The organism is Candidatus Pantoea persica (assembly GCF_013753875.1).
Lineage (GTDB): Bacteria > Pseudomonadota > Gammaproteobacteria > Enterobacterales > Enterobacteriaceae > Pantoea > Pantoea persica.
The window spans coordinates 57,672-173,014 of record NZ_SMDS01000018.1; the positions used below are offsets into that span (position 1 = coordinate 57,672).

The 115,343-nt window shown below is 59.9% G+C and carries 72 protein-coding genes, 1 other RNA gene and 49 pseudogenes (2 of these 122 cut by a window edge); 38 read left to right on the forward strand and 84 right to left on the reverse strand.

All coding sequences use genetic code 11. From position 1 onward, the window contains the following. A pseudogene (relA, locus tag EIO60_RS09115) lies at nucleotides 1-1,082 on the reverse strand (GTP diphosphokinase) (it extends 1,176 nt beyond the left edge of the window). 33 nt (nucleotides 1,083-1,115) lie between these two features. Next, nucleotides 1,116-2,325 (reverse strand): annotated as a pseudogene (rlmD, locus tag EIO60_RS09120) (23S rRNA (uracil(1939)-C(5))-methyltransferase RlmD). Nucleotides 2,326-2,421: 96 nt separating this feature from the next. On the opposite strand from rlmD, the gene barA reads away from it, so the two are divergent. Beyond that, nucleotides 2,422-5,151 (forward strand): two-component sensor histidine kinase BarA, encoded by a 2,730-nt coding sequence (gene barA / locus EIO60_RS09125; RefSeq protein WP_258576600.1) that lies wholly within the window; start codon nucleotides 2,422-2,424, stop codon nucleotides 5,149-5,151. A 183-nt stretch (nucleotides 5,152-5,334) separates the two neighbouring features. Here the strand turns inward: barA and EIO60_RS09130 are convergent. The 6 genes and pseudogenes from EIO60_RS09130 to EIO60_RS09155 form a co-directional block, all read right to left on the reverse strand. Then, nucleotides 5,335-5,887, reverse strand: a pseudogene (locus EIO60_RS09130) (MFS transporter); the annotation flags it as partial. A gap of 92 nt (nucleotides 5,888-5,979) precedes the next feature. Then, nucleotides 5,980-7,735, reverse strand: a pseudogene (locus EIO60_RS09135) (AMP-binding protein). A 115-nt stretch (nucleotides 7,736-7,850) separates the two neighbouring features. Beyond that, nucleotides 7,851-9,147, reverse strand: a pseudogene (locus EIO60_RS09140) (efflux transporter outer membrane subunit). A gap of 3 nt (nucleotides 9,148-9,150) precedes the next feature. Further along, entirely contained in the window at nucleotides 9,151-9,312 is a 162-nt protein-coding gene (locus EIO60_RS09145) for a hypothetical protein (RefSeq protein WP_258576782.1), read from the reverse strand. A gap of 436 nt (nucleotides 9,313-9,748) precedes the next feature. Then, a pseudogene (locus tag EIO60_RS09150) lies at nucleotides 9,749-11,261 on the reverse strand (penicillin-binding transpeptidase domain-containing protein). 302 nt (nucleotides 11,262-11,563) lie between these two features. Beyond that, a pseudogene (locus tag EIO60_RS09155) lies at nucleotides 11,564-13,692 on the reverse strand (molybdopterin-dependent oxidoreductase). Between the two features lie 177 nt (nucleotides 13,693-13,869). Between EIO60_RS09155 and galR the strand changes: the two are divergent. After that, nucleotides 13,870-14,886, forward strand: a complete 1,017-nt coding sequence (gene galR, locus EIO60_RS09160) for an HTH-type transcriptional regulator GalR (RefSeq protein ID WP_258576601.1) — start codon at nucleotides 13,870-13,872, stop codon at nucleotides 14,884-14,886. Here the strand turns inward: galR and EIO60_RS09165 are convergent. Both EIO60_RS09165 and lysA read right to left on the reverse strand, forming a co-directional pair. Next, nucleotides 14,855-15,220: pseudogene (locus EIO60_RS09165) on the reverse strand (GNAT family N-acetyltransferase). The gene galR and the pseudogene EIO60_RS09165 sit on opposite strands and share 32 nt — an antisense overlap. A 12-nt stretch (nucleotides 15,221-15,232) precedes the next feature. Further along, entirely contained in the window at nucleotides 15,233-16,489 is a 1,257-nt protein-coding gene (gene lysA / locus EIO60_RS09170) for a diaminopimelate decarboxylase (RefSeq protein WP_258576602.1), read from the reverse strand. A 97-nt stretch (nucleotides 16,490-16,586) separates the two neighbouring features. Here lysA and EIO60_RS09175 point away from each other — a divergent pair, with 97 nt between their 5' ends. Continuing rightward, a complete protein-coding gene (locus EIO60_RS09175) occupies nucleotides 16,587-17,507 on the forward strand; it encodes a LysR family transcriptional regulator (RefSeq protein ID WP_258576603.1) in 921 nt (306 codons plus the stop codon). On the opposite strand, the pseudogene EIO60_RS09180 reads toward EIO60_RS09175, so the two are convergent. Next, nucleotides 17,504-18,676, reverse strand: a pseudogene (locus tag EIO60_RS09180) (MFS transporter). The gene EIO60_RS09175 and the pseudogene EIO60_RS09180 overlap by 4 nt on opposite strands. A 362-nt stretch (nucleotides 18,677-19,038) precedes the next feature. Between EIO60_RS09180 and EIO60_RS09185 the strand changes: the two are divergent. Then, nucleotides 19,039-19,655: pseudogene (locus EIO60_RS09185) on the forward strand (serine protease). 88 nt (nucleotides 19,656-19,743) lie between these two features. On the opposite strand, the gene lysS reads toward EIO60_RS09185, so the two are convergent. The 5 genes from lysS to xerD all read right to left on the reverse strand — a co-directional run bounded on the left by lysS (nucleotide 19,744) and on the right by xerD (nucleotide 25,891). After that, complete coding sequence (lysS, locus tag EIO60_RS09190; RefSeq protein WP_258576604.1) at nucleotides 19,744-21,264, reverse strand: lysine--tRNA ligase; 1,521 nt, start codon at nucleotides 21,262-21,264, stop codon at nucleotides 19,744-19,746. Between the two features lie 9 nt (nucleotides 21,265-21,273). After that, nucleotides 21,274-22,372 (reverse strand): peptide chain release factor 2 gene (prfB, locus tag EIO60_RS09195; protein WP_258576605.1). Its coding sequence is split into 2 segments (ribosomal slippage): nucleotides 21,274-22,296 and nucleotides 22,298-22,372, totalling 1,098 coding nucleotides; the frame shifts between segments, so codons are not numbered across the junction. A gap of 153 nt (nucleotides 22,373-22,525) precedes the next feature. Next, nucleotides 22,526-24,256 carry a single-stranded-DNA-specific exonuclease RecJ gene (recJ, locus tag EIO60_RS09200; protein WP_258576765.1) on the reverse strand — a complete coding sequence of 577 codons (1,731 nt, stop codon included), beginning with the start codon at nucleotides 24,254-24,256 and terminating at the stop codon, nucleotides 22,526-22,528. 9 nt (nucleotides 24,257-24,265) lie between these two features. Continuing rightward, a complete protein-coding gene (dsbC, locus tag EIO60_RS09205; RefSeq protein ID WP_258576606.1) occupies nucleotides 24,266-24,976 on the reverse strand; it encodes a bifunctional protein-disulfide isomerase/oxidoreductase DsbC in 711 nt (236 codons plus the stop codon). 21 nt (nucleotides 24,977-24,997) lie between these two features. Further along, entirely contained in the window at nucleotides 24,998-25,891 is an 894-nt protein-coding gene (gene xerD / locus EIO60_RS09210) for a site-specific tyrosine recombinase XerD (RefSeq protein ID WP_258576607.1), read from the reverse strand. Between the two features lie 102 nt (nucleotides 25,892-25,993). Between xerD and fldB the strand changes: the two are divergent. Next, nucleotides 25,994-26,513, forward strand: a pseudogene (gene fldB, locus EIO60_RS09215) (flavodoxin FldB). A gap of 9 nt (nucleotides 26,514-26,522) precedes the next feature. Here the strand turns inward: fldB and EIO60_RS16705 are convergent. Together EIO60_RS16705 and sdhE are read right to left on the reverse strand one after the other, a co-directional pair. Further along, nucleotides 26,523-26,681 (reverse strand): annotated as a pseudogene (locus EIO60_RS16705) (protein YgfX); the annotation flags it as partial. Between the two features lie 33 nt (nucleotides 26,682-26,714). After that, nucleotides 26,715-26,981: an FAD assembly factor SdhE gene (gene sdhE, locus EIO60_RS09220; protein ID WP_258576608.1), complete on the reverse strand. Its 267-nt coding sequence runs from the start codon at nucleotides 26,979-26,981 to the stop codon at nucleotides 26,715-26,717. A 215-nt stretch (nucleotides 26,982-27,196) separates the two neighbouring features. Between sdhE and ygfZ the strand changes: the two genes are divergently transcribed. After that, on the forward strand, nucleotides 27,197-28,180 hold the full coding sequence (ygfZ, locus tag EIO60_RS09225; RefSeq protein WP_258576609.1) for a tRNA-modifying protein YgfZ: 984 nt from the start codon (nucleotides 27,197-27,199) through the stop codon (nucleotides 28,178-28,180). Nucleotides 28,181-28,223: 43 nt separating this feature from the next. Here ygfZ and trhA read toward each other — a convergent pair. Beyond that, nucleotides 28,224-28,832 (reverse strand): annotated as a pseudogene (gene trhA, locus EIO60_RS09230) (PAQR family membrane homeostasis protein TrhA). Between the two features lie 177 nt (nucleotides 28,833-29,009). Here trhA and EIO60_RS09235 point away from each other — a divergent pair. After that, nucleotides 29,010-29,724, forward strand: a pseudogene (locus tag EIO60_RS09235) (MurR/RpiR family transcriptional regulator). Nucleotides 29,725-29,837: 113 nt separating this feature from the next. Then, nucleotides 29,838-31,254: pseudogene (locus EIO60_RS09240) on the forward strand (6-phospho-beta-glucosidase). A 33-nt stretch (nucleotides 31,255-31,287) separates the two neighbouring features. Here EIO60_RS09240 and EIO60_RS09245 read toward each other — a convergent pair. The 8 genes and pseudogenes from EIO60_RS09245 to EIO60_RS09280 all read right to left on the reverse strand — a co-directional run bounded on the left by EIO60_RS09245 (nucleotide 31,288) and on the right by EIO60_RS09280 (nucleotide 41,237). Further along, a pseudogene (locus EIO60_RS09245) lies at nucleotides 31,288-31,998 on the reverse strand (SDR family NAD(P)-dependent oxidoreductase). A 68-nt stretch (nucleotides 31,999-32,066) separates the two neighbouring features. Beyond that, a pseudogene (gene gcvP, locus EIO60_RS09250) lies at nucleotides 32,067-34,931 on the reverse strand (aminomethyl-transferring glycine dehydrogenase); the annotation flags it as partial. Nucleotides 34,932-35,013: 82 nt separating this feature from the next. Continuing rightward, the gene (gene gcvH / locus EIO60_RS09255) at nucleotides 35,014-35,340 is read right to left on the reverse strand and encodes a glycine cleavage system protein GcvH (RefSeq protein ID WP_258576610.1); all 327 of its coding nucleotides are present in this window, start codon (nucleotides 35,338-35,340) and stop codon (nucleotides 35,014-35,016) included. A 23-nt stretch (nucleotides 35,341-35,363) separates the two neighbouring features. Then, a pseudogene (gcvT, locus tag EIO60_RS09260) lies at nucleotides 35,364-36,457 on the reverse strand (glycine cleavage system aminomethyltransferase GcvT). A gap of 441 nt (nucleotides 36,458-36,898) precedes the next feature. Beyond that, nucleotides 36,899-38,101, reverse strand: a complete 1,203-nt coding sequence (ubiI, locus tag EIO60_RS09265; RefSeq protein WP_258576611.1) for an FAD-dependent 2-octaprenylphenol hydroxylase — start codon at nucleotides 38,099-38,101, stop codon at nucleotides 36,899-36,901. Nucleotides 38,102-38,114: 13 nt separating this feature from the next. Continuing rightward, nucleotides 38,115-39,293 (reverse strand): 2-octaprenyl-6-methoxyphenyl hydroxylase, encoded by a 1,179-nt coding sequence (gene ubiH, locus EIO60_RS09270; protein ID WP_258576612.1) that lies wholly within the window; start codon nucleotides 39,291-39,293, stop codon nucleotides 38,115-38,117. Next, entirely contained in the window at nucleotides 39,290-40,612 is a 1,323-nt protein-coding gene (gene pepP, locus EIO60_RS09275; RefSeq protein WP_258576613.1) for a Xaa-Pro aminopeptidase, read from the reverse strand. Before pepP ends, ubiH begins: the two co-directional genes overlap by 4 nt. Before the next feature lie 49 nt (nucleotides 40,613-40,661). Then, nucleotides 40,662-41,237 carry a YecA/YgfB family protein gene (locus tag EIO60_RS09280; protein ID WP_258576614.1) on the reverse strand — a complete coding sequence of 192 codons (576 nt, stop codon included), beginning with the start codon at nucleotides 41,235-41,237 and terminating at the stop codon, nucleotides 40,662-40,664. 170 nt (nucleotides 41,238-41,407) lie between these two features. On the opposite strand from EIO60_RS09280, the gene zapA reads away from it, so the two are divergent. The 3 genes from zapA (at nucleotide 41,408) to EIO60_RS09295 (ending at nucleotide 42,629) form a co-directional block, all read left to right on the forward strand. Continuing rightward, complete coding sequence (zapA, locus tag EIO60_RS09285; protein WP_258576766.1) at nucleotides 41,408-41,737, forward strand: cell division protein ZapA; 330 nt, start codon at nucleotides 41,408-41,410, stop codon at nucleotides 41,735-41,737. Between the two features lie 39 nt (nucleotides 41,738-41,776). Further along, nucleotides 41,777-41,960, forward strand: a non-coding RNA gene (gene ssrS / locus EIO60_RS09290) — 6S RNA. Nucleotides 41,961-42,035: 75 nt separating this feature from the next. Then, nucleotides 42,036-42,629 (forward strand): 5-formyltetrahydrofolate cyclo-ligase, encoded by a 594-nt coding sequence (locus EIO60_RS09295; RefSeq protein WP_258576615.1) that lies wholly within the window; start codon nucleotides 42,036-42,038, stop codon nucleotides 42,627-42,629. Between the two features lie 71 nt (nucleotides 42,630-42,700). Here EIO60_RS09295 and serA read toward each other — a convergent pair whose 3' ends face one another. Together serA and rpiA are read right to left on the reverse strand one after the other, a co-directional pair. After that, nucleotides 42,701-43,939: a phosphoglycerate dehydrogenase gene (serA, locus tag EIO60_RS09300; RefSeq protein WP_258576616.1), complete on the reverse strand. Its 1,239-nt coding sequence runs from the start codon at nucleotides 43,937-43,939 to the stop codon at nucleotides 42,701-42,703. 286 nt (nucleotides 43,940-44,225) lie between these two features. Then, on the reverse strand, nucleotides 44,226-44,885 hold the full coding sequence (gene rpiA / locus EIO60_RS09305; protein ID WP_258576617.1) for a ribose-5-phosphate isomerase RpiA: 660 nt from the start codon (nucleotides 44,883-44,885) through the stop codon (nucleotides 44,226-44,228). A 230-nt stretch (nucleotides 44,886-45,115) separates the two neighbouring features. On the opposite strand from rpiA, the gene EIO60_RS09310 reads away from it, so the two are divergent. Continuing rightward, nucleotides 45,116-46,021: a LysR family transcriptional regulator ArgP gene (locus tag EIO60_RS09310; RefSeq protein ID WP_258576618.1), complete on the forward strand. Its 906-nt coding sequence runs from the start codon at nucleotides 45,116-45,118 to the stop codon at nucleotides 46,019-46,021. A gap of 96 nt (nucleotides 46,022-46,117) precedes the next feature. Here EIO60_RS09310 and EIO60_RS09315 read toward each other — a convergent pair. The 7 genes and pseudogenes from EIO60_RS09315 to tkt form a co-directional block, all read right to left on the reverse strand. Further along, nucleotides 46,118-46,816, reverse strand: a pseudogene (locus EIO60_RS09315) (oxidative stress defense protein). Nucleotides 46,817-46,989: 173 nt separating this feature from the next. Then, nucleotides 46,990-47,554 (reverse strand): annotated as a pseudogene (gene argO, locus EIO60_RS09320) (arginine exporter ArgO). A gap of 169 nt (nucleotides 47,555-47,723) precedes the next feature. Further along, nucleotides 47,724-48,586 (reverse strand): annotated as a pseudogene (mscS, locus tag EIO60_RS09325) (small-conductance mechanosensitive channel MscS). 206 nt (nucleotides 48,587-48,792) lie between these two features. Next, entirely contained in the window at nucleotides 48,793-49,872 is a 1,080-nt protein-coding gene (gene fbaA, locus EIO60_RS09330; RefSeq protein ID WP_258576619.1) for a class II fructose-bisphosphate aldolase, read from the reverse strand. 103 nt (nucleotides 49,873-49,975) lie between these two features. Continuing rightward, entirely contained in the window at nucleotides 49,976-51,139 is a 1,164-nt protein-coding gene (gene pgk / locus EIO60_RS09335) for a phosphoglycerate kinase (RefSeq protein WP_258576620.1), read from the reverse strand. A gap of 51 nt (nucleotides 51,140-51,190) precedes the next feature. Beyond that, nucleotides 51,191-52,210 (reverse strand): erythrose-4-phosphate dehydrogenase, encoded by a 1,020-nt coding sequence (epd, locus tag EIO60_RS09340; protein WP_258576621.1) that lies wholly within the window; start codon nucleotides 52,208-52,210, stop codon nucleotides 51,191-51,193. A 297-nt stretch (nucleotides 52,211-52,507) separates the two neighbouring features. Beyond that, complete coding sequence (gene tkt / locus EIO60_RS09345) at nucleotides 52,508-54,502, reverse strand: transketolase (protein WP_258576622.1); 1,995 nt, start codon at nucleotides 54,500-54,502, stop codon at nucleotides 52,508-52,510. Between the two features lie 273 nt (nucleotides 54,503-54,775). Here tkt and EIO60_RS09350 point away from each other — a divergent pair. Then, nucleotides 54,776-54,920 (forward strand): annotated as a pseudogene (locus tag EIO60_RS09350) (metalloprotease); the annotation flags it as partial. A 127-nt stretch (nucleotides 54,921-55,047) separates the two neighbouring features. Here EIO60_RS09350 and EIO60_RS09355 read toward each other — a convergent pair. The 14 genes and pseudogenes from EIO60_RS09355 to speA all read right to left on the reverse strand — a co-directional run. Further along, a pseudogene (locus EIO60_RS09355) lies at nucleotides 55,048-55,371 on the reverse strand (arginase family protein); the annotation flags it as partial. A 187-nt stretch (nucleotides 55,372-55,558) separates the two neighbouring features. After that, nucleotides 55,559-56,672: pseudogene (locus EIO60_RS09360) on the reverse strand (beta-barrel domain-containing protein). Then, nucleotides 56,669-58,779, reverse strand: a pseudogene (locus tag EIO60_RS09365) (ATP-binding cassette domain-containing protein). The pseudogenes EIO60_RS09360 and EIO60_RS09365 overlap by 4 nt, the downstream one beginning before the upstream one ends. A gap of 5 nt (nucleotides 58,780-58,784) precedes the next feature. After that, nucleotides 58,785-59,906, reverse strand: a pseudogene (locus EIO60_RS09370) (TolC family protein). A gap of 185 nt (nucleotides 59,907-60,091) precedes the next feature. After that, the gene (locus tag EIO60_RS09375) at nucleotides 60,092-60,289 is read right to left on the reverse strand and encodes a type I secretion C-terminal target domain-containing protein (RefSeq protein ID WP_258576623.1); all 198 of its coding nucleotides are present in this window, start codon (nucleotides 60,287-60,289) and stop codon (nucleotides 60,092-60,094) included. Beyond that, the gene (locus EIO60_RS09380; RefSeq protein WP_258576624.1) at nucleotides 60,247-60,942 is read right to left on the reverse strand and encodes a VCBS domain-containing protein; all 696 of its coding nucleotides are present in this window, start codon (nucleotides 60,940-60,942) and stop codon (nucleotides 60,247-60,249) included. The genes EIO60_RS09375 and EIO60_RS09380 overlap by 43 nt, the downstream gene beginning before the upstream one ends. An 8-nt stretch (nucleotides 60,943-60,950) precedes the next feature. After that, nucleotides 60,951-61,313: a hypothetical protein gene (locus EIO60_RS09385; RefSeq protein WP_258576625.1), complete on the reverse strand. Its 363-nt coding sequence runs from the start codon at nucleotides 61,311-61,313 to the stop codon at nucleotides 60,951-60,953. Beyond that, a complete protein-coding gene (locus EIO60_RS09390) occupies nucleotides 61,310-62,017 on the reverse strand; it encodes an Ig-like domain-containing protein (protein ID WP_258576626.1) in 708 nt (235 codons plus the stop codon). Before EIO60_RS09390 ends, EIO60_RS09385 begins: the two co-directional genes overlap by 4 nt. Next, the gene (locus EIO60_RS09395; protein ID WP_258576627.1) at nucleotides 61,954-62,319 is read right to left on the reverse strand and encodes an Ig-like domain-containing protein; all 366 of its coding nucleotides are present in this window, start codon (nucleotides 62,317-62,319) and stop codon (nucleotides 61,954-61,956) included. Before EIO60_RS09395 ends, EIO60_RS09390 begins: the two co-directional genes overlap by 64 nt. 10 nt (nucleotides 62,320-62,329) lie before the next feature. Beyond that, a complete protein-coding gene (locus EIO60_RS09400) occupies nucleotides 62,330-62,761 on the reverse strand; it encodes an Ig-like domain-containing protein (RefSeq protein ID WP_258576628.1) in 432 nt (143 codons plus the stop codon). Continuing rightward, on the reverse strand, nucleotides 62,706-62,969 hold the full coding sequence (locus EIO60_RS09405; RefSeq protein WP_258576629.1) for a hypothetical protein: 264 nt from the start codon (nucleotides 62,967-62,969) through the stop codon (nucleotides 62,706-62,708). The genes EIO60_RS09400 and EIO60_RS09405 overlap by 56 nt, the downstream gene beginning before the upstream one ends. A gap of 6 nt (nucleotides 62,970-62,975) precedes the next feature. Then, nucleotides 62,976-63,212 carry a BapA/Bap/LapF family prefix-like domain-containing protein gene (locus EIO60_RS09410; RefSeq protein ID WP_258576630.1) on the reverse strand — a complete coding sequence of 79 codons (237 nt, stop codon included), beginning with the start codon at nucleotides 63,210-63,212 and terminating at the stop codon, nucleotides 62,976-62,978. Nucleotides 63,213-63,425: 213 nt separating this feature from the next. Further along, complete coding sequence (locus EIO60_RS09415) at nucleotides 63,426-63,971, reverse strand: EAL domain-containing protein (protein ID WP_258576631.1); 546 nt, start codon at nucleotides 63,969-63,971, stop codon at nucleotides 63,426-63,428. Nucleotides 63,972-64,976: 1,005 nt separating this feature from the next. Then, nucleotides 64,977-66,939: pseudogene (speA, locus tag EIO60_RS09420) on the reverse strand (biosynthetic arginine decarboxylase). Between the two features lie 808 nt (nucleotides 66,940-67,747). Between speA and metK the strand changes: the two are divergent. From metK to ruvX, 8 genes and pseudogenes are all read left to right on the forward strand, one after another. After that, nucleotides 67,748-68,899, forward strand: a complete 1,152-nt coding sequence (gene metK / locus EIO60_RS09425) for a methionine adenosyltransferase (protein WP_258576632.1) — start codon at nucleotides 67,748-67,750, stop codon at nucleotides 68,897-68,899. A 413-nt stretch (nucleotides 68,900-69,312) separates the two neighbouring features. Beyond that, nucleotides 69,313-70,710, forward strand: coding sequence for a sugar porter family MFS transporter (locus EIO60_RS09430; RefSeq protein ID WP_258576633.1), 1,398 nt, complete (start codon nucleotides 69,313-69,315; stop codon nucleotides 70,708-70,710). 139 nt (nucleotides 70,711-70,849) lie between these two features. Then, nucleotides 70,850-71,362 (forward strand): SprT family zinc-dependent metalloprotease, encoded by a 513-nt coding sequence (locus EIO60_RS09435; protein ID WP_258576634.1) that lies wholly within the window; start codon nucleotides 70,850-70,852, stop codon nucleotides 71,360-71,362. A 73-nt stretch (nucleotides 71,363-71,435) separates the two neighbouring features. Continuing rightward, a complete protein-coding gene (gene endA, locus EIO60_RS09440) occupies nucleotides 71,436-72,143 on the forward strand; it encodes a deoxyribonuclease I (protein WP_258576635.1) in 708 nt (235 codons plus the stop codon). 74 nt (nucleotides 72,144-72,217) lie between these two features. Further along, nucleotides 72,218-72,949, forward strand: a pseudogene (gene rsmE / locus EIO60_RS09445) (16S rRNA (uracil(1498)-N(3))-methyltransferase). Nucleotides 72,950-73,065: 116 nt separating this feature from the next. Next, nucleotides 73,066-74,010, forward strand: coding sequence for a glutathione synthase (gene gshB, locus EIO60_RS09450; protein ID WP_258576636.1), 945 nt, complete (start codon nucleotides 73,066-73,068; stop codon nucleotides 74,008-74,010). Between the two features lie 82 nt (nucleotides 74,011-74,092). Further along, on the forward strand, nucleotides 74,093-74,656 hold the full coding sequence (locus tag EIO60_RS09455) for a YqgE/AlgH family protein (protein ID WP_258576637.1): 564 nt from the start codon (nucleotides 74,093-74,095) through the stop codon (nucleotides 74,654-74,656). Continuing rightward, on the forward strand, nucleotides 74,656-75,072 hold the full coding sequence (ruvX, locus tag EIO60_RS09460; RefSeq protein WP_258576638.1) for a Holliday junction resolvase RuvX: 417 nt from the start codon (nucleotides 74,656-74,658) through the stop codon (nucleotides 75,070-75,072). Before EIO60_RS09455 ends, ruvX begins: the two co-directional genes overlap by 1 nt. Here ruvX and EIO60_RS17290 read toward each other — a convergent pair. Next, entirely contained in the window at nucleotides 75,025-75,474 is a 450-nt protein-coding gene (locus tag EIO60_RS17290; RefSeq protein WP_508278749.1) for an ATPase, T2SS/T4P/T4SS family, read from the reverse strand. The two genes, ruvX and EIO60_RS17290, sit on opposite strands and share 48 nt — an antisense overlap. Continuing rightward, a complete protein-coding gene (locus EIO60_RS17295) occupies nucleotides 75,413-75,865 on the reverse strand; it encodes an ATPase, T2SS/T4P/T4SS family (RefSeq protein WP_508278748.1) in 453 nt (150 codons plus the stop codon). Before EIO60_RS17295 ends, EIO60_RS17290 begins: the two co-directional genes overlap by 62 nt. A 75-nt stretch (nucleotides 75,866-75,940) precedes the next feature. Between EIO60_RS17295 and EIO60_RS09470 the strand changes: the two genes are divergently transcribed. The 4 genes from EIO60_RS09470 to hemW are packed head-to-tail and all read left to right on the forward strand — an operon-like array spanning nucleotide 75,941 to nucleotide 78,958. Continuing rightward, nucleotides 75,941-76,648, forward strand: coding sequence for a YggS family pyridoxal phosphate-dependent enzyme (locus EIO60_RS09470; RefSeq protein ID WP_258576639.1), 708 nt, complete (start codon nucleotides 75,941-75,943; stop codon nucleotides 76,646-76,648). A gap of 12 nt (nucleotides 76,649-76,660) precedes the next feature. Further along, on the forward strand, nucleotides 76,661-77,215 hold the full coding sequence (locus EIO60_RS09475; protein ID WP_258576640.1) for a YggT family protein: 555 nt from the start codon (nucleotides 76,661-76,663) through the stop codon (nucleotides 77,213-77,215). 17 nt (nucleotides 77,216-77,232) lie between these two features. Next, nucleotides 77,233-77,826 carry an XTP/dITP diphosphatase gene (locus tag EIO60_RS09480; protein ID WP_258576641.1) on the forward strand — a complete coding sequence of 198 codons (594 nt, stop codon included), beginning with the start codon at nucleotides 77,233-77,235 and terminating at the stop codon, nucleotides 77,824-77,826. Next, on the forward strand, nucleotides 77,819-78,958 hold the full coding sequence (hemW, locus tag EIO60_RS09485) for a radical SAM family heme chaperone HemW (protein WP_258576642.1): 1,140 nt from the start codon (nucleotides 77,819-77,821) through the stop codon (nucleotides 78,956-78,958). The genes EIO60_RS09480 and hemW overlap by 8 nt, the downstream gene beginning before the upstream one ends. A 65-nt stretch (nucleotides 78,959-79,023) precedes the next feature. On the opposite strand, the gene yajD is transcribed toward hemW, so the two are convergent. The 4 genes and pseudogenes from yajD to EIO60_RS09505 all read right to left on the reverse strand — a co-directional run bounded on the left by yajD (nucleotide 79,024) and on the right by EIO60_RS09505 (nucleotide 81,775). Continuing rightward, nucleotides 79,024-79,398 (reverse strand): HNH nuclease YajD, encoded by a 375-nt coding sequence (gene yajD, locus EIO60_RS09490; RefSeq protein ID WP_258576643.1) that lies wholly within the window; start codon nucleotides 79,396-79,398, stop codon nucleotides 79,024-79,026. A gap of 277 nt (nucleotides 79,399-79,675) precedes the next feature. Beyond that, a pseudogene (gene arsC, locus EIO60_RS09495) lies at nucleotides 79,676-80,111 on the reverse strand (arsenate reductase (glutaredoxin)). Nucleotides 80,112-80,148: 37 nt separating this feature from the next. Further along, nucleotides 80,149-81,340 (reverse strand): annotated as a pseudogene (locus tag EIO60_RS09500) (arsenic transporter). 93 nt (nucleotides 81,341-81,433) lie between these two features. Beyond that, nucleotides 81,434-81,775, reverse strand: a complete 342-nt coding sequence (locus tag EIO60_RS09505; protein ID WP_258576644.1) for a metalloregulator ArsR/SmtB family transcription factor — start codon at nucleotides 81,773-81,775, stop codon at nucleotides 81,434-81,436. 394 nt (nucleotides 81,776-82,169) lie between these two features. Here EIO60_RS09505 and EIO60_RS09510 point away from each other — a divergent pair. Both EIO60_RS09510 and EIO60_RS09515 read left to right on the forward strand, forming a co-directional pair. Then, a pseudogene (locus EIO60_RS09510) lies at nucleotides 82,170-82,648 on the forward strand (cold-shock protein). Nucleotides 82,649-82,712: 64 nt separating this feature from the next. Continuing rightward, a pseudogene (locus EIO60_RS09515) lies at nucleotides 82,713-82,958 on the forward strand (DUF2543 family protein). Nucleotides 82,959-83,096: 138 nt separating this feature from the next. Here EIO60_RS09515 and EIO60_RS09520 read toward each other — a convergent pair. From EIO60_RS09520 to trmB, 3 genes and pseudogenes are all read right to left on the reverse strand, one after another. Further along, a complete protein-coding gene (locus EIO60_RS09520) occupies nucleotides 83,097-83,798 on the reverse strand; it encodes a YggN family protein (RefSeq protein WP_374058163.1) in 702 nt (233 codons plus the stop codon). A 177-nt stretch (nucleotides 83,799-83,975) separates the two neighbouring features. Further along, nucleotides 83,976-84,242, reverse strand: a pseudogene (locus tag EIO60_RS09525) (50S ribosome-binding protein YggL). A gap of 59 nt (nucleotides 84,243-84,301) precedes the next feature. Next, nucleotides 84,302-85,021 carry a tRNA (guanosine(46)-N7)-methyltransferase TrmB gene (trmB, locus tag EIO60_RS09530; RefSeq protein WP_258576645.1) on the reverse strand — a complete coding sequence of 240 codons (720 nt, stop codon included), beginning with the start codon at nucleotides 85,019-85,021 and terminating at the stop codon, nucleotides 84,302-84,304. Nucleotides 85,022-85,176: 155 nt separating this feature from the next. Between trmB and mutY the strand changes: the two genes are divergently transcribed. Genes mutY through mltC form a run of 3 tightly spaced genes read left to right on the forward strand, consistent with a single transcriptional unit; the run spans nucleotide 85,177 to nucleotide 87,669 of the window. After that, nucleotides 85,177-86,262: an A/G-specific adenine glycosylase gene (gene mutY, locus EIO60_RS09535; protein WP_258576646.1), complete on the forward strand. Its 1,086-nt coding sequence runs from the start codon at nucleotides 85,177-85,179 to the stop codon at nucleotides 86,260-86,262. After that, complete coding sequence (locus EIO60_RS09540; RefSeq protein ID WP_258576647.1) at nucleotides 86,262-86,534, forward strand: oxidative damage protection protein; 273 nt, start codon at nucleotides 86,262-86,264, stop codon at nucleotides 86,532-86,534. The genes mutY and EIO60_RS09540 overlap by 1 nt, the downstream gene beginning before the upstream one ends. A 55-nt stretch (nucleotides 86,535-86,589) precedes the next feature. Further along, nucleotides 86,590-87,669 carry a membrane-bound lytic murein transglycosylase MltC gene (mltC, locus tag EIO60_RS09545; protein ID WP_258576648.1) on the forward strand — a complete coding sequence of 360 codons (1,080 nt, stop codon included), beginning with the start codon at nucleotides 86,590-86,592 and terminating at the stop codon, nucleotides 87,667-87,669. Between the two features lie 793 nt (nucleotides 87,670-88,462). Here mltC and EIO60_RS09550 read toward each other — a convergent pair. After that, nucleotides 88,463-90,631 carry an ornithine decarboxylase gene (locus tag EIO60_RS09550; RefSeq protein WP_258576649.1) on the reverse strand — a complete coding sequence of 723 codons (2,169 nt, stop codon included), beginning with the start codon at nucleotides 90,629-90,631 and terminating at the stop codon, nucleotides 88,463-88,465. Between the two features lie 205 nt (nucleotides 90,632-90,836). Here EIO60_RS09550 and EIO60_RS09555 point away from each other — a divergent pair, with 205 nt between their 5' ends. Next, on the forward strand, nucleotides 90,837-91,010 hold the full coding sequence (locus EIO60_RS09555; protein ID WP_258576650.1) for a hypothetical protein: 174 nt from the start codon (nucleotides 90,837-90,839) through the stop codon (nucleotides 91,008-91,010). 201 nt (nucleotides 91,011-91,211) lie between these two features. After that, nucleotides 91,212-92,167 (forward strand): annotated as a pseudogene (acuI, locus tag EIO60_RS09560) (acrylyl-CoA reductase (NADPH)). Here acuI and EIO60_RS09565 read toward each other — a convergent pair. The 4 genes and pseudogenes from EIO60_RS09565 to EIO60_RS09580 form a co-directional block, all read right to left on the reverse strand. After that, the gene (locus EIO60_RS09565) at nucleotides 92,164-92,637 is read right to left on the reverse strand and encodes a CinA family protein (RefSeq protein WP_258576651.1); all 474 of its coding nucleotides are present in this window, start codon (nucleotides 92,635-92,637) and stop codon (nucleotides 92,164-92,166) included. The pseudogene acuI and the gene EIO60_RS09565 overlap by 4 nt on opposite strands. A gap of 96 nt (nucleotides 92,638-92,733) precedes the next feature. After that, nucleotides 92,734-93,519: pseudogene (locus EIO60_RS16710) on the reverse strand (heme ABC transporter ATP-binding protein). After that, nucleotides 93,479-94,489 (reverse strand): annotated as a pseudogene (locus EIO60_RS09575) (FecCD family ABC transporter permease). The pseudogenes EIO60_RS16710 and EIO60_RS09575 overlap by 41 nt, the downstream one beginning before the upstream one ends. Continuing rightward, a pseudogene (locus EIO60_RS09580) lies at nucleotides 94,486-94,816 on the reverse strand (ABC transporter substrate-binding protein); the annotation flags it as partial. The pseudogenes EIO60_RS09575 and EIO60_RS09580, both read right to left, overlap by 4 nt. 91 nt (nucleotides 94,817-94,907) lie before the next feature. Here EIO60_RS09580 and EIO60_RS09585 point away from each other — a divergent pair. After that, nucleotides 94,908-95,263: pseudogene (locus tag EIO60_RS09585) on the forward strand (Rdx family protein). Here EIO60_RS09585 and EIO60_RS16160 read toward each other — a convergent pair. The 4 genes and pseudogenes from EIO60_RS16160 to EIO60_RS09605 all read right to left on the reverse strand — a co-directional run bounded on the left by EIO60_RS16160 (nucleotide 95,228) and on the right by EIO60_RS09605 (nucleotide 97,949). Continuing rightward, nucleotides 95,228-95,506, reverse strand: a complete 279-nt coding sequence (locus EIO60_RS16160) for a hypothetical protein (RefSeq protein ID WP_309484703.1) — start codon at nucleotides 95,504-95,506, stop codon at nucleotides 95,228-95,230. The pseudogene EIO60_RS09585 and the gene EIO60_RS16160 sit on opposite strands and share 36 nt — an antisense overlap. A gap of 341 nt (nucleotides 95,507-95,847) precedes the next feature. After that, nucleotides 95,848-96,637: pseudogene (locus EIO60_RS09595) on the reverse strand (siderophore-interacting protein). Nucleotides 96,638-96,747: 110 nt separating this feature from the next. Next, nucleotides 96,748-96,909, reverse strand: a complete 162-nt coding sequence (locus EIO60_RS09600) for a hypothetical protein (protein ID WP_258576652.1) — start codon at nucleotides 96,907-96,909, stop codon at nucleotides 96,748-96,750. A 183-nt stretch (nucleotides 96,910-97,092) separates the two neighbouring features. After that, nucleotides 97,093-97,949: pseudogene (locus EIO60_RS09605) on the reverse strand (helix-turn-helix domain-containing protein). 5 nt (nucleotides 97,950-97,954) lie between these two features. Here EIO60_RS09605 and EIO60_RS16165 point away from each other — a divergent pair. From EIO60_RS16165 to EIO60_RS09625, 4 genes and pseudogenes are all read left to right on the forward strand, one after another. After that, nucleotides 97,955-98,798 (forward strand): annotated as a pseudogene (locus tag EIO60_RS16165) (PAS domain-containing protein); the annotation flags it as partial. 36 nt (nucleotides 98,799-98,834) lie between these two features. Next, nucleotides 98,835-99,341 carry a GGDEF domain-containing protein gene (locus EIO60_RS09615; RefSeq protein WP_309484708.1) on the forward strand — a complete coding sequence of 169 codons (507 nt, stop codon included), beginning with the start codon at nucleotides 98,835-98,837 and terminating at the stop codon, nucleotides 99,339-99,341. Between the two features lie 307 nt (nucleotides 99,342-99,648). Continuing rightward, a pseudogene (locus EIO60_RS09620) lies at nucleotides 99,649-100,105 on the forward strand (hypothetical protein). A gap of 105 nt (nucleotides 100,106-100,210) precedes the next feature. Further along, nucleotides 100,211-100,393, forward strand: coding sequence for a hypothetical protein (locus tag EIO60_RS09625; RefSeq protein WP_258576655.1), 183 nt, complete (start codon nucleotides 100,211-100,213; stop codon nucleotides 100,391-100,393). Between the two features lie 44 nt (nucleotides 100,394-100,437). Here EIO60_RS09625 and EIO60_RS16715 read toward each other — a convergent pair. The 13 genes and pseudogenes from EIO60_RS16715 to EIO60_RS09685 form a co-directional block, all read right to left on the reverse strand. Beyond that, a pseudogene (locus EIO60_RS16715) lies at nucleotides 100,438-101,320 on the reverse strand (penicillin-binding transpeptidase domain-containing protein). A 36-nt stretch (nucleotides 101,321-101,356) separates the two neighbouring features. Next, entirely contained in the window at nucleotides 101,357-101,857 is a 501-nt protein-coding gene (locus tag EIO60_RS16720; protein WP_374058164.1) for a penicillin-binding protein 2, read from the reverse strand. 146 nt (nucleotides 101,858-102,003) lie between these two features. Beyond that, on the reverse strand, nucleotides 102,004-102,717 hold the full coding sequence (gene deoD, locus EIO60_RS09635) for a purine-nucleoside phosphorylase (protein ID WP_258576656.1): 714 nt from the start codon (nucleotides 102,715-102,717) through the stop codon (nucleotides 102,004-102,006). 35 nt (nucleotides 102,718-102,752) lie between these two features. Next, the gene (gene deoB / locus EIO60_RS09640; protein ID WP_258576657.1) at nucleotides 102,753-103,976 is read right to left on the reverse strand and encodes a phosphopentomutase; all 1,224 of its coding nucleotides are present in this window, start codon (nucleotides 103,974-103,976) and stop codon (nucleotides 102,753-102,755) included. A 191-nt stretch (nucleotides 103,977-104,167) separates the two neighbouring features. Beyond that, nucleotides 104,168-105,426, reverse strand: a pseudogene (gene deoA, locus EIO60_RS09645) (thymidine phosphorylase); the annotation flags it as partial. 18 nt (nucleotides 105,427-105,444) lie between these two features. Next, nucleotides 105,445-105,900, reverse strand: a pseudogene (locus EIO60_RS09650) (TatD family hydrolase); the annotation flags it as partial. Nucleotides 105,901-105,916: 16 nt separating this feature from the next. Continuing rightward, nucleotides 105,917-106,806 (reverse strand): annotated as a pseudogene (locus EIO60_RS09655) (patatin-like phospholipase family protein). A 167-nt stretch (nucleotides 106,807-106,973) separates the two neighbouring features. After that, a complete protein-coding gene (locus EIO60_RS09660) occupies nucleotides 106,974-107,135 on the reverse strand; it encodes a DUF1328 domain-containing protein (protein WP_258576658.1) in 162 nt (53 codons plus the stop codon). 75 nt (nucleotides 107,136-107,210) lie between these two features. Then, on the reverse strand, nucleotides 107,211-107,807 hold the full coding sequence (gene osmY / locus EIO60_RS09665) for a molecular chaperone OsmY (RefSeq protein WP_258576659.1): 597 nt from the start codon (nucleotides 107,805-107,807) through the stop codon (nucleotides 107,211-107,213). Nucleotides 107,808-108,066: 259 nt separating this feature from the next. Beyond that, nucleotides 108,067-109,650: a peptide chain release factor 3 gene (gene prfC, locus EIO60_RS09670; protein WP_258576660.1), complete on the reverse strand. Its 1,584-nt coding sequence runs from the start codon at nucleotides 109,648-109,650 to the stop codon at nucleotides 108,067-108,069. A gap of 293 nt (nucleotides 109,651-109,943) precedes the next feature. Next, a pseudogene (locus tag EIO60_RS09675) lies at nucleotides 109,944-110,736 on the reverse strand (M20/M25/M40 family metallo-hydrolase); the annotation flags it as partial. Further along, nucleotides 110,655-111,074, reverse strand: a complete 420-nt coding sequence (locus tag EIO60_RS09680) for a YjiG family protein (protein WP_258576661.1) — start codon at nucleotides 111,072-111,074, stop codon at nucleotides 110,655-110,657. The pseudogene EIO60_RS09675 and the gene EIO60_RS09680, both read right to left, overlap by 82 nt. Beyond that, nucleotides 111,064-111,676: pseudogene (locus EIO60_RS09685) on the reverse strand (nucleoside recognition domain-containing protein). The gene EIO60_RS09680 and the pseudogene EIO60_RS09685 overlap by 11 nt, the downstream one beginning before the upstream one ends. A 477-nt stretch (nucleotides 111,677-112,153) precedes the next feature. Here EIO60_RS09685 and ftnA point away from each other — a divergent pair. Beyond that, complete coding sequence (ftnA, locus tag EIO60_RS09690; protein ID WP_258576662.1) at nucleotides 112,154-112,666, forward strand: non-heme ferritin; 513 nt, start codon at nucleotides 112,154-112,156, stop codon at nucleotides 112,664-112,666. Nucleotides 112,667-112,916: 250 nt separating this feature from the next. Here the strand turns inward: ftnA and EIO60_RS09695 are convergent, their stop codons facing one another. The 3 genes and pseudogenes from EIO60_RS09695 to EIO60_RS09705 form a co-directional block, all read right to left on the reverse strand. Beyond that, a complete protein-coding gene (locus EIO60_RS09695) occupies nucleotides 112,917-113,075 on the reverse strand; it encodes a hypothetical protein (RefSeq protein ID WP_258576783.1) in 159 nt (52 codons plus the stop codon). Nucleotides 113,076-113,085: 10 nt separating this feature from the next. After that, nucleotides 113,086-114,146, reverse strand: a pseudogene (locus tag EIO60_RS09700) (MFS transporter); the annotation flags it as partial. Between the two features lie 76 nt (nucleotides 114,147-114,222). Then, a protein-coding gene (locus EIO60_RS09705) for an MFS transporter (protein ID WP_374058166.1) crosses the window boundary here: on the reverse strand, nucleotides 114,223-115,343 show its 3' portion. The gene runs 196 nt beyond the window's last position; the window shows 1,121 of its 1,317 coding nt (coding positions 197-1,317); the start codon falls outside the window, past its right edge; it ends in the stop codon at nucleotides 114,223-114,225.

Sequence of the window (115,343 nt, forward strand, 5' to 3'; positions counted from 1 at the left end):
CTGCCGCTGGTGCCCTCTTTATATTTCCAGTGCGCGGCGACGCCCAGCTCGGCGTCCTCGTGCATCTGGCGCGTACGGATTTGAATCTCCACCGTTTTGCCCTTCGGCCCGAGCACCACGGTATGAATTGACTGATAGCCGTTGGGCTTGGGATTGGTGACGTAGTCGTCAAACTCCGACGGTAGATGGCGATAGAGCGTATGTACGATGCCGAGCGCGCCGTAGCAGTCCTGTAGCCGCTCGGCGACGATGCGCACCGCGCGCACGTCAAACAGCTCGTCAAACGCCAGCAACTTTTTCTGCATCTTGCGCCAGATGCTGTAGATGTGTTTCGGACGGCCGTACACCTCGGCACGTACCCCCTCTTTCACCATCTCTTTACGCAGCGAATCGACGAAATTTTCAATGTACTGTTCGCGGTCGATACGACGCTCGTGCAGCAGCTTGGCGATGCGCTTGTATTCGTCGGGATGCAGGTAGCGGAAGCAGTAATCCTCCAGCTCCCACTTCAGCTGACCGATGCCGAGCCAGTTGGCGAGGAGTGCATAGATATTGGTGCTCTCTTTCGCCGCCAGCACGCGCTCATCTTCCGGCGCGTCCTTCATTTCGCACAGGTTCATGATGCGCTCCGCCAGCTTCAGCACCACGTAGCGGAAATCCTCCACCATCGCCAGCAGCATGCGGCGCACGTTGTCCACCTGCTCGGAGGCCATCGAGTCGTTATGAATTGCTTTCAGCTGGCGAATGACGTGCACATCGCGCACGCCGTGCACCAGCGTGACGATGCCGTCGCCGAAGGTTTTGCTCAGTTCCTCTTCGCTCACCACTTCCGCATTGGCCAGCGGAAAGATCATCGCGGCGCAGGAGCTTTCGATGTCCATGCTGAGCATGTAGAGGATCGCTACCATCTCGATGCCGCGCCACAGCGGCAGCGACTGATCATGCGTCTGCGCTTCGCAATAGCGCCAGGTTTCAGCAAGACGTTCACATGATTGCGGGTTGGCAATGCCAAGGCTGGCGATCCACTGACCGAGAGCAAACTCTCCTGCCGTATTTAAATGCGCGCTTCTGACCGCAACCATATCCTCTCCTGCCACAGCGGCATCGTTTGCCGCTTATGTTTTGCTGAACAACACCACGGATTCGAGATTATGGGTATGAGGGAACATATCCAGCATCGCGACCCTTTCCAGATGGTAGCCCGCCGACAGCAATGTCTGGCTGTCGCGAGCAAGCGTTGTGGTGTTACATGAAACATAGACCACACGCTCAGGCGCAAGTTTAACCACATGCCCCATCACGCCTGTCGCCCCGGCGCGCCCCGGCGCGCACCGGATCTTGTTAAACCCCTGCCACGGCTGGCGCGATACATCTTCCTCCAGGTTGTGCTAGAAGAAGCGGACATTTTTAAGATTATTCAGTTACGCATTATACGCTGCCTGCCGCACTAATGCTGCAACGCCCTCCACACCAACCACACTTTGTACGAATTTTCCTACAGGGATCGTAAAGTTTCCCATGCCGCAGAAAAGATCGAGAAGGCGATCTTCGGGCCGCAGATCGAGCCAGGCGAACGCCTGCGCCACCACCTGCTGATTGACCGCATCCTTGACCTGAATAAAATCCTGCGGGCTGGCTAAAGGTTAGCTTCACGTCGCCCGAGTGGTAAAGGGTTCGTCGCCGCGCACCTTTTCCAACGCCTCGCCGCCGCCGCCGAGAAACAGCATCAGGCCCTGCTCATGCGAAAAGCGTTCCAGTTTTGCCCGATTCTCGGCGTGCAGCGCATCAAGATGGCGCAGCACCATCAGCGGGCCGCGCCAGCACCAGCTCTACATGATGTCCCAGCCGGCTCGCCGCCTGGCGAAAGCCCATCTGCAGCTGGCGCGTTTTTGGCTGCCACTGCAGGCCGAGCCGCGCGCGACGCCGGTAGCCCCATTCCGGCCCGGCGATCACCTCGTCGACCGCCACGGTGCGCTGCGCCGCCTGGCTCAGCATGCGTGACAACACCGCCGCTTTGCTGCGCTGCTGCAGCGGCTCGGCGGCGTGCTGCTGCTGACAGCCGCCGCAGCGGCCAAAGTGCGGGCAGTGCAGCGTGACGCGATCGGGGCTGAGGGTCAACAGCCACGTCGCCTTGCCGCGCGCAAACTGGCGATTCTCCTCCACCAGCGTGACCTCCGCCTGCTCGCCGGGCAGCGCGCCGCTGATAAACAGGGTTTTGCCCTGATGTCGCGCCACGCCCTAGCCGAAGGGATCCAGCTCTTCTACGGTGACGGTAATGCGTTGCCGGGTCGTCACGCGCTGTTTTGCAGAGTAAAATTGCGCCATAGTGTTCTACATTCTCAATTCTCAATAAAAATTCAGCGTTCGCGCGCCATCGGTCGCGGCACAGGGATGACAGGCTTGCAAAAGCCGACAACTATTATGACGAAATACAGCCTGCGGGCGCGAATGATGATTTTAATACTGGCGCCGACGCTGATGATCGGCCTGCTGCTCAGCTCATTTTTCGTGGTGCACCGCTACAACGAACTGCAGCGCCAAGTGGCGGACGCCGGCGCGAATATCATCGAGTCGCTGGCGGTCTCCAGCGAATACAGCATGGCCTGGCACGACCACGACGCGATCCACGAACTGGTGAGCCTGCTGCATCGCCGCCACTCCGATATTGTCCGTGCGATTTCCATCTTCGACAACCAGAACCACCTCTACGCCACCTCGAATAACAACCAGAACCTGAGCCTGCTGCAGCAAGAGGATATCCGCGCGCTGCCTGACGCCATCTCTATGGAGCGGCACAGCGCGCGGCTAATCCTGCGCACGCCCATCACCTCGGAGCGCTATGCGCTGGACGAGCTGCCTGGCGCAGTGGCCAAGCCGGCAGGCAATCCGCTGGGCTATGTGGCGATAGAGCTGGACCTGCAGTCGGTGCGCCTGCAGCAGTATAAAGAGGTATTCGTCGCCACCCTGATGCTGCTGTTCTGCCTCTGCATCGCCATGCTGTTCGCCTATCGCCTGATGCGCGACGTCACCGGCCCGATCCGCAACATGGTCTCCACGGTGGATCGCATCCGCCGCGGCCAGCTCGACAGCCGCGTCGAGGGCTATATGCTCGGCGAGCTGAGCATGCTGAAAAACGGCATCAACGCCATGGCGATGTCGCTGACCGCCTACCACGAAGAGATGCAGCACAATATCGACCAGGCGACCTGGGATCTGCGCGAGACGCTGGAGCAGCTGGAGATCCAGAACGTCGAGCTGGATCTGGCGAAAAAGCGCGCCCAGGAGGCGGCGCGCATCAAATCGGAATTCCTCGCCAACATGTCGCACGAGCTGCGCACCCCGCTCAACGGCGTAATCGGCTTTACCCGCCAGATGCTGAAAACCCCGCTCAGCACCACGCAGCGCGACTATATGCACACCATTGAGCGCTCGGCCAATAATTTACTCAGCATCATCAATGACGTGCTCGACTTATCCAAGCTGGAGGCGGGCAAGCTGGTGCTGGAGTCGATCCCCTTCCCGCTGCGCGCCACGCTGGATGAGACCATTGTGCTGCTGGCGCCCTCGGCCCACGACAAAGGGCTGGAGCTGACAGCGCTGTGCGACTGCAACGTGCCGGATAACGTCATCGGCGATCCACTGCGCCTGCAGCAAATTTTGATTAACCTGCTGGGAAACGCTATCAAGTTCACCGAGCGCGGCACCATCGATCTGCGTGTCGAACAGCGCGCCGTCAGCGCCACGCGCGTCGAGCTGGCGATCCAGGTACACGACACCGGCATCGGCATCTCCGAGCATCAGCAGTCGCAGCTGTTTCAGGCGTTTCGCCAGGCGGACACCAGCATTTCGCGCCGCCACGGCGGCACCGGCCTCGGCCTATTGATCACCCAAAAGCTGGTGAGCGAAATGGGCGGAGAAATCACCTTCCACAGTCATCTTAACGGAGGCTCGACCTTCTGGGTGCGGATACAGCTCGATCTTAACCCCAACGCGCCGACGCTGCCGCGTGCGCTGGACGCGCTCTCCCACTCGCGCATGGCCTACATCGAGGCGCACGCCGCCTCCGCTGACGCGGTGCTGAAGATGCTGCGCGTCACGCCGCTGCAGGTGGAGTACAGCGAGACGCTGGCGGGGCTGAACGAAGCGCACTACCCGCTGCTGCTGGTGGGCCTGCCCGTCGATATCAACCGTCATGAGTTGCTGGACGACCGCTTTATCAGCGCCCTGCTCGGCCGCGCCAACTGCGTGCTGCTCGCCCTGCCGAGCGGCGTGATGCTGCAGGCCGATCAGCTGAGGGCGCGCGGCATCCACGGCTGCCTCACCAAACCGGTATCGACCACGCGCCTGATGCCGATGCTGGAGGAACTGCATACCCGCCAGCATAGCGACCTGCCCAACGGCGCGCGCCTGCCGCTGCGGGTGATGGCGGTAGATGACAACCCGGCCAATCTCAAGATGATCGGCGCGCTGCTCGAAGAACAGGTCGAACATATTCTGCTGTGCAATAACGCCGAGCAGGCGATCGCCGCCGCGCGCGAGGAGCCGCTAGACATTATCCTGATGGATATTCAGATGCCAGAGATCGACGGCATTCGCGCCAGCGAAATCATTCGCGGCCTGCCGCTGCACGCCAGCACGCCGATCGTGGCGGTGACGGCGCACGCCATCGACGGCGAGCGCGAGCAGCTGATCAAAGCGGGCATGAACGACTATCTGGCAAAGCCGATCGACGAAAGCAAGCTCAGCCAGCTGCTAGCGCGTTACAGCCCGGCGCTGCCGCTGGTCGCGGCGCCAGTGCCGACGGTTTCGCCGTCGCTCGACTGGTCGCTGGCGCTGCGCCAGGCGGCCAAAAAGCCCGATCTGGCGCGCGATATGCTGCGCATGCTGCTCGATTTCCTGCCGGAGGTGCATGACAAGCTGGCGAGCAGTATGGCGGCGAATGACGTGCAGGGATTACGCGAGATTATTCACAAGCTGCACGGCAGCGCCAGCTACAGCGGCGTGCCGCGCATGAAGCAGCTCTGCCGCCAACTGGAGAAAAACCTGCGGCAGAGCAGCGATATCAGAGATCTGGAGCCGGAGCTGCTGGAGCTGCAGGATGAGATGGAGAACGTGGCGCGCGAGGCACTGCGGTTGCTGGACGAAAGCTAAAGCAGCGCGGCGACAGGCTAACGCGGCTCGGCTGGTCGGGCGCAACTGAATAGCGGACGCGCCCGGTTTATGCGCGCATCAACCCCCCCTGCTTTAACGCGCAGCGGCTTTCGGCCGCCATACCCACAGCACCGCGATCGCCAGCACGAACAGCGCGCCGAAGCCGATGCCCACCGCGGGCGCGCCCGCGCCCCAGAACAGGCTGGTGCCGAGAAGGGAGAAGCGCGTTTCCGCGTTATGCCATAGCTGGCTGCAGGCGCTGAAAAAGCGGCGCAGCATGGCACCGACGCGACGCCGCCAGCGTAGGGATAAACAGGTTAGCCGCCACCGCATAGGTCAGCGCGCACGCCACCAGCGCCGCCGTCAGGCTCCAGTCGGCGAGCACGCCGCCCGACACCGAGCCGAGCAGAATCGCGGCAATGGTGGAGCTTTCCACCATGCCGTTGGCCTTCACCAGCTTGTCACCGGCGGTCAGCTCGGTGAGAATGCCGTACTTGGCGGGCGAATAGGCCGCCACGCCGATGCCTACCAGCGTATAGCCGACAAAGGGGTTGAAGCCGAAAACGATCAGCAGCACCCCCAGCAGCTTCAGGCTGTTGGCGAACATTATCACCCGTCCTTTGGCGAAGCGGTCCACTATCTACCCGACAAAGGGCGCCAGCAGAATATAGGCGGCGATGAACAGCATCTGCATCACCGGCAGGCTCCCGTCGGGATAGAGCTCGCTTTTCAGCAGCGCGTTATCGCCGAAGGCGGGAAAAAACTACGTGCACATCACCGCCGGCATGCCGCGCGACGTCAGCGACAGCGTCTGGCTATCAGGGTGTTTTATGCCTGCTCCTCTTCGCCCCGTTTTTTCAGGCTGACGTAGCCCGGTTTGCCGCTGCCCAGCATCGGCAGTTGCTCAAGCACGCGAATATCGCGCGGCACCGCCAGCTCCGGCGCCCCCAGCGCGCGTGCCGCCTTTTGCAGCGCGTCACGCTTCAGCTCGCGGTCGGTGCTGAAGAGCACCAGCGCTTCGCCGCAGTTGCCGTCGGTGCGCAGCGACGCCGCGTGCTTTTTCTCCGGCGACGCCTTCAGGGCGATCTGCTCAACGCTCTCCAGCGACACCATCTCGCCGGCGATCTTGGCGAAGCGTTTGGCGCGTCCCTGAATCTGGCAGAAGCCGCCTTCGTCGAAGCTGGCGATATCGCCGGTGTCATACCAGCCCGCCTCCATCTGCCCTTCGCCGTTGTCGGCGGCAGGTGCTTCTAGCACGCCGGGGTTCTCGACGCGCAGATAGCTGTTCATGATGTTCGGCCCGTGCAGCTGCAGCCGTCCGCCCTGCTCGATGCCCTCGACCGAGATCAGACGCGAATCTATGCCTGGCAGAATACGGCCCACGGTGTGCGATTTCGCCGCCATCGGCACGTTGATCGCCACCACCGGTGCACATTCGGTGACGCCGTAGCCCTCCAGAATGCGCATGCCGTACTTCTCCATATAGAGCTGGCGCGTCGCCTCCTGCAGTTTTTCCGCTCCCGCCACCATGTAGCGCACGCGGGCGAAGTCATAAGGCACGGCGAAGCGCGCGTAGTTGCCGAGGAAGGTCGAGGAGCCGAACAGCACGGTGCAGTTACGGTCGTAGACCAACTCCGGCACGATGCGGTAGTGTAGCGGGCTGGGATAGAGAAACAGCTGCGCGCCGGTAATCATCGGCGTAAACAGCCCCACAGTCAGGCCGAAGGTGTGAAACAGCGGCATCGCCGACATAAATTTGTCGCGCGGGGTGAAGTTCTCCACGGTGCGGATCTGCTCGACGTTGGCCAGCAGGCTTTTATGCGAGTGCACCACCCCTTTCGGGTTGCCCTCTGAACCAGAGGTAAAGAGCACCATCGCCGCCTCGGTCACCGTCGCGTTGGGCAGCAGCAGGCCCACTACTTCGTTTTCGTTCGCGCGGCTGGCTGTGGCGCTCAAGAATGCGCCCGACGCCAAGCGCCTTTTTCATGAAGGCGCCGTAGCGCGGGCGTACCGCCATGCGCGCCGCCATCATAATATGGTGCAGGTGCTCGCCCGCCAGCTGGCGCCGGTCGCGCGTGCGTTTCGCCTCCGGCATCGGAATGCGCGTAGTGGGCAGGATAGTCAGGGTAATACACGGAAACAGGCGGCGCTTAAAGACGCCCGACAGGCGGCCAAAGGGGGTAAACTCCGCGCCTTCGATGCGCATCGGCACCACGTTGGCCTGCGATTTAGCGGCGACGAAGCCGGCACCGCTGTAAATCTTCATCAGCGAGCCGGTGACCGTGATGCGCCCTTACGGAAAGATCACCACCGGCCGCTGTTGATCAGCCGCACCAGCTGCTTGATCGAAATCGGGCGCGCCGGATCGAGCGTCACGAAGTCGATCAGCGGCTTCAGCATGCGCATATACCAACGTGCGCTGATGGCGGAATAGACCGCGAACACCAGCCCGATCGGCAAAAACAGTGCCAGCAGCACGCCGTCGAGGAAAGACATATGGTTCGGCGCGATCAGCACGTTGTCCTTGTGCAGCGCTGCCGCGCCATAGCAGGCGGCAGACCAGACGTAAAAAAGTAAATAACATGCCAGCTCCTTAGCAATACAAGGGGATCGATAACGATGACGGATTGTAAGAGGATCTGCAAGCGCGGGGAAAAGAAAAGTCGACTAAGCGGGACGCCGAAGACGCCCTGCCAGCGTTAGCGCGAAAGCGAGGCCGCGTCCCAGCCGCCGCCCAGCGCGGCGATTAGCGCCACGATGATGACCCACTGCGTGCTTTGCAGCGTCAGCAGGCTCTGCTGCGCGCTCAGGCTGCTGGTTTCGGTGGTGGCGACGTCGAGGTAGTCGATCATACCCGCCTCATACTGGTTGCGCGTCACACGCGCCGACTCGAGCGCGGCATCGGTGGCGCGCTGCTGCGCCGCCAGCTCGTCCGTCAGCGTGTTGAGCTCCACCAGATTCTCCTCAACCTCCTGCATCGTCGTCAGCACCACCAGGCGATAGCTGGCGACGCTGGCGTCATACGCGACGCACGCCTGATCCACCTTCGCCGAGGTGGCGCCGAAGTCGAGCAGCGTGCCGCTCAGATCGGGGCCGAGCGACTAGACTCGATAGGGCAGCGAAAAGAGATTATGCAGCGCCGAGCGCTGGTGCCGCCGCTGGCGCTCAGGGTCAGACGAGATAGTAGCGTTGTGCTCGGCGTAGGCAACGTCTGGGCGGCGCTGCAGTAGCTGCGACGGCAGCGTCGCCGCCGGCAGGCTGAATTCCGCAGGCGTTTTGCCCACCAGCAGCGCGATGGCTTGCTCCAGCTGGGCGCGCTGCCACTGGTAGTCAAGCGCAGAGGCGGGGCTGCTCTCCAGCTGCGCCTGCGCCTGCGCCAGGGTGGCACGTGACTCGCTGCCGGCCTGGTATTTGTTCTCGATCACCTTCAGGTAGCGCGCATAGGCGTCCACGCTCTGCTGATAGAGCGCGATCTTCTGGTCCATGATGCGCAGCTGAAAGTAGTCCTGCGCCAGCTCCGACTGGGCGCTGAGCGTGACGTTCGCCAGCTCGGCCGCGCTCGCCTCGGCGCTGGCGGCTTTCTCCTCTTTCGATGCGGCGCAGCTTGCCCCACAGATCCAGCTTCCAGCTGGCGCTCAGCTGCGCCGAGTTGCTGTCGGTGGTGCTGCGCGCGCCGGTCGTAGCGGAACGGGTGCCGCTGACGTCATAACCGAGCGTGGGAAAGAGCGCGGCGCGCGACTGGGCGGCCAGCGCCTGCGCTTCGCGGTACTGCGCGGCGTAGCTGGCGACGTTCTGGTTGGAGATGCTGACCTGCCGCAGCAGGCTGCTCAGGGTGGCGTCGTGGTGACCGCCTACCATTCGCCCTTGTCTTGCCCATCCTGCGGCACGGCGCGCTGCCAGCCTTTGGCCTCTTTATAGTGCAGCGGAACGCTGGTAGTCGGGACCGACGGCGCAGCCGCCAAGTAGCAGAAGTAACGCGAGAGAAAGCTTTTTCATCGATCAGGATTCCGCTTGGCGCAAACGGCGCCACTGACGTTGGGTGGCGCGATTCAGGCGATCAAGCCAGAGATAGACCACCGGCCTGGTAAATAGGGTCAGCAGCTGGCTCAGCGCCAGGCCGCCAGCGTGGTCATCAAAATGGGACGGAAGCGCATCAGGCACGCCAGGGTAATTTGGTTTTAGGCACAGCGTCCTCCGTGAACGGTGAAGCGCCTTTTGCGACGCTACCCACGCCGCAAAAGCCTGGCGATCCGTCATGGAATGCGGGACAACGGCTCGTTGCGACTACGTTACCGCACTGGCTATTTTTTTGTTCGCGGCAACGCGTAAAGGGCGGGTTAAGAGGTGTGAGCAGATTGCGGAAAGGTAACCAACAGGCAAAAAAAAACCACGCACCCGCATGGGTTGGTGCAATGAACAGGGTGGATATCCTTGCGGATCTCGCTGCCTAGAGCAGCGCGTCCTCGCACCTATCAATACCTCTGGGACGCTTATCCTCGCACCCTGAGAGGGGATGAAACAGCGCAAAAACGCAACGGAATTCGGGGAAATGAAACAGGTATGAATATGTTCCACACCCGGTTACAATATGATTTTATTATGATTTATCCGAAAACTTGCTGTAAATGGCGTCTGGCGCGATATTCATGTGCTTCAGCACCGGCCTCATGATGTTGTCGAAGATCGGCGCCACCACCAGCGCCACCTCTGGATGGCTAGCGGACGCGACGCCCGCGGTATAGTTGATATAACCGCCGTCATACTTGCCGCTGTCGCCCATCTTTTCCGCCGTACCGGTTTTGGTCGCCAGACGGTAGCCTGGCACCGCCGCCTTGATGCCGGTGCCGCCAGGCAGCACGTCGCTCTCCAGCATATGCACCACCTCTTTCAACGTTTCCAGGTTCGCCACCTGCTTGCCCAGCACCGGCGGCGTGACGCGGGTAATCGACAGCGGACTGTAGACGCCAAACGAGCCGAGCGTGGCGTACTCGCGTGCGATCTGTAGCGGCGTGACGCGCAGGCCGTAGCCGAAGGAGAAGGTGGCGCGCTCGATATCCGCCCAGCGCTGGCGATGCGCCGGAAAGTGGCCGACGTCGCGGATCAGGTGGCCGTTCACCCGGTAGGGCGTGGTGTCGATCACCGAGTCGGGCCGCACCAGATGGCGCTCCAGCCCCTCCATCACCACCACAGCGGCTTCACCGTCGAGCCAAGCTCGTAGCTATCGTTGATCGCCGCATTGCGCATCTGCATCGGGGTCGCACCATCGTAGTTGTTGGGGGTGAACGAAGGAGAGGAGGCCATGCCGAGGATTTCGCCGGTGTCGATCTTCACCAGCACCGCAGCGCCCGAGTCCGCTTTGTTCAGCAGCACGCCGTCGCGCAGCTTGCTGTAGAGGGTGTACTGATCGAACTTGTCGATGCTGAGCTGCACCGTTGGCGGCGTATAGCTCAGCATGGAAATAATGTGGCCGGCGGCGTCTTGGCGGTAGACCTCTTTGCCCGGCACGCCCTGCAGCAGCTTGTCATAGCCCTTTTCCAGCCCGTTCAGGCCGTTGTTGTCGGCCCGACGATGCCGATCAGCGGCGCGGCCGCCTCGCTCATCGGATAGAAGCGGCTGTCGTCGTAGACTTCGCTGATGCCCTTCAGGTGCAGCTCGGCGATATCTTTGGCGATGCCTAGCTCAATTTTGCGTCCGAGGTCCGAGATAGAGGAAGCGGCGTTTGGGATTGGCGGTGATCTGCGAGGCCAGATAGGCCCACTTGGCGCTGAGGAAGTCAGGGTTCGCCTCCAGCACGCGCAGCGGATCGGCGATCACGTCGCGTGACGGCACCTAGAGCGCCAGCGCTTCACCGTTGCGATCCAGCAGGGTGCCGCGGTTGGTCAGCAGCGTCACGGTGCGCAGCGAGCGCTGATCCGCCTTGTGCTTCAGCATCGGCTGATTCAGAAACTGCAAGTCGGCGATGCGCGCCAGTACACCACCATACAGGTCAGTACGCCAAGGCAGATCAGGCGAAAACGAAACGGGTTAAAAGGCGCTTTGATCTGGTCTTTTCCCAGTAGTTTTTTGCTCCGGGCATAGCAATCCGCTGCAAAGAAAATGAAAAGAGACATCCACGCGAGCAGTTATAAAGAAAGCGTTACGCCGTTTACAGGAAAACTGTGTATCAGCTCATAATCGGCTCAACAGGCAAAGAAACCTGCGCATCTGCGCAGGTCAATGTAATCAAGAAATGCCTTTTGATGTTCACCCACCAATACTTCTTAGATCCTGACTGTAGAAAGGCCGCGAGACAGGTTGCCATAACTCAAACGCAACAGTGTCCTGCAAAATGTAACCAGCCATGTGTTTATTAGCGTTTTTTGCAAACCGCATGTTTTTTGATGTCCACCAGGCAGCTCATGGCGTTTGGCCCCTACGTCAGCGACGAGGTGCCGATATCCAGCGTCAGCACGTTGGGGTTGCCGGCGCGATCGCAAGGCTGCCACTCCGTGCCGAAGCTGGGAGCGAACCAGGCGCCGGTGGCGACGATCACCACGCCCGGCGTCAGCCCGTCGGTGAGCCGCGCGCCGCCGCGTCCTGCGGATGCATATAGAGGGTTTCATGACCGGCGGTTTTGTTGCCCTGCACCGTCGGCGTGGCGTCCAGCTGGCTGTGCAGCCGATCGGCTGGATAGAGATCATATGCAGCGGGAACTGCTCGCTCAGCATCGCGCCCAGCCACTCCTGCTGCTCGCGCTATTCGGGATGGCCGGCGAAGTCCTCCAGCCCGTAGTCGGCGATGGTCTGGCTGAACAGCTCGATCTTGCCGCTGGCGGTCTGGATGGGATGACGCGCAGGATTGGCGCGAAAATCCTCCATAAAGATGTAGGGCTTGCCGCCCTCAGGGATCTCGACGAAGCCGCGCGACCAGAACTCGGCAAACTCCGGGAAGTTGATGCCCTGGCGCGCGTGCGCCACCGTGCCCTGCTGGTAAAGGTGCTCGATCCACTGGCGCTTGCTGCGCCCTTCGGTGAACCTCTCGCGATAGCCGAGCCGCTCCGCCAGATCGGCGAAGATATCGAAGTCGTTGCGCGCCTGGTGCTGCGGCTGCACCGCCTGATGCATCGCCAGCACAAAACGGTCGCGCGAGGAGCCGCCGATATCGTTGCGCTCCAGCGTGGTGGTGGCGGGCAGCACGATATCCGCCATCTGCGTCCAGACAATATCCTGCACCACCACGGTGTCGGGCTTCTGCCAGCCCTCGACCAACCGGTTCAGCTGCTGATGGTAGTGGAAAGGATTGCCGCCCGCCCAGTGCACCAGATAAATATCGGGATAGGTCAGCATCTCCCCTGAGAAGGGGTGGGGCTGGCCGGGATTGAGCAGCATATCGCTGATGCGCGCCACCGGAATCGACAGGTTGGCGGGATTGGGGCCGGCGTTCATCAGTGGTGCCGGACCGTCCTGACGCGGGTTGCCGACGCTGTCCATCGAGCCGTGGCCGAACGAGAAGCCCGGGCCCGGCAGCCCCGGCTGGCCGAGCATCGCCGAGAGCGCAATCATCATCCAGTAGGGCTGCTCGCCGCGATGGGCGCGCTGCACCGAGTAGGAGCAGGTAATAAAGCTGCGCTTGCCGATCAGCTGTTCGGCCAGCTGAATGATGTGCTCGGGCGAAATGCCGGTGATACGGCTCGCCCAGCCGGCGGTTTTGGCGACGCCGTCGCTTTCGCCCAGCAGGTAGCAGCTGCGGCCAGCCGGTGCAGTGGCTGGCCAGAAATGCCTCGTCCAACGCGTTGCGCTGAGCAATCTCGTAGCCGAGCGCCAGCATCAGCGCCACGTCGGTGTTGGAGCGGATCGGGATCCAGTCGGCATTGACGAACGCCGGGCAGTCGTCGCGCATCGGGCTGATATTGATCACCGGCGTGCCTTTGGCCGCCAGCTGCTCCTGCGCCGGCTTCAGGCTGTGCTGGCCCGCGCCGCCCGACCCCACCTAGACGTTTTTCAGCACCAGCCCGCCAAAGGCAATGAAGATCTCCGCATGCTCCACCACCTGCGGCCAGTCGGTGACACCGCCGGTCAGCGGCATATAGGTGCTGATCACGTAGGGCAGAAAGAACTGCGCCGCGCTCCAGCTGTCGCTGCCCTGCTGGTCGACGACGCCGCCGCCCTGGAAATAGAAGCGACGCACCAGGGTGCACGCGTGGTGAACACGGCCCGCCGACGACCAGCCGTAAGAACCGTTGAAAATACCCGAGGCGCCGTAGCGTTCGCGAATGCGGCGGTTCTCCTCCGCCACCAGATCCAGCGCCTTCTCCCAGTCGACGGCGACAAAATATTCCCGACCGCGTAGCGTGCGGTCGCTCTTCTCCCGCGACTTCAGCCAGGAGCGGCGCACCATCGGCTGACGAATGCGCTTGTCGGAGTAAACCAGCTCCGGAATAGTATTGAGCATCGGCAACGAATCGGCGTCGGCGAAAAAGGGTTCGCAGCCCACCAGGCGATCGTTTTCAGTCACGGCGGTGAAGGCGCCCCAGTACGCCAGATGTGGCACTCGCTTTTCCATGGTTTTTTACACGGCAGAGAGGAAAACGCGCAGGATAACACGCCGTCCTTTATCAGGTTAAGCCCGTTGTTTTGCCCCTTTTTGCGACGGCGCAGACATTCTGTTGTCTTGATACAGGCCGCCTTTTCCGTAACACTGCTGATATGTGTAAACGTTTTCCCCAGGACAGGTCGACGCATGGCTACGATTAAGGATGTTGCCCGGTTGGCGGGTGTTTCCGTCGCGACGGTTTCCCGCGTAATAAATAACTCTCCCAAGGCCAGCGAAAGCTCGCGTCAGGCGGTCAGCCAAGCGATGGAAGAGCTGCAGTACCATCCCAACGCCAACGCGCGCGCGCTGGCGCAGCAATCGACAGAAACGTTAGGGCTGGTGGTCGGCGACGTTTCCGATCCTTTTTTTGGCGCCATGGTCAAAGCGGTGGATGAAGTTGCCGGACAAACCGGCAACTTTTTGCTGATTGGTAACGGTTACCATAATGAGCAAAAAGAGCGGCAGGCCATCGAGCAGCTGATGCGCCACCGCTGCGCTGCGCTGGTGGTGCATGCGAAGAAAATTCCCGACGCCGAACTGGAGCTGCTGATGAAGCAGGTGCCGGGCATGGTGCTGCTTAACAGGCTGCTGATGGGCTTCGAACAGCGCTGCATCGCGCTCGACGACCGCTACGGCACCTGGCTGGCGACGCGGCATCTGATCCAGCAGGGCCACCAGAAAATCGCCTTTATCTGCTCGACACATCCGATTTCCGACTCCGAGGATCGCCTGCAGGGCTACTACGACGCGCTGAAAGAGCACGGCCTGCCCTGCAACGATCGGCTGGTGGCGCTCGGCGAGCCGGATGAAACCGGCGGCGAACAGGCGATGACGGAGCTGCTGGAGCGCGGTCGCCACTTAAGCGCCGTCGCCTGCTATAATGATTCGATGGCCGCCGGCGTGCTGGCGGTGCTGAGCGACAACGGGGTACGCGTGCCGGAGGAGATGTCGCTGATCGGCTTTGATGACGTGCTGGTGTCGCGCTACGTGCGGCCAAGGCTGACCACGGTGCGCTACCCCATCGTCACCATGGCGCAGCAGGCGGCGGAGCTGGCGCTGGCGCTGGCCCACACGCAGACGCTGCCAGAGGTGACCAATATGTTCAGCCCAACCCTGGTGCGACGCCATTCGGTCAGCGGGCCGGGCTCAAGCTCACGCCGGTAGAGCCTGACCGGCTTCGGGGGTTCGGGGGAGGGGGATAGTCCAGCGCCTCGCCCGCCGGCGTCCAGCCGCGGCGCTCGTAATAGTCGCCGAAGGTGGACCAGAGCCACAGGTGGTGGTGGCCGCGCTGCCGCGCATAGTCGATTACATGCTGCTGCAGCGCCCTGCCCGCGTCGTCGACGGCGACGAAGGTCACAGGAAACTCTGCCCCGCGTAACAAGCTTTCCACCACGCTGGCCATAAAGGCGCGATCGTTGTCGGCGTCAAAGGCGCGCTACAGCCAGTCGGTTACCCTGTCGGCGTGCTGCGGCGCGTCGCGCAAAGAGAGGATGTTCACCGATGGCCCACCTTAGCCCAGCTCCAGCGCCAGCAGTTCCTGAATGGTCTGCGCGCGGCGGATTTCGCGCGGCTTGCCCTGCTCGAACAGCACCTCAGGGATCAGCGGACGGCTGTTGTAGTTAGAGGACATTGAAGAGCCATAGGCGCCGGTGTCGTGAAACACCAGATAGTCGCCCACCTGCGCCGCCGGCAGCGCGCGCGTCTCGACCTTGCCGCCCTCCAGCTGGGTAAAGACGTCGCCCGATTCGCACAGCGGTCCGGCAACCACGGAGTCGAGGGTCGACTCTTCGTCGATCGCGCGACCGTCGCCCGCCAGCAGCGAAATATGGTGGTAGCTGCCGTACATCGAGGGGCGCATCAGGTCGCTGAAGCCCGCGTCCACCAGCACGAAGTGGCGGCTGCCCATCGCCTTCACCGCGCGCACCTGCGACACTAGCACGCCCGATTCGGCCACCAGGAAACGGCCTGGCTCAATCTCCAGCTTGACCGGATGGCCAAGATGGGCGGCGATGCGCTGACGCGCCGCGTCCCACAGGCCGAAATAGTACGCGGTGTCGATCGCCTCTTCGCCGAAGCGGTAGGGAATGGCGAGGCCGCCGCCCGCCGAGATCGCCTTCAGGTCATGGCCGAGGCCGATGACCTGACCCACCATGGCGTCGCATACCTGCTGCAGGTGCCCGTAGTCGACGCCGGAACCGATATGCATATGCAGCCCTACCAGGCGCAGGCCGTGCTGTTCAATCGCCGCCAGCGCCAGCGGCAGATCGCTGTGCCAGATGCCGTGCTTGCTGTTTTCGCCGCCGGTGTTGGTTTTCTGGCTGTGGCCGTGGCCAAAACCGGGGTTGATGCGCAGCCATACCTCATGGCCAGGCGACGCCTCGCCGAGCTGGTGCAGCATATCCACCGAGCCAGCGTTGACCGGCACCTTCAATTCGGCGACGCGCGCCAGCGTCGGGCGGTCAAACACGTCGGCGGTAAAGACAATATCGTCGCCGCCCGGCTGATAGCCCGCCGCCAGCGCGCGCTCAATCTCTCCCAGCGAGACCGAATCGACCTCGACCCCCGCCGCGCGCATTAGGCGCAGAATATGGATATTGGAGCAGGCTTTCTGCGCGAAGCGCACCACGTCGAAGGCGTGCAGCTGGGCAATGCGATGCTCAATAATCGCGGCGTCGTAGGCCCAGAACGGGCCGGTGTAGCACTGCGCCAACGGCAGCAGCTGCGCGGCGTTGAGCGCGGTGGTCGTGTCGGTTAACGGACGTGGCATAGCAATTCTCCTATGGTTTCCCCCATTAGGCCAGAAGCATGTCATGCTGAAAAATATCTGTTTTAATAGCATCTATGCAAAATGGATATGGTTGACAATGGCGAAGATAAACTGGCGGCACATTGAGATTTTCCATGCGGTGATGACCAGCGGCAGCCTGACGCAGGCCGCCGCGCTGCTCAACACCTCGCAACCTACCGTCAGCCGCGAGCTAGCGCGGTTGGAGAAGCAGCTGGCGCTGACGCTGTTTGCGCGCGTGCGCGGTCGGCTGCAGCCCACGGTGCAGGGCCTGCGCCTGTTCGAGGAGGTACAGCGCTCATGGTACGGCCTCGATCGCATCATGGAGGCGGCAGACGGGCTGCGGCAGTTTCGCCAGGACGAGCTGTCGATCGCCTGCCTGCCGGTCTTTTCCCAGTCGCTGCTGCCGCCGCTGGTGCAGCCTTTTATGCAGCGCTACCCCGACGTCAGCCTGAACATCATTCCGCAGGAGCCGCCGCTGCTGGAGGAGTGGCTGTCGGCGCAGCGCTACGATCTCGGCCTCACCGAGACCCAGCACGCCCCGGTCGGCACCGAACGCCTGCCGCTGCTGACCTGCGACGAGGTGTGCGTGCTGCCGCAGCAGCATCCGCTATGTCAGTGCAAGGTGCTGACGCCGCAGGATTTCACCGGAGAAAACTACGTCAGCCTGTCGCGCCACGACAGCTATCGCCAGCTGCTGGATACCCTGTTTCATGAGAATGGCGTAGAGCGCCGGCTAGCGCTGGAGACGCACAGCGCGGCATCGGTGTGCGCGATGGTGCACGCGGGGGTTGGCATTTCGGTGGTGAATCCGCTGACGGCGCTCGATTATGCCGACAGCGGCGTGGTGATGCGCCGGTTCAGCGTCGCGGTGCCCTTTACCGTCAGCCTGGTGCGGCCGCTGCACCGACCGGCGTCGGCGCTGGTATCGGCCTTTATCGACCACCTGCGGGAGCAGGTGGCCGACTTTCCTCAGCGCATCGCCGAGCGGCTGGCCTAGGCGCGCACCGCCGAAGCGTTGCCGCGCGATTTGCGGAAGGTGATTAGGCAGATCGCCAAGCCGATGGAGGCCAGCGCCGTGGCGACGACCGGCACGGCGGTCAAGGCGTATCCCCGGCTGATAACAGCGCCGCCGACCCAGGCGTCCAGCGCGTTGCCGACGTTGAAGGCGGAGATATTCAGGGTCGACACCAGGTTCGACGCCTCTTTGCCGTGGTGCACCACGTTAATCTGCAGGCCCAGCAAGGTGGCGAAGGTTGCCATCGCCCACAGGAACAGCGTCACCTCCGCCAGCAACAGCGCATGGCTGGTCCAGCTGAACAGCAGTGAGAAGATGGCGATCGGCGAGAAGCTGAGGATCAGGCTGAAAGAGACCTTCCAGTCCGCCAGCTTGCCGCCGAGGATGTTGCCGACAGTGAGGCCGGCGCCGATTAGGAACAGCGTCCAGCTGACGCCGCGCGCGCTGATGCCGGTGACCTGCAGCAGCAGCGCGATATAACTGAACAGCGCGAACATCGCCGCGGCGAAAAACACCGTCATCAGCAGCGACAGCTACAGCTTGCCGTTGGCCAGCGCGCTGATTTCGCTCGCCAGATGCACCGGCTTTTCCTCTTTATTGGCCGGCAGGCTGACGATCAGGGCGATAAAGGCCAGGATGTCGATAATGGCGACGTCCCAGAAGGTGGCGCGCCAGCCAAACAGCTGACCGAACCAGGTGCCGAGCGGCACGCCGAGCACGTTGGCCAGCGTCAGGCCGGTAAACATCAGCGCTACCACCGACGCCTGGCGGCTCAGCGCCACCAGGCTGGCCGCCACCACGGCGCCAATGCCGAAGAAGGCGCCGTGACAGAGCGCGGTGACGATGCGCGCCATCATCAGCAGGTTATAGGTATAGGCGAGCGCGCACAGCGCGTTACCGACGATAAAGATGCTCATCAGCAGGATAAGCGTCTTTTTGCGCGGCAGTCGGGCGGTCAACAGCGCCATGATGGGCGCGTCGATGGCGACGCCGAGCGCATAGCTGCTGATCAGCCAGTCTGCCGACGGAATCGAGACCCGCAGGTCGCCCGCCACCTCGGGCAGCAGGCCCATGATGACAAACTCGGTGGTTCCAATCGCAAACGCACTCAGCGCCAGCGCCAGCGCCAGTAAAGCAACAGGGCATAACACACTCTCCCAATCAGTAAGCAGGTGAACGCCGCAGCGGACGCCGGGCGCGGACGGTTATAAAAATTTGAACTTCATCACGGCGAGTATTAAATCATAGCCGTCTGTTTGCATACACCCTGCGTGCGGCAAGGCTCTTTTGCCCGAGGCGCCACAATCGCGCGGCGCACGCCTGATAAAAACTTAACAATCTATCCTTAACACCCTGCCCGCATTACGCGCTACGCTTGATGGCGTGAGAAACGTCGGTTGTCAGCAATCGTGCTTTTCACGCTGAATCAATAAGGTAAAGGAAGGTCGCGCCTTGCCAATACCCCAAAGGGATCGTCAGAAAATGTGAAGTCATTCTTTAGCGGGGAGAGAAAATGCAGCGGCTAATCGCCCTGATGGCGCTCTTGTGTGAGTGGCTGTTCCGTGGGCACTATGAGTACAGCAGCGAAGCGCAAAAGCGCGTTGATATGACCTATACTGGCATCCCGACCGCGCTGGGGTTGGGCACGCTGGGCACCACCATTCAGCTCACGCGGAGTACAGCCTGACTGCCGCGCACATCGCTAAATTTTCGCTCTATCGCGTCAAGGCCTAGCATCCAGAGTGCGATATCGCCGTGGTTTACCATAAAAACAGCGAAACCAATCTGCTGCCGCGCTTTCGCAACAGCCGCATCGGCGATAAGGTAAATCTCTACGGCTACAGCTTTATCAGCGCCATGCCGGTCAGCTCCAGCGGCGAAAATCTCATCAACACCTCGCTGGCGAACAGCTGGAACAAGGCGGAATGCGTGGTGGTGGCGGCCAATGCCAGCGTGGTGAAGGGGATGTCGGGCGGCGCGGTCTACAAGGCCTCGGACGATACCCTGGCAGGGGGGGATCGTCGGCTACAGCAGCCGCATCGACGATAACCTGAGCGGGAAAACCCTCTACCGCGACGTCGCCTCTACGTGCCCTACGCGCGCTTCGAGGTGTGGCTGAACGGCGTATAGTGAAGTCCTGACGGTCAGATAAAAGAAAAGGCCGGAAAATCCGGCCTTAGTGGCTATCAGCCTGATGCATACGCGGGTGGCTTTTTCGTTACTTCGCGGTCGGGCGCAGCGCCGGGAACAGGATCACGTCGCGAATGGTATGGCTGTTGGTGAACAGCATGACCATGCGGTCAATACCGATGCCCAGACCCGCCGTCGGCGGCAGACCGTGCTCCAGCGCCGTCACGTAGTCTTCATCGAAGAACATCGCTTCGTCGTCGCCAGCGTCTTTCGCATTTACCTGCTGCCGGAAACGCTCCGCCTGATCTTCCGCGTCGTTCAGCTCCGAGAAGCCGTTGCCGATTTCGCGGCCGCCGATAAAGAACTCAAAGCGGTCGGTGATCTCCGGGTTCTCGTCGTTGCGGCGCGCCAGCGGCGACACCTCCGCCGGGTATTCGGTGATAAAGGTCGGCTGGATCAGGTGCGCTTCCGCCGTCTCTTCGAAGATCTCCGTCACCACTCGGCCCAGACCCCAGCTCTTCTCGACTTTGATGCCGATCGACTGCGCAATCGCCACCGCCTTGTCGAAATCGTCCAGATCCGCCAGATCGGTTTCCGGGCGGTACTTTTTGATCGCTTCGCGCATGGTCAGCTGCTCAAACGGCTTGCCGAAGTCGAACTCCTGGTCGCCGTAAGGCACTTTAGTGGTGCCCAGTACGTCCTGCGCCAAGGTGCGGAACAAGCTTTCAGTCAGCTCGATCAGATCTTTGTAGTCCGCGTAGGCCATATAGAGTTCCATCATGGTGAACTCAGGATTATGGCGCGGCGAGATGCCTTCGTTACGGAAGTTGCGGTTGATCTCGAACACGCGATCGAAGCCGCCCACGACCAGACGCTTCAGGTAAAGCTCTGGCGCGATACGCAGATACATGTCGATATCGAGCGCGTTGTGATGGGTGATAAAGGGACGCGCGGAGGCGCCGCCCGGGATCACCTGCATCATCGGGGTTTCCACTTCCATAAAGTCGCGGCCAACCATGAACTGGCGGATGCCGGCCATGATTTTTGAGCGCACCACAAAAGTGTGACGCGATTCGTCGTTGGCGATCAAATCGAGGTAGCGCTGGCGATAGCGCGTCTCCTGATCAGCCAGGCCGTGGAATTTGTCCGACAGCGGACGCAGCGCCTTGGTCAGCAGGCGCAGCTCGTGGCAGTGAATCGACAGCTCGCCGGTTTTGGTTTTAAACAGCTTGCCGCGCGCGCCGAGGATATCGCCGAGATCCCACTTCTTGAACTGCTCGTTGTAGACGCCTTCCGCCAGGTCGTCGCGCGCCACGTAGAGCTGAATGCGGCCACCAACGTCTTGCAGGGTGACGAACGACGCCTTGCCCATAATGCGGCGCGTCATCATGCGGCCCGCAACGCTGACCTCGATGCCGAGGTCTTCCAGCTCTTCGTTGCTCTTCTCGTCATACTGCGCGTGCAGCGCGTCGGAGGTCGCGTCACGACGGAAATCGTTAGGAAACGCCACGCCGTTTTCACGCAGCGCACTGAGTTTTTCGCGACGCGTTTTCAGTTCGTTATTTAACTCAAGGGCGGCGTCAGCGCTCAGGGGTTGTTGTTCAGACATGTCGGTTCCTTATAGCCCTGCTTTTAAGCTTGCTTCGATAAAACGGTCAAGATCGCCATCCAGCACCGCCTGGGTGTTGCAGGTTTCCACGCCGGTGCGCAGATCCTTGATGCGGGAGTCGTCCAGCACGTAGGAGCGAATCTGGCTGCCCCATCCTATATTGGACTTGTTATCTTCCAGCGCCTGCTTCTCAGCACTTTTCTTTTGCATCTCAAGCTCGTACAGCTTCGCCTTAATCTGCTTCATCGCCTGATCTTTGTTCTTGTGCTGAGAACGGTTGTTCTGACACTGGGTTACCGTACCAGTGGGGATATGGGTAATACGCACCGCCGATTCGGTACGGTTAACGTGCTGCCCGCCCGCGCCCGACGCGCGGTAGACGTCAATACGCAGATCCGCCGGGTTGATGTCGATGTCGATATCGTCGTCGACTTCCGGATAGATAAAGGCAGAGCTGAATGAGGTGTGACGGCGGCCGCCGGAGTCGAACGGGCTTTTACGCACCAGGCGATGCACGCCGGTTTCGGTACGCAGCCAGCCAAAGGCGTAGTCACCTGAGACGCGAATGGTTGCGGACTTGATGCCGGCGACTTCGCCTTCTGACTCTTCAATGATTTCGGTTTTAAAGCCTTTGGATTCGGCCCAGCGCAGATACATACGCATCAGCATGCTAGCCCAGTCCTGCGCTTCGGTACCGCCGGAACCAGCCTGCAGATCGATATAGCAGTCGGCGCTGTCATATTCGCCGGAGAACATGCGGCGGAATTCCAGTTCGCCCAGCTTGCTCTCCAGCAGATCTAGCTCAGTGACCGCTTCGTCGAAGGTCTCTTCGTCTTCTGCTTCTACCGCCAGTTCAAGCAGACCCTGCACATCTTCTAGGCCCTGCGACATCTTATCCAGCGTTTGTACGAGCGCCTCCAGTGAGGAGCGCTCTTTGCCCAGAGCCTGCGCGCGTTCAGGCTCGTTCCAGACATCAGGCTGTTCCAGCTCAGCGTTTACTTCTTCGAGGAGTTCTTTCTTGGCATCGTAGTCAAAGATACCCCCTAAGAACGTCGCTGCGCTCGGTGAGGTCCTGGATGCGGTTTTTAACCGGATTGATTTCAAACATGGCTTTAGGGTCTTTTCGCTGAAGGTCGATATGTAGACCCCGCAGTCTAACTGAAACAGCGGGGAGATTGTAGGGTTTCGCTCGCGACGCGGCGCGGCATCTTCCCAACGGGCCGCCGCGCGTCGGCGAACTGACGCCGGCGCTGGCCGGCGGCTAATTAAGCGGCCAGAGATGCTCGATAATCAGCTGCACCGAGCGGTTGCCGCGATACTCGTTGATATCGAGCTTGTAGGCCAGCTCGACCTGGCGCACGCTGCTGTCTGGCCACAGCGTGGTATCGACGTTAAAGGCGATGCCGTCGAGCAGCGGCCCGCCGCCGAGCGGCTCCAGCATCACCTTGAGGTGCCGTTCGCCCACCAGACGCTGCTGCTGCAGCTTGAACTTGCCGTCAAAGGCGGGCTCCGGGAACGCCTGCCCCCACGGGCCCGCTTCGCGCAGAAGCTCGGCCGTTTGCAGGCTGAACTCGCCAGGCTGCAGCGCACCGTCCGACCAGACGATGCCCTGTAGCGCCTCTTCGCTCAACCACTCCCCCAGCAGCGCGACGAAGCGCTGGCGAAACGCCTCGAACTGCGTCTCCTCCAGCGACAGGCCCGCCGCCATGGCGTGTCCACCGAACTTCAGCATCATGCCGGGATAGAGCGTATCGAGCCGCTCCAGCGCGTCGCGCAGATGCAGGCCAGGAATGGAGCGACCCGACCCTTTCAGCGTGCCGTCGCCCGCCGGCGCGAACGCGATGACCGGACGGTAGAAGCGCTCTTTCAGCCGCGAAGCGAGAATGCCGACCACGCCCTGGTGCCATTCCGGATGGTAAAAAGCCAGACCCAGCGGCAGATCGGTCTGCTTACGCTCCAGCTCCATGCAGAGCGCCAGCGCCTCGCTCTGCATGCCCTGCTGGATCTCTTTGCGCGTCTGGTTCAGCGCATCCAGCTCGCTGGCCAGCATGCGCGCCTGGGCAATATCGTCGCTCAGCAGCAGCGCTACGCCGACCGACATATCATCGAGCCGTCCCGCCGCGTTCAGGCGCGGGCCGAGGGCGAAGCCGAGATCGCTCGCCAACAGCTGCCGTGCGTCGCGGTTGGCGATCTCCAGCAGTGCGCGGATACCGGGGCGGCATTTTCCGGCGCGAATGCGGCTCAGCCCCTGCCATACCAGAATGCGGTTATTGACATCGAGCGGCACCACGTCGGCGACGGTACCGAGCGCCACCAGATCCAGCAGCTCCGCCAGGTTCGGCTCGGCGCGCGTAGCGCCAAACCAGCCCAGCTGACGCAGGTGGGCGCGCAGCGCCATCATCAGATAAAAGGCGACGCCCACGCCCGCCAGCGCGCGGGAGGGAAAGGCGCTGTCGTTCAGGTTGGGATTAACGATCGCCTCAGCGTCAGGCAGGGTGTCGCCCGGCAAATGGTGATCGGTGACCAGTACGGGGATGCCGTGCTGGTGCGCGCAGGCGATGCCGCTGTGCGAAGAGATGCCGTTGTCTACCGTCAGGATAAGCTGCGCGCCGCGCGCGCGTGCCTGCTCCACCACTTTCGGACTCAGGCCGTAGCCGTCGTCGAAGCGGTTGGGCACCAGATACTGAACGTTGTGGCCGCCCATGCTGCGCAGCGCCAGCACCGTCAACGCGGTGCTGGTGGCGCCGTCGGCGTCGAAGTCGCCCACCACCATAATGCGCCGTCCGTCGAGCAGCGCCTGATACAGCAGCTCAACCGCGTCATCAAGCCCTTTCAGCGTCCCGAAGGGCAGCAGGTTTTTCGCGCCGCGTTCCAGCTCGGTCGCGCTGCGCACGCCGCGCTGCAGGTAGAGTCGTTTAAGCAGCGGCGGCAGATCTGCCGGGAGACGATCCTCGACGCCAATCGCGCGCCGCCGCAGTTCTACTGATTTCATCACTGCCACTTAGCCACCGCGCTTCTGCTGATCCAGCACCTGTTTAAGTTCCTGCGGCCCCTGATAGCCCGGGATCATCATGCCGGAGTCGGTCAGGATCGCCGGCGTGCCCTGAATGCCGTAGAGGATGCCCAGCTTGTAGTGCTGTTCAATGTCGATTTTGCAGCTGTCCGGCGTTCTCATCTGCGGCGCGTTGCCTTTCATCGCCTCGTCAAAGGCTTTGTTGCGACCGGCGGCGCACCAGATCGCCTTCATGGCGTTTTCCACCTGGCCATGCACCCCTTCGCGCGGGAAGGCGAGATAGCGCACCGTAATGTCCAGCGCGTTGTAGTCCGCAATCTGCTCATGCAGCTTGCGGCAGTAGCCGCAGGTGATATCGGTAAAGACGGTGATGACGTGCTGCTCTTTCGGCGCCTTATAGACGATCATCTGCGACGCCAGCGCCTCGACCTTTTTGTCGAGCAGCTGATTGGTGACGTTGACCGGCTGCACGCCGCTGACGTCGTAGAGCGGGCCCTGGATCATATGCTTGCCGTCTTCGGTCACGTAAATCACGTCGCTCTCCGTCATGACGGTTTTAAAACCCGGCAGAGGCGCCGGCACGATTTCTGTCTGCTGCAGGCCCAGTTTTCTCAGGGACTGCAGGATCGCGCTGTCGTCAGCCTGAGCTGCGCGACTGAAGGCGTCAGCCAACAGAGCCAGCAGAAGAAATTTTTTCATCGCTTTTCCTTAGTTTCCGCGTCAGGCGCGCGGATGATGCTGTTGATGCAACTGACGCAGCCGCTCGGTAGCGACATGCGTATAAATTTGCGTGGTCGAGAGGTCGCTGTGTCCCAGTAACATCTGTACGACACGCAGGTCGGCACCGTGGTTCAACAAGTGGGTGGCGAAGGCGTGACGCAGCACGTGCGGCGACAGCTTTTCGCTGTCGATGCCCGCCAGTATCGCGTAGTGCTTGATGCGGTGCCAGAAGGTCTGGCGCGTCATCTGCTGCGCGCGTCTGCTGGGAAACATCACGTCCAGCGTCTGCCCGTTGAGCAACCAGGGACGCCCATGTTCAAGATAGCGCTCCAGCCAGTAAACGGCCTCTTCCCCCAGCGGCACCAGGCGCTCTTTGTTACCTTTGCCGATAACGCGCACCACGCCCTGGCGCAGGCTGACGTCGCTCATAGTCAGCCCCACCAGCTCGGAGACGCGCAGTCCCGTCGCATAGAGCAGCTCCAGCATAGCCTTATCGCGCAGCTCCAGCGGAATTTCCGTGCTGGGCGCCTGCAGCAGGCGATCGACCTGCGCCTCGGTAAGATCTTTCGGCAGCCGCTGCGGCAGCTTCGGCGCGGAGAGCAGCATGCTGGGATCGTCGCTGCGCAGCTTTTCGCGATAGATATACTGAAAGATGCGCCGCATGGCGCTCAGCAGCCGCGCCGAACTGCTGGCTTTGTAGCCGCCCTCCAGCCGTTCGGCCAGAAACTGTTGCAGATCGGCGGTCTGTAGCGTCAGCAGCGACAGTCCGTGATGCGCCAGCCAGTCGGTCAGGGTCTTCAGATCCTGACGATAGGAGGTCAGCGTATTTTGCGCCAGATTGCGTTCAATCCAGAGCGCATCAAGAAACTGTTCTGTCAGGTCGCTGTCTTGCACGGTATCCCCGCCATTGAGGTGAAATCGTGCTCATTATGCCTGATTCTTCCCGCCTTCTGATACAATTGCGCCAAAGTCAGTCTTACTCAGAGCATTATCTGCATGAAAATTGGTCTTTTTTACGGCTCCAGCATCTGCTACACCGAAATGGCCGCCGAGAAAATTCGCGACTTTATCGGCGCGGAGCTAGTGACGCTGCATAACGTAAAAGACAGCGATCCGCTGCTGATGGAGCAGTACGATTTGCTGATTTTGGGCATTCCTACCTGGGACTGGGGCGAGCTGCAGGAAGACTGGGAAGCGATCTGGCCGCAGCTGCCGACGCTTACCCTGCAGGGCAAAATCGTCGCGCTGTTCGGTCTGGGCCGACCAGCTTGGCTATGGCGAATGGTTTCTCGACGCGCTGGGCATGCTGCATGAGCTGCTGCAGCCGATGGGCGTCAGATTTGTCGGTTACTGGCCGCTGGAGGGCTATGAGTTCACCAGCGTGAAGCCGTTAAGCGCAGACGGCCAGCAGTTCGTCGGCCTGGCGCTGGACGATGTCAATCAGTATCAGGACACCGATGCGCGCATCGAGCAGTGGTGCGAGCAGATTCTGACTGAAACCGCCGCACTGCTCTAATCCGCGAGGCTACTCTCCCGCGGCGCGGCAGAGCAGGCGTGCCCGCAGCTGCCGCCACTCGCGGCGAGACATCATATCCCGCAGCAGCCACAGCCTTTCCACCTTGCTCTGGTCGATGCGCCACTTCAGCAGCGCGGCGCCGGGCAGCCAGTTTATCGCACCGAGTGCGCGCCAGCGCGCGCCTGGCGAGACGGCCGCAGCTTACATTGCCACGGGGCCGCGTTCACGGTTGCGCTGCTGGATCAGCCTGACAATGCGCTTGAGTTCTGGATCCGCTGGCTCACCGTGATCCATCATCCAGTTGAACAGGTCGGGATCGTCGCTTTTCAGCAGCGCGACGAAGGCCCGTTTGTCGGTGTCGCTGAGGCTTTCATACTCATACTTGAAAAAGGGCATGATAGCAACATCCAGCTCCAGCGTGCCGCGGCGGCAGGCCCATTGAATGCGTGATTTGTCATGAATATCCATCGGTGTGATTTCCGCAGTTCAGAGAGTGCGGCTAGTGTAACCTGATTTTAAAGCGCCTGCAGGGAGGCGTTGCGAGGCTGCGCGCCGCATCGCGCCGTTGCCTATACTGCCGCGCCGACTCGCGATTTGTGCGCCCGATTCCGTAAACCGGTTGCAAAGCCAGTGCGCTCTTTTAACATTGGATTCAGGATTAACCTATTTGAGCAGGACACCCCATGCCTATTTTTAGCTTACCGCAGCGCCAGCCTGTCGCCGCCTCTCGTCTGCTGCTCACCCTGATGTCGCTGGATGGCTGGGCGCTGGTCTCGGTACAGGGTCCCGACAGCACAGCCTATCTGCAGGGTCAGCTTACGCTCGACGTCGCCGCGCTCGGAGCGGATCAGCACCTTCCGGCGGCGCACTGCGACGCCAAAGGGAAAATGTGGAGCAACCTGCGCCTGTTCCACCGCGGCGAAGGCTACGCCTATCTGGTGCGCCGCGCGCTGCGCGAGACGCAGCTCGCCGAACTGAAAAAATACGCCGTGTTTTCCAAAGTGACGCTGGCGCCGGACGACGACGCGGTGCTGCTTGGCGTGGCGGGCTTTCAGGCGCGCGCGGCGCTGAGCAGCCTGTTCGATATGGTGCCGGACAGCGCGACGCCGGTGGTGCATCAGGCAGAAACCTCGCTGCTGTGGTTCGCCACGCCCGCGGAGCGCTTTCTGATCGTCACCTCGCGCAAGCAGGCGCAAACGCTGCAGCAGAAGCTGGCTGACGACGCCCAGCTCAACGACAGCGTACAGTGGCTGGCGCTCGACATCGAGGCGGGCATACCGGTCATTGAGCCGGAAACCTCGGCGCAGCTGATCCCGCAGGCCGCTAACCTGCAGGCGCTGGACGCCATCAGCTTTAAAAAAGGCTGCTACTCCGGCCAGGAGATGGTGGCGCGCGCGAAATTCCGCGGTGCCAACAAGCGCGCGCTCTACTGGCTGGCGGGTCAGGCGAGCCGCGTGCCTGCGCCGAATGATTCGCTGGAACTGCAGATGGGCGAACGCTGGCGCCGCACCGGCACGGTGCTCACCGCCGTTCAGCTGGAAGATGGCGCGGTCTGGGTTCAGGTGGTGATGAACAACGATCTGGCGCCGGAGAGCGTGCTGCGCGTCGAGGGTGATGAGGGCGGACGCCTGCTGATTCAGTCGCTGCCCTACTCGCTGGAGGAGTAATAGAGCTGCCGCGCCGCCTGTTCGTCGGCGGTGCGGCCACAGGCTATATCACATAGAAGTAGATGGCACAGAAGTGGCAGGCGCCGTCGCCGAGCACGAAGGCATGCCAGATGGCCTGGTTATAGGGAATGCGCCGCGCCACGTAAAACACCACGCCGAGCGAATAGACAATGCCGCCAGACGCCGCCAGCGGAGAGCGTCATCGCCAGCTGATAGATCACCACCAGCGACAGCGCTTTGAAGCGGTGCGCAATGGTCAATTTAAAGATAATGCCCGCCAGTGCCAGTCCCCAGATCACCACCATCAGCCCATGAGCCAGCGGCGACTTCAACCCAACCAGCAGAAGCGGCGTATAGGTGCCGGCAATCAGCAGGTAGATGGCGCAGTGGTCGAGCTTTTTCAGCCAGATCTTGGCCCGGTGGTGCGGTATCACATGATAGAGGGTTGAGGCGCGGAACTGTAGGATCATGCTGCCGCCATACAGGCTGTAGCTCTGGTGATGGCAGTCGCGGTGGCGCGCATTTCATTCGCCTGCACCAGTAGCAATACCAGACCGACGATGCCGAATATACAGCCGAGCCCGTGGTGGCTGATGCTGTTGGCGGTCTCTTCGGCGAGCGAGTAGCCTGACGTCACTAAGCGATTTTTCATAAACAAACAATCCTGAGCAGCGTAGCAAACGAAGAATTTCTGACCACCAGCATAACCGCTTCCATTTTCGGAGTACACATGTACGCTTAAATTAAACTGTGAATGCCTGTTACAGCCAGCTCCACGGATGAATCTGCTACACTGCGCACCGTTTAGTTCCAGTGAGCGCGCCCGCCTATATTCTCTCATCACGATCTTCCCAGCCTGAAAGACCTAGAGATGCGGGTTTATCAATACATCATTAAGCATCCGGAAAGTTTCAGCTATATGACCATCCGCGAGCTGGCAGAGCGGGCGGACGTTTCCACCACCGTGCTGCACTTCTGCCGCAAGATGCACTATGACGGCTGGTCAGAGTTTCGCGTGCGCTTTCGGCTGGCGCAGCAGCCGAAGGCGCCGGTGCAGGCCAACGTCGGCGTTGGCGAGATGCTCAGCTTTTTCACAGCATTAATAACGCAGAATTCAGCGATCTTATCGCCCGCGCGGCGCAGAAAATTAATCAGGCGGAGCAGCTCTTTTTTATTGGCGCCGGCACTTCCGGCAGCCTGGCTAAATATGGCGCGCGCTTTTTTTCCAACGTAGGGAAATTCAGCCACTATATCGACAATCCCTATTATCCGTAAGCGGCAACATCGATGAAAATACGCTCGCGATTCTGCTTTCCGTCTCCGGCGAGACGCCGGAAATATTGCGCCTCGCCAGCACGTTCAGCCTGCGTCGCTGTCAAATCCTCGCCATTACCCACTCTGAGCAGAGCGCGCTGGCGAAAATTAACGACTTTACCCTGGCCTACCATGTGCCGCTTATCCGCTTGAACGATAATTACGATATCACACACCTAGTGCCGGTGATGTATATTCTCGGAGCCATTGGCCGCCTGCTGATAAAATAAAACAGCCTGTTTTACCGGCGTAACATATTACGCCGGCGCGTCGCTGTTATAGCGTGACTTCCCTTTTCGCTTTGCTACACTTGCGGCAACATCGATTTCGCCAGGAGGGATATATGCAGAACGAAACAGGCTTTCCGCACGATTTTTTATGGGGCGGCGCAGTTGCGGCGCATCAGGTTGAGGGCGGCTGGGACCAGGGCGGCAAAGGGGTCAGCATCGCCGATGTGCTGACCGGCGGCGCTCACGGCGTCAGCCGGGTGATAACCGACGGCGTGCAGCCGGGCAATCACTATCCTAATCATCAGGGCGTCGAGTTCTGTTCTCGCTATAATATAAAGAGTATGTAGCGTTATTCGCCGAGATGGGCTTTAAGTGCTTTCGCACCTCCATCGCCTGGACGCGCATCTTCCCCAACGGCGATGAGCAGGAGCCGAACGAGGCGGGCCTGCAGTTTTACGACAGTTCGACGAGCTATTGAAGCATGGCATCGAGCCGGTGATCACCCTCTCCCACTTTGAGATGCCCTATCACCTGGTGAAGCGCTCACAGCCGCAACGTGGTGGATTTCTTTGTGCGCTTTAGCGAAGTGGTGATGCGCCGCTATCAGCACAAGGTGAAGTACTGGATGACCTTTAACGAAATCAACAATCAGCGCAACTGGCAGTACCCGCTGTTTGGCTACTGCTGTTCCGGCGTTGTCTTTACCGAGCATGAGAAGCCGGAAGAGGTGATGTATCAGGTGATGCATCATCAGTTCGTCGCCAGCGCGAAAGTGGTCTGCCTCGGCCACGCCATCAATCCCGACTTTCAGATCGGCTGCATGATCGCCATGGTGCCGATCTACCCCTACTCCTGCCATCCTGACGTGATGCTGGCGCAGGAGACGATGCATCAGCGCTACGTCTTCAGCGACGTGCAGATGCGCGGCGCCTATCCGGCCTACACGCTGAAAGAGTGGGCGCGCAAGGGCTACCACATCCAGATGGCGGCGGACGACGCCGAGACGCTGCGCAACGGCTGCGCTGGCTACATCGACTTAAGCTACTACATGAGCAACGCGGTGAAGCATGACGCCAGCGGCGTCGACGATCCCATTACCGGCTTTGACGGCGTGGTGAAAAATCCGCACGTCGGCGCCTCCGACTAGGGCTGGCAGAGCGATCCGATCGGGCTGCGCTATACGCTGAACGCCCTCTACGAGCGCTATCAGAAGCCGCTGTTTATCGTGGAAAACGGCTTCGGCGCCATCGACCGGCCGAATAGCGACGAAGATAACTACCGCATCGACTATCTGCGCGCGCATATCGAAGAGATGAAGAAATCGGTCACGCACGACGGCGTGGCGCTGATGGGCTATACCCTCTGGGCTGCATCGACTGCGTGTCGTTCACCACCGGCCAGTATGACAAGCGCTACGGCTTTATCCACGTCAATAAAAACGATGACGGCAGCGGGGATTTCGCTCGCTCGCGCAAGAAGAGCTTCGGCTGGTATCAGCAGGTCATCGCCAGCAACGACGAGAGCCTGTGATGTGACGCGGGGCGCTGTCGCCGGCGCGTCCACTTAACGTCCGCCGGCGGCGTCGATAAAGCTGCCGGTCACGTAGGAGGCCGCCTCGCCGCCGCGCCCCATAGGAATAACGCCCGCCATCGCCGCCACGCGATCCACCCGTCCCGGCTCGCCGCCGTCCGCATGCATTGCGGTATAGATAAAGCCCGGCCTGACGCTGTTGACGCGAATGCCCTGCGCCGCCACTTCCAGCGATAAGCCTTTGGTCAGCGCGTCCATCACGCCTTTCGACGCCGCGCAGTCGACATACTCGCCCGGCGCGCCAAGACGCGATGCGGCAGAGGAGACGTTGATAATCGATCCGCCCAGGCCACCGTGCTAGGTGCCCATGCGCTTTACCGCCTCGCGACAGCAGAGAAAGGCGCCGGTGACGTTGGTGGCGAAGACGCGCTGCAGGCGCTCGGCGCTGAGATCCTCAACACGGCACCGGGTAAAGAGAATGCCGGCGTTGTTGACCAGCACGCCCAGCGGCATCGCCTCCTCGTCCAGCCGCTGAAACAGCGCCATCACCTGCGCCTCCTCGGCAATATCCGCCTGTACCGCAAAGGCATCGCCGCCCTGCTGGCGAATCTGCGTCACCACCTGCTAAGCCTCGTTGCCGCGCTGGCGGTAGTTCACCGCCACGCGATAACCCTTCTGCGCCAGCCTGAGCGCCGTCGCGCGGCCAATTCCGCGGCTTGCGCTGGTTACCAGAGCCAGTTTCATGCTGAACCTCCATAAAAAAGGGCCGGATAAGCGGCCCTAGTAATCTGTCTGTGGCGTGCGCGGCCGTTACGATAGTCGCTCATCGGCACGCAGGAGCAGAACAGGTTACGATCGCCGAAGACGTCATCCAGACGCTTCACCGTCGGCCAGTATTTGTTGTCGCTGCCTGCCGGGAAGACCGCCAGCTCGCGGCTGTAGGGATGATGCCACTCGCCCACCATCTCTTTCTGGGTATGCGGCGCGTTCACCAGCGGGTTGTCGTCCGCAGGGCACTCGCCGTCCGCCACGCGATCGGTCTCCATGCGGATCGCCAGCATTGCATCAATAAAGCGATCCAGCTCGATCTTGCTCTCCGACTCAGTCGGCTCCACCATCAGCATGCCGACCACCGAGAACGACATGGTTGGCGCGTGGAAGCCCTAGTCAATCAGGCGCTTGGCGATATCAAGCTCGCTGATGCCGGTCTGCTCTTTCAGCGGACGAATGTCGAGGATACATTCGTGCGCCACGAAGCCGTCGCGGCCGACATAGAGGATCGGATAGGCGGCGCTCAGGCGGCTGGCGATATAGTTGGCGTTGAGAATAGCCACCGAGCTGGTCTGCCTCAGCCCCTCCGCGCCCATCATGCGGATATACATACAGCTGAGCGGCAGGATTGAGGCGCTGCCGAACGGCGCGGCGGAAACCGCGCCCCGCTGCGTCAGAACGCCCTCGATCTGCATGACGCTGTGGCCCGGCACGAACGGTGCCAGGTGCGCTTTCACGCCGATCGGTCCCATGCCCGGGCCGCCGCCGCCGTGCGGAATGCAGAAGGTTTTATGCAGGTTAAGGTGCGACACGTCCGCGCCGATATAGCACGGCGTGGTAATACCGACCTGTGCGTTCATGTTGGCGCCGTCGAGATAGACCTGGCCGCCATGCTGATGGACGATCTGGCATACCTCGCGGATGGTCTCTTCATAGACACCGTGGGTAGAGGGATATCACCATAATGCAGGAGAGCTGCTCTCCCGCCTGCGCCGCTTTTTCGCGCAGATCGCCAAGGTCGATATTGCCCTGCTTGTCGCAGGCCACCACCACCTCCATGCCCGCCATCTGCGCCGAGGAGGGGTTGGTGCCGTGCGCCGAACTCAGGCAGAGGTTGCGCCCGCCCTCGTTGCGGCTTTCGTGATAGCGGCGAATCGCCAGCAGACCGGCATATTCGCCCTGCGCGCTGGAGTTGGGCTGCATGCAGAGTGCGTCGTAGCCGTTCAGCTGCACCAGCCACTGTGACAGCTGGCCGATCATCTGCAGATAGTCTGTCGCCTGCTCAGCGGGACAGAAGGGGTGCATGTCGGCAAATTCCGGCCAGGTGATAGGGATCATCTCCGCCGCCGCGTTGAGCTTCATGGTGCAGGAGCCAAGCGGGATCATTGCCTGGTTCGGAGCCAGATCCTTTTTCTCCAGGCTGTGCATATAGCGCATCATCTCGTCTCGGTTTCGCTGTGATGGCGGTTGAACACCGGATGCGTCAGGATGTCGCCCTGGCGCTGCTGCGCGGCGGGAATCGCCTGGCTGTCGGCCGCCACGGCGACGTCCAGCTTGTCGATATCCTGGCCGTGCGCGTCGCCCAGCAGGATGGCGAACAGCGCCTGTACATCTTCGCGGCGCGTGGTTTCATCAAGGGTTATGCCCACCGCCTGATGAATATCGCTGCGCAGGTTAATGCCGAAGCTCAGCGCGCGGCTCAGCACCGCCGCCTTGTCCGCAACCTCTACCGTTAGGGTATCGAACCAGCTGCGGTGGCGCAGCTTCAGGCCGCCGTTTTGCAGCCCGGCCGCCAGGATAGTGTTCAGGCGATGAATGCGCGAAGCGATTCGCTTCAGCCCGGTCGGCCCGTGATAGACCGCATAGAGGCCGGCGATATTGGCCAGCAGCACCTGCGAGGTGCAGATGTTGGAGTTCGCCTTTTCGCGGCGGATATACTGTTCGCGCGTCTGCATCGCCATACGCAGCGCGGTATTGCCCGCCGCGTCGCGCGAGACGCCGATAATGCGTCCCGGCATGGAGCGCTTGTGCTCATCGCGGCTGGCGAAGAAGGCGGCGTGCGGGCCGCCGTAGCCCATCGGCACGCCGAAGCGCTGCGCTGAGCCAAAGACGATATCCGCGCCCTGCTCGCCCGGCGCCTCCAGCAGCACCAGCGCCATAAAATCAGCGGCGACGCTGACAACGATTTTGCGGCTTTTCAGCTCGCCGATCAGCGCGCTGTAGTCGTGCGCCTCGCCGGTGGTACCCACCTGCTACTGCAGCACGCCGAAAACCCCTTCATGTTCCAGCACTTTGTCCGCCCGATCTATAATCAGTTCAAAACCAAAGGTTTCCGCGCGGGTGCGTACCACGTCCAGCGTCTGCGGATGGATATCCTCGGCGATAAAAAATTTACAGGCGTTTTTCAGCTTGCTGATGCGCTTCGCCATCGCCATTGCTTCCGCCGCCGCCGTGGCTTCATCCAGCAGCGATGCCGAGGCGACGTCCAGCCCAGTCAGGTCGAGGATGAGTTGCTGGAAGTTGAGCAGCGCTTCGAGACGGCCCTGTGACACTTCCGGCTGATAAGGCGTATAGGCGGTGTACCACCCCGGGTTTTCCAGCATATTGCGCAGGATCACCGGCGGCGTGACCACCGCGCTGTAGCCCATACCGATCCAGGATTTAAAACGCTGGTTCTGACTGGCGATCGCCTTTAGCTCGGCCAGCGCCTGCTGCTCGGTCGTGGCATCGCCGACGGTGGGCGGACCGGGCAGCTGGATGTCGGCAGGCACGATAGCGCCAATCAGCGTCTCCAGCGAGCTGGCGCCGATCGCCTCCAGCATCAAAGTCTGTTGTTCCGGCGAAGGTCCAATATGGCGTTCAATAAAGGCGCCGTTGTGTTCGAGCTGGCTTAAAGTATGGGTCATGAGCACGTAATCCTGAATCGGGCGATAAAACGGAAAAGCAAGCGGTTAAAAAGGCGGCCGGGGTTGCGGACCGCCGTGTGGCTTATTCGTCGATAGACGCTTTGTATGCGTCCGCGTCCAGCAGCGACTCCAGCTCTGGCGCGTCGCTCAGCACGTCATTGACCGCGACAATCTCGCCGCTGATCGGCGCATAGATATCGGAGGCCGCCTTTACCGACTCAGCAACGGCGCACTCATCGCCTGCGGCGTAGCTGTTGCCGACGTCGGGCAGGTCAACAAAAACCATATCGCCCAGCAGCTCTTGCGCATGCTCGGTAATGCCCACCGTACAAGTGCCATTCGCTTCTTTACGTACCCACTCATGGCTGTCACGGTACTTCAACTCAAACTCATTTGGCACATTGCTCATCGCCATCTCTCCAGAATAAAAGGTTACTGAACCGGCTTGCCGCCGCGAACAAAAACAGGTTTGGTGACGTTGACCGGTATCTCGCGATGGCGGATCTCGACGATGCGCTGTCGCCGATGCCGGCGGGCACGCACGCCAGCGCAATGCTGCAGCCGAGCGTCGGGGAGAAGGAGCCGCTGGTGATGATGCCCTGCTGCTGCTGCCCGTACGCGTCGGTAAAGCGAACCGGCTGGCCGCTGCGCAGCACCCCTTTCTCCATCAGGATCAGGCCGACCAGCTTGTCTGTACCCTTCTCACGCTACGCCTCTAACGCGTCACGGCCGATAAAGTCTCGCTCGGCTGGCTCCCAGCTCACCGTCCAGCCCATATTGGCCACCAGCGGCGAGACGCCTTCGTCCATCTCCTGGCCGTAGAGGTTCATGCCCGCTTCCAGCGGCAGCGTGTCGCGCGCGCCCAGCCCGGCGGGCTTAACGCCAGCGGCCAGCAGCCGCTGCCAGAATTCGGCCGCTGCCGCCGCCGGCAGCGCGATCTCGTAGCCCGCTTCGCCGGTATAGCCGGTGGTGGCGATAAAGAGATCGCTGCACTGCACGCCGAAAAAGGGCTTCATGCCTGCAACCGCGGCGCGCTGCTCCTCGCTGAACAGGCTCTGCACCTTCTGCTGCGCCTGCGGCTCCTGCACCGCGATTAGCGCCAGATCGTCGCGCGCCGTCAGCGCCACGCAGTAGCGCTGGGCATGCTCAGCGATCTACGCCAGATCCTTTTCGCGCGTCGCCGAATTAACGACGAGACGGAAAAAGTCATCGATCATAAAGTAAACAATCAAATCGTCGATGACGCCACCGGACGCATTCAGCATGCCGCTGTAGAGCGCCTTGGCGGGCTGGGTTAGCCGGGCGACATCATTCGCCAGCAGGTAGTGCAGAAAGTCGCGCATTTGCCCGACGTGCAGATCGACGATGGTCATATGGGAGACGTCAAACATCCCGGCGTCCTGACGTACGGCGTGATGCTCGTCCATTTGCGAGCCGTAGTGCAGCGGCATCATCCAGCCGTGAAAATCTACCATGCGGGCGCCGCAGGCCTGATGCTGTTCAAACAACGGAGTGTGCTGAGTCATAACCATCCTATCGCGAAGCGGGTAAGTTTTCGTCTGTTCACCGCCGCTAAACGGCCAGCGCAAACGTTCTCTTTTCCCCTGAAGTTACAATTGAAAAAGGGATTTAACCATAAGCTGTACAGGGGCGAATTGAAGCAAGCCTTTGCCGCGCGGCACAAAGCAGTCAGTGGATTTAACTGCCAATTTGTGATTTACCGCGCAATTAAAAGGGTTATAGGGGTTTTAAACAGTTGAAAATTGAGGAATGGTGCGCAGATTATAAATAACTCACTCGCTACGGGAGATTTTCACATAGATAAATCTAATGCGAAGCGGGCGGTAAAATTAGAATAAATCAAACGATGCCCGCCAGGTGTGTAAGCCTGCTCTGCTTTGGCGCATCCAGGGTTGCAGGCATAAAAAAAGCCAGCGCAAGGCTGGCTCAGAGCAAGGAACAGGCGGCTAGCGCAGCCAGTCGGGCATATCGTGCAGGCCCATCGCCTGACGCAGCATGACCGGCTTGATCCCCGGCAGCCGGTCCGCCAGCGTCAGTCCGACATCGCGCAGGAGCTTCTTCGCCGGATGAGCGCCCGCGAAAAGCTCGCGGAAGCCCTGCATACTCGCCAGCATCAGCGCCGCACTGTGTTTGCGGCTACGCTCGTAGCGCCGCAGATAGAGATGCTGGCCAATATCTTTGCCCGCCTGATGCAGACAGCGGATTTCGCCGGTTAACACCGCCGCGTCCATAAAGCCGAGGTTGACGCCCTGCCCCGCCAGCGGATTAATGGTATGAGCGGCATCGCCAACCAGCGCCAGACGGTGCGCGGCGAAATTGCGCGCGTAGCGCGCCATCAGCGGGAAAGATTTGCGCTCGCTCTCCAGGTGGCACAGGCCAAGACGCATATCGAACGCCACCGCCAGCTGCTGGTTGAACAGCGCGGCCGGCATCGTCTCCAAGCGGCTCGCCTCCTGCGGCGACAGCGACCAGACGATAGAACTGAGGTGCGGGTCCTGCATAGGCAAGAACGCCAGAATGCCGTCGCCGTGAAACACCTGGCGCGCCACCGCATCGTGCGGCAGATCGGTGCGGATATTGGCCACCAGCGCATGGTGGCCATAGTCCCAGAAGGTCAGCGGGATATCCACTTTGTTGCGCAGCCAGGAGTTGGCACCGTCGGCGGCGATCAGCAGGCGCACGGTGAACATGCTGCCATCCTGCAGGGTAATAAAGGCTTCGTTCTCGCCGAACGCCACCTGCTGCAGCTGCACAGGCGCCATCAGCGTAACGTCGCCGCAGCGGCTGGCGCGTTGCCAGAGCGAGCTGTGTATCGCCGGGTTTTCAACGATGTGTCCCAGGTGGGTCATGCCCTGATGCTCGTCGTCGAAGCTGATGGCGCCGAAGCTATCGCGATCCCACACTTCCATACCGTGATAGGGGCTGGCGCGGCGCGCCAGAATATCGTTCCAGACATCGAGCTTTTGCAGCAGTCGTTCGCTGGCGGCATTGAGCGCCGATACGCGAATCGACGGCGCCGCGCTGGCGTCGTAGCACGGCTCAGCCGCCTTTTCCAGCACGGCGACGCGCAGCCCGCTGCCCTGCAGCCCGCAGGCGACCGCCAGTCCTACCATGCCGCCGCCGGCGATGACCACATCAAAACTTTGCATCGGTGCCCCTTAGTTAACGCTTAACCCAGCCGAGCGTGCGCTCGGCCAGTTGATTTCGCAGCCCTGGCAGATGATCCATCGCCATCAGCCCCAGATTACGCCCCACGGCCAGCGGCGCGTAGCGGTTGGCGAACAGCCGCACCAGCCCGTCGGTCAACGCAATGGTAGCCTCCCGGTCTGGCTGACGTCGCTGCTGATAGCGGCTCAACACCGCGTAGCTGCCGATATCCTGCTGCTGGCGATGGGCCGCTGCCAGCGTTTCCGCCAGCGACATTACATCGCGCAGGCCGAGGTTAAAGCCCTGCCCGGCGATGGGATGCAGCGTCTGCGCCGCATTGCCGACCAGTGCTAGGCGGTGAGAGACCAGCTGCGTGGCGCTCTGCAGCGCCAGCGGATAGCTTTCGCGCCTGCCGGCATGGGTAAACCGTCCCAGCCGCCAGCCAAAGGCGCGCTGCAGCTGCTTCAGAAACGTCGCATCGCTCCAGCCTTCAACCTCTGCGCGCGCGGAGAGTGGATGGCACCAGACCAACGACAGCCGGTTATCGGACATTGGCAGCAGCGCCAACGGACCGTGCTCGGTGAATCGCTCAAAGGCGCGCCCCTGATGCGGCAGCTGAGCTGAGACGTTGGTGATCACCGCCAGCTGCTGATAATCCTCACGCTGCCACTGCATAACGAACGAGGCGGCGAGCGGCGAGCGGGAGCCGTCGGCCGCCACCAGCAGCGCGCCCTTCAGCTGTTCGCCATCCTCCAGCATGACCTGCACACTCTCCTGCTCGCGGCGGGCGTCGATGACGCGCGCGGGACAGCACAAGGTGACGCCAGGGGCGCACTTCAGCCGCTCGAACAGCCGCTGCCCCACGTCGAAAAGCTCCACCACATGGCCGAGCGCCGGCAGCTGATACGCCTCAGCGCGCAGGCTGACAAAGCCGGCGTGTCCGCGATCGGAAACGTGAATCTGGGTGATGGGCGTGGCGCAGGATTCAAGCGAGCGCCAAAGGTCGCTCGCCATCAGCTGCTGGCGCGTGCCGGCGGCCAGCGCGATAGCGCGGCTGTCGTAGCCCGGATGCGCGCGGCTGTCGAGCGCGCTGTTTTCGAGAAGCGTTACCGGTAGCTTGCCCTGCGTCAGATTGGAGATCGCCAGCGCCAGCGTCACGCCGGTCATGCCGCCGCCCACGATAATGATGCTCATGCCTGACGCGCCGCCGCCATCAGCGCCTCAATCGCCTCAGGATCCTTCACCACGCTGTCGGTCAGGTTCTCATTGCCGGTTTCGGTGATCAGGATGTCATCTTCGATGCGAATGCCAATGCCGCGATATTCTGGCGGCACGTCGGCATCCGGCGCGATATAGAGGCCAGGTTCGATGGTCAATACCATGCCTGGCTCAAGAATGCGGTCGCGCGATGGTGTGCCGTAGTGGCCGATATCGTGTACATCCAGCCCCAGCCAGTGGCTCAGGCCGTGCATAAAGAACGGACGGTGCGCCTCTTCCGCGATCAGCGCGTCGATGTCGCCCTGCAGAATGCCCAGATCGACTAGCCCGCCGATCATGATACGCACCACCTCTTCATTGACGTCGCGAATGCTGACGCCGGGACGGAACAGCGCTAGCGCTTTATACAGCGAGGCGAGCACGATGTCATAAACCGCGCGCTGCGGCGCGCTGAAGCGGCCGTTGACCGGGAAGGTGCGGGTAATGTCGCTGGCGTAGCCCTTCAGTTCGCAGCCGGCGTCGATCAGCACCAGATCGCCGTCGCGCAGTTCGCTCTCATTTTCGGTGTAGTGCAGAATGCAGCCGTTTTCGCCTGAGCCGACAATGGTGTTGTAGGAGGAAAAACGGGCGCCGTGCTGGTTGAAAAAGTAGTGGATTTCGCCTTCAAGATGGTATTCGAACAGGCCGGGACGGCAGGCTTCCATCGCGCGGGTATGCGCCAGCGCGCTGATTTTTCCGGCGCGGCGCAGAATCTCGATCTCTTCCGGGCTTTTGAACAGGCGCATTTCATGCACCCAGGGACGCCAATCGGTCAGCGTCGCGGGCGCGTTGAAATGCTGGCGAAAGCCGCGGCGCAGCTTTTCCAGCGCGGCGAACACCAGCGTATCCGCTTCGGCATATTCGCCCTGCGCGTGGTAAACCACGTCCAGCCCGTCGAGCAGCAAATGCAGCTGCTCGCCGATATCATCCCAGGGCAGTGCGCGATCGACGCCGAGTTTTTCCGGCGCGGCCTCCTGGCCCAGCCGGCGTCCAAACCAGATTTCCGCCGTCAGATCCCGCACTCGGTTAAACAGCACGCTGTGGTTGTGGGTCTTGTCGCTTTTGATCAATACCAGCAGCGCCTGCGGCTCGTTAAAACCGGTGAAATACCAGAAATCACTGTTTTGACGGAACGGATATTCGCTGTCGTTGCTGCGGGTGACTTCCGGCGCGGCAAAAATCAAGGCGGCGCTGCCCGGTACCATTTTCGCCAGCAGCGCCTGACGACGCTGCTGGAAGCTGTCCAGAGAAATCATGTTTGCACTCCCTGTAGAAACGGGCGCACGGCGCCCTGCGATATCTGGCTTAGTGTAGTGTCGGTTTTTTCACTTCGGGGGCGGTTGGCATCGGCTGCGGGCGATTAAAGGTGTCATGGCAGAGCAGCGCCACGACGCGCACATACTCAATCACCTCTTCCAGCGACTGCTCCAGCTCGTTCTGATCTTCATCTTCTTCGTAGCCGAGCTGCGCAATGGTGCGCAAATCGTCGATGGCTTCGCCGGTCACCTTATCCAGTTTCGGTTGGGTGACGCCGAGGCCGAGCAGGAAGTGATTGACCCAGCCCGCCAGCGCGTCGGCGCGGTCGAATACGCTGATGTCGTCATCATCCGGCAGCATCAGCTGAAACAGGAAGCTTTCGTTCTCCAGCGTGGTGGCGGTGCTGTCGTGCAGCGCCTGCAGCGGCAGCGACAGCCCCTGCGAGAAGGCCATGCCTTCGTTGGTGAGATCGTGCACCAGCCTTTTCCAGCTGCTGTCCTGATTGCCGCCGCACAGGATGCCGCTAATCAGGCCGTGCATTTCCGCAGGTGTCATCCCCACGCCTTGTTGCGAGAGCGTCGAAGCCAGCGCATTGTAATCAGGGGTTGCGTTCGGTAAAGACATAAGGATTCGTCGTCGTTGGCAGAAAAAGTTCATGATATGCTACCACTAGCTGCCTCAAGGTTTCCAGAAAAGGGGTTGTATCTTATTTCGAGGGTCTATATAGTTGCCCGCCTCCCAACGCATTGAGCACTCAGGAAGCTGCGGGCGAAGTAATCAGTCAGGAAGGTGGCATGTCTGCACAACCGGTAGATATACAAATTTTTGGTCGTTCATTGAGAGTGAATTGTCCGCCTGAACAGCAAGATGCGCTGAATGCGGCTGCCGATAACCTCAATCAACGGTTGCAAGATTTAAAAGTTCGCACTAGAGTCACAAATACCGAGCAACTGGTGTTTATCGCCGCTTTAAACATCTGCCATGAACTGGCGCAAGAGAAAGTGAAAACGCGCGATTATGCTGCTAATATGGAACAACGTATCCGTATGCTGCAGCAGACGATTGAACAGGCTCTTTTTGAGCAAGGTCGCATAACCGACCGCCAAGGTGCGAAGTTCGAATAATACTTTATAGTCGTTGTGCTACAGTGACTTTGAAGTCCATTTTCTCTGAGGTGTTTGCAAGCGGGCCAGTCCCCTGAGCCGATATTTCATACCAACAGAGTGTGGGGCTCTGTAACCTGTGAGCATGCTCGGTTCGTCCGAGAAGCCTGATGGTTGCGACGGCACATTTACCTTGAACCAAGGATTCAAGGGTTACAGCCTGCGGCTGCATCTCGGAGATCTCTCTACGTTCTGCATTTGTTCTTCCCCGCTTTGAATGATATAGTTGCTCAATCAGCAACTTATCTGCGGGGTTCTTATGTCCCAGCCCTTACCGCTAGATCGACACGCTCTGCGTCAGCATCTGCGCCATCTGCGCCGCGCCCTGACGGACAAGCAGCAAGTGCAGGCCGCCGATCTGCTGGCGGAACATGCCGTTAATTTCGCTCCTGTCGCCCGGGCGGCGCGTATTGCCCTCTTCTTATCGGTAGATGGCGAACTCAATACCCGTCCCTTGATCGCTAAACTCTGGCAAATGAACAAGCAGGTCTATCTGCCGGTGCTGCATCCCTTCGCGGCCGGGCATCTGCTGTTTCTGTGCTATACGCCAGAAACGGTGCTGACGCCGAATAAACTGCGTATTCCCGAACCGCCGCTCGATATCCGACAGCTGACGCCCCTAGACCGGCTGGATGTGATGATGGTGCCGCTGGTGGCCTTCGACCGCGACGGGCAGCGCCTTGGCATGGGCGGCGGCTTTTACGATCGCACCCTGCAAAACTGGCGGCAGCACGGCTTTTTGCCGGTCGGTCTGGCGCATGAGTGTCAGCAGGTTGAACGCCTGCCGGTGGCGGAGTGGGATGTGCCGCTGACTGCGGTGCTGACGCCATCGCGGCTGTGGCAGTGGGAATAGCGGAAATCAGCGGGGCTTTGCATTGACGGGCCGTCAGCGAAACCGCTGACGGCCCGGTGTTTACATCCGAATCAGTAGAGCAGGCGGGCGCGAATGGTGCCTGGAATCGCCTTCATCAGCTGCAGCGCTTTGTCCGCCAGATCCTGCGGCGCGTCGATATCGATCACTACGTAGCCCATCATCGGCGAGGTTTGCAGGAACTGCGCGGCGATGTTGATGCCCTGCTCGGCGAAGATCTGGTTAATCGCTGTCAGCACGCCCGGACGGTTTTCATGGATATGCAGCAGACGGCTGGCGCTGGCACCGTGCATCGGCAGCGAGACTTCCGGGAAGTTAACCGCTGAGAGCGTTGAGCCGTTGTCAGAGTATTTGGCTAGCTTGCCTGCCACTTCGATGCCGATATTCTCCTGCGCTTCCTGAGTGGAGCCGCCGATATGCGGCGTCAGGATCACGTTGTCGAACTCGCACAGCGGCGAGTTGAACGGATCGCTGTTAGTGGCCGGCTCGACCGGGAAGACGTCGATAGCCGCGCCGGAGAGATGCTTGCTGGCCAGCACGTCGCACAGCGCGGCGATATCAACCACGGTGCCGCGCGAGGCGTTGATCAGCAGCGCGCCCGCTTTCATCTGTGCCAGCTCCTGCGCGCCGATCATATTCTGCGTCGACGGCGTTTCCGGCACATGCAGGCTCACCACGTCACTCATGTTCAGCAGATCGGCAAGATGGCGCACCTGGGTAGTGTTGCCCAGCGGCAGCTTGTTCTCAATGTCATAGAAAAAGACGTGCATGCCGAGGCTCTCAGCCAGCACGCCAAGCTGCATGCCGATATGGCCATAGCCGACGATGCCGAGATTTTTGCCGCGCGCCTCATAGGAGCCGACGGCATTTTTGTTCCAGATGCCGAGGTGCGCTTTGGCGTTCGCCTCAGGAATGCCGCGCAGCATCAGCAGCATTTCGCCGATAACCAGCTCGGCAACCGAACGGGTGTTGGAGAATGGCGCGTTGAATACCGGAATACCGCGCGACGCGGCGGCGTTAAGATCGACCTGGTTGGTGCCGATGCAGAAACAGCCCACAGCGACCAGTTTCTCCGCCGCGGCGAAAATCTCTTCCGTCAGCTGGGTGCGGGAGCGGATCCCAATAAAATGCGCATAACGGATAGAGGACTTAAGCGCGTCGGCATCCAGCGCGCCCTTGTGGAATTCGATATTGGTGTAGCCCGCCGCACGCAGGTTTTCCACCGCGCTCTGATGCACGCCTTCCACCAGCAGGAACTTAATCTTATCTTTCTCCAGTGATACCTTTGCCATTTCACCAACCCTACTTGTGATTTCAACAACCGCTGCCCTGCCATAAGCACGCCTTCTGTCAAAATATAAAAAAAATACGGTTGCGACAATACAACCGTTTGCCTGCCTGCCAGCACGACGAGGGCTGAGCTCAGCACATTGCCGCAGAAAATCGGGGTCGGAACCACGAACAAAGAATGAACCTTCTATCGATGACGGTTATGTGACATAAGTCACCGAATTTAGCCGATGTAAGAAAAGATGTTTTACGCGGGTAAATAACCGGCGCGCTTGCGCGCCGGAAAGATCATTTTTCGATGGTTTTGACGCCGTCCGGCGTGCCGATCAGCGCGATATCGGCGCCGCGCGCGGCGAACAGGCCGACAGTGACCACGCCAGGCAGCGCATTGATGCTTTTCTCCAGCGCAATCGGGTCGAGGATACGCAGATTATGCACGTCGAGGATCAGGTTGCCGTTGTCGGTCACCACGTGCTGGCGATACTCCGGCAAACCGCCCAGCTTCACCAGCTCGCGGGCAACATAGGCGCGCGCCATCGGGATCACCTCGACCGGCAGCGGGAAGCGTCCCAGCACGTCGATCTCTTTTGACGCATCGGCGATGCAGATAAACTTTTCGGCGACCGCCGCCACGATCTTCTCGCGCGTCAACGCCGCGCCGCCGCCTTTGATCATCTGCATCTGCGGATTGATCTCATCCGCCCCGTCCACATAGATCGACAGCGTATCGATCTCATTGAGATCGAACACCTGGATGCCGTGCGCTTTTAGCTTCAGCGTCGAGGCTTCCGAACTGGAAACAGCGCCCTCGATCTGATGTTTCATGGTGGCAAGCGCGTCAATAAAGTGCGCAGCGGTGGAGCCGGTGCCGACACCGACGACGCTGCCGGACTGCACATATTTCAGCGCGGCCCAGCCTACGGCTTTTTTCAGTTCATCCTGGGTCATGGTATGTTTAAAACCTGTGCGACAACGAAATGCGCATAATAGTATAAAGCAACGTTTGCCGAATGTGCGTGGTCGTTTTAGTTCGATTTACCGCTTTGGAAGCCACCCTGCAAAAAACGCGCGGCCAAAAGCGCTTCTGCCGCCCGCCAGGCGGAAAGATCGCGGGCAACGCGCGTCAGATGAATTTTTTGTGACATAGTAGCCTCCATCCTGAAGGAGAGAAAACAACAATGAAACGCCCCGACTATCGAACGCTTCAGGCACTAGACGCTGTGATTCGCGAACGCGGCTTTGAGCGCGCTGCGCAAAAGTTGTGCATTACCCAGTCGGCCGTGTCGCAGCGCATTAAGCAACTGGAGAATCTGTTTGGCCAGCCGCTGCTGGTGCGCACCGTGCCGCCGCGCCCTACTGAACAGGGTCAGAAGCTGCTGGCGCTGCTGCATCAGGTCGAACTGCTGGAAGAGGAGTGGCTGAGCAACGAAAACGACGGCACCACGCCGCTGCTGCTGTCGCTGGCAGTCAACGCCGACAGTCTGGCGACCTGGCTGCTGCCAGCACTGAAAGAGGTGCTGGCGGATTCGCCGTTGCGCCTCAACTTACAGGTAGAAGATGAGACCCGTACGCAGGAGCGCTTGCGCCGCGGCGAAGTGGTGGGTGCGGTAAGTATTCAGCCGCAGCCGCTGCCGAGCTGCCTGGTGGATCAGCTTGGCGCCCTCGACTACTTGTTCGTCGCCTCGCCGGCCTTCGCCGCGCGCTACTTCCCCAACGGCGTGACGCGCTCGGCGCTGCTTAAGGCGCCAGCGGTCGCTTTCGATCATCTGGACGATATGCATCAGGCCTTTCTGCAGCAGAACTTTGACCTGTCGCCCGGCAGCGTGCCCTGCCACATCGTCAACTCGTCGGAGGCGTTCGTGCAGCTGGCGCGCCAGAGCTCGACCTGCTGTATGATCCCGCACCTGCAGATTGAGCGCGAACTGGCGAGCGGTGAGCTGCTCGATCTGACGCCGGGTCTCTGCCAGCGACGCATGCTTTACTGGCATCGCTTCGCGCCGGAAAGCCGCCTGATGCGCCGCGTCACCGACGCACTGATTTCTCACGGCCATCGTGTGCTGCGCCAGGACTATCTGGCGGCCTGAGCCGTGCGCGTCAGGCAAAGCGCCTGCACCTTTTGCTTTGGCTGTTGTCTGAAACGCGATCGAAAAAAGGGGCGCTGAGCGCCCCTTTTCCTTTACTTACTGGGTAGTAGTAGTATTCGGCTTGATGTCGAAGACCACATCCATCTGATCGTCAAAGTGAATGCTCTGCTGCTCATAGGTCTGCTGCGCCGAGGTGTCCGCCGACGCGGCCTCGGCCTTATACATGCGCGCCATCGGCATCGGCTGATAGTTAGCGACATGGTAGCGAATGCTGTAGACCGGGCCGAGATTCGCGTTGAAGCCTTCCGCTAGCGCCGCCGCCTGCTGGGTAGCGTTATCGATCGCCGCCTTGCGCGCCTGCGCCTTATAGCTCTCCGGGTTGTTCACGCCCAGCTCCACGGAACGGATCTCGTTCAGGCGCGCTTTTCAGCGCGCCGTCCAGCAGCTTATCCAGCTGGCGCAGCGTGACTGCACCTGACGCACTGCGCGGTACCCTTTCAGCACCGACTTGCCTTCTTTGGTGTAGTCATATTCCGGCTGGGTGCTGAGGTTGGCAGCATCGATATCTTTTTTCTCGACGCCGCTTTTCTGCAGAAAATCGAAATATTGCGCCACGCGGTCGTCAGCCTGTTTTTTGGCGTCCGCCGCGTCTTTCGAGGAGACGTTCACCACAATCGAGAGCGTCGCGATATCCGGACACCCATCAACGGTTGCCTGGCCTGAGGTGACGACGTGCGGCCCGTTAGGCAGTTCATCAGCTAGGGCGCTCAGCGGTAGCGACGCGGCGCCCATCATGGCGACCAGCGCCAGTGCTTTCAGTTTCACAAAAGTCCTCCTTGAAATCTCTGTTTTGCTGCGGCAGTAAACGCGCAAGCCTGAGCGAAATGGTATGCACTGCTTAAGAGCACTTTATAGCGCAAAAGTTCGTGTTTTTATGATTCTGCCGCGCCGCTTTCAGACTATTCAAATCAGAAATTCGCTATGCCTTGTAGCGCCAGCTGGCTGGCGATAAACCACATCACCACGTCGACCAGCAGATTAATAGAGCGCGCTGCGCAAGCGCGGCAACAGCCACGCCGCCATCAGAGCCAAGCCAAAGAACCAGAGCACCGACGCGCTGATGGTGCCCAGCGCAAACCAGTGGCGCGCCGCCTACGTCGGAAGCTGCCCGCCGAGGCTGCCCAGCACCACAAAGGTGTCGATATAAACATGCGGGTTAAGCCAGGTCACCGCCAGCAGCGTGGCGACAATACGCCAGCGGCTCTACTTCAGCTCGCCGTCGCTGGCGAGATCGACATTGCCGCTAAAGGCGATGCGCAGCGCGTTCCAGCCGTACCACAGCAGAAAGGCCACGCCCGCCCAGGTAATCAGCATCAGCAGCGGCGGCGACTGATGTAGCAAGGCGCTGCCGCCAAAGATGCCGCCGCAGATCGGCAGTATATCGCTGAGGGCGCAGAGCGCGGCCGTCATCAGATGATATTGGCGCTTGACGCCCTGATTCATCACGAAAGCGTTTTGCGGCCCCAGCGGCAGATAAGCGAGGCCTCAAGGGCAAGTTCCTGTAAAGAAAGACAACAGGCGATTTTCCTGTCATCGGTGAGATGCGGAGGAGTAATAGAAAGAAATCATTAGCAGAAAGGGACAGATTTAATCGCCCATTAGCCAAGTTAATGCGGGCGGCGTGCACGCCGCCCGTCGAAGATTACTGCGTTTTTGCTTCCGCCTCAGGCTGGCTGGCCTGATGCAGATGCACATTCATCTGCGGATAAGGGATGTCGCGTCCAGCGCACGCTTGAAGTTCTTCAGCAGGTCCCAGTAAACGTCCTGCAGATCGCCGCTGTTGCTCCAGCAGCGCACTACGAAGTTCAGCGACGAGGCGGCCAGTTCGTTCAGGCCAATCTGCACACCCATATCTTTCAGTACGCGCGGATCGTTATTCACCACCTCTTTCAGCAGCGCGATCACCTCGTCCACATCCGCATCGTAGGCGACGCCGATTATAAATTCGTTGCGGCGCACCGGCTCGCGCGAAAAGTTAACGATATTGCCGGCGATGATTTTACCGTTCGGCACCACAACGATTTTACCATCGGCGCTTTTCAGCGTGGTGGAGAAAATCTGGACGTTAAGCACCGTGCCCATAACGCCGCCTAAATCGACAAATTCGCCCGCGCGGAACGGACGGAAGGTGACCAGCAGCACGCCCGCCGCCAGGTTGGAGAGCGAGCCCTGCAGCGCCAGACCAACGGCCAGACCGGCGGCGCCGAGTACGGCGATGACCGACGCGGTCTGCACGCCAACGCGGCCCAACGCGGCGATCAGCGTAAAGGCGATAATGCCGTAGCGCACCAGCGCTGACAGAAAGTCCGCCACCGTTTTATCGATGTGACGCGCCACCAGCACACGGTTGATGCCGCGTGAAATGACGCTCGCCACGATCATCCCGAGGATCAGAATCACGATAGCGGCGACGATATTGACCGCATAGCTGAGGATTAGCGCCTGATTGCGCACCAGCCAGCCACCGGCGTTGTGGATGCCGTTTAAGACATTTAAGTCTTCCATTTGATAGCCCTGTTGTTGAATTCCCTGCCGGGAAGGTCAAATCACAGCCAGAAAATTCCGGCAAACCTGCTAACAAGGGTAAACGTTATTCGGGGATGTGCCAAATTCCCGTTGAATTTGCTGTAAATTTAAGCTAAAAGAACCGCAAAAAAACAAAAAAGGTCAGATCTACGGATCTGGCCTTAAGAGTTAATCCAGCGTGTGGATTACAGACGATCGATAGCGTTCAGCTCTTTGAAAGCCTGCTTGAGGCGCACAACCATTGAGGCCTGCGCGGCGCGCAGCCAGACGCGTGGATCATAGTATTTCTTGTTCGGGCTGTCCGGGCCCTGCGGGTTGCCAAGCTGGCCCTGCAGGTACTCTTCGTTCTTTTTATAGTACTGCAGGATGCCGTCCCAGGTCGCCCACTGGGTGTCGGTATCGATGTTCATCTTGATCACGCCGTAGCTGATCGATTCTTCGATTTCCGCTTCAGAAGAGCCGGAGCCGCCGTGGAAAACGAAGTCCAGCGCGTTGTGCAGCAGGCCATGTTTTTCACACACGTATTTCTGCGAGTCGCGCAGAATTGTCGGAGTCAGTTTCACACTGCCTGGCTTGTAGACGCCGTGCACGTTGCCGAAAGAGGCCGCGATGGTGAAGCGTTTGCTGATTTTGCTCAGCTCGGTGTAGGCGTAGTCGATATCTTCCGGCTGGCTGTAGAGCGCAGAAGCGTTAACATAGCTGTTGTCCACGCCATCTTCTTCACCGCCGGTCACGCCCAGTTCGATCTCCAGCGTCATGCCCAGCTTGTCCATACGCGCCAGGTATTTGCTGCAAATCTCAATGTTCTCTTCCAGTGACTCTTCAGACAGGTCGATCATGTGAGATGAGAACAGCGGCTTGCCGGTTTTCTCGAAGTGCGCTTCGCCCGCGTCGAGCAGACCGTCGATCCACGGCAGCAGTTTCTTCGCGCAGTGGTCGGTGTGCAGGATAACCGGCACGCCATACTGCTCTGCCATCAGGTGAACATGATGCGCGCCTGCGATGGCGCCGAAAATGGCTGCGCCCTGCGGCTTGTCGGTTTTGAAACCTTTACCGGCGATAAACGCCGCGCCGCCGTTGGAGAACTGGACGATAACCGGCGCTTTAACTTTCGCAGCGGCTTCCAGCACGGCGTTGATTGAATCGGTGCCGACGCAGTTTACCGCTGGCAGCGCGAATTTGTTCTCTTTCGCTACCTGGAAGATCTTCTGAACGTCATCACCAGTGACAACGCCGGGTTTAACGAAATCAAAAATTTTAGACATGATTGTGTCCTGTTTCGTGACCGACTATCCCCTATAGGACAGCGCTTTAAACGCCCTGTGGGCAAGTCTTCAGGCGACGCGCCAGTGCGTCGCCTCCAAAGGATTACTGCTTCGCACGCTCTTCCAGCATGGCGACCGCAGGCAGTTTTTTGCCTTCAATGAACTCAAGGAACGCGCCGCCGCCGGTAGAGATGTAAGAAATTTTGTCTTCAATGCCGAACAGGTCGATAGCCGCCAGGGTATCGCCGCCGCCTGCAACAGAGAACGCATCGCTGTCGGCAATCGCATTCGCTACGATCTCGGTGCCCTTACGGAAGTTCGGGAACTCGAACACGCCGACTGGACCGTTCCACAGAATGGTTTTCGCCTCTTTCAGCAGTTTCGCCATGTTCTGCGCGGTTTCGTCACCGAAGTCCATAATCTCTTCGTTATCCGCCACTTCGGAAACCTTTTTCAACGTAGCCGGCGCAGTTTCGGAGAATTCCGTGCCGACGTGTGAGTCGGTCGGTACCGGAATGCCGTACTGGTCGCGCAGGCCTTTTGCCGCCTCGACGAAGTCGGGCTCGTAGAGCGATTTGCCGACGTTGTTGTCGATTGCGACGAAGGTGTTGGCGATGCCGCCGCCGACGATCACGGTATCCGCGATTTTCACCAGTGACTGCAGCACGTCAAATTTGGTCGACACTTTAGAGCCTCCCACTACGGCCACCAGCGGACGCTCCGGGTTGCTCATTACCTTGCCCAGCGCTTCCAGCTCGGCGGAGAGCAGCGGACCGGCACAGGCGATCGGCGCGAACTTGCCGACGCCGTGGGTTGAGGCCTGCGCGCGGTGCGCGCTGCCGAAAGCGTCCATCACGAAGACGTCGCACAGCGCAGCGTACTTCTTCGACAGCGCCTCGTCATCTTTTTTCTCGCCTTTGTTAAAGCGCACGTTCTCCAGCATCACTAACTCGCCCGCGCCGGCTTCGACGCCGTCGAGATACTCTTTCGCCAAGGTCACGTTGGTGCCGTTCAGTTTTTCTTTCAGATAGTTAACAACAGGCAGCAGGGAGAATTCTTCGTTGTATTCACCTTCGGTCGGGCGACCCAGGTGAGAGGTAACCATCACTTTTGCGCCCTGTTTCAACGCCGATTCGATGGTAGGCAGAGAAGCACGGATACGTGCGTCTGACGTCACTTGCCCTTCTTTTACTGGTACGTTGAGATCGGCGCGGATCAGAACGCGCTTACCAGCCAGATCCAAATCGGACATCTTAATTACAGACATGGTTAACCCTCTCGTTGATTCTCATAAGTTTTGCCAGGCGCAAACCGCGCCTTACCTGAAACCGCTTGCGGCCATCGCTAACGTCGTATCGAGAATTCGGTTAGCAAAGCCCCATTCGTTGTCGCACCATACTAGGGTCTTGATCAGGTGCTGACCGCTAACCCGCGTTTGCGTGCCGTCCACAATGGCACTATGCGGATCGTGGTTAAAATCTACTGAGACTAACGGTAATTCCGTATAGTCAACTATACCACGAAATGCCCCCTCTGACGCGTTTTGCAGCAGGGCGTTGACCTCGCAGGCCCTTACCGGCGCGCGCACGGAAACGCTAAGATCGATGGCAGTTACGTTGATAGTCGGCACGCGCACCGCGATCGCCTCAAAGCGATCGTTAAATTTCGGAAAAATACGGGTAATGCCCGCGGCCAGTTTGGTATCGACCGGAATGATCGACTGGCTGGCCGCGCGCGTGCGGCGCAGATCGCTGTGGTAGGCGTCGATCACCTGCTGGTCGTGCATCGCCGAATGGATAGTGGTGACGGTGCCAAACTCGATGCCAAAGGCGTCGTCCAGCAGCTTGATCACCGGAATAATGCAGTTGGTGGTGCAGGAGGCATTGGAGACGATGTGGTCGCTCTGCTGCAGTGCATGCTCGTTCACACCGTACACCACGGTGGCGTCGAGGTCGTTGCCGCCCGGATGAGAAAAGAGTACCTTCTTCGCGCCCGCCTGCAGATGCGCCTCGCCATCGGCCCGGCTGCCGTACAAGCCGGTGCAGTCGAGCACCACATCGACGTTCAGCTCGCGCCACGGCAGCGTCTCGATGCCGGCCTGGTGCAGAATGCGGATGGTGTCGTCGCCCACGCGCAGCACGTCGCGCTCCTGCCGCACCTCCCAGGCAAAGCGACCGTGGCTGGTGTCATACTTAAGCAGGTGGGCCATGCCCACCGCTTCCGCCAGCTCATTAATCGCCACCACATTGATTTCGGCCCGACGTCCGGTCTCATAGAGGGCACGCAGCACATTGCGCCCAATGCGGCCAAAGCCATTTATCGCCACCCGAACGGTCATCTCTTTTCTGCCACTTCCTGCTAAAAAACGTGCCGATAGCCTGACCATTTCACGCACTTTTGTACAGGGAATTTTCATCCGCCTCGCCGCGCAAAAGTCGCGTAAAAACCTGTAAATGAAACGGTTCAGCCAGGATAAAGCAAGCGAGAAATGATGGGAATGACCGCGATCAAACGCACCGCTGAATGTTGGATCTGCGTCACATTTTTACCGGTTAACGCGGCGCTGCAAACGTAACAGCAGGCAATAAAAAGGGGACGCCCGATGGCGTGCCCCTCTGATGACTGCTGGCGCTTATCAGGCGAGAATCGCTTTCGCCTGTGCGACCACATTGTCGACGGTAAAGCCGAAGGTTTCGAACAGCTTCTCCGCCGGCGCCGATTCGCCGAAGGTGGTCATGCCGACTACCGCGCCGTGCAGGCCGGTGTATTTCTGCCAGTAGTCGGCGATGCCCGCTTCAATAGCGACGCGCGCGCCGATCGCTTTCGGCAGCACTGCTTCACGGTAGGCGGCATCCTGCTTGTCGAAGGAGTCGGTAGAGGGCATGGAGACCACGCGCACTTTGATGCCTTCGCTGCTCAGACGATCGTAAGCGGCCACCGCCAGCTCAACTTCCGAACCGGTGGCGATCAGGATCAGCTCCGGTTGGCCGTCGCACGCTTTCAGGATGTAGCCGCCGCGCGCGATGTTCGCCAGCTGCTCGGCGCTGCGATCCTGCTGCGCCAGGTTCTGGCGAGAGAAGATCAGCGCGCTCGGGCCGTCTTTACGCTCGATAGCGTATTTCCACGCCACCGCTGACTCAACCTGGTCACACGGACGCCAGGTGCTCATGTTCGGCATGGTGCGCAGGCTTGCGAGCTGCTCAACCGGCTGGTGCGTCGGGCCATCTTCGCCCAGACCGATGGAGTCGTGGGTGTAGACCATAATCTGACGGATCTTCATCAGCGCCGCCATACGCGCCGCGTTGCGCGCGTACTCCACGAACATCAGGAAGGTCGCGGTGTACGGCAGGAAGCCGCCGTGCAGCGCCAGGCCATTGGCGATAGCGGTCATGCCGAACTCGCGCACGCCGTAGTGAATGTAGTTGCCCGCTGCGTCGACGTTGATCGGCTTCGAGCCGGACCACATGGTCAGGTTGCTCGGTGCCAGGTCGGCAGAGCCGCCCAGGTATTCCGGCAGCAGCTTGCCGAACGCTTCGATGGCGTTCTGCGAGGCTTTACGGCTGGCGATTTTCGCCGGGTTCGCCTGCAGCTGTTCGATGAACTTCTGCGACTCTTCCTGCCAGTTAGCTGGCAGCTCGTTGCTGACGCGACGTTTGAACTCGGCGGCCAGCTCCGGGAACGCCTGGGCGTAGGCGGCGAACTTCTCGTCCCACTGCGCTTCTTTCGCCTTGCCCGCTTCTTTCGCGTCCCACTCGGCATATATCTCTGACGGGATCTCAAACGGCGCGTGGTTCCAGCCCAGCTGCTTGCGAGTCAGCGCCACTTCGTTGTCGCCCAGCGGCGCGCCGTGCGAGTTGTGGGTGCCGGCTTTGTTCGGCGAGCCAAAGCCGATCACAGTTTTGCACATCAGCAGCGACGGCTTGTCGCTTACCGCTTTCGCTTCGTCGATCGCTTTGGCGATGGCGTCTGCGTCGTGGCCATCTACGCCGCGCACCACGTGCCAGTCGTAGGCTTCAAAGCGCTTCGCGGTGTCGTCGGTAAACCAGCCGTCGATGTGGCCGTCGATAGAGATGCCGTTGTCGTCATAGAAGGCGACTAGCTTGCCCAGCTTCAGGGTGCCTGCCAGCGAGCAGACTTCGTGGGAGATGCCTTCCATCATGCAGCCGTCGCCCATAAAGACGTAGGTGTTGTGATCGACGATCTCATGGCCCGGACGGTTGAACTGCGCCGCCAGCGTGCGCTCGGCGATAGCGAAGCCGACCGCGTTGGCGATGCCCTGGCCCAGTGGACCGGTGGTGGTTTCTACGCCTGGGGTGTAGCCATATTCCGGGTGACCTGGAGTTTTTGAGTGCAGCTGGCGGAAGTTCTGCAGCTCGCTCATCGGCAGATCGTAGCCGGTGAGGTGCAGCAGGCTATAGATCAGCATTGAACCATGACCGTTGGAGAGCACGAAGCGGTCGCGATCGGCCCACAGCGGATTGGTCGGGTTATGGTTCAGGTAGCCGCGCCACAACACCTCGGCAATATCTGCCATACCCATCGGGGCCCCCGGATGTCCCGATTTGGCTTTCTGTACTGCGTCCATACTTAACGCGCGAATGGCGTTGGCAAGCTCTTTACGAGAGGGCATTTTCTACTCCAGGTCAGATGAATGATTTATCGCTTTAACTCATTGTTATTCATGGTTAATCGGGCAAAATAAGGTAAAAGTCGCCCATAAATGTACATGAAAATCGGGGCAAAAGTACATGCTGCGCCGTGCTAAATCTCGCCGTGTCGTCTGGCATTTACGGCAATGTCTGCTGGCGAAGTAGCAGGCGACAGGCTATACCCCACTCTTTACCGCACCTTGTCCCTTTTCAGGTGCCTGTTTTTCTTACCTTGTTACTCACGGGATATCATGATGAAAATTCAGACAGGAATCGTTGTGATAGGGCTGACAGCGCTGCTCAGCGGCTGCCAGGGCATGGACAACAACGCGCTGCTGCAGTCGGGCGTGCAGACCTTCCAGGCCTATACCCTCAACGACGCGCAGGTGAAGCGGCCCATCGATCCCAGATCGAGCTGCTTATCGTGCAGGGATTATTCGTCCAGCGGCCCCTGCGGCTACATGCGGTCGATCAGGTGTGGCAGCAGCTCCGCCAGCTTGCCCGAGGCGCCGTTGACGTCGGTGCCCAGCTTCTGTGCCAGCGACTGCAGCGACGCTTCGCCGAAGGCGTAAACCAGATCGCCGCAGTCCACCACATTCAGGCGCTGACGCAGGTCGAAATCCTACGGCCAGCGGCGGCCTTCCCAGGCGAGGTTGGTGGAGATCTGGCGGATGGCGCCCGGACCCAGGCGGCTGCCCGGACGGCCCGACGTGGCGGCGTCGAACGGCACGCTGGTGATCACCCACTCGGCGTCGCTTTCGTAGGGCTGGAAGTTCACCGGAAAACGCATGAAACCGAAGGCGTTGGAGACTAGCGAATTGTCATACTGATTGCCCAAGGTGTTATACATAAATCATCCTCACTGCCGCATGGCGTTAAGTTACAGGTGATAAACGGGTAGATAAAAATAATCCCCTCCGCGTCGTTAAGCCCGACGAAGAAGGGACCGCTGCATTGCCGCATTTCAGGCGATTATCGCGGAGTTCGCCGCGCGCTGCAATGCGCGACGCGCCGGAATAACGCCGGTTGAGGCGAGATTAACGTTCGCGCAGCGCCTCTTTCGCCCGGTTGAAAGGCTTGATTCAGATAGTCCATCACGGCTTTCTCGCCGGTTTTGATATCCACCGTGGAGACCATGCCGGAGCTGATGGAGAAGCGGTGTCCCGCCTTGTTCTGCACATAATCATCAGTCTTGGTGCGGATAAAGACGCGATAGTAGTAGATTTCCGGCTTCACCTCATCCTGAATGGTGTCGGGCGAGATGCTCTCTACCACGCCGTGCAGTCCGCCGTAGATGGCGTAATCATAGGCGGAAATCTTCACCAACGCCTTCTGGCCCGGATGGATAAAGGCGATGTCGCGCGGCGACAGGCGCGCTTCGATCAGCAGGCGATCGTCCAGCGGCACGATATTCATCAGCTCGCCGTTGGGCGGGATCACCCCGCCGACGGTGGTGACCTTGATGTTTTTCACTACGCCGCGCATCGGCGCACGCAGTGTCAGGCGGCTGACGGTATCCTCGCGCGCCTGCACGTAATACTGCGAGCGCAAATCGGTCAGCTTTAGCTCCAGGACGGACTTGTCGCGCTGCAGCCGAAGCACCTCTACGCTGCTGGCGGCGCCGGTTTTCGCCAGCCGCTGGGTGATGGCCAGCTCGCGGTTGGCTAGCCCGAGCGACTGCTGAATCTGCGCGCTGGAATCTTTCAGCTGCGCGCGGCGGGTGTTGTAGAGGCGGGTTTTCTAGGCGATCAGCTCAGGAAACCCCCGCAGCTCGTCGGGAAAACGCAGCGGCTGGTCATTGACCTCGGCGTAGAGGCGCGCGCTGGCGGCCAGCGCCGCCCGGTAGCACGCCGCGCTCTCGCCGACGCTGGAGATGGAGCGCGTTGGATCGAGCTTCGCCAAGATCTCCTCATCCAGCGATCCCAGCACCTGATCGCGCGAGCTGGGGATCACCTTGCCGGTGCCGGTCGAGACCTCGTAGAGCATGCCGAACCAAGCCCACACCAGCTCCGCCAGCAGCAGAAAAGCGCTGATTACCACCAGCCGCACCGCGCTGGTGTAGTAAGTTTCTGAATGTAGTTCGCCGTTGAGATCGTCGGAGGTTTGCGCCTCGGGCGCCACCACGTGCAGTTTGGTTGAAACCTTACTCATGCCTGATCCTCCGGGCGATTCAGCTCTGGCCGCGCCGGCGGCAGCGCACTCTCTTTCGGGCTGTCCATTACCAGCTGTCCCTCTTTCAGCACCAGCACGCGATCCACCAGCGCAAGAATGGCGGCGCGGTGCGTCGCCACAATCAGCGTGCGTCCGTTCAGCCACTGGCCTAGCCGTTCGATAAACTCTTTTTCGGTGTGATCGTCCAGCGAGGCGGTCGGCTCATCCAGCAGCACGATATTAGGATCGCGCAGCAGCATGCGCGCCAATAGCACCGACTGGTGCTAGCCGCCGGAGAGGCCGACGCCGCCCTCCGTCACAGGATGGTCGAGGCCGAGCGGCAGGCGGCGAATAAAGTCCACGCCACCGCTTACCGTCAGCGCGGCGAAAATCGCCTCGTCGCTGGCGTGCGCCGCGCCCATGGTCAGGTTCTCGCGCAGCGTGCCGTGAAACAGGTGCGCGTTTTGTGTCATCATGCCAACGTTGCGCCGCACGTCCGCCAGATCGATATGCGGCAGGCTGAGGTTGTCGAGCCGCAGCTCGCCGCTCACTAGATCCATGCCGCCGATCATCGCCTGCAGCAGCGTCGATTTGCCGGAGCCGTTGCGCCCCAGCACCGCGACGCGTTCGCCGGGCTTGATGGTCAGATTTTTAATGCGCCGCGCGATTGGTGGCGGAGTCGCTGTAGTAGCGGAACGCCGCCTCGCTGAACTGGTAGTAGCCGTACAGCACCGGACAGTGGATGCGGGTCTCATCTTTTTTGCTGTTCTCCACCGGCAGCGCCATCAGCGCGTCGAGGCTGGTTTTCGCCGCCTTCACCTGCTGCCAGCGCGCCAACACGCCGCACTGGGTGCCCATCAGCGCGATTATGCGCGACGAGAGCATCGACGCCGCCACGATGGCGCCGGTGGTGATATCGCCGTTGATCACCATCGGCGCGCCGATAACAATCGCGCTGGTGTAGACCAGCCCCTGCACCGTGATACCCCAGCTGATCAGCGAGTGCACCACCTTGCGCATCTCCACGCCGGACTGGGCAGTAATGCGAATGTAGCTGTTCCACTGCTGCAGAAAGCGATCTTCCGCCTGCATCAGCTTGATATCTTCCAGCCCCTGCACACTCTCCACCAGCAGCACCGCGTTGCGCAGCGTCGACTCCTTCTGCGCCTGGTGCGCCAGCTTTTTCTGCAGCAGCAGGCCCGGCAGGATCATCAGGATCACCACCACCGGCGCGATCCACGCCAGCTGCGACGCGATAATCGCCATTACCAGCAGGAACAGCAGAAAGAACGGTATATCGACGATCGAGGTGACGGTGGTCGAGGTGACCATTTCGCAGATCGCCTCCAGCTCGCGCAGCTGGGAGATAAAGGTACTGGTGGAGCGCAGAATGGCGCTGTTGCGCAGGCGCAGCGCATGGCCGAATACCCGGTCGGAGACGCGTATATCGGCGCGCTTGCCAAGCAGATCGGTAATGTGATCGCACCCGACGCGCAGGATATAGGTAGAGATCACCTAGATAATTACCCCGCCTTAGAGCACGTAGAGCGTGGGATAGGACTGCGCCGGGATCACCCGGTCGTAAACCTGCATCGAAAAGATGATCCCCGCCAGCAACAGCCGGCGCAGCCAGTCGGGTTGGATGGTCTCCAGATAGCGATCGACGCGGCTGTCCTTAGCAGCGGTCAGCGGGCGAAACGCTGCGGCGAAGCGGATATCGGGCAGCAGCGCGCCGCCAGCGACAGCGGCGTTGGCTGCTCGTCGCCGCTGAAGTGCACCCGCACCTAATCCTCGCCGTCGAAGCTGACGATTACGCCGACCTGCCCGTCCGCCAGCTCTACCGCCAGCGTGAGCCGCCAGTGGTTGATCTCCCATTTGTTCTCTTCATAATAAAGCTGCAGCGACATGCCGGCCTGGCGCGCCAGATGGCGCAGTGCCTTGTCGCGCGTCTGTTTGCCCTGCCATTCGCTGGCGGCGAGGAGCATGCCCGGCGAACGGGCAAGCGGTAGTAGCCGGCAATCAGAATAATCGCTGTAGTCCAGCCCTGTAATGGCACCCCGCTTTCGGCGCTATCGGGGCGGCCGGCGGAGGAATCGGGAAGCTGCATTTGCGTTATGGCTGGATCTCCACGGACTGGATCCGCTGATTATTCAGGGCGAACGCCGAGCGCATATGCCCGGTGCTGTAGAGGCAGTCGAGCTGCAGCGAACGCAACTGGCTGATGGTTTGCTGCAGGGTAAAGCAGGTCTGGAACACCTCCTGCTCGGTGTTGAGCACGTCGAGCAGCGGACGGGTGCCGAACTGCAGGTACTGATCCTGATAGAGCTGCTGGCGCGCCTGCAGCCGCGCGGCGTTGAGCGCGCTGGCCGATAGAGCGGCATCTCTACTTTGACAAAGGCGGAGTACTGCGTGCGATCGATCAACTCGCTGTTGGCATAGTGGTTGTTGAGATAGTGGGTGACCTGCGGCTCCAGCGAGATGGTCGGCAGCATCTGGGCGTTGGCGTTATCCAGCTTCGCCTGCGCCTGATTGCCCTGCGCCCAGGCGACCAGCACCGCCAGGATCAGCTGGTCGTCCGCCTTTGAAGCGGCGCAGGAGCGCATCAGGCTGTCGGGAAAGTCATCGCTGACCTGCTTTACGCTCGGCCGGCCGAGACAGGTCGCCTGCGTGGCGCGCCAGCGATCGAGGCTGGCCTGATACTGCGTCAGGACGGTGCGCGCCTCTTCGATACGCGCGTCGGTTTGCGTCGCGTCGGAGAGCGAGGCGGCGCCTTCGTCGTTGCGCTGGCGAGCCAGGTCGCCGATCTTCGTCAGCGCCGCCGCGGTGTCGTGCGCCACGGTGGTTGGCCTGCTCCTGCGCCACGCCCGCCTCGGCGGAGCGCACCGAGCTGCTGACCTTGCCGAAATCATAGAGCATCTGGGAAACCGACAGCACAAAGGAGGGGCTGAAGCCCTACTCGCTGTAGGCGTTGCTATAGCCGTTGTCCATACCGGCGCTAACTTGTGGGTAATATTTGGCTTGCGCCACGTCGACCTGGCTCGCCTGCTCCAGTAGTTTTCCCACTGCCTCGGAGATACTGGGATGCCACTGGATGGCGCGCTGCACCGCCTGATTGACCGTCGGGGTTTCCGGCACCTGCACCAGCGCGGGCGCGGCGCTTTCGCCCGTAAACGACGGCAGCTCCTGCTGTTGCGCCAGGCCAGTTGAGGTAATCTGACTGGCCGTCTGCATCATGTCGCTGGCGGCTGCCAGATGAAAACTGGTAAACAAAGCGATGCCAGCACAGAGAACACTGAGCTGAAAAGAACGGCGATATATTGCGCTTGATTATATCCGATCCATCGTTTTCCACTCGTCAGTTAGAGAAAGGGGTGCCTCCCTGCGCCCGATAATCCTTACCTGCCAGACAGTCACGGCGATCAGGCCGTGGGGTTCTGGTGCGGCTGTTGCAGAAGTTCCTCCAGTGATACGTTGACGCCTTCCAGCGTGACCAACTGCGCGCTGCTGTAGGCCGTGCCGGTGCCGTATCGGTCGATTGAGAGCACGATATCGCCGTCCGCGGTGTGATCCACCTTCACGAAGTAATTGACGTTGCTGCTGCTGTCGCTCCAGCCCACCAGCAGACTGCTGACGTCAATCTTGTCGCTGTCGGCGACGGAGAAATCGGTCCAGCAGTCATGCCCGTTACCGCCCAGCGCATCCGCGCCGTTAAAAGCAGGTGGTAAACCAGCGTATCGGCGCCCGCGCCGGTGGTGAGGGGGGCGTGGGCGCTGCTGGTCAGCGAATCCGCCCCGCTGGTGCCAATCAGGTTCGGATGCAGGTCAATGGTGAAGCTGTTGGTGGTCACGGTGCCGTCGGCGGCCTCTAGGCTGTAGCTGAACACCTCTTTATGCGTGATCTGCTGTGCGTTGAACGCGGTGTTGAGCGCGTAGGTGAACTGACTATCGGAAGAGATGCTCAGGGTGCCGTACTCCACCACCACCAGCGTAATACCTCTGCTGCTGCTGCTGCTGCTGGCGATGGTTTCACCCGCCTCGTTGGTGATGCTTAACGCGCCGCTGTAGGTCACCGTGCTGTCGCCGTAGATGCTGCCGCTTGCCGTGGTGCCGTCGTCTGTGGTGGTCTCCGCAAACAGGCTATTGACCGTGAACAGTCTGGCCGACGTGCCGGTGTTGAGATCCACCGTCAGGGTGGCTATGTTCACCGCGCCGCTAGCGTCGCGCACCGAGTAGGTGAACACGTCAGTGTCCGGCACCCGGTCGGCATCCACGCCCGCTTTCAGCGCATAGTATAGTTACGTCTGGCGTCAACAATCAGGGTGCCGTAAGTGGTGTTGATCACCGTGTTGCCGCTAGCGGCGATAGCGTTGCCCGATACCGTAGTCACCAGCGTGCCTGACGGCACCGTGCCGGCCACCGAGCTGGTGTCGTTCGCCAGCAGGTTGCCGGTCACCGTCACCGCCAGCGTCGTAATATCGGACGTGGTGGCGATGGTAGTCGCTGGCAGAACGCTGGCGCCGGTGCTAGTGCCCAGCAGCACGGCGTAGTTGCCGGTGCCGAGGTCGCTGTTAGTGACGTTCACGCCAGTCTGCATGCCTATTGTCAGGAAGGTGGTGATGTAGTTATCGTTAGCCGACTTCACTGTCCAGCTGCCGTTCGCCTGCTGCTGGTCGCCGAGGCGTTCAGCAACGCCACGCCGCTGGTGCTAGTATTGGCGTTGGTGATGGTGCGGGTCTGGGGCGAATAGTTTAGCTCGCTGAGGCCATTGGCCGCCGCCACGCGAATGGCGCCCAGCACCGTCGAGGCAGGCGAGACGTTGCCCGCGCGGTCGACCTGCGTCACCGACAGCGACGCACCGGTGGTTTGCGCGGTGGTCAGCGCCAGCGAGAAGCTGCCGATGGCGTTGCCACCGTCGGCGCCACGCTGTAGACCGTCACACTCACCGTGGTCGTGCCGCTGACGTTGCCCGCTGCGTCGGTCTGGGGCACGGTCGGGCTGAGCCCCCCCATTGCTCAGCGCCGCTGGCGTAAAGCTCCATGTGCCGTCGGCGCCCGCCGCTACCGAACCCAGCAGCGTCTGGCCGTCATAAACGGTGATGATGCTGCCCAGCTCCGCCGTGGCTTTGTTGGTGGTGGCGCCATCCGCGATCGGCGTCAGCGTCTGGCCCGCATTGCTGTTGACCAGCACGTTATCCGCCAGCGCCGGCGCGGAGGTATCCACGCTGAAGTTGAAGGCATCCGAGGTCAGGCCGACGTTGCCGGCCGCATCGGTCACCACGGTGGTCAGGCTGTAGCTGCGCTCGGCCAGCATCGGCAGCGTAAAGATCCAGTTGCCGTCCGCGCCCACCGTGACGCTGCCCAGCAGCGTGTCGCCGTCGCTAACGGCGACGGTGCTATCAAGCTCAGCGTCAGGGTGTTGTCATTTGTCGCGCCGTCTGTGGACACCGTTGCGCCGTCGTCATTGACCAGCTGCAGATTGACCGGGGTAGTCGGCACGGCGGTGTCGACAGTGATGGTCAGCACCTGCGAAGGGGTGACGCTTCCGTCCACGTTGGTGGTGTTGGCGCAGAAGGCGTAGGTGCCATCCGTCAGCCCGGCGGGTGTAAAGTTCCACTGGCCGCTGGCGTCAGCGGTGACGCTACCCAGCACTTGGTCGCCGTTATAGAGCGTGACCAGCGCGCCGGCGGTGGTCAGGTCCGCTCAGAAGCAGGGTGGCGTCAGAGGTGGAGGCGCCGTCGCTCAGCGGCACCAGAGTGCTGCCGCTGTCATCGGTGATCTGCAGCGAACTGGTTGATCCGCTGACGTTGCCTGCCGCATCAGTAACGGTCGCCGTCAGGCTGTGGCTGCCGTTGCTCAGCACCGGCGTGGTGAAGCTCCAGCTGCCGTCTGCGTTGACCGTCGCGGTGCCTAACAATGTGCCATTGTCATAGACGCTGACGGTGGCGCCTGCTTCGGCCGTGCCGCTCAGAACGGGGGTATTGTCATCGGTGGTGGTGCATGCGGCAATCGCACCCTGAAGGCTGCCAGCGTTATAGCTAGAGCAGATTCGTTGCCGCGACGGGGGCGGTAGTATCGCCGCCTGTGTCGCCATCGCCAAGCACTTGCTCAGCATCTGTAGCGTTACCGCCGCCGCCGTTGGTGCCGGCAAACATAGCGGCGATATCTGCCAGCGCCGCGCCGCCGAAGCTGTAGGCAGCAATCGCGCCGTCGTTGGTAATATTGTCAGCCAGCAGGCCCTCAGTGCTGTCGATCGAGATGAATCGGAAACCTTCCTGAACGGGATCTTCTACCCACAACAATGCGCCCTAGTCATCCTGAAGCACCAGATCGCTATCGCCTGCCGGGCTATAAAAATTATGAATAACAACTGTTTCCCCAGATTTCGTTGTGACAATCAGGTCGTTGCCGCTGCGCGCGAAAGATTTAATGTCTGATTGATTGAGGTTGAGTTTAACTAAACTTGGGGCAGTCAAATTAACGTTGCTGCCACTCAGCTGCGAGGCAATAGTGCCGCCTTTAGGCGTTACTGAGATATTATTCATGTTATGTATATCCCACTGAAGTTAGTGATATTCATAAAAATGCCCGGCATCCTAACGAACCCGGTTTATCCGTGAATAACGCTATGTGCTATTCACTCCTCTATTTGTCGACCTCATATCTGCTAATGAAATTAGCTGAGCCGTACCGAATTTTTATTCAGGTGAGGGAAACACTTTTATTTTTTATAACCACAATGGGTAAATCACCCTGTATCAGGGCAGAGCGCTATTACAAAAGATGACGTTACTGATGTTTTTATTATTCCGTTTTTTCAACATATTTGCGGCCTTACCGCCTTTATTCGACTTATCACAATCAGTTATCTGCTTTATTCTCCACTGACGACCCTGAAAACCAGCCAGCGGTTTTCCCGCCACCCATTCGCGATGTTTCTGCATATCAACACCCTGCACGATGACGCCGTTTGAAAGATCGTTCAAGTGATTAAGCATCAGGTCGAAAGCGTGGCTCTCGCCATATTTCCAGAAGAAGCGTCGGTCGGTTTTGACATATTCAAACACCCTGCTGTCCAGCATGGATAATGTCGAACTTCCGACGCCGAAATCATCCAGCCATAAAGGCGCAGAGAGGCGCGCGACTAAATTTTGCAGCAGCGCGCTGTCGCTGGGGAGATAGCGTTCGGTGAAATAGGTGGAAACTTCGAGGCGCAGCAGAGGCCACTGGATGAGACGCTGCTGTATGGCAGGGTTGTTTAGCACGCCCTCGATAATATCCCGGTTGACGTTAAGCGTGATCATATGCGCAAAGCCCTACGCAAACAGCGTGTCGATCTGCTCAAGCTGTAGCAGGAACAGCTGCCATTTTCCGGCGCCAGCATACACAGCTAAACAGCTCATGCTCCGTGCCGGTATAGCGCGGGCTGGCAACTTCGTTGCTGCGCGGGAAACGCGTCAGTAATTCCCATGCCAGCAGCTGGCCAAAGGGTGCGTGAACAGGCTTGAGCAGAAATATGTAGTGCTGACGTAGATTTAATTGACGCCCTATTCTGCTACAACCCGCCCTGTCTGATAAGTCAGCGACCTGAAATATCAGTAAAACTCAAGTTAACGTTAAGAAAACATCTGTGATGATTAACACCTTTACCAGATGCTAACGTAGAACTTACATTTTGAAAAATAGATTTAAGCCAAACATGGTCAAATATTAAATCGATAAAAAAATCAATGGGCGGTACAAGTGCAGATAAATTCTCCAATAATTCAGATAACCATATTAAAAAATATTAGTTATACTACCTTTACTTATAGCAAGACAATCAAAAATTTAATTTTCATCAATATTAAATTTGAAACTTGTCTAAAAACATCATTTCAGCTGATAGATTAAGCGCGGCGATATCTAGAAACAAGCAGCGAAAAGGGCGTCAATAAAATTGCCGACGAGGCAATATTCGATCCAGCACAAATCATTAATTGTTCTGATATGTAACTACCAAAATATAAAAGCATTATTGCTGTATATCCATTAAGCATAAGTAACATTTCTTCAGCGTCGCTCGCGGCGCGTTTCGCGAGCAGGACCCGCTCTGCACGCAGCGGCGCGCGCGGTGGCGTGGCGTCCACAAGGACATTCTGGTCGGTAATCTGACAGCGGCAACGCATGCGGCAGCGTGCCTTCAACAAAGGCATCCTGAGCGGCAATCTGACGCGACGGCACTTGCGCAGCGATCTGGTGGTAAACGATTGATTAAAAAGAAAAGCGGAAAAGGCTGAGCCCCAACGGGGCTCAGCAGCAGGCAGGTGTTACTCGTCTTCGAGGTAGGTGTAACCGTACAGACCGCTTTCAAACTCTTCGAGGAACTGTGCACGCAGCTCATCATCAATGTCGGTCTCTTTGACCTGATTACGAACAGGATCATCAGCTCCTCGGGGTTCAGCTGCACATACTGCAGCATATCCGCGACGGTATCGCCCTCATCCGACAGCTTCACTTCCACCTGGCCGTTGGCACGCGCGTAAACGTCTACCGCTTCTGTGTCGCCGAACAGGTTGTGCATATTGCCGAGGATCTCCTGATAGGCACCGACCATAAAGAAACCCAGCATAGGCGGGCTCTCAGCGTCGTACTCCGGCATCGGCATGGTGGTGGCGATGCCGTCGATATAGTGATCGATGGTGCCGTCGGAATCGCAGGTGATGTCGAGCAGTACCGCGCGGCGCTCCGGCTTTTTATGCAGCCCTTCAAGCGGCAGCACCGGGAAAAGCTGATCAATGCCCCAGGCGTCCGGCATTGACTGGAACAGCAGGAAGTTCACGTAAACCTTGTCCGCCATGCGCTCCTGCAGCTCGTCGATAATCGGACGGTGTATCCGATTTCTGGGATCGAGATGCTGCTGAATATAGTGGTAGATGCTGAGATAGAGCTGCTCCGCCCAAGCGCGCTGCGACAGATCGTAGGTGCCGGACGCGTAGCCGGTGTGGATGTCATGCAGATCCATCTGACTGTCGTGCAGCCACTCGCGCAGCGAACAGCGCACGTCCGGCTCATGCATCTCCTGCCAGGCTTCCCACATGCTGAGAATCGGACGCGGCGCATCCTCTTCCGGCGCCTGTGGCGTAATAAATTCGTTGCGCTCAACGCCGATGATTTTGGAGACCAGCACCGTATGGTGCGCGGTCACCGCGCGGCCCGACTCGGTGATCACGGTGGATGATCCAGGCCGTGCTCTTCGCAGGCGTAGCTAATCGCCCAGATAACGTTGTTGGCGTACTCGTTCAAGCCATAGTTGACCGAACAGTCGGACTGCAAGCGCGTGCCCTTGTAGTCCACGCCGAGGCCGCCACCGACGTCGAAGCATTTAATATTGACTCCCAGCTTCGCCAGCTCGACGTAGAAGCGCGCCGACTCGCGCACGCCGGTGGCGATATCGCGAATGTTGGCCATCTGCGAGCCCAGATGGAAGTGCAGCAGCTGCAGGCTGTCCAGGCGGCCGGCGTTGCGCATGATCTCGACCAGCTGCAGCACCTGCGAGGCGGCCAGGCCAAGCTTCGACTTTTCGCCGCCGCTCTACTGCCATTTTGCCCGAGCCCTGTGACGCCAGACGCGCGCGGATGCCGAGGCGCGGCACCAAGTTCAGGAGCTCAGCCTCTTCCAGCACCAAGCGCACTTCGGTCATTTTTTCGATGACCAGATAGACCTTATGGCCCAGCTTCTCGCCGATCGGCGCCAGGCAAATATATTCGCAGTCTTTATAGCCGTTGCAGACGATAACCGTGCGGATTTTGCCGGCATGGGCGAGCACCGCCATCAGCTCCGCTTTGGAGCCCGCTTCGAGGCCTAGCGGCCCGCCGGAGTTAACCAGCGATTTGATCACGCGCTTATGCTGGTTGACCTTGATGGGGTAGACCAGGAAGTAGTCGCCGCGGTAGCCGTAGGATTCACGCGCGCGTTTGAACACTACGTTGATGGAACGCAGACGATGCTGCAGGATCTGCGGGAAGCAGAACAGCGCCGGCAGACGCTGGCCCTGCGCTTCGCGCTCTTTAAACAGCTTCGCTAGGTCGACGCGCAGCTCAGGATCGTCCGGATTAGGGCAGACGTTGACGCGGCCAAGCTCGTTGACGTTATATGTAGTTGTTGCCCCACCAGGCAACATTATAGGTACGCAGCATTTTGCTGGCATCCTGGTCGTTCATCCTGCATTGAGCGGAGCACACCCTGTTCGCCAGCAGACGAACCCTTGATAGTCTTCATGTCGTCAGACATCAAGAACCTCGAATTTCTGTTGGAATGTGAAACAGTTACGCGCTTCCGCCGCGTTCTGCCCGTTAATGAATTGCCGCATAAAACGCTTTGCCCCCTGTTCCCGACGGCAAGGTCAGGATGAAAAAAGCCTGAAGCTAAGTGTAAAACACCGGGGCGAGTTAGCTATTAATGGACCCCGAATATAGCACCACATTTACCGGCAACCATCGCCAGCAAGGGTCAAAAGCTGAGTGAGATTAACCGGCGCTAGTGTCGGGATAATGACCGCAACGGGCACAGTGTCGGCAAACCGGAGAAAAGGCAGGAAAGGAAAACGCCAGCGCGCCGCTGTGGCGCTTAGAACCGCTAGAGAGAAGAGCGTGGCTCATGAATTCTGTCACCTCCACACATGTTTTCGCATGTGGAAATAAACTGGGTCAACGTCAGAGAGGGCCTCTTACAGTGGCTACGCACGGCGGCGCCATCCTTATTCGCTGCGCCAGGCAGCAGCGGCGTTTTACACCGTCTGGGCGCCTAAAATGCAAGACGTTTCGCTGGTTTGCTGCCTTGTGGCGTCACGTTTTTTTGCCAGACATCGCCTTTTCGAAAAATGCGGAAACAGAAAAAGGGCTGGCAATTCATTCACCCCTTAACCTAGAATGGCCGTCCAGATGGTCTTCCATCTGAACTGGTTAACATCTAGGCGGTTTCGCCTGACACACTGACACTTCTTAAACTGCTCGCGGCTTTGCCTGAAGGGGCGTCAAGTTAGTTCAACTCGCTTACGCTATGCAGTCAAATTCAAACCATTTGTAAGGTAAAGAATAGAATGGCTAAACACCTTTTTACGTCCGAGTCCGTATCAGAAGGACATCCTGATAAAATCGCAGACCAGATCTCCGACGCCGTACTGGACGCCATCCTGGAACAGGATCCCAAAGCGCGCGTAGCCTGCGAAACCTACGTGAAAACCGGTATGGTGCTGGTTGGCGGTGAAATCACTACCAGCGCCTGGGTCGATATCGAAGAGATCACCCGCAATACCGTACGTGAAATCGGTTATGTCCATTCCGATATGGGCTTTGACGCCAACTCCTGCGCCGTATTGAGCGCCATCGGTAAGCAGTCCCCCGATATCAACCAGGGCGTGGATCGCACCGATCCGCTCGAGCAGGGCGCGGGCGACCAGGGCCTGATGTTCGGCTACGCCACTAACGAAACCGACGTGCTGATGCCAGCGCCGGTGACCTACGCGCACCGTCTGGTGCAGCGCCAGTCCGAAGTGCGTAAAAACGGTGCGCTGCCATGGCTGCGCCCCGACTCTAAAAGCCAGATCACCTTCCAATACGACAGCGGCAAAATTGTCGGCATCGACGCGGTGGTGCTTTCGACGCAGCATGCAGAAGATATCGATCAGGCGACCCTGCGCGAAGCGGTGATGGAAGATATCATCAAGCCGGTGCTGCCGAGCGAGTGGATCAACGCCAGCACCAAATACCACATCAACCCGACCGGCCGCTTTGTGATCGGCGGCCCGATGGGCGACTGCGGTCTGACCGGCCGTAAAATTATCGTCGACACCTACGGCGGCATGGCGCGTCACGGCGGCGGCGCCTTCTCTGGCAAGGACCCGTCGAAAGTTGACCGTTCCGCAGCCTACGCGGCGCGCTATGTGGCGAAAAACATCGTTGCTGCCGGCCTGGCCGACCGCTGCGAAATGCAGGTCTCCTACGCTATCGGCGTCGCGGAGCCAACCTCCATCATGGTGGAGACCTTCGGCACCGAGAAGATTTCAACCGAGCAGCTGACCATGCTGGTGCGCGAGTTCTTCGACCTGCGTCCTTACGGTCTGATTCAGATGCTGGATCTGCTGCAGCCGATCTACAAAGAGACCGCAGCTTATGGCCACTTTGGCCGCAAACATTTCCCGTGGGAAAAAACCGACAAGGCCGCTCAGCTGCGCGAAGCGGCAGGCCTGTAAGGCTGAGTTCTCTGCGCCGTCTCGGTTCGGGACGGCGCTTTTTTTTAACCCTTTTTGACCCGCTTCAGCACTTTTTCCTTTCTGAACTACACTTCTGAAACTCGTCACGCATCAGCGTGTTACCGATTACAAATTGAAACGCTCTATTTATCTGCTATTTAGGAATTAACCGTCGTGGTCATTACACTGAAAATGCGTTATTTTCATAATCCTTTGATAGCCGATAATCGACGCCATGCCAGAAACTCAATAACTGCTATACCTTACTGGTTACAGAACCTTTCATAGCTGAAAATGCTGAAATTCAGGGTTTCAGTGTGTATAAGCGATTACATTGGGGTGATCGTCGTTACTTTATCCCTGAGAAAGTTTTTAACGTTGATAACAACAATGATGGATAACTCGGAGGCACAATGCCTAGCAACACTCACAAAAGCAGAACGTCAAACAAGGCAATGACCTTTTTTGTCTGCTTTCTTGCGGCCCTTGCAGGCCTGTTATTTGGACTAGATATCGGCGTTATTGCAGGCGTGCTGCCGTTCATCGCCAGAGATTTCAACGTGACAGCACACCAGCAGGAGTGGATCGTCAGTTCCATGATGTTTGGCGCGGCGGTCGGCGCAATCGGATCCGGCTGGATGTCGTCGCACCTTGGCCGTAAAAAGAGCCTGATGGCGGGCGCGATCCTGTTCGTTATCGGCTCGCTCTGGTCCGCAATGGCGCCTAACCCGGAAATGCTGATTGTGGCGCGCGTGGTTCTGGGCCTGGCGGTCGGTGTCGCCTCCTACACCGCTCCGCTCTATCTCTCTGAAATTGCGCCGGAGAAGATCCGCGGCAGCATGATCTCACTTTACCAGCTGATGATTACCATCGGTATTCTTGGAGCTTACCTCTCCGACACCGCCTTCAGCGCGTCGGGCGACTGGCGCTGGATGCTCGGCATCATCACCATCCCGGCGGTGCTGCTGCTGGTGGGCGTATTCTTCCTGCCTAACAGTCCGCGCTGGCTGGCGGCGCGAGGCGACTTCCGCAGCGCGCAGCGCGTGCTGGACCGCCTGCGCGACACCAGCGAGCAGGCGAAACGCGAGCTGGAAGAGATCCGCGAAAGCCTGAAGATCAAACAGTCAGGCTGGCAGCTGTTCCAGAGCAACAGCAACTTCCGCCGCGCGGTGTTCCTCGGCGTGCTGCTTCAGGTGATGCAGCAGTTCACCGGCATGAACGTGATCATGTACTACGCGCCAAAAATCTTCGAAATCGCGGGTTTCTCTAACACCACCGAGCAGATGTGGGGCACCGTGATCGTGGGTCTGGTTAACGTGCTGGCGACCTTCATCGCTATCGGTCTGGTGGACCGCTGGGGCCGCAAGCCGACGCTGGTACTGGGCTTCATGGTAATGGCGGCGAGCATGGGCGTGCTGGGCATCATGCTGCATATGGGCACCCACTCGCAGGGCGCGCAGTACTTTGCTATCGCCATACTGCTGATGTTTATCGTCGGCTTCGCCATGAGCGCCGGCCCGCTGATTTGGGTGCTCTGCTCGGAAATTCAGCCGCTCAAGGGACGCGATTTCGGTATTACTGTCTCTACCGCGACCAACTGGATCGCCAACATGATTGTCGGCGCCACCTTCCTGACCATGCTGAACACGCTGGGCAACGCGCCGACCGTCTGGGTCTATGCGCTGCTGAACGTCTTCTTCATCCTGCTGACGGTAATGCTGATCCCAGAGACCAAAAACGTCTCGCTGGAGCATATTGAACGCAACCTGATGTCCGGCAAGAAACTGCGCGACATCGGTTCGCACGACTAAACCGCTACTGTGCTTCTGTGCCGATAAGCACACAAAGGCCTGAAGCGCAACGCGGCACATCACTCCCTCAAGGCGGGCCGTCAGGCCCGCCTTTTTTATTTGGTTGAGTTCTTCGCACGCACCCCCTATCCTTGCCGACATGAAAACGCCTCGTCTCCCCATTGCGCTACAGCAAGCCGTGATGCGCTCGCTGCGCCATCTCTTACAGCTTGCCTGCGAAAAGCTGGCGCTCCTCTTTGCCGAACCGGCGCTGGTTTACCAGCAGCGTGGCACGGCGGCGGGCACCGCCTGGCTGGAAAAGTGGGAGATCCACCTCAACCCGGTGCTGCTGCTGGAAAATCAGCAGGCCTTTATCGACGAGGTGGTGCCGCACGAGCTGGCGCGTCTGCTGGTGTGGAAAGTATTTGGCCATGTGCCGCCGCACGGCAAAGAGTGGAAATGGATGATGCAGGAGGTGCTCGGCGTGCCCGCGCGCCGCATCCACCAGTTCGAAATCGACTCGGTGCGTGCCAGAACCTTCCCCTATCGCTGCGGCTGCCAGCAGCATCACCTGACCCTCAGACGCCATAACTGCGTGCTGCGCGGCGAGAGCGAATACCGCTGCGTGCGCTGCAAAAGCCTGCTGAAACCGGGCGACTATTCGCCATCCTGAGCGCTATTCCCATTCCCCTTGCTGTGCCATTCTGCTAACCTACCGCCCTTTTTACGTACCAGATGACCACTCTATGTCTCGTAAACTGATTGCCGCCGTCGCGCTGCTGCTCTCCCCTTTCGCCAGCCTAGCGGTGTCGCTGGATAACTACCATCAAAACAACTTTCAGCAGGCGAAAACCTACGCCGCCGCCATTCACGCCGACGCCCCCGGCTCCTTTTACTGCGGCTGCAAGATCAGCTGGCAGGGGAAAAAAGGGGTGCCCGATCTACGCAGCTGCGGCTATCAGGTGCGCAAAAACGCCAACCGCGCCGGACGCATCGAGTGGGAGCACGTGATGCCCGCGTGGGAGTTCGGCCATCAGCGCCAGTGCTGGCAGAACGGCGGCCGTAAAAACTGCAGCAAAAACGCCGACTACCTCCGCATCGAGAGCGATCTGCACAACCTGCAGCCCGCGATTGGCGAGGTGAACGGCGATCGCGGTAACTTCCCCTACAGCCAGTGGAACGGCGGCGAGCAGCAGTATGGCCAGTGCGCCATGAAGGTCGACTTCAAATTCAAGCAGGCGGAGCCGCCCGCCCGCGCCCGCGGCGCCATCGCGCGCACCTATTTCTATATGCGCGACCAGTATCACCTGCGCCTGTCGCGACAGCAGACGCAGCTCTTTACCATGTGGGACAAGCAATATCCGGTCTCCAGCTGGGAGCGCGAGCGCGACCGGCGCATCGCGCGCGTGCAGGGTAATCACAACCCGTATGTGTTGCGGGCTTGCCAGCGCTAAAATCGCTGCCTTACACTACCCTCTTTCCCGATTCCGCCGCGCCGTGGGCGCGGCGCTTAGCTTGCAGGGCCTCTATGCACATACCTCGCATTTATCATTCTGAACCTCTTACTCCCGGCGACAAAATCCTGCTGGACGAAGACGCCGCGAATCACGTCGGCCACGTCCTGCGCATGGGCAGCGACCAGCGTCTGGAACTCTTTGATGGCACTAATCTGACTTTTGCGGCAGAGATCACTCTTGCGGATAAAAAGCGTGTAAAAGTAAGAGTCCTTGAAAGCCAGCCTGACGATCGTGAGTCTCCGCTTTTCCTGCATCTCGGCCAGGAGATATCGCACGGTGAAAAGATGGAGTTCACTGTTCAGAAGTCAACCGAGCTGGGCGTGAACGTGATTACGCTGCTCTTTTCCGAGCGCTGCGGCGTCAAGCTTGACGCTGAACGGCTGGCGAAAAAAATCTAGCAGTGGCAAAAAATCGCCATCGCTGCCTGCGAGCAGTGCGACCGCAACCGCGTGCCGGAAATCCGCCCGGCGATGACACTGGAGGCCTGGTGCGCGGAAGCGGACGAGGTGCTGAAACTCAATCTGCATCCGCGCGCGCAGCACAGCATCAACACGCTGCCGCAGCCGGTTAAGCGGGTTCGCCTGCTGATCGGCCCGGAAGGCGGACTGAGCTCCGAGAAGATCGCGATGACCGGCGAGCACGGCTTCACCGATATCCTGCTCGGTCCGCGCGTGTTGAGCACGGAAACCACCGCACTGACCGTGATTACGGCACTTCAGGTGAGGTTTGGCGATCTGGGTTAGGGAATAATCAGGGGTTATATTTAAGACGCGCGCAGCACCTACTTGCGTCCTGACTGGCCAGCCACGCTGGCCGCACGGAACGGGGCGGAACAGACCGCCTCTCTGAAGAGAGAATAATGATTAAACTTGGCATCGTGATGGACCCGATTGCGTCCATCAACATTAAAAAAGACTCCAGCTTCGCCATGCTGCTAGAAGCACAGCGCCGCGGTTATAAAATCCACTACATCGAGATGGCGGACCTCTCGCTGCGCAGCGGAGTAGCTTACGCCCGCACCCGCCTGCTAAGCGTCGAGCAGAACTACGAGCAATGGTACACCTTCGGCAGCGAGCAGGAGATCAAGCTGGCTAACCTTAACGTCGTGCTGATGCGTAAAGATCCGCCGTTCGACACCGAGTTTATCTACGCCACCTATATTCTGGAGCGCGCCGAAGAGCAAGGCACGCTGATCGTCAACAAGCCGCAGAGCCTGCGCGACTGTAACGAGAAACTCTACACCGCCTGGTTCTCTGAATTCACGCCCGATACGCTGGTGACCCGCAGCAAAGAGAAGCTGCGCGCCTTCTGGCAGGAGCACGGCGATATCATCATGAAGCCGCTGGACGGCATGGGCGGCGCGTCGATTTTCCGCGTCAAGCAGGATGACCCCAACTTCGGCGTGATCACTGAGACGCTGATCAACCACGGCCAGTTTTACTGTATGGCGCAGAACTATCTGCCCGCCATCAAGGAAGGCGACAAGCGCGTGCTGGTGGTCGATGGCGAGCCGGTGCCCTACTGCCTAGCGCGCATCCCGCAGGGCGGCGAAACACGCGGCAATCTGGCAGCCGGCGGACGCGGCGAAGCGCGCCCGCTGAGCGAAAGCGACTGGGAAATCGCCCGTCGCGTCGGCCCGACGCTGAAAGCAAAAGGATTGATTTTTGTCGGCCTCGACATCATTGGTGATAAACTCACTGAAGTGAACGTCACCAGCCCGACCTGCGTGCGTGAAATCGAAGCCGCATTCCCGATCTCCATCACCGGTATGTTGATGGACGCCATCGAGAAGCGTCTGGGCTGAGCATGACCCTAGAGCCAGGCTCCGTGATCAACCCAAACCGGCGCACTCCCTGCGCCGGTCCTTTTTGGTACATCGAGTGAGAATGAATTTACAGCATCATTTTTTGATTGCCATGCCCTCGCTGCAGGATCCCTTTTTCAAGCGCTCCGTAGTCTATATATGCGAGCACAATGAAGAAGGTGCGATGGGTTTGATTATCAACAAGCCGATGGAAAACCTGACGGTCGAGGGGATCCTCAAAAAGCTGAAAATCACCACCGGCAAGCGCGATCCCGCGATCCGCTTGGACAAACCGGTATTCAGCGGCGGCCCGCTGGCGGAAGATCGCGGCTTTATTCTTCACTCCGCGCAGCGCACCTTCTCCTCCAGCATCCGCATCTCCGACACCACGGTGATTACCACCTCGCGCGACGTGCTGGAGTCGCTAGGCACCACGTCGCAGCCGGAACACGTGCTGGTGGCACTGGGCTACTGTGCGTGGGAGAAAGATCAGCTGGAGAGCGAGCTGATGGAGAACGCCTGGCTCACCACGCCCGCTAACAGCAATATTCTGTTCCAGACGCCGATTGCCGAGCGCTGGCGCGAAGCGGCGCGCAGCATTGGCGTCGATATCCACAGCATCGCCAGCGATGCGGGACACGCCTGATGACGACGCAAACCCTGCTGGGCTTTGACTTCGGCACCAAAAGCATCGGCGTGGCGGTCGGCCAGCAGCTGACCGGCAGTGCGCGCCCGCTCGCCACGCTGAAGGCGCAGGACGGCACGCCGGACTGGCAGCAGGTTGAGCGCCTGTTGAAAGAGTGGCAGCCCGATTTCGTCGTGGTCGGCCTGCCGCTCAATATGGACGGCACCGAGCAGCCGCTTACCGCGCGCGCGCGCAAGTTCGCTAGCCGCCTGCACGGTCGCTTCGGCGTACGCGTCGAGCTGCAGGACGAGCGCCTCAGCACGGTTGAGGCACGCGCCGGCCTGTTCGAGCACGGCGGCTACCGCGCGCTGAATAAAGGCTCGGTGGATTCACAGTCGGCCGCCATTATTTTGCAGGACTGGTTTGAGACCCACTGAGATGTCACTCTGCCAGCCCTGCACCGCCAGCGGTTCAGCCGCTGGCGTCCGGCGCGGCGACGCGCCCTTCCCGCTGGCGCGCCCGCAGGCTCTGCTCGAAGGTCTGCATACCCGCCTGCGCGCCGGTTTGGCCGCCGATCTGATGCAGTTTGCCGTCGTGGAGCAGATTAGCGATGGCCGCCGTCGCGCGCCGCCACCAGCTTCTGAGCCATCACCCCTTTCAGGCTGCCCGCCAGCTGCGCGCGCACCAGATTTTTCTCCTCGGCGGGAAAGACGTCCACCAGCCGATCTATCGCCTGCGCTGCGCGTGTGCAGTGTCGCCAGCACCAGATGGCCGGTTTCAGCGGCGGTCAGCGCCTGGCGGATAGTGTCGCCGTCGCGCAGCTCGCCGAGCAGAATCACGTCGGGATCCTCGCGCAGCGCGCAGCCCAAAGCTGAACGAGGCGCAGTGCGCGCCGATCTCGCGCTGGCTCTGATGGATAAATTCAATCGGATCCTCCAGCGTGATGATATGCCGCGCCTGCTGGCGGTTAATGGCGTCGAACAGCGCCGCCAGCGTGGTGGATTTGCCGCTGCTGGTAACACCAGCCCATCCTCCAGCGTCAGCCAGCGCGCCGCCGCTGGCGGCAGGTGCAGGCTTTCCAGCGCCGGGCAGCCGCTCGCCGCTGGCAAGGCAGAGCGCAAAGTCGATTTGCCCCTGTACCGCCAGCTCGTCGCGCTGCTGCCGATCCAGATGCGCGGCGGCGAAGCGCGCCAGCCAGTCGGGCGCCAGCGCGGCGAATGTCCGCTGCACAGGTGCAGATCGCCGGCATTATGCTTTACACTAAGCGCCACGATTTCCTCCAACTCCATAGATAATCTCCTGACGATGACCTTAATCCAGCACAACCTACAGCAACTGCACCAGCGGATCCGCGCTGCCGCAGCGCAATACGGGCGCGATCCGGAAGACATTACGCTGCTTGCCGTAAGCAAAACCAAACCTGCGAGCGCGATCGAAGAAGCGATCGCCGCCGGACAGCTCGCCTTTGGCGAAAATTACGTGCAGGAGGGAGTTGAAAAGATCGCTACGCTGGCCGCACATCAGCAGGTGCAGTGGCACTTCATCGGGCAGCTGCAGTCGAACAAAAGTCAGCTGGTGGCGGAGCATTTTGCCTGGTGCCATACTGTGGATCGCCTGAAGATCGCCCAACGCCTGAACGATCAGCGCCCGGCGTCACTGCCGCCGCTGAATGTGTTGATTCAGGTAAATATCAGTGACGAAAACAGCAAATCTGGCATCATGCTGGAGGCTTTGCCTGAGCTGGCACAGCAGATTACCGCCCTGCCGCAGCTGCGCCTGCGCGGCCTGATGGCGATTCCGGCGCCGGAGAGCGACTATCAGCGCCAGCTGGCGGTTTGCCAGCAGATGGCCGACGCTTTCCAGTGGCTGAAGCAGCACTACCCTGACGTCGATACACTTTCTCTAGGAATGAGCGACGACATGGAGGCGGCGATCGCCGCCGGCAGCACCATGGTACGTATTGGCACCGCAATCTTCGGCGCGCGAGATTATGCGCGCAACCCACAACAATAATTGAGGAACCTCATGTTAACACTGACGTTTTTAGTCAAAACGCTGATCGACCTGTACGTGATGGTGCTGCTGCTGCGCATCTGGATGCAGTGGTCGCGCTGCGATTTTTATAACCCGCTGTCGCAGTTTGTGGTGAAAATCACCCAGCCGATCATCAAGCCGCTGCGCCGCGTTATACCAGCTATCGGCCCGATTGATACCGCCTCGCTGCTGCTCGCCTTTATGCTGACCACGCTGAAATACCCGATTTTGCTGCTGATTCAGGTCGGCTTCTTTTCGGTCGATCCGACTAACCTGCTGGTCGGCCTGCTGTCGCTGCTGAAGTCCGCCGGTTATCTGGTGTTCTGGGTGATCATCATTCGCTCGCTGATGAGCTGGATCAGCCAGGGCCGCGGCCCGCTCGACTATGTGCTGATGCAGCTGACCGAGCCGCTTATGGCACCGATTCGCCGCATTCTGCCGGCGATGGGCGGCATCGACTTCTCCGCCATGATTGTGATTCTGGTGCTCTATGCCCTGAATTTCCTTGGCATGGACCTGTTCCCGGGTCTCTGGTATCTGCTTTAACAATGACTGAAATTGCTATGCAAAAAGTTGTGCTCGCCACTGGCAATCCTGGCAAGGTACGTGAACTAGCGGATCTGCTCTCCGCCTTTGGCCTAGATATCGTGGCGCAAATCGATCTGGGCGTAGAGTCGGCGGAAGAGACCGGCCTGACCTTTATCGAAAACGCCATCCTGAAAGCGCGTCACGCCGCGCAGATCACCGGTTTGCCCGCCATCGCCGATGACTCCGGCTTGGCGGTGGATGCGCTGGGCGGCGCGCCCGGCATCTACTCGGCGCGCTACGCCGGCGAAGCGGCCAGCGATCGGCAGAACCTGGAGAAGCTGCTGCAGGCGCTGGAGCAGGTGCCGGACGGCGAGCGTCAGGCGCAGTTCCACTGCGTGCTGGTCTATCTGCGCCACGCGGAAGACCCGACGCCGCTGGTATTCCACGGCAGCTGGGCAGGCGAAATCACCCACGCTGCCGCTGGCGAAGGCGGCTTCGGCTACGATCCGATTTTCTACGTGCCCGCGCTGGGCAAAACCGCCGCCGAGCTGAACAAAACGGAAAAAGGCGCGGTTTCTCATCGGGGTAAAGCATTGACGCTGCTGCTGGAAGCGATGCATAATGCCTGATTTACCGCCGTTAAGCATCTATATCCATATTCCGTGGTGCGTGCAGAAGTGCCCCTACTGCGACTTCAACTCCCATGCGTTAAAAGGCGAGGTGCCGCACGTCGAGTATGTACAGCACCTGCTGCGCGACTTGGAAAACGATCTGCCGCTGACTCACGGGCGCGAGGTGCGCACCATTTTTATCGGCGGCGGCACGCCGAGCCTGCTGAGCGGCGACGCAATTCAGATGCTGATGGACGGCGTGCGTGCGCGCCTGCCGCTGGCAGCTGACGCGGAGATCACCATGGAGGCCAATCCTAGCACCGTGGAGGCGGACCACTTTAGCGCCTACCAGCGTGCCGGTATCAACCGCATCTCGCTCGGCGTGCAGAGCTTCAGCCCGCAAAAGCTGGAGCGGCTGGGTCGCATCCACGGCCCGGATGAGGCGAAGCGCGCCGCGCGGCTGGCGCAGGGGCTTAACCTACGCAGCTTTAACCTCGACCTGATGCACGGCCTGCCGGATCAGTCACTGGAAGAGGCGCTGAGCGACCTGAAGCAGGTGATCGCGCTCAATCCGCCGCATCTCTCCTGGTATCAGCTCACCATCGAGCCGAACACGCTGTTTGGCTTGCGCCCGCCGGTGCTGCCGGACGACGACGCACTATGGGATATCTTCGAGCAGGGGGATCGGCTGCTGACCGCCGCCGGCTATCAGCAATATGAAACCTCCGCCTATGCGAAGCCGGGCTACCGCTGCGAGCACAACCTGAACTACTGGCGCTTCGGCGACTACCTCGGCATCGGCTGCGGCGCACACGGCAAGCTGACCCAGCCTGACGGGCGCATCGTGCGCACCGTGAAGACGCGCCATCCGCGCGGCTTTATGCAGGGGCGCTATCAGGAGAAGCAGTATGAGGTGGCGGACGCGGAGAAGCCGTTCGAATACTTTATGAACCGCTTTCGCCTGCTGGAAGCCGCGCCGCGAGACGAGTTCAGCCGCTATACCGCCCTGAGCGAGCAGAGCATTCGCCCGCAGATGGATGCGGCGATCGCCGCAGGCTATGTGGCGGAGAGCGCCACGCACTGGCAGATCACCGATAAGGGAAAGCTGTTCTTAAACTCGCTGCTGGAGCTGTTTCTGGCGGAGGAGTAAAGAAAAGAACAAGCCGACGGAGACGTCGGCTTTTTTGTGGCCGTCAGCGCGCGGTCGTCGCCCACTCAGAGCCGCAAGCGCACCTCGCTGACCTTATTTCTTTTTACGATCATCGCAGTCAAATCAGCTAAGGGGTTGTAGGTGGCGACGCCCACATCTTTCTGCGCATCCTCCCCCGCCACCACGCGCGTGCCGTACAGGTCAGCTTCGGTATATTTGGCGTGTTCGTGGTCATGACTATAGAGACACAGTAACTCCCAGTTGCTGCCATCTTCCGGGTTATTGGTATGGTCGTGATCGATATGGTGCACGGTGAGTTCGCGCAGGTTCGAGTAAACGAATTCCCGCGAGCAGCGTCCGCACACCCACGGATAAATTTTCAGTGCTTTTTCACGGTAGCCGCTTTCCAGCCGCGCATAATTTTTGGAGATCAGTGCCATTAATGATGTTACCTGCTGAAAGGAGAAATCTTGCCTGAGATTCAGGCAGGCTAGCCTGCCTGTCAGCGGACTTCAATAGGCCCGCCCGCTCTTTTTGCCGCACGGCCGGACCGCGCCGCGGCTGGCACAGCACGAAAATGCTCGGCCTGCTGTGGCGCGGGCGCAGCGCAAGCCTGACCCTTCGCCACGGAAAAGTTGACTCAGCAGCGGAAAGCGTTGTCAGAGACCGGCTAGCCCTTGTCGCATTGCTCGCGTCACCCGTCGCGCGCTGAAATCGTCAGGAGCGAATGCGCTGACCGCGCTCATCAACGACCTTTTCGCCATCTTCTTTGATATAAAGGCGCCCTGCTGCAGCTACGGCAGCTGCGGCAGAATCTCCAGCACCGCCTCGGAGGGACGGCAGAGTCTGGTGCCGAGCGGAGTCACCACTATCGGCCAGTTGATAAGAATGGGGTGCGCTAGCATGGCGTTCAGCAGCGCCTCATCACTGAAGCGGTTTTCCGCCAGCCCCAGCTGTGTATAGGGCTCGGTATTGCTGTGCAGCAGGTCGCGCACGCCGATCCCCATCTCCGCAATCAGTTTTTTCAGCTCGTCGCGCGACGGCGGGCTCTCCAAATAGAGGATGATGTCTGGCTCCACGCCGCTGTTGCGGATCAGCGCCAGGGTATTGCGGGAGGTGCTGCAGGCCTGTGGTAAAGGGTAACGTCAGATATACAGGGATCTCCATAAGGGGCTGCGCGGGCGCAAGGGTTACACAGAGAGACGCAGGGCCAGCGCGGCCAGAGTGACGAACAGCACCGGCAGGAGCATCACCATGCCTACGCGGAAATAGTAGCCCCAGCTGACGGCGATGTTTTTCTGCGCCAGCACGTGCAGCCACAGCAGAGTGGCCAGGCTGCCGACGGGGGTAATTTGGGGACCGAGATCGCAGCCGATAATATTGGCGTAAATCATCGCCTCCTTCACCACGCCCTGAGCGGCGCTGCTGTCGATAGAGCGCGTGCCGACCAGCACGGTGGGCATATTATTCATTACCGCAGAGAGAAAAGCGGTCAGAAAACCGGTTCAGAACCGCGGCGAAGGTAATCCGTCAGCCCGGCGTTGTGCAGGCCATACACCACCAGGTACATGCCCAGCGAAAAGATGACGATCTGCCAGGGCGCGCCCTTCAGCACCTTGCGGGTGTCGATCACCTCTCCTTTGCGCGCGACCAGCCAGAGGATAAGGGCCGCCGCCAACGCGACCAGGCTGACCGGCACGCCAAGCGGCTCCAGCGCGAAAAAGCCGGCCAGCCCGTTCTGAAGGTATGAAGGTCACGAATCGCCGCTTTCGGCACCTCTAGCTTCGTCAGGTCGTAGCTCACCGGAATCTCCCGACGGAAAAAGAGGTGCAGCATGCCCAGCGTGGCGACAATGGCAACGATATTCACCGGCACCATAACGGCGGCGTATTCGCTGAAGCCCAGCGAAAAATAGTCCGCCGTGACGATATTGACCAGGTTCGAGACCACCAGCGGCAGGCTTGAGGTGTCGGCGATAAACCTCGGCACCATCACAAAGGCGAGCGTGGCGCCGGGGCTAAAGCCCATCGCCAGCAGCATGGCGATCACGATCGGCGTCAGAATCAGCGCGGCCCCGTCCAACAGGATCACCGCGGTAAACAACAGCCTGCCGCTACCGCCGGCCCAGCGGGAAACGTGCAGCGCGGCCCATTCGAAAAAGCCGGACTCATCAAGCAGCAGGCTGATGATAATCACCGCAATAAAGGTGGCCGTGGCATTCCAGACGATCTGCCAGACAGCCGGAATATCCTCGACGTGCACCACGCCGCTCAGCAGCGCCAGCGCGGCGCCGATAAGCGCGCTTCAGCCAATGCCGAGCCCCCTGGGTTGCCAGATAACCAGTATCAGCGTCAGGACGAATATTGCGCCTGCCAGAAACATACCCTCTCCTTTTTTACTGCCGCCTCGAGACAGCCAGCTGCACAGTGGTCGATAAAACACATTCAATAAAATATATATGAAAGGCTAAATTTTTTACAGACAAACGGGCCTGGCGCTGTCGCATTCAGCCCGCTGGCTGAGCCGCTGAATCTCTTCGCGCTGGCACAGGTAAGCCTGCTCAATCACCGCTGCGGCCCAGGCGGGCATATGGGGAGAGAGCCGATAGTGGATCCACTTGCCGTCACGCCTGTCGAGCAGCAGACCGCTCTCTCTGAACAGAGCGAGATGTTGGGATATTTTGGGCTGGCTTTGGTTCAGGATCGCCGTCAGTTCACAGACGCACAGCTCTCCTTTTTCGCACAGCAGCAGCACCAGGGTGAGCCGGGTGTCGTCAGATAGACTTTTGAAAAGCTGCAGGGGCAGAAGCGGCGACATAGAGATTCCTGAGTAAGGGAGCAGGCACAGTGTTATCGCTTCCTGACGGAGTGTCAATAACATATGCCTTTATTCGCATATATTGATCGGGGCAGACTCCCTTGTCGCAGAGCAGCAGCACGGAAGCGTAAAGGCGGCGACAGCTGCTTTGGCGCTGGTGATGCCCGCTTTCCGCCCAACAGGCAGAAAACGGCGATGGCGGCGACGCGCAGGACGCTCTGGCTTACCCGCACAGTCCTCTGTCGCCGCGACGCCAGCGCCTCGCGCTTCCCGCCCTGCCTCGCATCCCGCAACTTTATCATCCACACTTAGCCTAAAGCCGTAGTCTGCGCAGCCATTGTGCTTTACACTTCGCGCCGCAAAATTGAGTAGATCAACGATTAAACAGGCGGTAATGGCGATGAACGGTACGATCACAACCTGGTTTCAGAACAAAGGCTTTGGATTTATCAAAGATGAAAACGGCGACAACCGCTACTTTCATGTGATTAAGGTCGCCAACCCTGAGCTGATCAAGAAAAACGCGGCGGTGACCTTCGAACCCACCAACAGCAAGGGCCTGTCGGCCTACGCGGTGAAGGTTGTGCCGGAGAGCAAATACATCTTTATTGCCGGCGAGCACATCAAGCTCACCTCAATCAAATCTTTCGTGGTCTTCAGCGAAGAGGTGCCGGCCGACAGCCGCATTGATAAAGAGAACACTGTGCTCTCTGTCGGCTCGCTGCTGAATAACATCCGGCCAAAAACCGACGTAAAGCCCAGCGACATGCGCTCGGTGAAAAGCTGGCGATCACCACCTTTCAGGGAACGACGCTGATCTTCTCGGAAGATGAGATCGACGTTGATGCTACGACAAAAATGCTCAAGGTCTGAGCTCCCACAGACCGCCCCCACATTCACTGGCCCCGCGCCGCAGGCGTTACCCTGGAGACTTTTTATGAACGATGAAATACCAATCAGATTTTATGACGTGGCGGATGAGTATGCGGCGGAAGCGGCTAAGCCGGTCAGCGAGTCGGAGCGCGACACGCTGGCGCACTATTTTCAGCTGCTGCTTACACGCCTGATGAATAATGAAGAGATTAGCGAAGAGGCGCAGTAGGAGATGGCCCAGCAAGCGGGCATCGACGCGCAGCGTATTGATGAGATCGCGGAGTTTCTTAATCAGTGGGGTAACGAATAGCGCCTTGCCACTGGCTTAATACCTAACAGCATGCCCGGTCGGCATGCTGTTACTGAACAAAGCGCGCCGTGTCGCGGCCTGATGGCCGAGCGGCTGGCGCACCCGCCGCCTCTCCCGGTTTCCCACCGTCTTCCTGGCTTACGACTTGATTCCGCTGACCAGCTGTTTACGCTGATCTTCGAGGCTGATGACGCGATTACAGACTTCCTTGCCGAAGTTTTTGAAGTCCTGCTCCTGATTGCTCCACTCCGCCTGAATCGACTGCTGCAGGCCGCCCAGATTGCCCATAATCGCCTGTAGCGGGTTGCTGCCACTCGCCTTCTTGCTGCCCATCTCGTTCAGGCTGTCCTGCAACACGCCGCCCATGATGCTCTGCACTAGGCGTTCGCCGTCGGTGCGCACCTGGTCAATGACCTGGTAGTGGAAGGTCAGGCCATCATCGCGGTGTTCGATAATGCGATTCATCTGCTGCTTCAGCTGGCCGTTAAGCGTGATCAGACGGTTGCGCACGTTGCTGTCGGCGCCGAGCTTCTCGACAATCACCTTATCCAGCGCCACGCGGCCCTTCTCCAGACGCGACGAGACGCCGGTGTCGATCCACGGCAGGTCACGACGCAGCGCGTTCTGATAGTTGATCGCCTGCTGACGCTGCGCGTTGTTTACCGCCATCTTCTGGCTGTTAAACTCAACGTCGCCCTGCGGGGAGATCTGCAAATTGCCGTTCGCACCGACCACCTGAACGCTTTGTGGCTTGATCACTACGTCATCCTGCGGTTTGACGCTGCACTCCCAGGCAGCCTGCGCCTGCGTCGCTGCCAGCAGCAGCGCGGCGATAAGCATTCTATGAACTATTTTCTCTCCCTAACATGTGGACCAGGCGCGGTAATGACAAGTCGGCCGTCGACGGCCAGCACGCCGCCTACGCAGCGTACTGAAGTACGTGAAAGGGCGAGCGCAGCCCGGCGTGCGTCGCGCAGCTAAGCCAGCTTGCAGCGGACTCTACGCCGGATAAAACTATTAGTCCCACCAGACGTCGAAAAGTTCGGTGACCTGAATATCGTTCAGCTGACGCTCTTCCAGCCACTTTCGCACCAGCTCGCGGTGTTCGTCGGTGCACTTGCCGGTCTCCTGCAGGCAAACCAGCCCTTCCTATACCAGATAGCCACTGCCGTCATAGGCCAGCCCATTCGGTGCAATCACCTCGTTGATGAAGGCGTCGACGGTCTTGTCGATCTGCTCTTCGCTGGTGCCGTCGGCGAAACGCCAGGCAACGGAGAAGCCCAGATCCTAAAACTCGTCGATATGCAGTTTTTTACATAAACGGCGGCTGCGTTGTGTGGCCATTATTTCACCCTATCAAACATTAAATCCCAAACGCCGTGGCCCAGTCGCTGCCCACGCTGCTCAAACTTGGTCAATGGACGTGTATCTGGACGCGGCACGTAATTCTGTGTTTTGGACTGGTTGTGATAGCCGTCGATGCTGCTCATCACTTCCAGCATATGCTCCGCGTAGGCTTCCCAGTCGGTCGCCATATGGAAAACGCCGCCCGGCTTCAGCTTGCGCATCACCAGCTCGGCGAACGGCACCTGCACAATGCGGCGCTTGTTGTGGCGCGCTTTGTGCCAGGGATCGGGGAAGAAGAGCTGCACCATGCGCAGCGAATTATCCGGGATCATCTTCTCCAGCACCTCTACCGCGTCGTGGCACATTACACGCAGGTTCTCAACACCCGCCTCTTTGGCCGACGCCAGGCAGGCACCGACGCCCGGTGCATGCACTTCGATGCCGAGAAAGTTCTGCTGCGGATTGTTTTGCGCCATGGTCACCAGCGAGGCGCCCATGCCGAAGCCGATCTCCAGTACGGTCGGCGCGTCACGGCCAAACAGGCGCGTCATATCCAGCGGCTCTTGTTGGAACTCCACGCCCATCTCCGGCCAGTATTGGTCGAGCGCCAGCTGCTGTCCTTTCGTCAAGCGGCCCTGGCGGCGTACAAAACTGCGAATACGGCGCAACGGCCGCCCGTTCTCATCAAATTCCGGAGTAATGACGTCATTAATCATGTTGTAGCCTGCTGAGTAGCCTGTTTGGAGAAAGGCGCATTATGCAAAGTTACTAAGCAGAAGCAAGCCCTTGCAATCTTCAGGTTTACACTGGGGCTGCGCCTGTGCTGGAATGCCTGCCTGAGTGTAGAGTAATCACGGAAAATTTCCTTCTTATGATGAAAGCGCCGCAGTTCGCGCAACAGGTGCTGGAGTGGTATCAGCGCTTTGGCCGCAAGACCCTGCCATGGCAGCAGGAGAAAACGCCCTATAAGGTGTGGCTCTCTGAAGTGATGCTGCAGCAGACCCAAGTCGCCACCGTTATCCCCTATTTCGAGCGCTTTATGGCGCGCTTCCCCACCGTCGGCGCGCTCGCTGCCGCGCCGCTCGACGAGGTGCTGCACCTATGGACCGGCCTAGGCTACTACGCCCGCGCGCGCAATCTGCATAAGGCGGCGAAGCAGGTGGTCGAGCAGTATCAGGGCGAGTTCCCGCGCAACTTCGACGACGTGGCGGCGCTGCCCGGCGTCGGCCGCTCTACCGCCGGCGCGATCCTGTCGCTGTCGCTCGGCCAGCACTTCCCCATTCTCGACGGCAACGTCAAGCGCGTGCTGGCCCGCTGCTACGCGGTCGGCGGCTGGCCGGGCAAAAAGGATGTCGAGAAGCGGCTGTGGGAGATCAGCGAAACCGTCACCCCGGCGCAGGGCGTCAGCCAGTTCAATCAGGCGATGATGGACCTCGGCGCGCTGGTCTGCTCCCGCTCGAAGCAAAAATGCGAGATCTGCCCGCTGAACAGCGGCTGCGTCGCCTTCGCCAACGGCACTCAGGCGAGCTACCCCGGCAAAAAGCCGAAGCAGGTGCTGCCGGAGCGCAGCAGCTGGTTTCTGCTACTGGAGGACGGCGACGACGTCTGGCTGGAGCAGCGTCCGCCAGTGGGCCTGTGGGGCGGGCTGTTCTGCTTTCCACAGTTCACCAGCGAAGCGGCGATGCACGACTGGCTGAAGGCGCGCGGCATTCACGCCCGCCCGCAGCAGCTGACCGCTTTTCGTCACACCTTCAGCCATTTCCATCTCGATATCGTGCCGATGTGGCTTTCATGGTCATCCTCCAGGGCGGCGATGGATGAACCAGGCGGTCTCTGGTATAACTTAGCCCAGCCGCCGTCAGTGGGGCTGGCGGCGCCGGTTGAGCGGCTTCTGCACGAGCTGCATCACCCCCAACAGCTGGCCCTGCACCGACATAAGATGGAAGAGGAAAAGTAATGAGCCGCACGATTTTTTGCACGTTTCTACAGCGCGACGCTGAAGGTCAGGATTTTCAGCTCTACCCAGGCGAACTGGGCAAGCGCATCTACAATGAGATTTCCAAAGAAGCCTGGCAGAAGTGGATGGCCAAACAGACCATGTTGATTAACGAGAAGAAGCTCAACATGATGAATCCGGAAGACCGCAAAGTGCTGGAGAAGGAGATGGTGAATGTCCTGTTTGAAGGCAAAGAGGTCCACATCGAAGGCTATACGCCGCCAGAAGCATAATTTAGGGCCTCAGCGTTGAGGCCCCTCTGTTTTCCGGTTCAGGCACGTATTTACAATGAATAAGAAATTATTAGCCCTGCTGGTGATCGCTCCGCTTTTAGTCTCCTGCTCAGGAAAGAAGTCTTTGCAGTATCACGAAGAGTGGGTAAAGGACACCAACGGCTTCGATATTTTAGTGGGCCAGTTTGCGCATAATATCGAGAATATTTGGGGTATCAATGAGGTCCTGATCGCCGGACCCAAGGATTACGTCAAATACAGCGACAACTATTACACCCGCAGCCATATCAACTTCGAAAGCGGTAATATCACCATCGAGACCATTTCCGGTACCGATCCGATGGCCAGCCTGCGCCAGGCGATTATTACCACGCTGCTGATCGGCGACGATCCTGGCAACGTCGACCTCTATTCCGACGCCAACGATATCGTGATTAGCAAAGAGCCGCTGCTCTACGGCCAAGTGCTGGACAATACCGGCCAGCCAATCCGCTGGCAGGGGCGCGCGGGCACCTTCGCCGACTATCTTCTGCAGAACAAACTGCAACGCCGCGTCTCCGGCCTGTATGTGATCTACTCAGTCACCATCCCGATGGTGCCGAACCACCTCGACAAGCGTGCGCATAAGTATCTGCCGATGGTGCGCAAGGCGGCAGAAGAGTACGGCGTCGACGCCTCTCTGGTTCTGGCGATTATGCAGACCGAGTCGAGCTTCAACCCCTATGCTATCAGCCACGCCGACGCGCTCGGCCTGATGCAGGTGGTGCAGCACACCGCGGGCGTCGATGTGTTCCGCATGAAAGGCAAATGGGGCAAGCCGAGCCGCAGCTATCTGCTCGATCCGGAGAACAATATTGACGCCGGCACCGCCTATCTGTCGCTGCTGCAGAAGAGCTATCTGGGCGGCATTCAGGATCCGCTGTCGCGCCGCTATGCGGTGATTACCGCCTATAATGGCGGCGCGGGCAGCGTGCTGCGCGTCTTCTCCATCGATAAGGATCGCGCCTTTAGTTTGATTAACAATATGTCGCCGAGTCAGGTGTATAACACCCTGACGACGCAGCATCCGTCGGCGGAGTCGCGGCGCTATCTGTACAAGGTGAGCACGGCGCAGCGCAGCTATCATCGGTATTGATGGGTGGGTTGGCGCGATGCGCTGGCTTTGAGTGGGTTACGCCTGTCAGACGGTTGGCGTTTGCGCGTATGGACTCTGAGCTGGTTCCGGCCCCCAGGCGGCAGGGATTTTTAGCAGCCGCGCTGCCGGCGTGCGTGTTAAGGGGCTCGCCAGCCCCTTAACAATCCCGGCTTCCGGCAGCCTCCACGCCGCGCTTCGCGCGGTCCCTTCGTTGCTTACGCCGGCCTCACGGACCAGTCGGGCCAGGCCGTCCTCTCGCCGACGTCCTGTCGGTTCGCCCTGGCCGCCGTGCACGCCTCAGCGTGTCGGATGCCTCGGCACTCCCCCGCCTGTGATTTCGTCGTTTTTATTGTCGGCTGAGCTGTCTGCGCGCGTGGTTTACATCTGAAATTAGATAGCCATGAAACATACAAGACCCGCAGCGGGGATTGTGGGGGGCCATCGAAGCCGCTGAGAGAAGGAAGGATTTCAGGACGAGCGGAAGGGATGCCGCGAAGGGGCTGTCATGAGCCAGGGATGGCGAATCCAGCCGGTCCGTCAGAAATCCTGACGGAGCGAAGGGACCCGCGCAGCGGGCAGCTGCGCTGGCCCGGGGCGCGGGTACAGCTCGGTCGCCCGCAGCGGTCGAATGCAACTGCCTCAATGTCCGGCGAACGAAACCCGCTCATCAGCCCGCCTGCGCAGCAGGCAAAACCTCCCCCCCCTCCCCCCCGCAGCCCGGCGAACAAAACATACCTATCAGCCCCTGCGCAGCAGCCAAACCGGCCTGGCAGGCCGGAACCCACCACCTGCTCTACCGCCCGGCAGGGCGCCCCTCCACAATCATATTCGCCACCAGCTGCTTGCGGCCGTGCCCGTCATCTTCCGTATAAACCCCCTGCAGCTCCGGCGAAAAGCCGGGCAGCTGGTTAATGCCCTCCTCCAGCGCCAAAAAATAGCGCTGCACCGCGCCGCCCCACACTTCGCCCGGCACCACGCAGAGCACGCCCGGCGGATAGGGCAGCGCCCCTTCGGCGGCAATGCGCCCTTCCGCCTGCGCGATCGGCAGCAGCTCGACGTCGCCGCGAATATAGGCCTGATGCGCATCCTGCGGATTGACCTTCACCGCCGGGAAATGCTGCTGGCGGAACATAGCGCGCTGCAGATCCTTCACGTCGAAGTTGACGTAGAGATCGTGCATCTCCTGACAGAGCCGACGCAGGGTATAGCCCCGATAGCGCGCTTGGTTCTTGCGGTAGATGGTCGGCAGCACCTCGGCCAGCGGCGCATCCTCTTTCACATGCTGCTCGAACTGCGCCAGCATCGCCACCAGATGCGCCGTCTTCTCCGGGCTTTCCGCGGGGGTCAGCAGAAAGAGGATTGAGTTAAGATCGCACTTCTCCGGCACGATGCCGTTCTCGCGCAGGTAGTTCGCCAGAATGGCGGCGGGAATGCCGAAGTTGCTATACTTGCCGCTCGCCGCGTCGATGCCCGGCGTGGTGAGCAGCAGTTTGCAGGGATCGACCAGATACTGATCCTGCGCGTAACCGGAGAAGCCGTGCCACTGCGCCGCCGGCGCAAAGCTGAAGAAGCGGCTGTCGCGGGCGATAACCTCCGTCGGCGCCGCCTGCCAGGCTTTGCCGTCCACCTGCTCCGGCACAAACGGCAGGATCATTTCGCAGCGGTCGAAGATCGCTTTGCGCGCCTCAATGCCGAGCGTGACGCACGACTGCCACAGCCGACGGCCCGCCTCGCCCTCATACATTTTCGCGTTGACGTCCAGCGCGGCGAACAGCGGATAAAACGGGCTGGTGGAGGCGTGCAGCATAAAGGCGTTGTTCAGCCGCTTGTGCGGGCAAAAGCGCTGCTGACCACGAATATGGTTATCTTTTTTATGGATCTGCGAAGTCTGTGAAAAGCCCGCCAGCTGCTTGTGCACTGACTGGGTGACGAAAATGCCGGGATCGTTCTCCGTCAGCTCCAGCGTCAGCGGCGAGGTGCCCGCCATCACCGGAATAAACTGCTCATAGCCGAGCCACGCTGAATCAAACAGGATGTAGTCGCAGAGGTGGCCGATGCGATCCACCACCTGACGCGCGTTGTAGACCGTGCCGTCGTAGGTGCCGAGCTGAATAATCGCCAGTCGGAACGGACGCGCCTCACTGGCGCGCTGCGGCGCGACCTGGGCAATCTGCTCGCGCAGCCAGCTTTCGTCGAAGCAGTGGGCATCGATGCCGCCGATAAAGCCGAAGGGATTGCGCGCCGCCTCAAGATAGACCGGCGTGGCGCCCGCCTGGATCAGCGCGCCGTGATGGTTCGACTTATGGTTGTTGCGGTCGAACAGCACCAGATCGCCGCGCGTCAGCAGCGCGTTGGTCACCACCTTGTTGGCGCTGGAGGTGCCGTTCAGCACAAAGTAAGTTTTGTCGGCGTTGAACACCTTCGCGGCGAACTTCTGCGCATCTTTCGCCGAGCCTTCGTGGATCAGCAGATCCCCCAGCTTTACGTCGGCGTTGCACATGTCGGAGCGAAAAACGTTTTCTCCATAGAAATCATAAAACTGGCGACCCGCCGGGTGCTTTTTAAAGAAGGCGCCGCCCTGATGTCCCGGACAGGCGAAGGTGCTGTTCTGCATATCGACATAGCGCATCAGTGTGTCGAAGAACGGCGGCAGCAGGTTCGACTCATAGTCGGCCGCCGCCGCCTCCAGCGCCGCCCACTCTTCCGCGCTGCCGTTCAGCTCGCCGGTGACGCCCGGCAGATGCATCACATCTTCCTCCCAGGCGTTGGCGACGAAAACCGGCAGATTAAAGCCGGTCTGGCACAGCAGCGTCAGCACGCCGCTGCGCGTATCGGCCAGCGAGACGACCACCGCCGCCACGTCTGTAAAGTCAGTGTTGTCCAGCGTCACAACGTCGCGACCGGTATTAAGAGTAAGGCTGGGCGCAACGGCGGCGCTGGCGGCGATTTTCAGTGGTGTCATAACACAAATCCCCAACAGTGAAGGATGAGTGGGTGCCAGAGGCACGGCAATGGGGAAGCATCCCTGGCGAATAACGTCAGGCGGTGGCGGAGCAAAAGAAAGAGCCGTACCCGATAGACATCAGTAAAGCCAGATCGCTTCTGTCTTTACGCATGCCCAACAGCGAACGTTGGGCTGGCCTCACCGCATGGCGGACAGGCAGCACATGGTCAACGGGCAGGATGAGATCGCCTTGCGTGCGGGGCAAAGCGAGCGGAGGCAAGTGCGGTTGCGCATTGTTCCGGCCATCAGCGGCATCCTCATTGGCGTAGGCAAAGGGGGGGGGGAAAACAGTAATAGCATTTTTTCACAACAGCGACAACCGATCGTGCGTAAATAAATGCGCAGTAATATAAAAACACAAATAGTTGATATAAAACAAAATAAAAATGCGCTTTTAATCAGCCTGTTTATCTTTAATTTTTGCAATATTATTCACTTCGCCGTTTTGCCCGCTGGCGCTTTTCTTTCCGTCGCCTCTTCGACTGACGACAGCGGAGGCGTAGACTCGCCAGCATCTTTTCTACCTGCCGGAGGCTGTATGTTTAACGCATTAGTCATTGAAAATGGTGAGCAAGGCTACCGCACCAACCTGAAAGCGCTCAACGAATCCCAGCAGCCCGACCATGGCGTTACCCTCGACGTCAGCTGGTCCACGCTCAATTACAAAGACGCGCTGGCCATCTGCAATAAAGGCCCGATCGTGCGCCAGTTCCCGATGGTGCCGGGAATCGACTTTGTCGGCCGCGTCACCGCCAGTCGCCATCCCGATTGGAAACTGGATGACGTGGCGCTGCTGACCGGCTGGGGCATCGGCGAGAAACAGTGGGGCGGCTTGGCGCAGAAAGCGAGCGTGCCCGGCGACTGGCTGGTTGAGGTGCCCGCCACGCTCAGCCCGCAGCAAACCATGGCGATCGGCTCGGCGGGCCTGACCGCGATGCTGTGCGTGATGGCGCTGGAAAAACAGGGCGTCACGCCGGAAATGGGACCAGTGCTGGTGACCGGCGCCAGCGGCGGCGTCGGCAGCTTCAGCGTCAGCCTGCTGTCGCGCCTGGGCTTTGAAGTCGATCGCCGCCAGCGGTCGCGCCAGCGACGAGGCGTATCTGATCGGCACGCTCGGCGCGCGCTCGGTTATCGACCGCAGCGAACTGTCGCAGCCCGGCAAGTCGCTGGCGAAAGAGCGCTGGGCGGCGGCGATCGACAGCGTCGGCAGCCATACGCTGAGCAACATGCTGGCCGCCTGCGGTATGGCGCAGGGGCTGGAGCTGCCCGCCAGCGTCGCGCCCTTTATCCTGCGCGGCGTGACGCTAACCGGCGTCGACAGCGTGATGTGTCCGAAACCGCTGCGCCAGCAGGCCTGGCAACGGCTCGGCGAGCTGCTGAACGGCGAAACGCTCACCCGCCTTACCACTGTCGTGCCGCTCAGCGAGGCAAAACAGGGCGCACAGGATCTGCTGGACGGCAAGGTACGGCCACCTGATCGTCGACTGCCGCTAAGCGTGCTGATGCAGGGCAACGTCGCGTAGCAGCACGTCGAGCCGCGCCAGCGCGAACTGCGCGCCCTGCTCCATCACCGATTTCGGATCGCCCTCAAAGTGGCGCATCTCCGCCACGATGCTGCCGTCCGGCAGCGCCCAGCCAAACCAGATGGTGCCGGCGGGCGTGCCGTCTTCGCCGCTGTCCGGCCCGGCGTAGCCAGTAATCGACAGGCTCACCTCACGCGCAGTCTGCTCGCTGACGGCGGTATGCGCTTCAAAGGTCTCCGGCCTGACGCCCAGCAGCTGGCTTTTCGCATTGTCGCTGTAGGTAACGAAGCCACTGGTATAGAAGTTGCCGCTGTTTTCCACCGCCGTCAGCGTCATGCTGATCAGGCCAGCAGTGCAGGATTCGGCTGTCACTAACCGCCACTCAGAGGAGAGAAGCCGCTGGCCAAGCTGCCCAGCGGCGTGGTTCAACGCATCATTCATATTCTGCATCCTTGTCTGTCGATTCAGAATAGAAAGCATGACTGAAATCTGGCGCGCCGCTAAGCACTAACACCATGAATAGTAAACCAAACGGCGTTAGGCGCACAGCTGAATGACCGGCCTGCCGTTCTCATGGTGCGTGGCAACATGCAGCTCCGCCTGATACCAGCGGCGCAGCGTCGCTTCAGTCATCACCTGCTGCGGCGATCCCTGCGCTATCAGCCTGCCCTGATGCAGCAGCAGGATGCGATCTCGCCCAGAGCGCGGCGAGATTCAGATCGTGCAGCACCGCGCAGACGCTGAAGTCGCCCTGCCGCGACAGGCGGTGGTGGTGCAGGCGCAGCGTTTGCTGCTGCCAGTAGAGATCGAGCGCCGGGGTCGGCTCATCGAGAAACAGCCAGCCGCGCGGCGCATCATCTCACCACAGCTGCGTCAGCACGCGCGCCAGCTGCACGCCCTGCTGCTCGCCGCCGGAGAGCAGCCGGTAGTCGCGCCCGGCGAGCGCCGTGCAGCCGGTCAGCGCCATCAACTCTTCGACGATCGCCGCCGCGCCGCTGTTCGGCCAGGGCGCGCGGCCCATGGCCACCACCGCTTCCGCGGGGCACTCGGGAAGGTCACCGAGTTTTGCTGGCGCATCACTAGCAGCGCGCCGCTGCGCCAGCCGCTCGCGCGGCCAGGCCGCCAGCGGCCGATCCCCCAGCCGACATTCGACATTCGCCGCTGTCCGGCGCTCACAAAGCCGGTGAGCAGGCGCAGCAGCGTCGATTTGCCTGCGCCGTTCGGGGCAATCAGCGCCACCATATCTCCCGGCACCAGCGTCAGATCCAGCCCGTCGATCCGATCAGCCCGACTCAGCGCGCGGCCTCCCTGCGCATAGCACAGCGCGCTTCCAGCATTCTACACCTCGCTGCTGGCGCAGAATCAGCCAGAGAAAAACCAGGGGCCGCCGAGCAGGCTGGTGAGCAGCCCTACCGGCATCTCGGCAGGCACCACAACCGTGAACCGTGCGCGCCAGCATATCTGCCAGCAGCAGCAAAATCGCCCCCGCCAGCGCCGAGCCTGGCAACATCTAGTAGCGGTGATCGCTGCCAAGGCAGAAGCGCATCACGTGCGGCACCACCAGGCCGACAAAGCCGATAATGCCGCTTACCGACACCGCCGTGCCGACCAGCATCTCGCGCTGAGTGCGCCTGACGTCGATGCCCATATAATGCGCATCCTCCTCTCTCAGCTACAGCAGATTGAGATGGCGTGCGCGCCGCTGCGTCAGCAGCAGAGCAGGCAGAATAAAGGCGGCGTAGACCGTCAGCATTGGCCACTGCGCCTGACTCAGGCTGCCCATGCCCCACAGCGACATCTGGCGCAGCTGCTGCTCGTTGCTGAGCTAGGAGAGCACGCCTACCGCCGCGCCGCGCGTTGTTGATGGCGATGCCCACTAGTAGCAGCAGGCGCGCAAGGCCGAACTATGCTAGGCGGCTGAAGCTAAAGATCAGCATCAGCGCCATCACCGCCAGGCTGCCGAGAAAGGCCGCTACCGTCGGCAGCCAGAGCGCCAGCAGCGGCGGCAGCGGCAGGTAATGGCGATCGCCACCGCCAGCCCGGCGCCGCTGCTGATGCCGAGCAGCCCCGGATCGGCGAGCAGATTGCGGAACAGCCCCTGCATCAGCGCGCCATGCCGACTCAGCACCGCCAGCAGCACGCGCGGCAGGCGGATGTTCAGCTCGCTGAACGGCGCCCGCCACAGCGCGCGTAGCGACAGGGTCATCGCCCCCAGGTTCACCGCCAACACCATCGCCGCCAGCACGCTTATCAGCATCAGCGCCAGCCAGAGCAGCGCGCGCGGGTCATTCATGCATGCCGCGCCGCTTTCGCCGCCCTGCGCAGCTTCACGATGGCGCCAGGCGTATCGAGGCCGAAGCCGAGCAGCGCCATCTCATCGATCACCCGCAGATTTTATGCTGGCCCGCCGGCGTCAGCGCCAGGCCCGGCAGCTGCCACACCTTCTCCTCGTCGCCGAGGGTTTTCAGCCCGTCGTCACCGATCACCACCAGATCCGGCGCGGCAGCGACGATCCTTTCCTGCGACAGCGGCTGATATTGCGGCACGCCGCCATGGCGTTGATCAGCCCCGCGCTGCGGATAGCGCCGTCGGCGGCGGTATCGCTGCCCGCCGCCAGCGCCAGCAGCAACAGCCACGGGCTCAGGCGTTTCATGCCGTCTCTCCCGCCGCGATCAACGAGGTGACTCTTCTTAAGCGTTACGGGAACCGCCATGACCAAGAAACCGTCCGTCACTATTTTCACTACTGCACCCAGTGTAACCGGATGCTGTGCGCCGCCTGGATGGTGCAGGAGCTGCTGCACACCTTCGCCGACGACCTCGCGGCCGTAACGCTTCGCCCCGGCACTGGCGGAATATTCGTGATTACAATTGGTGACGAGACGATCTGGGAGCACAAACGCGACGGCGGCTTTCCCGACGCCGCCGCGCTGAAGCAGCACGTGCGCCACGTCTGCTTCCCAGAGCGTTCGCTGGTCCATCTGGACAAGAAAAAAGCTGACTGGCGGCAGATGACAGGGCGCGTGCGCGGCTTAGCTGTGAGTGATCTCTTCCGCTGCCGCGTTTAGCGTCTCGATGATGATCTCCAGCGAGCGCGGAGAGATATCTTCCTGCGACAGGCGGCCGTTCAGGGCGGTTCGCATGCGATGAATCGCCTGATCCACATCGGGAATGCTACGGTTATTTACCAGCATCGCTAGCGAGGAGAGCCGCTCAATCAGCTGTGCGATATGCGCCTGCTGTTCTGCCAGCAGCGCGCGTCCCGCCGCGTTGAGCGTATAGGCTTTACGCGACGCCTGCGCGTCTACCACGCGAATATAGCGTCCATCTCCTCCAGCCGCGTCAGGTTGGGATAGTAATGCCGGGGCTGGGGGAGTATTCGCCTTTGGACAGCTCTTCAATCGACTTGATGAGCTCATAGCTGTGCGCGTCGTTCAGGGCTAGTAAAGTACAGCATCAGCAGGCGAATATCGCTGGCATCCAGCATTTTTCACGTCGTTTACGACGGACCGCCGCATCCGCCGCGCGGGGCGGAATACTGATGACACGAGAAAGCCGGATCCTGTTTCATGGCCTGCCTGAGGGGAGTATTAACGGGAGGATGATAGTAGTCCGCCGCCTGGCAAAATTCAACACGGGCGGCGGAGACTGCCTATTTCGCGTGCCAGTAAGCGACGGCGCGCACGAAGGCGGGATCGAGGCCGCGACGCTCGACAAAGTAGTCGCCGAGCGCCTTGGCGAACGTCCCTTCGCCGGTCAGCCAGACGAAAGACACCTCTTGCGGCAGGCTGATCTTATCCAGCGCGGCGATAAGCGCATCAAGCTGGCTGGCGTTCATCGCGCCGCTGCCGAGCCAGTGCGCCTCGACGCCCGCGAGATCCGGCAGGTAGTCGCGGCCGGTCGCCTCATCAACAAAGGCGAACAGGTGCAGCGACTGCACCGTGATATCCGCCTGGCGACGCTTAAAGGCTGGCAGGCCGGTTTCGTCGCAGACATAAAGCTGAAACGCGTAGTCGGTAGGCACCACCAGCGAGCCGCGCGGGCCGCCGACGATCAGCCGATCGCACTCTTTCGCCTGCTGTGCCCAGCCGCTGGCGACGCCGCCCTCATGAATATAGAAATCGAGCGTCAGCGACGATTCGCCGTCAAAGGCGAGCGGCGTATAGTCACGGTCACGCGCCGGCGGACGCGCGCCCTCTGCCCAGACAGATGCCCTCGTCGGTCATCTGCGGCAGCTGCAACTCTGCGCCGTTCTGCGGGAAAAAGACGTTGATATGGTCGTCAAAGCCCGGCGAGTTGAAGCCCTCCAGATCGCTGCCGTGAAAGGTTATGCGCCAGAACTGGTTGGCAATTAGTGTCTTGCTGGCGACGGTAATATGGCGAAAGCGTAGTTCGTTGCGAACGCGCTGCGGCGCGCGATGGCTGGTTGCCTGGTTCGACATAGATTCTCCTTCCGCGAAACCGAACGCCTGCACAGGAGGAAACGTATCAGTGAACGACGACCGAGCGATCAGGCGCGATTGTTGAAGACGTCGGCTTCCAGGCGATCCTGCTACTGCTGCGGCAGTGCATTGTCGCCCAGAATTTCATGCCGGGTGAGCTGGGCGTGCGGGTGCAGGCCAGCGGGCGGCGTAAAGGGTTCAGCCATCTGGGCGCCGGCAAAGAGCGGCAAAGCAGAAAGCGCCGTAACAAGGAACAGCGTGGTTAGTTTCATGTTTTTCGTCGTTTTCGGGTGTGGTTCAAACAGAACCAGGAATGCAGATGAATATCCAGTCAGTCAGGACTGATACACGATATATGCACGGCTTCCGGGTCAGGAGAGGAATTTTACGTCAGGAATGGCGTTTATTTTATAAAATCGTGCGGTTTATCACGGACAACCGCACGAAAAGGATATTCAGCTCAGCGAGACGGGAACAGAGAATAGGCCGGTCAGCCGATCCGGCATTGGGGCTTTCATATCGATACGCAGCAGATCCTTGCCCTAGCGACACGCCACGCCCAGGCAGGCAGATGCACGTAGTAGATATCGGCGATAAAGCGCGTCAGCTGCTCCGGCTCGCCCTGCCAGGGAACCGCGGTGTACAGGCCACGCGCCGAGGTCCAGTTAACGATATGTGGCCCCATCATATCGGCGTGCTGGCTCTCTAACGCCTGAAACAGGCTGATATGCTGAGGCTCCGCCGCCAAACTGCCGGGACCATACTGAAAGCCGAGCCAGCCGCGCTCAACGCGCTGACCGGCGAGACGCACAAAGCTGCGCGCCTACCGCGCGACGGTATCGGCATGGTCGCGCACGTAGTCGCCAAATTTGCACTCCCACTCCACCACTCCACCACTCCACCACTCCACCAATTCGCCGCGCAGCTGCAGCTCATTGCGCTCCACCAGCTGCGCCTGCCGCATTTCGCCATCAACCGAAATCGGTCCGTGAAAGCTTTTCAGCTGCAGATCGGGCACGCGACGGAAGGCGCCCGCGTCAGCGCGAAGTGATTTTTAAACACGCGGGTAAAGTTCTGCTGGTTGCTGGTTATCGAAGCCAAAGCGCACCGCGATGTCGATCAGCGGCATGCACGTCAGGCGCAGCGCCATGGCGGAGAGCATCAGGCGACGCTTGCGCGTACAGGCCGCCAGCGTCTGAACGGTAATCTCTTTGAACATGCGCTGCATATGCCATTTGGAGTAGCCCGATTTCAGGGTAATCAGATCGATATTGAGATCGTCGGTCAGACTCGCCTCAATCCACTCCACCAGATCAGCGCGGCAAGAGCTTCAGCGACAAGTTTCTACGCGTGGCGAAAAACAGCCGCCCGATCTGGCTGGAGGCGAACTACGTGCCGGTGCTGGACCGCAGCGGCCGCGTAATAAAAATTATCAAGCTCGCCACCGATATCACCGTACGCATCGTCGACGCGCAGGAGCAGCGAGCCATGACCACGGCGATTGAGCGCTCCATGGCGGTGATCGCCTTTAACCTGAAGGGGGAAGTGCTGAAGGCGAACGACAACTTCCTGAAAAAAATGGGCTATCGCGCTGATGAGGTGATCGGCCTGCCGCACAGCCGTTTCTACTCTGAGGCGCTGCGCCAGAGCGTAGAGTACAAAACCGTCTGGCAGCAGCTGAACCGCGGCGAGTTTATCTCTCGCCAGTTTCAGCGCGTCAATAAACCAGGGACGCACCGTCTGGCTGCGCGCCACTTATAACCCGGTGTTCGACGAGGAAGGAGCTCTACAAGGTAGTGAAATTCGCCACCGACGTCACCGCGCAGGTCGAGAAGAGCTAGCTGGAGCGAAACGCGGCGCAGCAGGCCTATCAAACCGCACTGCAGACCAGCTAGAGCACCCGCCACGGCGCCAGCGTCATCGAAGAGAGTGCATACCATCAACGCGCTGGCGGGCGAACTGCACGGTATCTCAGAGGATATCGCCGATCTGAGTAACTCCTCCGACCGTATCGGCGCGTGCGGGCCGTGCACGGCCGCAGCTTTGCGGTGGTGGCAAATGAGGTGCGCATGCTGGCAGCCAATATCAATAGGCCACCACGGAGATCGAAAACCGCGTGCAGCAGAATCACCTGCTGGCGTCCAGGGTGCTGCAGAGCATCGGGAACCGCAGCGCGATCATTCAGCGCATCATCCAGATGCTGGCGCGCACCCCGGCGGCGCTGATTATTCTCGATATCGATTTCTTCAAGCGCATCAACGATGAGCACGGCCATCCCGTGGGCGATCGAGTGATTATCGAGATGGTCGCGCGCATCCAGCGCAACCTGCCGCCCACCGCCAGCATCGGCCGCATCGGTGGCGAGGAGTTCACCATTCTGCTGCCCAATACCTGGCTGTCGGACGCGGTGAGCGTCGCTGGCGCTATCCTCGCCTCGCTCAACGCCTCGCCGCTCAACGCGCTGCCGGAGCAGCTGGTGACCGCCAGCCTGGGCGTCAGCTACAGCGCACCCGGCAGCGATTTCGAAACGCTCTACTACAACGCCGACGCCGCGATGTATGACACGAAAAAGCACGGCCGCAACCCGTTTTCTTCCGCTGATCGCCCTTCTGCTCGACCCTTTCTCATCCTCTGGCGTGCGCTCGTTGCCGCGCGCCGCCCTCTGTTACGCCTGAAAAACACACTGTTCCATAAATATCTCTGAAGTCGCTTTTCGCGAAATTTTCCTTAAATAACAGAGAGTTTCGCCCATAGCAGTGCGCTGTTTTATTTTATGTCTATATATCTACATGTCTATATATCCGAACGTCTGTAACTAAATGATTAAATTCGATTTTATTTGCCATATTAATTCCGCTTAGCGCTGCGCATTTTCCTGCTTTAATGCAAATTCCGCCGATTACATCAGTTATTTTTCTAATTCTGGTAGTGCCGTCTTCCCCTTCCGCAATAACCTGCTAATAATTCGGACTTTTCTTAAAAGGAGATTTCAGGATGAAGCTGGCAAAACCATTATTACTGTTAAGTTAAGCGTTCTTTCCCCACTGGTGCTAGCGGGCTGCCAGAGCAATGCCGACAGCTATGCGGCGAACGTGTACGACACCACGCAGCTCAATAACAAACAAGAAACCAAAACCGTCAGCATAATCTCAGTGCTGCCGGCGAAAGTGGCGGTGGACAACACCCGCAACAAACAGGCGGCGCAATCCTGGGCGCGGTCGCGGGCAGTACAACGTTGGCACCGGTTCAGGTCTGGGCACTACCGCTGGCGCGGCGGCAGGCTCGCTGGTGAGCGACAAAACCCTAGTAGAAAGCGTCTCCCTGACCTACAAAGAGGGCACCAAAATCTATACCTCGACCCAAGTTAGCCGCACCTGCAAATTCACCTCAGGCCTGGCCGTGGTGATCTCCACCAAAAATAACGAAACGCGCATTCAGCCGAATACCGCCTGCCCGGCAAAAGCCTGAGGGGGTTAAGTGAAACGTGTGATTTCTGTTCTGTCGCTGGTGGCCTGTAGCTTGACGGCGACGCTCAGCGCTGAAGCCGCCTCGCTGTAGGATCAGCTGGCTGCCGTGGCGGCAGTGGAAAATACCGGCAAGGGGCAGGAGCAGTCGCTGGAAGACGCGCGCCAGGCCCGTTTCGAGCAAGAGGTGCGCGAAGAGCGCGCCGCGCGCGGATCGCTGCCGCCAGCGCCGAACGTCAGCGTCAGCGCGACTCCGCGGCCGCCGCCGACAAGGCGCGCAAGCTGGCGCTGAAGCGCGAGGCGGCGCGCGGATTCAGGCCGCCGCCCCGCTCGCTCTTATGGCCGCTGCGCCGTTTCCACCGGCGGCGCGCTCGGCGGCGGCAGGAAGATATGATCGAGGGTCTCGTGCATCACCGGCGCGGCGGTCACCCCTTCGTTGCCGCCATTCTCCAGAATCAGCGCCACCGCTACCTTCGGGCTGTTGAAGGGCGCAAATGCGGTATAGAAGATATGGTCGCGCAGGCGCACCGGGATCATCTTCGCGTTATAGACCTGATTCTGCTTCAGGCTGAACACCTGCGAAGTGCCGCTCTTCGCCGCGATGCCGTAGGATGCGGTATGAAAATATTTATAGCCGGTGCCGTTCGGCGCGTTGGCCATACCGAATATGGCGCGGCCCACCAGCCCCCAGTAAGGAGAGCGCGCGTCGCCGATTTGCGCCTGCGGCAGCGCTGGCTGATAGGGCTCCACCGTTTTGCCTCGCTCCGCTTTCGCCAGCAGGTGCGGCGCAATCACTTTGCCGTTGTTGATCAGCGCCACCATCGCCTTCACCATCTGAATTGGCGTGGCGATCCAGTAGCCCTGCCGATGCCTACCGACACCGTATCGCCCTGATACCAAGCTTTTTTGTACACCTTGAGCTTCCAGTCACGGCTCGGAAGCAGGCCGTTGTACTCTTCGTTGAGATCGATGCCGGTCGATTTACCGTAGCCGAACTGGCCAAGCATAGTATGGATGCGGTCGATGCCCATCATAAACGCCACCTGATAAAAGAAGGTGTCGGCGGACTCCTCAATCGCTTTAGTGATGTCCAGCGTGCCGTGGCCGCTCTTTTCCAGTCGCGGTAGCGGCGGTCGGTACCCGTCAGCGTCCAGGTCGGCGCGCCGAAGAAGCTGGTCTGCGGCGTAATCACGCCGGTCAGCAGCGCCGACATCGCCATATAGGGCTTCACCGTTGAGGCGGGCGGATAGAGTCCCTAGGTGACGCAGTTGATCAACGGCAGGTTTTTACCCTGATGTGCGTGCGCCAGATCCGCGCCGTAGGGGTATTCGCGATCCTGACAGGTATCGATGGTGACGCCGGTAAAGCGGTACTTATTGACCGAGAAGCGCGCCACCTGTTCGTCAGTCATCTCCTCTTTCAGCACCACCGGCTTGTAGCGGCTGCTCTGCGTCAGCGCCTTCAGCGTCGCCTGCATATCCTCGATCTTGTAAGGTGTCAGCATAATATCGTACCAGGTGACGTTATGCACCAGCGGGACGCCGTCGCGATCGAATATCAGCCCGCGCGTCGGCGCGATGGGGATCATTTTCATGTCGTTCTGGTTGGATCGCGTCTGGTAATAGCCGTGGTCGCGCACCTGAAAGCGATAGAGATTCAGTACCAGAATGGTGAAGCAGATAAGCACCAGCGCGAAGGCGAGCAGCGCCTTGCAGACAAACAGCTTTTCTTCAGCTTCGAAATTGCGGAAATTCATTAGGCGGCATTTAGGCAGGTAAAGAGGCAGTACCAGCGGGAAGATGCACAGGAGTCGAGAAAAGTGTGTCATTTTGTGAGAATGTTACGAATGGCACGGGGATCCCGTCCTGCGCGCTGCGCGGGACGGACAAGGCATCAGCTAACTTAGTCGCCCAGCAGCACCGACTCCAGCGCGATTTTAATCATGTCGTTGAAGGTGGTCTGGCGCTCGGCAAAGGTGGTCTGCTCGTGGGTGCGGATATGGTCGGACACGGTGCAGATGGTCAGCGCCTTCGCGCCAAACTCCGCCGCCACGCCATAGATGCCCGCCGCTTCCATCTCTACGCCGAGGATGCCGTACTTCTCTATCACGTCGAACATCTGCGGATCCGGGGTGTAGAAGAGATCGGCAGAGAAGATGTTGCCGACGCGAGCCTCGACGCCGAGCGCTTTAGCGGCGTCAACCGCGTTGCGCACCGTGTCGAAGTCAGCGATGGCCGCGAAGTCGTGATCCTTGAAGCGCATGCGGTTGACTTTGGAGTCGGTGCAGGCGCCCATGCCGATCACGATATCACGCAGCTTCACGTCGGCGCGCACCGCGCCGCAGGAGCCGATGCGGATGATTTTCTTCACACCGAAGTCGGTGATCAGCTCTTTGGTGTAGATCGAGCAGGACGGAATGCCCATGCCGTGACCCATCACGGAGATTTTGCGGCCCTTATAGGTGCCAGTGTAGCCCAGCATGCCGCGCACGCTGTTCACTTCAACCGGATTTTCCAGAAAGGTTTCCGCGATGTGCTTCGCGCGTAGCGGGTCGCCCGGCATCAGCACGACGTCGGCGAAATCGCCCATTTCTGCATTAATGTGAGGAGTTGCCATGGTTGTTCATCCTTTTTTAAATTCAGCGGCACTGCTTACAGCATGCTCTTGCCGTAGTCCATATCGGACAGGCCAAAATAGTGCGCAATCGTCTGACCGATATCCGCGAAGGTTTCGCGGTAGCCCAGCGAGCCGGGTTTGACCTTCGGTCCGTAGATTAGAATCGGAATATGCTCGCGCGTATGCTCGGTGCCCTGCCAGGTCGGATCGCAACCGTGGTCGGCGGTGAGGATCAGAATGTCATCCTCTTTCACCAGCCCCATCAGCTCCGGCAGACGGCGGTCGAATAGCTCCAGCCCGCTCGCGTAGCCGGCGATGTCGCGACGGTGCCCCCAGGTGGAGTCGAAATCGACGAAGTTGGTAAAGACGATCGACTGGTCGGGCGCCTTTTTCATCTGCTCGATGGTGGCGTCAAACAGTGCGTCCAGGCCGGTGGCTTTCACCTTCTGCGTGATGCCCTGATGGGCGTAGATGTCGGCGATTTTACCCACCGAAATAACTTCGCCGCCCTTCTCGTCCACCAGCTTTTTCAGCATGGTCGGCGACGGTGGCTCAACCGCCAGGTCGTGACGGTTGCCGGTACGCTCGAAGTGACCCGCCTTGTCGCCGACAAACGGACGCGCAATTACGCGGCCGATATTGTAGCCGCCCTCGGTCAGCTCTTCGCGCGCGATTTCGCACAGCTCATAGAGGCGATCGAGGCCGAAGGTCTCTTCGTGACAGGCGATCTGGAACACCGAGTCCGCCGAGGTATAGAAAATCGGCTTGCCGGTTTTCATATGCCCTTCGCCCAGCCGATCGAGGATCACCGTGCCGGAAGAGTGACAGTTGCCGAGGTAGCCCGGCAGATTTGCGCGCGCCACCAGCTTATCGAGCAGTTCCTGCGGAAAGCTGTTCTCTTTGTCGCTGAAGTAGCCCCAGTCGAACAGCACCGGCACGCCGGCGATCTCCCAGTGGCCGGACGGCGTGTCTTTGCCTGACGACAGCTCGCTGGCGTAGGCGTAGGCGCCGATAATCTCCGCGTTGGGATCGAGGCCCATTGGGAAGCAGCCGGTGGAGAGTTCGGCGGCCTTGCCCAGACCGAGCGCGGTCATGTTCGGCAGAAGCAGCGGGCCTTTGCGCCCTTTGTCCGCTTCGCCGTTAAAGCACGCCTTGGCGATATGGCCCAGCGTGTCCGATCCTGCGTCGCCGAATTTGTCGGCGTCTTTGCTTGAGCCGATTCCAAAGGAATCGAGCACCATAATAAAAGCACGTTTCATGCAAGTCTCCTGCGCCTGCGCGCGTGACAAGTCAAAAAAAAAGCGATCAGATAAGCATACCCGAATGCCTCTCCAGCCGCAGCATAAAGCCGCAATTTTGCCGCTTTACCGCACGAAGCGGGCACGAGCGGGCGGACAACACCGCAAAGCGGCACGGTTGTCCGCCTTGCGCCGCAGACCATCCTGGCGCGCACCCGGCGATAGACCACGGGCGTGGCCGCTGGCGCGCTGTCGCTCAGTGTTATCGCGGCCTTCACTGCAGCGGCGGCCTGCTCCCAGCTAGCCTCGCTGCTGGCGTGGATCATCCGCCTAGCGCGATGGTCTCGCTCAGCCCGACGCTGTAGTCGATCGCGTCGCTGGCGCGCTGCCGTCCGCCGCCCATAGCTACTACCGCCATGCCGAGCGCGCGCGTATCCATGCTGCTGACGATGCCTTCGCCATCGGCGTAGACCGCCTTGCTGAGCGTCGGCTGCGGAAGATAAGTGTCTTAGCGTTCGACAAAATCGGCCGGGCCGCCCTGCGCGGCGACCATGCGCCCGAATACCTCTGCCGCCTGGCCGTTATCCAGCACCTGCATCAGCTTGTTGCGCGCCTCCTCTTCGCTGACGGCTAGCCTGCCGGAGATCAGCATCTCGCTGCACAGCACTAGCGTCACCTCCAGCAGGAGCGGATTGCGCGCCGCACCGGTGAGAAAGCGCAACGCTTCGCGCACTTCCAGCGCGTTGCCTGCGCTCGACGCCAGCACCTGATTCATATCGGTGAGCAGCGCGGTGGTGGTGCAGCCCGCGCCGTTCGCCACGCCGACAACCGCCTGCGCCAGATCGATCGACGCCTCGAAGGTCGGCATAAAGGCACCGGAACCGACTTTGACGTCCATAACCAGCGCGCCCAGCCCTTCCGCCAGCTTCTTCGCGAGAATCGAGGCGGTGATCAGCGGAATCGAGTCCACGGTGGCGGTGATATCGCGCGTGGCGTAGAAGCGCTTGTCCGCCGGCGCGAGCGAGCGGGTTTGGCCGATAATCGCCACGCCGACCTATTTAATGATCCGGCGGAAGCGATCATCGTCCGAGAAAATGTCGAAGCCCGGAATCGCCTCCAGCTTGTCGAGCGTGCCGCCGGTGTGGCCGAGGCCGAGACCGGAGATCATCGGCACGTAGCCGCCGCAGGCGGCTACCATCGGCCCCAGCATCAGCGAGGTGACGTCGCCGACGCCGCCGGTGGAGTGCTTGTCGACCACCGGCCCGTTAAGGTTCAGCGACTGCCAGTCGAGCACCGTGCCGGAGTCGCGCATTGCCATGGTGAGCGCCACACGCTCCGGCAGCAACATATCGTGAAAAAAGATGGTCATCGCCAGCGCGGCGATCTGTCCTTCGGTAACCGTATTGTCGCGCACGCAGTTGATGAAGAAGCGGAAGAGATTATGCGTGTTGCGCCACAGCGCGTCGGCTATCGTCTGCGGCGCTTCGGGGCGGAGTTCGCACAGCGTCTGCCACACCAGACGTGCGCGTTCCGGGCGGTTCGGCTCGCCCTGAAAACCGTGCAGCGGCATATCGGGCGCGTCGGTCTCCAGCAGCAGCGCGTCGAGCAGCGCCTCCTGACGCGTAAAATCGGGGGTCTCCATATAGAGATCGAGTCCGATCTCGCCGATCGCCACCAGCTTCGTCGAGCGGCGCTGTAGCCGCTCCTCGAGCTGCGCTAGATGCGCCTCTTCATGGCGATCGATGGCAATGGGATGCAGGCCGAGCGCGGCGTAGAGGGCGCAATGCCGATCCGCCAGCGCCGCGATGTGCGCGAAGCGGCTGGCCTCCACCGCCGGCACGATAATGCGCGCCACGCCCGCCTCGGCGGCGCGCGCGATGCTCTTTTCCTTCTCGCCGACAAAGGGCGGGAAGTCGAAGTGGCAGTGGGTGTCGATAAATCTCATGCCAGCGAATCCTCACCTAGTCTGCGTCGTTGCCCGCCAGCGGCGGTGTCATCACCGGCCGGTTGTAGGGCGCGTTGGCCACCGGCGCCGGCGGCGTGACCGTGGCGCAGCGCAAAAACGGCTCGGCGTCGCTCAGCCACTTGCCCAGCGTGGTGAGGAAATAGCGGCCGCAGCGGCATCCCAGATGGTAATCCTGATTCAGGGAGGCGACGCGGCTGCCCAGCGCCATGCTCGCCGGCACGTGCGGCGGATAAATTTCAATGATACGCAGGTCGCCGGGCGGCGGCTCGATAAACTGCTGAATGTCGCGGTAGCTAGCTTCATGATGATGCAGGATATTGATCATCGGCTGCAGTGCGCCGTCGATCAGCCAGCGCTCCATACGCCTGATCCATTTCGGCGTGTAGAACATTTGCGACGGCACGGTGCGGAGCACCACGATGGTGTCGGCGCCGCGGCCGCTTCGCGCACCAGAATGGCGTCGCTGATGCCGCCGTCGAGATCTGATCCCCTCCAGGTTGACGCCGAGCCGGTAGAAGCAGGAATGGCGCTGGAGGCTTTAATCAGATCTTGCCAGTTGGCGCTGTAGCCCGGCGTGTAGTCGTCGCTGCGGCAAGTGCACAGGTAGAACTCGCGTCCGCCATCGAACAACAGCTTGCCGCTCTCCAGCGCCAGCGGCAGCTCGCGGCGCGTCACCTCAATCAGCCAGTCGAGATCGATCAGATTGCCGCGGCGCATAGAGATGAAAGGGATTGAATTTCGCCCGCCGGAACTCATCCAGCACGCCGGCGGTAAAAATGCCGCGCTGGCCTTGGCCCTCGCAGATCAGGGCGATTTTTGCGCTTTAAACGGGGAAAGAACTAAGGGCTCAATGGCGCCCAGCGTAACAGGAATGCGAATACCCACATTTGCTCCTCGCGGAAGTTCTGAGGAGTGCCGCTGCGTTTATCCGTTTGAATTCGTCAGCATCCCGGAGAACCAGCCATGTCTTCTCCTAACCTGCCGCCAGCACAAGGGCTGGCTGGTCTCCGCTTTATGCATGCTCGTTGCAAAAATCAGAATGACTCAACCGGTCAGGGTCGTTTGCGGCCGGTAAACAGGCTCACGAAGAACAGAATAATACCGACAACGAAGACAATTTTAGCCGCCCATGCTGCCGTACCGGCGAGGCCGCCAAATCCTAACGCCGCCGCGATCAGTGCAATTACCAGAAAAATAATACCCCAACGAAACATAAGCCTCTCCTTACCATAGTGAAATCGAACTGCTCGTTTCTTTCCCATTTTGGGTGTTGTTGTGTCAGCGCGATGTTAAGACTTCACGGTCAGGTCATTCTTAACGCTTTTGACGCCTTCAATGGCTTTAGCGATGCTTTCTGCGCGATCGGACTGCGCCCGATTAGCAACCGTTCCTGAAAGCTGAACAACGCCGTCGGTGGTTTCCACCTTGATATTGCGCGACGGAACGATGTCATCGGCTAACAGTTTAGCCTTAATTTCACTGGTCGTTGCCGCATCGTCAGCATAACCTTTCAAACTAGATGATTTGCTGTCTCTGACGTGTAGCTTGTTGCTAACGGATTTAACGCCTTCCACTTTTTGTACGACGGCGACGGCTTTTTCAGCCTGATCCTGCGAGGTAACGAAACCGCTCAGGGTCACCACGCCTTCGTAAGTTTTCACGGAAATATCCTTACTTTTTATTGCTTCGTCATCCACCAAAGCCGCTTTGGCTTTTGCGGTGATGGAGCTATCATCCATAAATCCATCGACTTTTTTCATAGAACTATTGATTTTCGCACCGGCATTATCTGCGCTTTGCTGGGCTTTCTGCGTTAGCGAATCGTCAGCCAGGGCGGAGCCGAACATTACCGCCATTAGCGTCTGGGCAATCTTAGTCTTATTCATCGATATCGTCCTTCTGTCAGTTAGCTCACCCACAACAGCGGGCGCAACAGCAGCAAACGGCGCTGCTGCGTAGTTGGACGTAAGGGAGAAGCAGCTTCTCTTTTGCCGTCCGACAGAATGATCATAGTTGATATTTCGCGTTTTGCTGGATTAACTGGTTGATTGCATGCCAGTTAGAATGAAAATCAGAGTTTTTAGGAGGAGTCTGGAGCGAGGCGACAGGGCCAGCCAATGCTGGATGGCCTTGTTGGCGAGAAAATTAATGCTCACGAGTTTTGCGGAACACCACGTCAGGATAGCGTTCCTGCGTAATGTTCAGGTTCACCATGGTTGGCGCGATGTAGGTCAGGTTGTCACCGCCGTCCAGCGCAAGGTTAACTTCATTCTTGCGCTGGAATTCGTCGAACTTTTTGGCATCGCTGCATTCCACCCAGCGCGCCGACGAGACGTTGATCGCTTCGTAGATCGCTTCGACGTTGTATTCGCTTTTCAGACGCGCAACTACCACGTCGAACTGCAGCACGCCGACCGCGCCGACAATCAGATCGTTATTTTGTACCGGACGAAACACCTGCACCGCACCCTCTTCCGACAGCTGCACCAGCCCTTTCAGTAGCTGCTTCTGCTTGAGCGGATCGCGCAGGCGAATGCGGCGGAACAGCTCCGGCGCGAAGTTCGGAATGCCGGTGAACTTCATGTTTTCACCCTGGGTAAAGGTGTCGCCGATCTGGATGGTACCGTGGTTGTGCAGGCCGATGATGTCGCCCGGCCAGGCCTCTTCCACGTGCGAACGGTCGCCCGCTATAAAGGTCAGAGCGTCGGAGATCACTACATCTTTGCCGGTTCGCACCTGGCGCAGTTTCATGCCCTTCTCATATTTCCCGGAGACCACGCGCATAAAGGCGACGCGGTCGCGGTGTTTCGGGTCCATATTGGCCTGAATCTTGAACACGAAGCCGGAGAATTTCTCGTCCTCCGCGCTCACGGTGCGCACATCGGTGGCGCGCGGCATCGGCGCCGGCGCCCAGGAGACCAGACCGTCGAGCATATGGTCGACGCCGAAGTTGCCCAGCGCGGTGCCGAAGAAGACCGGCGTGATTTCGCCGCTCAGGAACAGCTCGCGATCGAATTCGTGCGACGCGCCCTTTACCAGCTCCAGCTCTTCACGCAGCTGCACCGCCAGCTCTTCGCCGACCGCACTGTCCAGCTCTGGATTATCCAGCCCTTTAACGATGCGCACATCCTGAATGGTATGCCCTTTCCCCGACTGATAGAGGTAGGTTTCGTCGTTATAGAGGTGATATACCCCCTTGAACAGCTTGCCGCAGCCGATAGGCCATGTGATGGGCGCGCAGGCGATCTTCAGCTCGCTCTCGACCTCATCCAGTAGCTCCATCGGATCGCGGATGTCGCGGTCGAGTTTGTTCATAAAGGTCAGGATCGGCGTATCGCGCAGACGGGTGACTTCCATCAGCTTGCGGGTACGATCCTCGACGCCTTTCGCCGCGTCGATAACCATCAGGCAGCAGTCCACCGCCGTCAGGGTGCGGTAGGTATCTTCCGAGAAGTCTTCGTGCCCCGGGGTGTCGAGCAGGTTAACCAGGCTCTCGCGATAGGGGAACTGCATCACGGAGGTGGTGATAGAGATGCCGCGCTGTTTCTCCATCTCCATCCAGTCGGACTTGGCGTGCTGGCTGGAGCCGCGGCCTTTTACCGTACCGGCGGTCTGGATCGCCTGTCCGAACAGCAGCACCTTTTCGGTGATGGTGGTTTTACCCGCATCGGGGTGCGAAATGATCGCAAAGGTGCGGCGGCGCGACACCTCTTGCATGAAATCAGACATGAGCGCGTTCTTCTCATCGAGGCAACATCGCTGGAGAGGACGCTGCGGAGTAATCATGATGGCTGGAAATCCGGCAGGTAAACGGAGCCAAGCGTGACCAAAGCGTCAGGCGGCGGAGAGATGCGCGTTCTACATGAGCGGCGTTTCCGGCCACCTAGTCTCTGCTCTGTTAAGGTGGCTATAGCATACAATATTTCGCGCGCGGCGGCAAACAGGGGCAGCGGAAAATTGTTGGCGGCGTCAGCGGTTCCGCCGCCAGAGAAAGCCCGCCAGCAGGCGGGCAAGCGGTGGCGTTAGCCCAACGTCCTTTTTACGCAGGCCTTAAAGGTATCGACCCCAATCTCCAGCGCGTTCAGGTCGAAGCGCATATAGGGATGATGCAGCCCCGCAGGTTAGTGCCCAGCTCCCAGAAGCCCGCCTTGACGCCGGGGCGCTTTACCGGATTATAGAAGAAGTCCTCGCTACCCGGCGTGGTTTTCGCGTCCAGCAGCCCCTCTTCCCCCTGCACGTCGCGGATCGCCGCGCGGATCAGCGCGGCGACGCTGTGCTGAATCGCCTGGGTCACCTTCTCTTTCAGCTCCGTCATCGGCGCGTTCTCCTGCGAGCGCAGATCCCATACCACGCGCGCCAGGTCAGTCATCGAGTTGGTGACGCCAGCGTCGCACAGAAAACGGGTCGCCTTGACACCAAAAGTCAGGCCCGGCGCGAGATGAATGGCGTTGACCGCCTGCAACACCGTGTCCAGCGTTTTGACGCCGAGATGCGGACGCGCGGCGTGCGCGGGGTGCCTTTAATGGTAGCCTCCATCCAGTGTCGAGCAGGCGGAGTAGAGCACTGCCGGCGTCGCCTGCCCTACCACGCATTCCTCCAGCGGGCGCAGATGAAAGCCGAGGATCATCTCAACGTCATCCAGCACGCCGGCGTCCAGCTCTTTCGCGGGCTGAAAAAAATTTTTTAGGCGCCCTTTTTAACCGCGCCCTCCGCCAGCAGCTCCTGCGCGGCGGTCAGCACCACCGATGAGTGACCGTCGTGGCCGCAGGTTGTGGCGCGCGCAGGCGGCCCATATATGGCAGCTGCGATCCCATCAGGAAAATCGCGGGCGCGAGGATGGTGATATCCTCGCCGGTCAACAGCCCTTTGCTCAGCAGGCTCACCGCCACGCCAGTGCCCACAGAGGAGGAGAGCCAGGTGGTCAGCAGCACGGTGATCGCCTCGCCCGGCAGGCCGAACAGCCCCATCACCGGGGCGAAAAGCTGGCCGAGAAAAGGCATAATGCCGAGCAGATTCAGTACTTCCGCCAGCACATAGGCCATAACCATGTTGGGCATCAGGTTATGAATGGTAATATGAAACCCTTTACGCGCGCCGGTCACGAATATATCAAAAGGGTTCTGGCTGACTTTTACCGCGCCGTTATTTTCCATGATTGAAATCATTTTTATAAACACTGTTTAACACACAACGCGTCAGCGCCGCACCGACAAATTTAAGAACGAACATTAGGGTGAGCGGAATAATAATCGGCAGCGTCATAGAGGCGAACAGCGCCGAGCCGATGGCGAAATAGTTATTGATTAAGCCGGCGCCGGAATATTGCCAGGCGCTCATTACCACAATCTCTTTTTTCGTCACCTGGCCGCGGTCATAAATCTCTTTGGTCAGCGCCGCGCCCGCGTCGGTGCTTTGCGGATCGGTGATCAGCGCCAGCCCGCAGCGCCCCGGCAGCCCCATCAGCGACTGAAGCAGCGGCGTCAGCAGCTTGTGTGCCGCGCGCATTGCGCCGTAGTGGGTGAAAATATCCAGAATGCCCAGCGCCAGCATCACCGTCGGCGTCAGCGACAGCGCAAACAGAAAGCCCGCTTTGGCGCTCAGGCCGCCTGCGCCGAGTAAAGGTGTTGCTGGCGGGATCTTTCATGGTGCCGAAGCTGCCGCCCAGCGTAGTGAAGTCAAACGCGCCCAGCCAGTGAAAGCCATCTACCTGATAAAGTAATCCTGAAAAAAACAGAATAGCGATAATCAGCGCCAGATAGCTGCCTTATACTGGCAGAGATGTGCTCGCCGGTCAGCACTATTTTTTCGTCAGTCATGCTTTTACCTGCTAAATAGAGTGAATAGTTGCAGTATATGGAACTCAACAGGTCGCAAGATTTATGCCAGCCCCTGAAAAGCGTCGATTTTGTAAATAAAATTTTCTGCCTGCCGCCGTTTCCGCTAAATAATGTTCAAATATGCGCCAGTTAATATTGCGCGGCGTCTTACCGGATAGTGCCGCCGCTGCACGCTAATTGTACAGGCGATTTGCCCCGTTATGGTGCAGCTTGCACAAACGAACATTGCGTCAGAAATGATAATCGATCGCATTCAAATAGCTGAATAATTCTAGTTAAATCATATTGATAACAGGAAAGTTTTTCATAAAAACGCTTTCAATCGTCGCGCCTCCTAATGCATAATTCGCCGCTTCTCACCTGTCTGAATAATGCTCTTAAAAAGGAATCGCCGCATGCTGACTGCTGAAATGACCGCTCGTCTCAACGATCAACTTAACCTCGAATTTTTCTCCGCGAATCTCTATCTGCAGATGAGCGCATGGTGCAGCGACAAAGGCCTGGAAGGCGCGGCGGCGTTTCTGAAAGAGCACTCTCGCAAAGAGATGGAGCATATGCAGCGCCTGTTCGATTACCTGAGCGATACCGGCGCGATGCCGGTGCTAGGCACCATCGCCGCGCCGCCGGTCGCCTATAACTCGCTGCCGGAACTACTGGAGCAGGCGCTGGAGCACGAGAAGCTGATCACCAGCAAAATCAACGAAATGGCGCATGCAGCGATCACCTCGCTCGACTACTCAACCTTTAACTTCCTGCAGTGGTACGTGGCCGGACAGCACGAAGAAGAGAAGCTGTTTAAAACTGTGCTGGATAAGCTGGCGCTGGTAGGCAACAAAGGCAAAGGCCTGTTCCTGATCGATAAAGATCTGGCGCGTATGAATGCGGAAAGCCACGGCGGTAACGGCTGAGGCAGCTTGCGCAGGCGGGATGGCCGAGGCGCAAAGGCGCTTAACGCATTCCTGCTCGCTCAGCCCGCACGGGTACGCATCTTATCCCTGAGGTTCGTCCGTGCTGGGCCAAAGCGCGGTGTTGGTCAAAACTGCTCCCGAGGTGATATCCCTGCCGCAGGACGCCTTGCTCTCTGAGCTATCCTGCCCGTACGGCCCGCACGGTGTGTTCAGAGCGGTCTACCAGGACCGCCCGGCGCGGCCCTAAAGGCTAAACCGCGCGCCCTGCTCGCCGTTGATCGCGCTTCAGCAGCACGCGCATCAGGCCCGCCTGCAGCACAAAGATGCGCAGCAGATGGCGGTTATCCACCTTCAGCTCGACAAAATGATCCGTATGCTGATTCAGCGTCCAGTTCTTCAGGGTTTTCATAGCGGTATCATTATTGTTCAGCGCTGCGCTGACGACGTTCGGCGATAAACATCACCAGGAAAATCGCGCCCACCAGGTCGAAAAAGCCCATGGCGACGAACAGCGGATTGAAACCAATGGTGTCGGTGGCGACGCCGATAATCAGGGAGAAGATAAAGCTGGCGATCCCGGTGTAGGAGCCGAGCATGCCGTTCACCATCGCCATCTGGAGGCGATCGAAACGCTCCACCACCAGCGCGCTCAGCATGCAGGAGATCCCCTTATGGCCGAAGCCGCCGATGGAGATCAGGGCGATCGCCAGATAGGGATCTTTGACCAGCGTCATCAGCGCCGCGCCGGTGATCGAACTGGCGACGATAAGAGTTAACGCGCGTCAGGCCGAACCACTTCACGTAGATTTTGGTGATATAGCCGCTGGCGACGCTGCCGAGATCGGCGGCGAGAAACGGCAGCCAGGCGAACATTACGATCTGCTTGAGATCCATGCCGCGCTCGTTGGCCAGGTAGAGCGGCACCCAGAAGCTCAGTACCGCCCAGGCGGGTTCGGTGGGGAAGGCCGGAATCTTCTCTTTGCCGATGGTTTTCAGCGCCTGGAAGAAGGGTAGCTTTTCCCCCACCGCCTCGTTGTCCTGGGTAATCCAGGTGCGCTCTTCGTCAGAAAGGCGCGTATGTTTTTCCGGCGACTGGTAGCTCCACAACCAGAGTCCGACCCACAGCAGCCCCAGCCCGCCGGTAAGCAGAAACGCCCCCTGCCAGCCAAAAGAGATATGCGCCACGTAGATAATCGGCGGCGCCAGCATCGCGCCGATCGAGAAGCCGATGCCCGCCCAGCCCACCGCCACCGGACGCTCTTTTTTCGGGAACCAGTCGCCGATCGCCTTGGCGTTGGCGGGGGTAGCGGCCGCTTCCGACGCGCCCATGACGAAGCGCAGCAGCGCCAGGTGCAGCCAGCTGCCCGCGCCAGCGTGCAGCTGGCAGGTGACCGACCAGATCAGCGCGCATATTCAGAAAGCCCATCTTCAGGCCAATGACGTCAATCAGCCAGCCGCACAGCGGCTGAAACAGGGTGTATAGGCGACATCCTTACTACGCAAAACACGCCGCCCGCAGGAAACTATACGGACAGCGTGGTGGTGGATTTGGCGTTTTAGACAGAGGCGTTGACGGGCGTCGCGGCGCGGTGGTGCGCGCGATACTGTTTCACCATGCGGCCAATCAGCAGCGTGCCGATCAAGCCGCAGACGGCGGCGAAGGTCAGCCAGACGCCAGGCATCGCTTTATCGCCGGTGGAGTGGATCAGGTAACTGGAGACGGCGGGGGTAAAGCCGCCAAACAGTGCAGTCGCCAAGCTGTAGGCGAGGGAGAAGCCGGAGGCGCGCACCTCAGCGGGCATGATCTCCGCCAGATAGACCACCATCGCGCCGTTATAGCTGGCGTAGAGGAAAGAGAGCCACAGCTCCGCCTCCAGCAGATGCGCAAAAGTCGGCGATCCCACTAGCCAGTGCAGCACTGGCCAGGTGGTGAGGATCATCAGTACGGTAAAGGTAATCAACAGTGGACGGCGGCCGATGCGGTCCGACAGCGCGCCCATCAGCGGCAGCCAGATCAGGTTGGAGACGCCGACGCACAGCGTCACTAGGAAGCTCTGCTTGTCGCTCATCATCAGCACGGTTTTGCCAAAGGTCGGGGTAAAGGCGGTGATCATATAGAACATCACCGTGGTGGTGACCACCATCAGCATACCCGCCAGCACCAGCGCCCAGTTGCTCACCAGCGAACCCATAATCTGCCGCATGGTCGGATGCTGTTTGCGCTGACTGAAAGCTTCGGTCTCTTCCAGCATGCGTCTGATCCAGAACAGGAACGGCACGATCATGCAGCCGATAACCAACGGAATACGCCAGCCCCACTCGGTGACCGCCTCTTTCGCCAGCAGATGGTTCAGCAGCAGGCCGAGCAGCGCGGCGAAGATCACCGCAATCTGCTGGCTGCCCGACTGCCAGCTGACAAAGAAGCCCTTGCGCCCTTTTGGCGCGACTTCCGCCAGATAGACCGAGACACCGCCCAGCTCCACCCCGGCGGAGAAACCCTGCAGCAGACGGCCCAGCAGGCTCAGGATCGGCGCGGCGGCGCCCAGCGTGGCGTAGCCCGGCACCAGCGCGATAGTCAGCGTGCCGATCGCCATCAGGCCCAGCGTTAGTAGCAGCCCTTTGCGGCGGCCATGGTAGTCGATATAGGCGCCCAGCACGATGGCGCCCAGCGGCCGCA

Coding starts and splice junctions, on each gene's coding strand:
- barA (WP_258576600.1), top strand. CDS start 2,422: ATGACGAAATACAGCCTGCGGGCGCGAATGATGATTTTAATACTGGCG.
- galR (WP_258576601.1), top strand. CDS start 13,870: ATGGCTACGATTAAGGATGTTGCCCGGTTGGCGGGTGTTTCCGTCGCG.
- lysA (WP_258576602.1), bottom strand. CDS start 16,489: ATGCCACGTCCGTTAACCGACACGACCACCGCGCTCAACGCCGCGCAG.
- EIO60_RS09175 (WP_258576603.1), top strand. CDS start 16,587: ATGGCGAAGATAAACTGGCGGCACATTGAGATTTTCCATGCGGTGATG.
- lysS (WP_258576604.1), bottom strand. CDS start 21,264: ATGTCTGAACAACAACCCCTGAGCGCTGACGCCGCCCTTGAGTTAAAT.
- recJ (WP_258576765.1), bottom strand. CDS start 24,256: ATGAAATCAGTAGAACTGCGGCGGCGCGCGATTGGCGTCGAGGATCGT.
- dsbC (WP_258576606.1), bottom strand. CDS start 24,976: ATGAAAAAATTTCTTCTGCTGGCTCTGTTGGCTGACGCCTTCAGTCGC.
- sdhE (WP_258576608.1), bottom strand. CDS start 26,981: ATGGATATTCATGACAAATCACGCATTCAATGGGCCTGCCGCCGCGGC.
- ygfZ (WP_258576609.1), top strand. CDS start 27,197: ATGCCTATTTTTAGCTTACCGCAGCGCCAGCCTGTCGCCGCCTCTCGT.
- gcvH (WP_258576610.1), bottom strand. CDS start 35,340: ATGAGCAATGTGCCAAATGAGTTTGAGTTGAAGTACCGTGACAGCCAT.
- ubiI (WP_258576611.1), bottom strand. CDS start 38,101: ATGCAAAGTTTTGATGTGGTCATCGCCGGCGGCGGCATGGTAGGACTG.
- ubiH (WP_258576612.1), bottom strand. CDS start 39,293: ATGAGCATCATTATCGTGGGCGGCGGCATGACCGGCGTGACGCTGGCG.
- pepP (WP_258576613.1), bottom strand. CDS start 40,612: ATGATTTCTCTGGACAGCTTCCAGCAGCGTCGTCAGGCGCTGCTGGCG.
- EIO60_RS09280 (WP_258576614.1), bottom strand. CDS start 41,237: ATGTCTTTACCGAACGCAACCCCTGATTACAATGCGCTGGCTTCGACG.
- zapA (WP_258576766.1), top strand. CDS start 41,408: ATGTCTGCACAACCGGTAGATATACAAATTTTTGGTCGTTCATTGAGA.
- EIO60_RS09295 (WP_258576615.1), top strand. CDS start 42,036: ATGTCCCAGCCCTTACCGCTAGATCGACACGCTCTGCGTCAGCATCTG.
- serA (WP_258576616.1), bottom strand. CDS start 43,939: ATGGCAAAGGTATCACTGGAGAAAGATAAGATTAAGTTCCTGCTGGTG.
- rpiA (WP_258576617.1), bottom strand. CDS start 44,885: ATGACCCAGGATGAACTGAAAAAAGCCGTAGGCTGGGCCGCGCTGAAA.
- EIO60_RS09310 (WP_258576618.1), top strand. CDS start 45,116: ATGAAACGCCCCGACTATCGAACGCTTCAGGCACTAGACGCTGTGATT.
- fbaA (WP_258576619.1), bottom strand. CDS start 49,872: ATGTCTAAAATTTTTGATTTCGTTAAACCCGGCGTTGTCACTGGTGAT.
- pgk (WP_258576620.1), bottom strand. CDS start 51,139: ATGTCTGTAATTAAGATGTCCGATTTGGATCTGGCTGGTAAGCGCGTT.
- epd (WP_258576621.1), bottom strand. CDS start 52,210: ATGACCGTTCGGGTGGCGATAAATGGCTTTGGCCGCATTGGGCGCAAT.
- tkt (WP_258576622.1), bottom strand. CDS start 54,502: ATGCCCTCTCGTAAAGAGCTTGCCAACGCCATTCGCGCGTTAAGTATG.
- EIO60_RS09400 (WP_258576628.1), bottom strand. CDS start 62,761: ATGGCGACACAGGCGGCGATACTACCGCCCCCGTCGCGGCAACGAATC.
- EIO60_RS09410 (WP_258576630.1), bottom strand. CDS start 63,212: ATGAATAATATCTCAGTAACGCCTAAAGGCGGCACTATTGCCTCGCAG.
- EIO60_RS09415 (WP_258576631.1), bottom strand. CDS start 63,971: ATGATCACGCTTAACGTCAACCGGGATATTATCGAGGGCGTGCTAAAC.
- metK (WP_258576632.1), top strand. CDS start 67,748: ATGGCTAAACACCTTTTTACGTCCGAGTCCGTATCAGAAGGACATCCT.
- EIO60_RS09430 (WP_258576633.1), top strand. CDS start 69,313: ATGCCTAGCAACACTCACAAAAGCAGAACGTCAAACAAGGCAATGACC.
- EIO60_RS09435 (WP_258576634.1), top strand. CDS start 70,850: ATGAAAACGCCTCGTCTCCCCATTGCGCTACAGCAAGCCGTGATGCGC.
- endA (WP_258576635.1), top strand. CDS start 71,436: ATGTCTCGTAAACTGATTGCCGCCGTCGCGCTGCTGCTCTCCCCTTTC.
- gshB (WP_258576636.1), top strand. CDS start 73,066: ATGATTAAACTTGGCATCGTGATGGACCCGATTGCGTCCATCAACATT.
- EIO60_RS09455 (WP_258576637.1), top strand. CDS start 74,093: ATGAATTTACAGCATCATTTTTTGATTGCCATGCCCTCGCTGCAGGAT.
- ruvX (WP_258576638.1), top strand. CDS start 74,656: ATGACGACGCAAACCCTGCTGGGCTTTGACTTCGGCACCAAAAGCATC.
- EIO60_RS09470 (WP_258576639.1), top strand. CDS start 75,941: ATGACCTTAATCCAGCACAACCTACAGCAACTGCACCAGCGGATCCGC.
- EIO60_RS09475 (WP_258576640.1), top strand. CDS start 76,661: ATGTTAACACTGACGTTTTTAGTCAAAACGCTGATCGACCTGTACGTG.
- EIO60_RS09480 (WP_258576641.1), top strand. CDS start 77,233: ATGCAAAAAGTTGTGCTCGCCACTGGCAATCCTGGCAAGGTACGTGAA.
- hemW (WP_258576642.1), top strand. CDS start 77,819: ATGCCTGATTTACCGCCGTTAAGCATCTATATCCATATTCCGTGGTGC.
- yajD (WP_258576643.1), bottom strand. CDS start 79,398: ATGGCACTGATCTCCAAAAATTATGCGCGGCTGGAAAGCGGCTACCGT.
- EIO60_RS09505 (WP_258576644.1), bottom strand. CDS start 81,775: ATGTCGCCGCTTCTGCCCCTGCAGCTTTTCAAAAGTCTATCTGACGAC.
- EIO60_RS09520 (WP_374058163.1), bottom strand. CDS start 83,798: ATGCTTATCGCCGCGCTGCTGCTGGCAGCGACGCAGGCGCAGGCTGCC.
- trmB (WP_258576645.1), bottom strand. CDS start 85,021: ATGATTAATGACGTCATTACTCCGGAATTTGATGAGAACGGGCGGCCG.
- mutY (WP_258576646.1), top strand. CDS start 85,177: ATGATGAAAGCGCCGCAGTTCGCGCAACAGGTGCTGGAGTGGTATCAG.
- EIO60_RS09540 (WP_258576647.1), top strand. CDS start 86,262: ATGAGCCGCACGATTTTTTGCACGTTTCTACAGCGCGACGCTGAAGGT.
- mltC (WP_258576648.1), top strand. CDS start 86,590: ATGAATAAGAAATTATTAGCCCTGCTGGTGATCGCTCCGCTTTTAGTC.
- EIO60_RS09550 (WP_258576649.1), bottom strand. CDS start 90,631: ATGACACCACTGAAAATCGCCGCCAGCGCCGCCGTTGCGCCCAGCCTT.
- EIO60_RS09555 (WP_258576650.1), top strand. CDS start 90,837: ATGGTCAACGGGCAGGATGAGATCGCCTTGCGTGCGGGGCAAAGCGAG.
- EIO60_RS09565 (WP_258576651.1), bottom strand. CDS start 92,637: ATGAATGATGCGTTGAACCACGCCGCTGGGCAGCTTGGCCAGCGGCTT.
- EIO60_RS09600 (WP_258576652.1), bottom strand. CDS start 96,909: ATGAAACTAACCACGCTGTTCCTTGTTACGGCGCTTTCTGCTTTGCCG.
- EIO60_RS09615 (WP_309484708.1), top strand. CDS start 98,835: ATGCTGGCGCGCACCCCGGCGGCGCTGATTATTCTCGATATCGATTTC.
- EIO60_RS16720 (WP_374058164.1), bottom strand. CDS start 101,857: ATGAATTTCCGCAATTTCGAAGCTGAAGAAAAGCTGTTTGTCTGCAAG.
- deoD (WP_258576656.1), bottom strand. CDS start 102,717: ATGGCAACTCCTCACATTAATGCAGAAATGGGCGATTTCGCCGACGTC.
- deoB (WP_258576657.1), bottom strand. CDS start 103,976: ATGAAACGTGCTTTTATTATGGTGCTCGATTCCTTTGGAATCGGCTCA.
- EIO60_RS09660 (WP_258576658.1), bottom strand. CDS start 107,135: ATGTTTCGTTGGGGTATTATTTTTCTGGTAATTGCACTGATCGCGGCG.
- osmY (WP_258576659.1), bottom strand. CDS start 107,807: ATGAATAAGACTAAGATTGCCCAGACGCTAATGGCGGTAATGTTCGGC.
- prfC (WP_258576660.1), bottom strand. CDS start 109,650: ATGTCTGATTTCATGCAAGAGGTGTCGCGCCGCCGCACCTTTGCGATC.
- EIO60_RS09680 (WP_258576661.1), bottom strand. CDS start 111,074: ATGGAAAATAACGGCGCGGTAAAAGTCAGCCAGAACCCTTTTGATATA.
- ftnA (WP_258576662.1), top strand. CDS start 112,154: ATGCTGACTGCTGAAATGACCGCTCGTCTCAACGATCAACTTAACCTC.
- EIO60_RS09695 (WP_258576783.1), bottom strand. CDS start 113,075: ATGAAAACCCTGAAGAACTGGACGCTGAATCAGCATACGGATCATTTT.